Origin of the sequence: Enterobacter sp. SGAir0187 (assembly GCF_002952735.2) — a bacterium.
Classification (GTDB): Bacteria; Pseudomonadota; Gammaproteobacteria; order Enterobacterales; family Enterobacteriaceae; genus Enterobacter; species Enterobacter quasiroggenkampii.
Genome location: NZ_CP025034.2, coordinates 2168032 through 2281520, shown reverse-complemented (window position 1 = coordinate 2281520; position 113489 = coordinate 2168032). Strand labels below are relative to the sequence as shown.

At 56.0% G+C, this 113489-nt stretch carries 107 protein-coding genes, 5 tRNA genes and 3 rRNA genes (1 of these 115 running past the window's edge); 52 read left to right on the top strand and 63 right to left on the bottom strand.

Annotated elements, in window-relative coordinates; all coding sequences use genetic code 11:
- The first annotated feature begins 122 nt into the window (after window positions 1-122).
- Window positions 123-1118 carry a tRNA dihydrouridine(20/20a) synthase DusA gene (gene dusA / locus CWR52_RS10945; RefSeq protein WP_104949656.1) on the top strand — a complete coding sequence of 332 codons (996 nt, stop codon included), beginning with the start codon at window positions 123-125 and terminating at the stop codon, window positions 1116-1118.
- A gap of 136 nt (window positions 1119-1254) precedes the next feature.
- Complete coding sequence (gene pspG / locus CWR52_RS10940; protein ID WP_008503373.1) at window positions 1255-1497, top strand: envelope stress response protein PspG; 243 nt, start codon at window positions 1255-1257, stop codon at window positions 1495-1497.
- A gap of 184 nt (window positions 1498-1681) precedes the next feature.
- Here the strand turns inward: pspG and CWR52_RS10935 are convergent, their stop codons facing one another.
- On the bottom strand, window positions 1682-2665 hold the full coding sequence (locus CWR52_RS10935; protein ID WP_104949655.1) for a quinone oxidoreductase: 984 nt from the start codon (window positions 2663-2665) through the stop codon (window positions 1682-1684).
- Between the two features lie 60 nt (window positions 2666-2725).
- Here CWR52_RS10935 and dnaB point away from each other — a divergent pair, with 60 nt between their 5' ends.
- Window positions 2726-4138 carry a replicative DNA helicase gene (dnaB, locus tag CWR52_RS10930; protein WP_008503375.1) on the top strand — a complete coding sequence of 471 codons (1413 nt, stop codon included), beginning with the start codon at window positions 2726-2728 and terminating at the stop codon, window positions 4136-4138.
- A 16-nt stretch (window positions 4139-4154) separates the two neighbouring features.
- A complete protein-coding gene (gene alr, locus CWR52_RS10925) occupies window positions 4155-5234 on the top strand; it encodes an alanine racemase (protein ID WP_104949654.1) in 1080 nt (359 codons plus the stop codon).
- Between the two features lie 43 nt (window positions 5235-5277).
- On the opposite strand, the gene CWR52_RS10920 is transcribed toward alr, so the two are convergent.
- Entirely contained in the window at window positions 5278-5832 is a 555-nt protein-coding gene (locus tag CWR52_RS10920; protein WP_104949653.1) for a hypothetical protein, read from the bottom strand.
- 296 nt (window positions 5833-6128) lie between these two features.
- Here CWR52_RS10920 and CWR52_RS10915 point away from each other — a divergent pair, with 296 nt between their 5' ends.
- Window positions 6129-6722, top strand: a complete 594-nt coding sequence (locus CWR52_RS10915) for a helix-turn-helix transcriptional regulator (protein WP_252152192.1) — start codon at window positions 6129-6131, stop codon at window positions 6720-6722.
- Between the two features lie 92 nt (window positions 6723-6814).
- Here CWR52_RS10915 and CWR52_RS10910 read toward each other — a convergent pair whose 3' ends face one another.
- The 7 genes from CWR52_RS10910 to CWR52_RS10880 all read right to left on the bottom strand — a co-directional run bounded on the left by CWR52_RS10910 (window position 6815) and on the right by CWR52_RS10880 (window position 10319).
- Complete coding sequence (locus CWR52_RS10910; RefSeq protein WP_104949651.1) at window positions 6815-7099, bottom strand: hypothetical protein; 285 nt, start codon at window positions 7097-7099, stop codon at window positions 6815-6817.
- A 1-nt stretch (window position 7100) separates the two neighbouring features.
- Window positions 7101-7505, bottom strand: a complete 405-nt coding sequence (locus tag CWR52_RS10905) for a hypothetical protein (RefSeq protein WP_104949650.1) — start codon at window positions 7503-7505, stop codon at window positions 7101-7103.
- Between the two features lie 71 nt (window positions 7506-7576).
- Window positions 7577-8113 (bottom strand): hypothetical protein, encoded by a 537-nt coding sequence (locus tag CWR52_RS10900; RefSeq protein ID WP_129546957.1) that lies wholly within the window; start codon window positions 8111-8113, stop codon window positions 7577-7579.
- A gap of 24 nt (window positions 8114-8137) precedes the next feature.
- Window positions 8138-8620 (bottom strand): ribonuclease domain-containing protein, encoded by a 483-nt coding sequence (locus tag CWR52_RS10895; protein WP_104949648.1) that lies wholly within the window; start codon window positions 8618-8620, stop codon window positions 8138-8140.
- A gap of 14 nt (window positions 8621-8634) precedes the next feature.
- Window positions 8635-9084, bottom strand: coding sequence for a lysozyme (locus CWR52_RS10890; RefSeq protein WP_104949647.1), 450 nt, complete (start codon window positions 9082-9084; stop codon window positions 8635-8637).
- Window positions 9084-9686: a DUF2589 domain-containing protein gene (locus tag CWR52_RS10885; RefSeq protein ID WP_104949646.1), complete on the bottom strand. Its 603-nt coding sequence runs from the start codon at window positions 9684-9686 to the stop codon at window positions 9084-9086. The genes CWR52_RS10890 and CWR52_RS10885 overlap by 1 nt, the downstream gene beginning before the upstream one ends.
- A 75-nt stretch (window positions 9687-9761) precedes the next feature.
- On the bottom strand, window positions 9762-10319 hold the full coding sequence (locus CWR52_RS10880) for a DUF2589 domain-containing protein (RefSeq protein WP_023334176.1): 558 nt from the start codon (window positions 10317-10319) through the stop codon (window positions 9762-9764).
- 206 nt (window positions 10320-10525) lie between these two features.
- On the opposite strand from CWR52_RS10880, the gene tyrB reads away from it, so the two are divergent.
- The 4 genes from tyrB to CWR52_RS10860 all read left to right on the top strand — a co-directional run bounded on the left by tyrB (window position 10526) and on the right by CWR52_RS10860 (window position 13578).
- Window positions 10526-11719 carry an aromatic amino acid transaminase gene (gene tyrB / locus CWR52_RS10875; protein ID WP_104949645.1) on the top strand — a complete coding sequence of 398 codons (1194 nt, stop codon included), beginning with the start codon at window positions 10526-10528 and terminating at the stop codon, window positions 11717-11719.
- A gap of 259 nt (window positions 11720-11978) precedes the next feature.
- On the top strand, window positions 11979-12692 hold the full coding sequence (gene aphA, locus CWR52_RS10870; protein WP_045909173.1) for an acid phosphatase AphA: 714 nt from the start codon (window positions 11979-11981) through the stop codon (window positions 12690-12692).
- Window positions 12693-12805: 113 nt separating this feature from the next.
- Window positions 12806-13222 carry a secondary thiamine-phosphate synthase enzyme YjbQ gene (locus tag CWR52_RS10865; RefSeq protein ID WP_045909174.1) on the top strand — a complete coding sequence of 139 codons (417 nt, stop codon included), beginning with the start codon at window positions 12806-12808 and terminating at the stop codon, window positions 13220-13222.
- Between the two features lie 2 nt (window positions 13223-13224).
- The gene (locus CWR52_RS10860) at window positions 13225-13578 is read left to right on the top strand and encodes an MmcQ/YjbR family DNA-binding protein (RefSeq protein ID WP_008503382.1); all 354 of its coding nucleotides are present in this window, start codon (window positions 13225-13227) and stop codon (window positions 13576-13578) included.
- Window positions 13579-13581: 3 nt separating this feature from the next.
- On the opposite strand, the gene uvrA is transcribed toward CWR52_RS10860, so the two are convergent.
- On the bottom strand, window positions 13582-16404 hold the full coding sequence (uvrA, locus tag CWR52_RS10855; RefSeq protein ID WP_104949644.1) for an excinuclease ABC subunit UvrA: 2823 nt from the start codon (window positions 16402-16404) through the stop codon (window positions 13582-13584).
- A 250-nt stretch (window positions 16405-16654) separates the two neighbouring features.
- On the opposite strand from uvrA, the gene ssb1 reads away from it, so the two are divergent.
- Window positions 16655-17179, top strand: a complete 525-nt coding sequence (ssb1, locus tag CWR52_RS10845; protein ID WP_008503384.1) for a single-stranded DNA-binding protein SSB1 — start codon at window positions 16655-16657, stop codon at window positions 17177-17179.
- 61 nt (window positions 17180-17240) lie between these two features.
- Here ssb1 and CWR52_RS10840 read toward each other — a convergent pair whose 3' ends face one another.
- Window positions 17241-17522 carry a YjcB family protein gene (locus CWR52_RS10840; protein WP_045261050.1) on the bottom strand — a complete coding sequence of 94 codons (282 nt, stop codon included), beginning with the start codon at window positions 17520-17522 and terminating at the stop codon, window positions 17241-17243.
- A 491-nt stretch (window positions 17523-18013) separates the two neighbouring features.
- Here CWR52_RS10840 and CWR52_RS10835 point away from each other — a divergent pair, with 491 nt between their 5' ends.
- Both CWR52_RS10835 and CWR52_RS10830 read left to right on the top strand, forming a co-directional pair.
- Entirely contained in the window at window positions 18014-19417 is a 1404-nt protein-coding gene (locus CWR52_RS10835; protein WP_104949643.1) for a sensor domain-containing diguanylate cyclase, read from the top strand.
- A 339-nt stretch (window positions 19418-19756) separates the two neighbouring features.
- Window positions 19757-21322, top strand: a complete 1566-nt coding sequence (locus CWR52_RS10830) for an EAL domain-containing protein (RefSeq protein WP_104949642.1) — start codon at window positions 19757-19759, stop codon at window positions 21320-21322.
- A 6-nt stretch (window positions 21323-21328) separates the two neighbouring features.
- On the opposite strand, the gene soxS is transcribed toward CWR52_RS10830, so the two are convergent.
- Complete coding sequence (soxS, locus tag CWR52_RS10825; RefSeq protein WP_008503387.1) at window positions 21329-21655, bottom strand: superoxide response transcriptional regulator SoxS; 327 nt, start codon at window positions 21653-21655, stop codon at window positions 21329-21331.
- A gap of 98 nt (window positions 21656-21753) precedes the next feature.
- On the opposite strand from soxS, the gene soxR reads away from it, so the two are divergent.
- The 4 genes from soxR (at window position 21754) to CWR52_RS10805 (ending at window position 26675) form a co-directional block, all read left to right on the top strand.
- Window positions 21754-22212, top strand: a complete 459-nt coding sequence (gene soxR / locus CWR52_RS10820) for a redox-sensitive transcriptional activator SoxR (RefSeq protein WP_008503388.1) — start codon at window positions 21754-21756, stop codon at window positions 22210-22212.
- Window positions 22213-22562: 350 nt separating this feature from the next.
- Complete coding sequence (locus CWR52_RS10815; RefSeq protein ID WP_104949641.1) at window positions 22563-23234, top strand: glutathione S-transferase family protein; 672 nt, start codon at window positions 22563-22565, stop codon at window positions 23232-23234.
- A gap of 294 nt (window positions 23235-23528) precedes the next feature.
- Window positions 23529-24878, top strand: coding sequence for a guanine/hypoxanthine transporter GhxP (gene ghxP, locus CWR52_RS10810; protein WP_008503390.1), 1350 nt, complete (start codon window positions 23529-23531; stop codon window positions 24876-24878).
- 150 nt (window positions 24879-25028) lie between these two features.
- Entirely contained in the window at window positions 25029-26675 is a 1647-nt protein-coding gene (locus tag CWR52_RS10805) for a Na+/H+ antiporter (protein ID WP_008503391.1), read from the top strand.
- Window positions 26676-26755: 80 nt separating this feature from the next.
- On the opposite strand, the gene CWR52_RS10800 is transcribed toward CWR52_RS10805, so the two are convergent.
- Window positions 26756-27643 (bottom strand): LysR family transcriptional regulator, encoded by an 888-nt coding sequence (locus tag CWR52_RS10800; RefSeq protein WP_024906729.1) that lies wholly within the window; start codon window positions 27641-27643, stop codon window positions 26756-26758.
- Window positions 27644-27745: 102 nt separating this feature from the next.
- Here CWR52_RS10800 and CWR52_RS10795 point away from each other — a divergent pair, with 102 nt between their 5' ends.
- Window positions 27746-28156, top strand: a complete 411-nt coding sequence (locus CWR52_RS10795) for a CidA/LrgA family protein (RefSeq protein WP_021242769.1) — start codon at window positions 27746-27748, stop codon at window positions 28154-28156.
- Window positions 28149-28838 (top strand): LrgB family protein, encoded by a 690-nt coding sequence (locus CWR52_RS10790; RefSeq protein WP_045909180.1) that lies wholly within the window; start codon window positions 28149-28151, stop codon window positions 28836-28838. The genes CWR52_RS10795 and CWR52_RS10790 overlap by 8 nt, the downstream gene beginning before the upstream one ends.
- A 32-nt stretch (window positions 28839-28870) precedes the next feature.
- Here the strand turns inward: CWR52_RS10790 and actP are convergent, their stop codons facing one another.
- The 3 genes from actP to acs form a co-directional block, all read right to left on the bottom strand.
- A complete protein-coding gene (gene actP, locus CWR52_RS10785; protein ID WP_021242771.1) occupies window positions 28871-30520 on the bottom strand; it encodes a cation/acetate symporter ActP in 1650 nt (549 codons plus the stop codon).
- Complete coding sequence (locus tag CWR52_RS10780) at window positions 30517-30831, bottom strand: DUF485 domain-containing protein (protein ID WP_104949640.1); 315 nt, start codon at window positions 30829-30831, stop codon at window positions 30517-30519. Before CWR52_RS10780 ends, actP begins: the two co-directional genes overlap by 4 nt.
- A gap of 128 nt (window positions 30832-30959) precedes the next feature.
- Entirely contained in the window at window positions 30960-32918 is a 1959-nt protein-coding gene (gene acs, locus CWR52_RS10775) for an acetate--CoA ligase (protein ID WP_104949639.1), read from the bottom strand.
- 423 nt (window positions 32919-33341) lie between these two features.
- Between acs and gltP the strand changes: the two genes are divergently transcribed.
- Window positions 33342-34655 (top strand): glutamate/aspartate:proton symporter GltP, encoded by a 1314-nt coding sequence (gene gltP, locus CWR52_RS10770; RefSeq protein ID WP_069719694.1) that lies wholly within the window; start codon window positions 33342-33344, stop codon window positions 34653-34655.
- A gap of 80 nt (window positions 34656-34735) precedes the next feature.
- Here the strand turns inward: gltP and CWR52_RS10760 are convergent, their stop codons facing one another.
- The 3 genes from CWR52_RS10760 to fdhF all read right to left on the bottom strand — a co-directional run bounded on the left by CWR52_RS10760 (window position 34736) and on the right by fdhF (window position 38154).
- Window positions 34736-35410 (bottom strand): tetratricopeptide repeat protein, encoded by a 675-nt coding sequence (locus CWR52_RS10760; protein ID WP_104949638.1) that lies wholly within the window; start codon window positions 35408-35410, stop codon window positions 34736-34738.
- Between the two features lie 121 nt (window positions 35411-35531).
- A complete protein-coding gene (locus CWR52_RS10755; protein ID WP_045909184.1) occupies window positions 35532-35684 on the bottom strand; it encodes a Hok/Gef family protein in 153 nt (50 codons plus the stop codon).
- A gap of 322 nt (window positions 35685-36006) precedes the next feature.
- Window positions 36007-38154 carry a formate dehydrogenase subunit alpha gene (gene fdhF / locus CWR52_RS10750; protein ID WP_104949637.1) on the bottom strand — a complete coding sequence of 716 codons (2148 nt, stop codon included), beginning with the start codon at window positions 38152-38154 and terminating at the stop codon, window positions 36007-36009.
- Window positions 38155-38410: 256 nt separating this feature from the next.
- Here fdhF and CWR52_RS10745 point away from each other — a divergent pair, with 256 nt between their 5' ends.
- The gene (locus tag CWR52_RS10745; protein ID WP_104949636.1) at window positions 38411-39142 is read left to right on the top strand and encodes a response regulator; all 732 of its coding nucleotides are present in this window, start codon (window positions 38411-38413) and stop codon (window positions 39140-39142) included.
- Between the two features lie 3 nt (window positions 39143-39145).
- Here CWR52_RS10745 and lpxO read toward each other — a convergent pair whose 3' ends face one another.
- The 7 genes from lpxO to CWR52_RS10710 all read right to left on the bottom strand — a co-directional run bounded on the left by lpxO (window position 39146) and on the right by CWR52_RS10710 (window position 46293).
- Window positions 39146-40054 (bottom strand): lipid A hydroxylase LpxO, encoded by a 909-nt coding sequence (gene lpxO / locus CWR52_RS10740; RefSeq protein WP_104949635.1) that lies wholly within the window; start codon window positions 40052-40054, stop codon window positions 39146-39148.
- Between the two features lie 143 nt (window positions 40055-40197).
- Window positions 40198-41202, bottom strand: a complete 1005-nt coding sequence (locus CWR52_RS10735) for a carbohydrate kinase family protein (RefSeq protein ID WP_104949634.1) — start codon at window positions 41200-41202, stop codon at window positions 40198-40200.
- Window positions 41202-42062 (bottom strand): ketose 1,6-bisphosphate aldolase, encoded by an 861-nt coding sequence (locus tag CWR52_RS10730; RefSeq protein ID WP_104949633.1) that lies wholly within the window; start codon window positions 42060-42062, stop codon window positions 41202-41204. Before CWR52_RS10730 ends, CWR52_RS10735 begins: the two co-directional genes overlap by 1 nt.
- Window positions 42063-42072: 10 nt before the next feature.
- On the bottom strand, window positions 42073-42759 hold the full coding sequence (locus tag CWR52_RS10725; protein ID WP_104949632.1) for a D-lyxose/D-mannose family sugar isomerase: 687 nt from the start codon (window positions 42757-42759) through the stop codon (window positions 42073-42075).
- A 49-nt stretch (window positions 42760-42808) separates the two neighbouring features.
- Window positions 42809-43750 (bottom strand): ABC transporter substrate-binding protein, encoded by a 942-nt coding sequence (locus tag CWR52_RS10720; protein ID WP_021242935.1) that lies wholly within the window; start codon window positions 43748-43750, stop codon window positions 42809-42811.
- 30 nt (window positions 43751-43780) lie between these two features.
- Window positions 43781-44776, bottom strand: a complete 996-nt coding sequence (locus CWR52_RS10715) for an ABC transporter permease subunit (RefSeq protein WP_048030254.1) — start codon at window positions 44774-44776, stop codon at window positions 43781-43783.
- A complete protein-coding gene (locus CWR52_RS10710) occupies window positions 44773-46293 on the bottom strand; it encodes a sugar ABC transporter ATP-binding protein (RefSeq protein WP_104949631.1) in 1521 nt (506 codons plus the stop codon). The genes CWR52_RS10715 and CWR52_RS10710 overlap by 4 nt, the downstream gene beginning before the upstream one ends.
- Window positions 46294-46418: 125 nt before the next feature.
- On the opposite strand from CWR52_RS10710, the gene CWR52_RS10705 reads away from it, so the two are divergent.
- The 3 genes from CWR52_RS10705 (at window position 46419) to yjdP (ending at window position 49842) form a co-directional block, all read left to right on the top strand.
- Window positions 46419-48695 (top strand): hybrid sensor histidine kinase/response regulator, encoded by a 2277-nt coding sequence (locus CWR52_RS10705; protein WP_104949630.1) that lies wholly within the window; start codon window positions 46419-46421, stop codon window positions 48693-48695.
- 121 nt (window positions 48696-48816) lie between these two features.
- Complete coding sequence (locus CWR52_RS10700) at window positions 48817-49443, top strand: GNAT family N-acetyltransferase (RefSeq protein ID WP_032650635.1); 627 nt, start codon at window positions 48817-48819, stop codon at window positions 49441-49443.
- Window positions 49444-49518: 75 nt separating this feature from the next.
- Window positions 49519-49842 (top strand): DDRRRQL repeat protein YjdP, encoded by a 324-nt coding sequence (gene yjdP, locus CWR52_RS10695; RefSeq protein ID WP_104949629.1) that lies wholly within the window; start codon window positions 49519-49521, stop codon window positions 49840-49842.
- Window positions 49843-49894: 52 nt separating this feature from the next.
- On the opposite strand, the gene phnP is transcribed toward yjdP, so the two are convergent.
- The 16 genes from phnP to CWR52_RS10615 form a co-directional block, all read right to left on the bottom strand.
- On the bottom strand, window positions 49895-50653 hold the full coding sequence (gene phnP, locus CWR52_RS10690) for a phosphonate metabolism protein PhnP (protein ID WP_104949628.1): 759 nt from the start codon (window positions 50651-50653) through the stop codon (window positions 49895-49897).
- 9 nt (window positions 50654-50662) lie between these two features.
- A complete protein-coding gene (gene phnO, locus CWR52_RS10685) occupies window positions 50663-51097 on the bottom strand; it encodes an aminoalkylphosphonate N-acetyltransferase (protein WP_104949627.1) in 435 nt (144 codons plus the stop codon).
- Window positions 51090-51641, bottom strand: coding sequence for a ribose 1,5-bisphosphokinase (gene phnN / locus CWR52_RS10680; protein WP_104949626.1), 552 nt, complete (start codon window positions 51639-51641; stop codon window positions 51090-51092). The genes phnO and phnN overlap by 8 nt, the downstream gene beginning before the upstream one ends.
- Entirely contained in the window at window positions 51638-52774 is a 1137-nt protein-coding gene (gene phnM / locus CWR52_RS10675; protein WP_104949625.1) for an alpha-D-ribose 1-methylphosphonate 5-triphosphate diphosphatase, read from the bottom strand. The genes phnN and phnM overlap by 4 nt, the downstream gene beginning before the upstream one ends.
- Window positions 52771-53451 carry a phosphonate C-P lyase system protein PhnL gene (gene phnL / locus CWR52_RS10670; RefSeq protein WP_048226483.1) on the bottom strand — a complete coding sequence of 227 codons (681 nt, stop codon included), beginning with the start codon at window positions 53449-53451 and terminating at the stop codon, window positions 52771-52773. The genes phnM and phnL overlap by 4 nt, the downstream gene beginning before the upstream one ends.
- A gap of 105 nt (window positions 53452-53556) precedes the next feature.
- Complete coding sequence (gene phnK, locus CWR52_RS10665) at window positions 53557-54312, bottom strand: phosphonate C-P lyase system protein PhnK (RefSeq protein WP_104949624.1); 756 nt, start codon at window positions 54310-54312, stop codon at window positions 53557-53559.
- Window positions 54309-55154, bottom strand: coding sequence for an alpha-D-ribose 1-methylphosphonate 5-phosphate C-P-lyase PhnJ (phnJ, locus tag CWR52_RS10660; protein ID WP_104949623.1), 846 nt, complete (start codon window positions 55152-55154; stop codon window positions 54309-54311). Before phnJ ends, phnK begins: the two co-directional genes overlap by 4 nt.
- Window positions 55147-56211, bottom strand: a complete 1065-nt coding sequence (locus tag CWR52_RS10655; RefSeq protein WP_104949622.1) for a carbon-phosphorus lyase complex subunit PhnI — start codon at window positions 56209-56211, stop codon at window positions 55147-55149. The genes phnJ and CWR52_RS10655 overlap by 8 nt, the downstream gene beginning before the upstream one ends.
- Window positions 56211-56795, bottom strand: coding sequence for a phosphonate C-P lyase system protein PhnH (gene phnH, locus CWR52_RS10650; protein WP_104949621.1), 585 nt, complete (start codon window positions 56793-56795; stop codon window positions 56211-56213). Before phnH ends, CWR52_RS10655 begins: the two co-directional genes overlap by 1 nt.
- Window positions 56792-57244: a phosphonate C-P lyase system protein PhnG gene (gene phnG / locus CWR52_RS10645; RefSeq protein ID WP_104949620.1), complete on the bottom strand. Its 453-nt coding sequence runs from the start codon at window positions 57242-57244 to the stop codon at window positions 56792-56794. Before phnG ends, phnH begins: the two co-directional genes overlap by 4 nt.
- A complete protein-coding gene (phnF, locus tag CWR52_RS10640) occupies window positions 57245-57970 on the bottom strand; it encodes a phosphonate metabolism transcriptional regulator PhnF (protein ID WP_023326523.1) in 726 nt (241 codons plus the stop codon).
- 20 nt (window positions 57971-57990) lie between these two features.
- Window positions 57991-58770, bottom strand: coding sequence for a phosphonate ABC transporter, permease protein PhnE (gene phnE / locus CWR52_RS10635; protein WP_104950911.1), 780 nt, complete (start codon window positions 58768-58770; stop codon window positions 57991-57993).
- A gap of 117 nt (window positions 58771-58887) precedes the next feature.
- Window positions 58888-59904 (bottom strand): phosphonate ABC transporter substrate-binding protein, encoded by a 1017-nt coding sequence (phnD, locus tag CWR52_RS10630; RefSeq protein WP_045335191.1) that lies wholly within the window; start codon window positions 59902-59904, stop codon window positions 58888-58890.
- A 24-nt stretch (window positions 59905-59928) separates the two neighbouring features.
- On the bottom strand, window positions 59929-60717 hold the full coding sequence (phnC, locus tag CWR52_RS10625; RefSeq protein WP_104949619.1) for a phosphonate ABC transporter ATP-binding protein: 789 nt from the start codon (window positions 60715-60717) through the stop codon (window positions 59929-59931).
- A 172-nt stretch (window positions 60718-60889) separates the two neighbouring features.
- Window positions 60890-61330, bottom strand: a complete 441-nt coding sequence (gene yjdN / locus CWR52_RS10620) for a VOC family metalloprotein YjdN (RefSeq protein ID WP_104949618.1) — start codon at window positions 61328-61330, stop codon at window positions 60890-60892.
- A gap of 80 nt (window positions 61331-61410) precedes the next feature.
- Entirely contained in the window at window positions 61411-61746 is a 336-nt protein-coding gene (locus CWR52_RS10615) for a zinc ribbon domain-containing protein YjdM (protein ID WP_008500067.1), read from the bottom strand.
- A gap of 594 nt (window positions 61747-62340) precedes the next feature.
- Between CWR52_RS10615 and crfC the strand changes: the two genes are divergently transcribed.
- A complete protein-coding gene (gene crfC, locus CWR52_RS10610) occupies window positions 62341-64686 on the top strand; it encodes a clamp-binding protein CrfC (RefSeq protein ID WP_104949617.1) in 2346 nt (781 codons plus the stop codon).
- Window positions 64683-65558: a diguanylate cyclase regulator RdcB family protein gene (locus tag CWR52_RS10605; RefSeq protein ID WP_104949616.1), complete on the top strand. Its 876-nt coding sequence runs from the start codon at window positions 64683-64685 to the stop codon at window positions 65556-65558. Before crfC ends, CWR52_RS10605 begins: the two co-directional genes overlap by 4 nt.
- A 62-nt stretch (window positions 65559-65620) precedes the next feature.
- Here CWR52_RS10605 and kdgT read toward each other — a convergent pair whose 3' ends face one another.
- Entirely contained in the window at window positions 65621-66613 is a 993-nt protein-coding gene (gene kdgT / locus CWR52_RS10600; protein WP_104949615.1) for a 2-keto-3-deoxygluconate transporter, read from the bottom strand.
- A 648-nt stretch (window positions 66614-67261) separates the two neighbouring features.
- Between kdgT and proP the strand changes: the two genes are divergently transcribed.
- Window positions 67262-68764 (top strand): glycine betaine/L-proline transporter ProP, encoded by a 1503-nt coding sequence (gene proP, locus CWR52_RS10595; protein WP_045332213.1) that lies wholly within the window; start codon window positions 67262-67264, stop codon window positions 68762-68764.
- 33 nt (window positions 68765-68797) lie between these two features.
- On the opposite strand, the gene CWR52_RS10590 is transcribed toward proP, so the two are convergent.
- Window positions 68798-69751 carry a nickel/cobalt transporter gene (locus CWR52_RS10590; RefSeq protein ID WP_104949614.1) on the bottom strand — a complete coding sequence of 318 codons (954 nt, stop codon included), beginning with the start codon at window positions 69749-69751 and terminating at the stop codon, window positions 68798-68800.
- Between the two features lie 494 nt (window positions 69752-70245).
- Between CWR52_RS10590 and CWR52_RS10580 the strand changes: the two genes are divergently transcribed.
- The 4 genes from CWR52_RS10580 to rrf all read left to right on the top strand — a co-directional run bounded on the left by CWR52_RS10580 (window position 70246) and on the right by rrf (window position 75220).
- A 16S ribosomal RNA gene (locus CWR52_RS10580) occupies window positions 70246-71787 on the top strand.
- A gap of 85 nt (window positions 71788-71872) precedes the next feature.
- A tRNA-Glu gene (locus tag CWR52_RS10575) sits at window positions 71873-71948 on the top strand.
- Window positions 71949-72130: 182 nt separating this feature from the next.
- A 23S ribosomal RNA gene (locus CWR52_RS10570) occupies window positions 72131-75034 on the top strand.
- Between the two features lie 70 nt (window positions 75035-75104).
- Window positions 75105-75220 (top strand): 5S ribosomal RNA (gene rrf / locus CWR52_RS10565).
- Together the 16S, 23S and 5S rRNA genes with 1 tRNA gene alongside form the textbook arrangement of a ribosomal RNA operon.
- Window positions 75221-75460: 240 nt before the next feature.
- Here rrf and CWR52_RS10555 read toward each other — a convergent pair.
- From CWR52_RS10555 to aspA, 6 genes are all read right to left on the bottom strand, one after another.
- A tRNA-Phe gene (locus CWR52_RS10555) sits at window positions 75461-75536 on the bottom strand.
- Between the two features lie 127 nt (window positions 75537-75663).
- Window positions 75664-76239: a transcriptional regulator gene (locus CWR52_RS10550; RefSeq protein WP_104949612.1), complete on the bottom strand. Its 576-nt coding sequence runs from the start codon at window positions 76237-76239 to the stop codon at window positions 75664-75666.
- 49 nt (window positions 76240-76288) lie between these two features.
- Window positions 76289-77980, bottom strand: a complete 1692-nt coding sequence (locus tag CWR52_RS10545; protein ID WP_104949611.1) for a protein-disulfide reductase DsbD — start codon at window positions 77978-77980, stop codon at window positions 76289-76291.
- Window positions 77956-78279, bottom strand: coding sequence for a divalent cation tolerance protein CutA (cutA, locus tag CWR52_RS10540; RefSeq protein ID WP_104949610.1), 324 nt, complete (start codon window positions 78277-78279; stop codon window positions 77956-77958). Before cutA ends, CWR52_RS10545 begins: the two co-directional genes overlap by 25 nt.
- 113 nt (window positions 78280-78392) lie before the next feature.
- Window positions 78393-79694 carry an anaerobic C4-dicarboxylate transporter gene (locus CWR52_RS10535; protein ID WP_024907357.1) on the bottom strand — a complete coding sequence of 434 codons (1302 nt, stop codon included), beginning with the start codon at window positions 79692-79694 and terminating at the stop codon, window positions 78393-78395.
- Between the two features lie 115 nt (window positions 79695-79809).
- Window positions 79810-81246 carry an aspartate ammonia-lyase gene (gene aspA, locus CWR52_RS10530; protein WP_003855923.1) on the bottom strand — a complete coding sequence of 479 codons (1437 nt, stop codon included), beginning with the start codon at window positions 81244-81246 and terminating at the stop codon, window positions 79810-79812.
- A 335-nt stretch (window positions 81247-81581) separates the two neighbouring features.
- Between aspA and CWR52_RS10525 the strand changes: the two genes are divergently transcribed.
- Window positions 81582-82046 (top strand): FxsA family protein, encoded by a 465-nt coding sequence (locus tag CWR52_RS10525; protein ID WP_023616652.1) that lies wholly within the window; start codon window positions 81582-81584, stop codon window positions 82044-82046.
- Between the two features lie 36 nt (window positions 82047-82082).
- Here the strand turns inward: CWR52_RS10525 and yjeH are convergent, their stop codons facing one another.
- A complete protein-coding gene (gene yjeH / locus CWR52_RS10520) occupies window positions 82083-83303 on the bottom strand; it encodes an L-methionine/branched-chain amino acid transporter (RefSeq protein ID WP_104949609.1) in 1221 nt (406 codons plus the stop codon).
- A 179-nt stretch (window positions 83304-83482) separates the two neighbouring features.
- Between yjeH and CWR52_RS10515 the strand changes: the two genes are divergently transcribed.
- The 3 genes from CWR52_RS10515 (at window position 83483) to CWR52_RS10505 (ending at window position 85939) form a co-directional block, all read left to right on the top strand.
- Window positions 83483-83776: a co-chaperone GroES gene (locus CWR52_RS10515; RefSeq protein ID WP_003855929.1), complete on the top strand. Its 294-nt coding sequence runs from the start codon at window positions 83483-83485 to the stop codon at window positions 83774-83776.
- 31 nt (window positions 83777-83807) lie between these two features.
- Complete coding sequence (gene groL, locus CWR52_RS10510; protein WP_008502946.1) at window positions 83808-85451, top strand: chaperonin GroEL; 1644 nt, start codon at window positions 83808-83810, stop codon at window positions 85449-85451.
- Window positions 85452-85585: 134 nt separating this feature from the next.
- Window positions 85586-85939: a DUF4156 domain-containing protein gene (locus CWR52_RS10505; RefSeq protein WP_045909554.1), complete on the top strand. Its 354-nt coding sequence runs from the start codon at window positions 85586-85588 to the stop codon at window positions 85937-85939.
- Between the two features lie 65 nt (window positions 85940-86004).
- Here the strand turns inward: CWR52_RS10505 and epmB are convergent, their stop codons facing one another.
- Window positions 86005-87033 (bottom strand): EF-P beta-lysylation protein EpmB, encoded by a 1029-nt coding sequence (gene epmB / locus CWR52_RS10500; RefSeq protein WP_104949608.1) that lies wholly within the window; start codon window positions 87031-87033, stop codon window positions 86005-86007.
- A 40-nt stretch (window positions 87034-87073) separates the two neighbouring features.
- On the opposite strand from epmB, the gene efp reads away from it, so the two are divergent.
- The 3 genes from efp (at window position 87074) to ecnB (ending at window position 88084) form a co-directional block, all read left to right on the top strand.
- Window positions 87074-87640, top strand: coding sequence for an elongation factor P (efp, locus tag CWR52_RS10495; protein WP_008502940.1), 567 nt, complete (start codon window positions 87074-87076; stop codon window positions 87638-87640).
- A 57-nt stretch (window positions 87641-87697) separates the two neighbouring features.
- Window positions 87698-87829: an entericidin A/B family lipoprotein gene (locus tag CWR52_RS10490; RefSeq protein WP_024907352.1), complete on the top strand. Its 132-nt coding sequence runs from the start codon at window positions 87698-87700 to the stop codon at window positions 87827-87829.
- 108 nt (window positions 87830-87937) lie between these two features.
- Complete coding sequence (gene ecnB / locus CWR52_RS10485; protein WP_003025482.1) at window positions 87938-88084, top strand: lipoprotein toxin entericidin B; 147 nt, start codon at window positions 87938-87940, stop codon at window positions 88082-88084.
- A gap of 37 nt (window positions 88085-88121) precedes the next feature.
- On the opposite strand, the gene CWR52_RS10480 is transcribed toward ecnB, so the two are convergent.
- Window positions 88122-88721: a response regulator transcription factor gene (locus tag CWR52_RS10480; RefSeq protein ID WP_048027839.1), complete on the bottom strand. Its 600-nt coding sequence runs from the start codon at window positions 88719-88721 to the stop codon at window positions 88122-88124.
- Between the two features lie 261 nt (window positions 88722-88982).
- Here CWR52_RS10480 and sugE point away from each other — a divergent pair, with 261 nt between their 5' ends.
- On the top strand, window positions 88983-89300 hold the full coding sequence (gene sugE, locus CWR52_RS10475; protein ID WP_008502938.1) for a quaternary ammonium compound efflux SMR transporter SugE: 318 nt from the start codon (window positions 88983-88985) through the stop codon (window positions 89298-89300).
- Here sugE and CWR52_RS10470 read toward each other — a convergent pair.
- Entirely contained in the window at window positions 89297-89827 is a 531-nt protein-coding gene (locus CWR52_RS10470; protein WP_104949607.1) for a lipocalin family protein, read from the bottom strand. The genes sugE and CWR52_RS10470 overlap by 4 nt on opposite strands.
- A 131-nt stretch (window positions 89828-89958) precedes the next feature.
- Window positions 89959-91104 carry an ACT family cephalosporin-hydrolyzing class C beta-lactamase gene (gene blaACT / locus CWR52_RS10465; RefSeq protein ID WP_104949606.1) on the bottom strand — a complete coding sequence of 382 codons (1146 nt, stop codon included), beginning with the start codon at window positions 91102-91104 and terminating at the stop codon, window positions 89959-89961.
- Window positions 91105-91236: 132 nt separating this feature from the next.
- Here blaACT and ampR point away from each other — a divergent pair, with 132 nt between their 5' ends.
- Complete coding sequence (ampR, locus tag CWR52_RS10460) at window positions 91237-92112, top strand: LysR family transcriptional regulator AmpR (protein WP_104949605.1); 876 nt, start codon at window positions 91237-91239, stop codon at window positions 92110-92112.
- 29 nt (window positions 92113-92141) lie between these two features.
- Here ampR and frdD read toward each other — a convergent pair whose 3' ends face one another.
- The 4 genes from frdD to frdA are packed head-to-tail and all read right to left on the bottom strand — an operon-like array spanning window position 92142 to window position 95435.
- Window positions 92142-92501: a fumarate reductase subunit FrdD gene (gene frdD, locus CWR52_RS10455; RefSeq protein ID WP_104949604.1), complete on the bottom strand. Its 360-nt coding sequence runs from the start codon at window positions 92499-92501 to the stop codon at window positions 92142-92144.
- 10 nt (window positions 92502-92511) lie between these two features.
- Entirely contained in the window at window positions 92512-92907 is a 396-nt protein-coding gene (frdC, locus tag CWR52_RS10450; RefSeq protein ID WP_045909548.1) for a fumarate reductase subunit FrdC, read from the bottom strand.
- Window positions 92908-92917: 10 nt separating this feature from the next.
- Window positions 92918-93652 (bottom strand): succinate dehydrogenase/fumarate reductase iron-sulfur subunit, encoded by a 735-nt coding sequence (locus CWR52_RS10445; protein ID WP_045909547.1) that lies wholly within the window; start codon window positions 93650-93652, stop codon window positions 92918-92920.
- Window positions 93645-95435: a fumarate reductase (quinol) flavoprotein subunit gene (gene frdA / locus CWR52_RS10440; RefSeq protein ID WP_104949603.1), complete on the bottom strand. Its 1791-nt coding sequence runs from the start codon at window positions 95433-95435 to the stop codon at window positions 93645-93647. Before frdA ends, CWR52_RS10445 begins: the two co-directional genes overlap by 8 nt.
- A gap of 310 nt (window positions 95436-95745) precedes the next feature.
- Here frdA and epmA point away from each other — a divergent pair, with 310 nt between their 5' ends.
- Both epmA and yjeM read left to right on the top strand, forming a co-directional pair.
- Entirely contained in the window at window positions 95746-96723 is a 978-nt protein-coding gene (gene epmA, locus CWR52_RS10435; RefSeq protein WP_045909545.1) for an elongation factor P--(R)-beta-lysine ligase, read from the top strand.
- 178 nt (window positions 96724-96901) lie between these two features.
- Complete coding sequence (gene yjeM, locus CWR52_RS10430; protein WP_104949602.1) at window positions 96902-98401, top strand: glutamate/gamma-aminobutyrate family transporter YjeM; 1500 nt, start codon at window positions 96902-96904, stop codon at window positions 98399-98401.
- A gap of 37 nt (window positions 98402-98438) precedes the next feature.
- Here the strand turns inward: yjeM and mscM are convergent, their stop codons facing one another.
- From mscM to rsgA, 3 genes are all read right to left on the bottom strand, one after another.
- Window positions 98439-101762, bottom strand: a complete 3324-nt coding sequence (mscM, locus tag CWR52_RS10425) for a miniconductance mechanosensitive channel MscM (protein WP_104949601.1) — start codon at window positions 101760-101762, stop codon at window positions 98439-98441.
- Window positions 101763-101781: 19 nt separating this feature from the next.
- Window positions 101782-102750 carry an archaetidylserine decarboxylase gene (gene asd / locus CWR52_RS10420; protein ID WP_104949600.1) on the bottom strand — a complete coding sequence of 323 codons (969 nt, stop codon included), beginning with the start codon at window positions 102748-102750 and terminating at the stop codon, window positions 101782-101784.
- A gap of 97 nt (window positions 102751-102847) precedes the next feature.
- Window positions 102848-103900 carry a small ribosomal subunit biogenesis GTPase RsgA gene (gene rsgA, locus CWR52_RS10415; protein ID WP_201268152.1) on the bottom strand — a complete coding sequence of 351 codons (1053 nt, stop codon included), beginning with the start codon at window positions 103898-103900 and terminating at the stop codon, window positions 102848-102850.
- A gap of 107 nt (window positions 103901-104007) precedes the next feature.
- Here rsgA and orn point away from each other — a divergent pair, with 107 nt between their 5' ends.
- From orn to CWR52_RS10395, 4 genes are all read left to right on the top strand, one after another.
- A complete protein-coding gene (gene orn, locus CWR52_RS10410) occupies window positions 104008-104553 on the top strand; it encodes an oligoribonuclease (RefSeq protein ID WP_008502926.1) in 546 nt (181 codons plus the stop codon).
- 196 nt (window positions 104554-104749) lie between these two features.
- A tRNA-Gly gene (locus CWR52_RS10405) sits at window positions 104750-104825 on the top strand.
- A 36-nt stretch (window positions 104826-104861) separates the two neighbouring features.
- Window positions 104862-104937: transfer RNA gene (locus CWR52_RS10400), tRNA-Gly, on the top strand.
- A 36-nt stretch (window positions 104938-104973) separates the two neighbouring features.
- Window positions 104974-105049 (top strand) — tRNA-Gly (locus CWR52_RS10395).
- Window positions 105050-105319: 270 nt separating this feature from the next.
- Here the strand turns inward: CWR52_RS10395 and queG are convergent.
- On the bottom strand, window positions 105320-106459 hold the full coding sequence (gene queG / locus CWR52_RS10390; RefSeq protein ID WP_048027851.1) for a tRNA epoxyqueuosine(34) reductase QueG: 1140 nt from the start codon (window positions 106457-106459) through the stop codon (window positions 105320-105322).
- Between queG and nnr the strand changes: the two genes are divergently transcribed.
- From nnr to hflX, 7 genes are all read left to right on the top strand, one after another.
- Entirely contained in the window at window positions 106458-107981 is a 1524-nt protein-coding gene (gene nnr / locus CWR52_RS10385; RefSeq protein ID WP_104949598.1) for a bifunctional ADP-dependent NAD(P)H-hydrate dehydratase/NAD(P)H-hydrate epimerase, read from the top strand. The two genes, queG and nnr, sit on opposite strands and share 2 nt — an antisense overlap.
- Complete coding sequence (gene tsaE / locus CWR52_RS10380) at window positions 107974-108435, top strand: tRNA (adenosine(37)-N6)-threonylcarbamoyltransferase complex ATPase subunit type 1 TsaE (protein ID WP_013095283.1); 462 nt, start codon at window positions 107974-107976, stop codon at window positions 108433-108435. Before nnr ends, tsaE begins: the two co-directional genes overlap by 8 nt.
- Window positions 108436-108451: 16 nt before the next feature.
- The gene (amiB, locus tag CWR52_RS10375; protein WP_045907962.1) at window positions 108452-109792 is read left to right on the top strand and encodes an N-acetylmuramoyl-L-alanine amidase AmiB; all 1341 of its coding nucleotides are present in this window, start codon (window positions 108452-108454) and stop codon (window positions 109790-109792) included.
- Between the two features lie 9 nt (window positions 109793-109801).
- Window positions 109802-111646 carry a DNA mismatch repair endonuclease MutL gene (gene mutL, locus CWR52_RS10370; protein WP_104949597.1) on the top strand — a complete coding sequence of 615 codons (1845 nt, stop codon included), beginning with the start codon at window positions 109802-109804 and terminating at the stop codon, window positions 111644-111646.
- Window positions 111639-112589, top strand: coding sequence for a tRNA (adenosine(37)-N6)-dimethylallyltransferase MiaA (gene miaA / locus CWR52_RS10365; RefSeq protein WP_045907964.1), 951 nt, complete (start codon window positions 111639-111641; stop codon window positions 112587-112589). The genes mutL and miaA overlap by 8 nt, the downstream gene beginning before the upstream one ends.
- A gap of 85 nt (window positions 112590-112674) precedes the next feature.
- Window positions 112675-112986, top strand: coding sequence for an RNA chaperone Hfq (gene hfq / locus CWR52_RS10360; RefSeq protein ID WP_008502919.1), 312 nt, complete (start codon window positions 112675-112677; stop codon window positions 112984-112986).
- A gap of 74 nt (window positions 112987-113060) precedes the next feature.
- Window positions 113061-113489, top strand: partial view of a ribosome rescue GTPase HflX gene (gene hflX, locus CWR52_RS10355; RefSeq protein ID WP_023310136.1) — the 5' portion only. The gene runs 852 nt beyond the window's last position; the window shows 429 of its 1281 coding nt (coding positions 1-429); it begins with the start codon at window positions 113061-113063; its stop codon lies beyond the right edge, outside the window.

The window sequence follows — 113489 nt, the reverse complement described above, 5'->3', positions numbered from 1 at the left end:
TTTCTCTCCGCCAAGATGAAATAAATGATATCACTTTTTGATATCATATCAAGCCGGATCGTATCCTTTTTGAGCCTGTGCTATAGTAGCGCCCCTTTCCACCAGATGCTTAAAACTTCGCCATGTCGTCAGAATTACAGACCGCTTTCCCTGCACACCGTTTTTCCATTGCGCCGATGCTCGACTGGACGGACAGACACTGCCGCTATTTCCTGCGCCAGCTCTCCCGCCATACGCTGCTGTATACCGAAATGGTGACCACAGGCGCAATCATTCACGGCAAGGGCGACTATCTGGCCTATAGCGAAGAAGAGCATCCGGTTGCCCTGCAACTGGGCGGCAGCGATCCGGCCGCGCTGGCGCAGTGCGCGAAGCTGGCGGAAGCGCGCGGCTACGACGAGATCAACCTCAACGTTGGCTGCCCGTCCGACCGCGTGCAAAACGGCATGTTCGGCGCCTGCCTGATGGGGAATGCCCAACTGGTGGCGGACTGTATCAAGGCGATGCGCGACGTTGTTTCCATTCCGGTGACGGTCAAAACCCGTATCGGGATTGACGACCAGGACAGCTACGAATTCCTGTGCGATTTCATCAATTCGGTCTCCGGCAAGGGCGAATGCGAGATGTTCATCATCCACGCCCGAAAAGCCTGGCTCTCCGGCCTGAGCCCGAAAGAGAACCGTGAGATCCCGCCGCTGGACTACCCGCGCGTTTATCAGCTGAAGCGTGACTTCCCTCACCTGACCATGTCCATTAACGGCGGCATCAAGTCGCTGGAAGAGGCCAAAGCGCATCTCGAACATATGGATGGGGTGATGGTCGGGCGCGAGGCGTATCAAAACCCGGGCATTCTGGCGACGGTCGATCGCGACATCTTTGGCATCGAAGGTGCAGACACCGATCCGGTTGGCGTCGTGCGTGCGATGTATCCTTACATTGAGCGCGAGCTGAGCAACGGGACGTATCTCGGCCATATCACTCGCCATATGCTTGGGCTGTTCCAGGGCATTCCGGGTGCGCGTCAGTGGCGTCGCTATCTGAGCGAAAACGCACATAAAGCCGGTGCCGATATCGAGGTGCTGGAACATGCGTTGCGCCTGGTGGCGGATAAGCGATAACTTTCGCTAAAAGTTCGTCAAATTCACCACGCCCTGCGAATTCTCGCGGGGCGTTTTGCTTTAAGAACAACACGTTATCTCTGGCATGATTTTTGTAATGTTTGCTGCATCATTCGGGAACTCGTGGGAGAGCACCATGCTGGAACTACTTTTTGTGATTGGCTTTTTTGTCATGCTGTTAGCAACGGGCATTTCGCTGCTCGGCATTCTGGCGGCTATCGTGGTGGCGACGGTCGTCATGTTTATTGGCGGATTGTTTGCACTGACGATCAAACTGCTGCCGTGGCTACTGCTGGCCGTGGCGGTGGTGTGGGTGATACGGGCGATTAAATCGCCAAAAGTGCCCAGTTATCAGCGCAATAACCGCTTCCGTTACTAAGGTATTGAGGGGTTCGTCACAGAGTTGTAACTTTTCCGGCAGCATGGCTTAGAACAGAATAGGATTTACTTATCGAATCTGTCACTATGACTGCCGTTAAAGAATTCATCGCGCTGTACCCTACATACAGCCGAACTAAAAAAAGAAAGGGCTTCCCACGGGAAGCCCAATTTCTTTTTGGGGCTCAGGGAATCAATAAACTCGACCCCTGCGTTGCCCGGCTCTCCAGCACCTCATGCGCACGCTGCGCATCGGCTAGCGGGTATTTCTGCGCTTCTGCCACATCCACCTTAATGACGCCGCTGGCGATCAGCGAGAACAGCTCGTTGCTGGCTTCCTCAAGTTCTTCCCGGTTAGTGATGTAGCCCTGCAGGGAAGGGCGCGTGACGTACAGCGAGCCTTTCTGGTTCAGGATGCCGAGATTCACGCCGGTGACAGCACCTGAGGCGTTTCCGAAGCTCACCATCAGCCCACGACGCTGCAGGCAGTCCAGCGATGCCTCCCAGGTGTCTTTCCCAACCGAGTCATACACGACGCGCACCTTTTTGCCGCTGGTGATCTCCTTCAGCCGTTCGACGATGCTCTCTTCACGGTAGTTAATCACCTGCCAGGCGCCCGCCTGCAGCGCGCGCTGCGCTTTTTGGGCATTGCCCACGGTGCCGATCAGTTTTGCGCCCAGCGCTTTTGCCCACTGACAGGCGATGAGCCCGACACCACCCGCCGCGGCATGAAACAGGAACTGCTCATCGGGTTTAATTTCATAGGTTTTACGCAGCAGGTAGTAAACGGTTAACCCTTTCAGGAAGGAGGCTGCCGCCTGCTCAAAGGAGATGGCATTAGGCAGCAGGGCGGCTTTATCCGCCGGGACGTTGTGGACGGAGCTGTAAGCGCCCAGTGCAGATTGCGCGTACACCACGCGGTCGCCCTCTTTAAGATGCTTAACCGCGCTGCCCACTTTGACGACGACGCCAGCCGCCTCAGTGCCCAGTCCGCTCGGCATCGACGGAGGCGGGTAGAGCCCGCCGCGAATATAGGTGTCGATGTAGTTTATGCCGATGGCTTTGTTTTCAACCTGCACTTCGTTTTCGCCAGGCGCGGTGGGGGTGAACTCCACCGCCTTGAGTACGTCAGGGCCACCATGCTTGTGAAATTCAATACGTGTTGCCATGCTTCCTCCAGAATGTGGTAATCTTTCGACCCACTCTTTATCTCGGTAACTCCATTCACTATGGCAGGAAACAAACCCTTCAACAAACAGACTGAACCTCGCGAGCGTGATTTCCAGGTCGCAGGGTTAAAAGTCCCGCCGCACTCGATTGAAGCGGAACAGTCGGTGTTGGGCGGTTTAATGCTGGATAACGAACGCTGGGACGACGTCGCCGAGCGCGTGGTGTCTGAGGATTTCTACACCCGTCCGCACCGTCATATCTTTACCGAAATGGCGCGCCTGCAGGAGTCGGGTAGCCCGATTGACCTGATCACGCTCGCGGAATCGCTGGAGCGCCAGGGACAGCTGGACAGCGTCGGCGGGTTTGCCTATCTGGCTGAACTGTCAAAAAACACGCCAAGTGCGGCAAACATCAGCGCTTATGCCGACATCGTGCGTGAACGTGCCGTTGTCCGCGAGATGATCTCGGTGGCGAATGAGATCGCCGAAGCCGGTTTTGATCCGCAGGGTCGCACCAGCGAAGACCTGCTCGATCTTGCCGAGTCCCGCGTCTTCAAAATCGCCGAAAGCCGCGCCAACAAAGACGAAGGCCCCAAAAATATCGCCGATGTGCTCGACGCCACCGTTGCCCGTATCGAACAGCTGTTCCAGCAGCCGCACGACGGTGTGACCGGGGTGAACACCGGCTATGACGATCTCAACAAGAAAACCGCCGGCCTGCAGCCGTCGGATTTGATTATCGTTGCCGCGCGTCCGTCGATGGGTAAAACGACCTTTGCGATGAACCTCGTCGAAAATGCGGCGATGTTGCAGGATAAGCCGGTACTGATTTTCAGCCTTGAGATGCCCTCCGAGCAGATCATGATGCGTTCTCTGGCATCGCTGTCGCGCGTGGACCAGACCCGCATCCGTACCGGTCAGCTCGACGATGAGGACTGGGCGCGCATCTCCGGCACCATGGGCATTCTGCTGGAAAAACGTAACATCTATATTGATGACTCCTCCGGCCTGACGCCGACGGAAGTCCGTTCCCGCGCGCGTCGTATCGCCCGTGAACACGGCGGTATCGGCCTTATCATGATCGACTACCTTCAGCTGATGCGCGTCCCGTCGCTCTCCGACAACCGTACGCTGGAGATCGCCGAAATTTCCCGCTCGCTCAAGGCGTTAGCCAAAGAGCTGCACGTGCCGGTGGTGGCGCTGTCGCAGCTTAACCGCTCTCTGGAACAACGTGCCGACAAACGTCCGGTCAACTCCGACCTGCGTGAATCCGGCTCCATCGAGCAGGATGCCGACTTAATCATGTTTATCTACCGTGATGAGGTTTATCACGAGAACAGCGACCTGAAAGGGATCGCCGAAATTATTATTGGTAAACAACGTAACGGCCCGATCGGGACGGTGCGTCTGACCTTTAACGGACAGTGGTCGCGTTTCGACAACTATGCCGGTCCTCAATATGATGATGAGTAATTTCTAAGGAATTCAAATGCAAGCGGCAACTGTTGTGATTAACCGCCGCGCTCTGCGACACAACCTGCAACGTCTGCGTGAACTGGCACCCGCCAGCAAGCTCGTTGCAGTCGTGAAAGCGAACGCTTACGGACACGGTCTTCTTGAGACCGCGCGAACGCTTCCCGATGCCGACGCCTTTGGCGTCGCCCGTCTTGAAGAAGCTCTCCGCCTGCGCGCGGGGGGGATTACCCAACCGATTCTGCTCCTCGAAGGCTTTTTCGAAGCCACCGATCTGCCAACCATCGCGGATCAGCATCTGCACACGGCGGTACACAACGAAGAACAGCTGGCCGCACTGGAAACCGCCGAGCTGAGCGAGCCGGTGACCGTGTGGATGAAGCTTGATACGGGCATGCACCGTCTGGGCGTGCGTCCGGAAAGTGCGGAAGCGTTTTATCAGCGTTTATGCCGGTGCAAAAACGTGCGCCAGCCGGTGAATATTGTGAGCCACTTCGCCCGTGCCGATGAGCCCGAGTGCGGTGCGACCGAGCGGCAGCTGGATATCTTTAATACCTTCTGCGAAGGCAAGCCGGGGATGCGCTCGATCGCCGCATCCGGCGGGATCCTGCTGTGGCCGCAGTCGCATTTCGACTGGGCGCGACCGGGCATCATTCTTTACGGCGTGTCGCCGCTGGAGAATAAACCCTGGGGGCCGGACATGGGTTTTCAGCCGGTCATGTCTCTGGTGTCTACTCTGATTGCCGTGCGCGAACACAAAGCCGGTGAGCCGGTGGGCTACGGCGGCACCTGGATCAGCGAGCGTGATACCCGCCTCGGCGTCGTGGCGATGGGCTATGGCGACGGCTATCCGCGCGCTGCACCCACGGGTACGCCGGTGCTGGTCAATGGTCGCGAAGTGAAGATCGTTGGCCGCGTGGCGATGGACATGATTTGCGTCGATCTGGGTCCTGAAGCCCAGGATAAACCCGGCGACGATGTGGTAATGTGGGGGGAAGGTTTACCCGTTGAACGTATTGCTGAAATCACGAAAGTGAGTGCTTACGAACTTATTACGCGCCTGACGTCAAGGGTAGCGATGAAGTATCTGGATTGATCCTGCGAAAAAGAGTGACTCCAGTGGAGCCACTCTTACTGCTTTAAGGGCGCAGCAGCATTACAAAGGTCCCGGCAATAATGGGTTGCCCGTTCGCTCGGTTAATCACCCGCACCGCGTGTTGTCCCTGATGCTCGACAACATCAATATCCAGGTTTGCATAGTGCTCAATGTGCACCTGGTTGATGTCCGGAGAAGGGATCACATGCACATACCCTGTGCTGGTCCGGTAAATCACTGTAGCATGCCCGACACCGATAATCATGGCGCTATAATCAGCCAGATAGTGTTGAGCCTCCTGCTCTAACGCCTGACGATTAACGTAATCTCCCAGCATTGAAGGCGTGATGATTCGACAACCTGCGCCTTTCAAATCGGTACGCGCCAGGTTGCGATTAACATCATCTTCATTCGGCGCCTGCGCGGCGAGGCCGGGAAGATGGTGGGCAATCTGAAGAGCATCCCACTGGTTTTCGAGAATATCGTTGCGGGGATAGGTACCGAAATTAGCCAGAACCATCTGCAGGCAATTCGGGAAGCACGAATTCTGGAATACCATATTTTTGTAATTGAAACCATATTGATTTAACCACGGCATATCTTTCTCCTTTATTAATTGTGTTTACAGCACAGAAATAATAAGTGGCAGCGTTACCAATGAATATATGCCCTGTGGGAAATGCTATTTTTCGTAGAAAATGATGCAGAACATTATTTGTGAGTTTTACTCCTGCTTCATCTTGATTTTAGTCATACTGTATATGATGTTTACCCTATGGCAAATGCTGTTTTATAAGATCTCAATTAGCGCTCATACTCATTTTTGGAATATGCAGTTATTCATAACCTAAAAGAATAGTACTCAGGTGAGGTTAAATTGAGATGAATATATTGATGATCGATGAATTACCGATCTACATTCATGGTATGAAAAATGAGCTGAAAAGAGTCATGCCAGAATGTACTTTTTCTGCTACCCACAGCTACGAAGAAGCAAAAGAAGTGCTCAAGTCAACACCTGTTTCGATTGTGCTGCTTGATGGAGATATGGACTATTCTGGGTTTATTGATGAACTTGACGTTGAATGGCCAACGGTCCCGGTCGTGATGATGTTCCGTAAAGCGTGTGATAGAAATTTTAATCTTTACCAGCACCATAATATACGAGGGGTCGTAACAAAATCACTCTCTGCTGAAAAAATAATGCAGGTTATCAATGTGGTATTATCAGGAGTTATTTGTATTCCTGAGCAGGTCATTATGCATGGAGCTAAAGCGAAAGTTAATTCTCCGGTTCTCATGCTCAGCCAGCGCCAAAAAGAAGTATTAAGCTTGTTGGCAAATGGCGGAACAAACAAGCAAATCGGTAGAGAATTGAACATTAGCGCAGGTACCGTTAAAGTCCATCTGGAGTCAATATTTCATCGTCTGCAGGTGAATAATCGTACACAGGCAGCAAAACTATATTTTAAATACATTGATAAATGAATTGTCTTTTTTACACTATTATGTCCTGAGATTATCTATCTAAAAAATGCGTGACAACGATGGTGTTTGTCACGCATTTTATTGATTCGTGGCTATCTTGCTAAAAAGAAACGAATGATGATCATTAAGGTTCCCGCATCCTGAAGAAACCAGAAAGGAATGCTCGCGCTTAAATTATCATGGCCAGTCAATAAGCTTTCAATATTCAGTCCACTTTGGGCAAATAACCCAAAGGCAATCGCAGCGAATCCTATCTTAAAGAGGATAGGTTGTCTTTTTATTCTTTTACTGTAAGCGCAAAAGAGAATCACAAAAGAAATGAAAAGATCCAGCATGATTGTGATGAATAACATCCACCAGTCTATTACGCTGTTCATGTTAATCCTCTTTATCCGTGTTGATCAGGGATGAGTCGGGGAGTGCCTCATTGCGCACCCTTTTTTTGATGACTGAGGCAACATCAAAAATATCCTGCTGTTCGTGGCGGCGAAAAAAGTTAGCCAGCCAGACAATAAGACCATTGCTCATCGCCCCTAAAATATAACCTAGCCCTAGTGTGATATCCGGTTGGGTCAGATCAATCTTTAACCATCTTGCGGTAAGGCCACCTAACGCGACGGCTGCTCCCATACTGATACCACCAAAGATTATGCCGGCAATGAATTTGCTGTGTTGATGTAAGCGCTGCGGCTGCCAAAAAAAAGAGATGCTTACACCACCGAATAATCCTGCGAGTGCCAGGAGTGAAGAGCTAATTAATGCGGGAGGAATGGAGGCATGCATAGTAATCTCCTCATTGATAATAAGACCCTCAAAAGAGGGTCTTATATTTAGTCCAAGTCAGATAGTTACGTCTATTTGACATAATTAATCAGTGCCTGGCCGACACCATTTATGAAATTTTGCTGTTTATAGCTTTGCAGCGTAATATTATCTACTAGATCGTTTGGGATAATGATTTCCATATCGTTACTGTCTTCATTGTTATAACATTTGAAGTAGAAACGATGGCGGGCTAGCGTGGGGATAAGAAAGTCGTTATCCGCAACAGGAATTTTCATTCTGCGCAAGGCTTCTTTGAGTTCTTTTAATAATGCCAATTTGTCTTGCGTTGGGGATTTAAATCTCTCATCGTGACATACAATAATACGTGCGGGTGCATTAATGCTCACGATATTAAGGTAGGCCATTCCATTCCCCAACTTGTCGGCGCAATCCGGCATATAGCCAAGCGTCAGAGATTCCGTACTGCTGACATAAAATCCAGACCATTCCTCATCATTTTTTGTTTCGTTAAGATATTTCGTCGAGTCCCAGTTTTTTGCTTTATATTTGCAGGCCTTGTAGCCAAGTACGCCTGCAGGAAGGCATTCTGTTTTCAATTCCATCATGCTTCTCCGATGTTAACGTGTGGGTTAGTTGCAGGAATCCACTTCCACTAAGTGTTGATATTTATCGGTGGTGATATATCGCTGAGGTCCGGAAAGGGTATAAATCAGCCGTTTGGCACCACGATAGCCTTTAAGGACATCAATATCGGCACTAAACCAGGATTGCGATGAGGGGAGTTTCGAACTGATATAGTTATCTCCGCCTATCCATTTATTATTGGTAGGTTTAAGTCCCCAAAGTGTTTCTGTTTCATTGCCTGACCAACCCAGGCGTTTCGCTTCATCGCTGGTGATGTAGCGGGACGGCAGTCTCCCGGTTTGTGTGAGACTGCGCAATGTTTTTGCCAGATCATCCACATCATTTATTCTGGCAGTACCCTGTAGAGACAGAAAGGTATTAACTTCCTTAATCTCATCCTCGCAGGTGGGTAATGCTGCATTGGCCTGCATAACGGCAAGCAAAGGTGCAAAGAAAAGCACTTTTTTTAAAGTTACAGATAACGTCATGTTAACCTCCAGATTTAACCAAGAAATAATTTCATTTCGGCGTCACGGCGACGCGTAAGACCAGCCAGTACCTTACCACCTGCCTTATTCCAGCTTTTGAACTGCAGTGCGGCGCCCTGGATATCGCCTGCGTTGAATTTTTTTAGCAGCGTTGATTTCTTTAAATTGCCCACGCCAAGGTTGAAGGCGAATGAAACCAGTGCGTCGAATTGGTTCTGTGTCGAAGGACTGCTCAGCAGTTTTTTTACGCCGTCCTCGGTGCGTTTCAGATCTTTGCGCAGCAGATCTTTGGCTTCACCGGTGGTAATTTTGGTGAGCTTTTCCATCTCCTCTTTGAGAATCAAATGGCCGTAGCCGATGGTCCACAAACCTACGGCATCGCGATAACGCTCCAGCTTCAGCCCTTCAAACTGGCAAATAAGCTGAATGCCCTTGTCACCTGTACGTTCTGGTTGTTTTTGCATTACGGAGTCTCCTCTGCTTTCGGGCGGGGAATCACCTTGTTGGTGTATTCATCAATCAAACGCATAATGCTCTCCGGCGGCTCAAGCGCGGTAAATTGCATCTCCACATCGACGTGGCGGCTATCACGCCCACCTTTGTTATCGCTGTAAGGCGAAAGGCTGACGTGAAAGCGGCCGAATTCATTTTCACCGGATTGCCGGGAAGGTGCCTGCATGCCTTCCGTGCGGATTGTCAGGTTGACCTTCATCTTTTCCAGCATCAGCCCGCGCGGTGTCGACAGTGCGACTAAGGGCAGGTCAAAGTAGTGCTTTTCGTCCAGTGCCAGCTGTACCGTGCGTGGTATCAATGAACCGTCTTCTGCGGGCTCGAAAAAAGGATCCAGCGCCTTCATATACTGCTGAGCAATCAGTTCGTTGGCCGCAGTGGCCGCGTACTGCATCCCTCGCGTAATATCTTCAAGCGAGATCGGTACGCCGGGAATATCGGCTGGAGGCGCTGGAGGCGTGTTTTCCTGTAGCGGCGGCGTGCCTTCATCCCCTTTGTCCGCCCTGTTTTCCGGCGCTTCATCCTTGCCGCCGCGCAGCCATTTTTTAAAAGACATATTTCGCTCCTGGAAAAAGGGCTACCGGGGTAGCCCCTGCGTTACGGAATCGCACGTATGTCGCGGCGTGGGCGATTATTGCGCGGCGACAGGCTTGGTTTTGGCGTTGGTCAGGTAATCAATCACGCGCTGCAGAGCTTCAGGTGGCTCCTGGCGTTTAATCTGGGTATGGATGGAGTATTTAGCGCGTGTATCGGTCGAACGGGTCTGCTCCGATTTATGGGAGACCTTGCCGGTCATTTTCGCTTTGAATACGCCCCAGCCGACGGACGCTTCCACGGAGGCTTCCGCTTCAGTGCTGCTGGAGCTGGCTTCGCTCTGGCTCACTTCCAGTTCAAAGTCGATGGTGCCGTCCTCGATGCAGATGATGGGGTGGGTGACAGCAGCCAGGAGCGGAATGCTCATCTTACGGGTCACGCTGCCTTTATTGACCCCCTGTTCGTCTACCACGGTTTCGTCGTAGTCGAACTCGATCGCGACAGCCTTGCCGTCTTTAATACAGACGGAGAGCAGGAAGTCGGTATAGGCCTTGCTCGCCTGGACCTGTGCTTTGATCATCGCCTGCAGCGGACCGCCGATCATATGCTCCAGCGGCAGGGCGTTAATAACTGAACCAATAAATTGTGAATCCATAATGTGAACTCCTTGAATCAGTGAATGCGCGGTTGCGCAGGAGCCACATTACGGAAAGCGAGAAGGGGAAAATATTGGGTAAATGGCATGGCGAAAGGACGCAAAAAACCTATGCCGATCGCAGGATAATCTTAAGGGGTGGTGTTGTGTGATTTTCCGGTTTATTGTTGAAATCCCTGCCTCATCGAATTCCGGAGAACCATCGCGTGTTTCAGAAAGTTGACGCCTATGCCGGCGACCCTATCCTCTCCTTAATGGAGCGTTTCAAAGAAGATCCTCGCAGCGACAAAGTGAACCTCAGCATCGGTCTGTATTACAACGAGGATGGCATTATTCCTCAATTAAAAGCTGTAGCTGAAGCCGAAGCGCGTCTGAACGCGGTTCCACACGGCGCTTCTCTTTATCTGCCGATGGAAGGGCTAAACGCTTATCGCAACACCATCGCACCGCTGCTGTTCGGCGGCGATCACGCGGTGCTCGCGCAAAAACGCGTGGCGACCATCCAGACGCTGGGCGGCTCGGGTGCGCTGAAAGTGGGTGCTGACTTCCTGAAAAAATACTTCCCGGATTCAGGCGTGTGGGTGAGTGACCCGACGTGGGAAAACCACGTTGCGATCTTCGAGGGCGCAGGCTTCAAAGTGGCGACCTATCCGTGGTTCGACAGCGAAACGAACGGCGTGCGCGTTGACGCGCTGCTGGAAAAACTGAACACCCTGCCGGAGCGCAGTATTGTGTTGCTGCATCCGTGCTGCCATAACCCGACCGGTGCCGATCTCACCAATGCCCAGTGGGATGCGGTGATTGAGGTGCTGAAGGCCCGTAACCTGATCCCATTCCTCGATATCGCCTATCAGGGCTTTGGCGCGGGTATGGAAGAAGACGCCTATGCCATCCGCGCCGCTGCCAGCGCCGGGCTGCCTGTTCTGGTGAGTAACTCCTTCTCTAAAATCTTCTCCCTGTACGGTGAACGCGTTGGTGGTCTTTCTGTGGTATGTGAAGACGCCGACGCAGCCAGCCGCGTGCTGGGTCAGCTGAAAGCGACGGTGCGCCGTATCTACTCCAGCCCGCCAAACTTTGGTGCGCAGGTGGTGGCAACGGTTCTCGGTGATGAAATGCTGAAAGCGTCCTGGCTTGGCGAAGTGGAGGCGATGCGTAAGCGCATCCTGTCGATGCGTCAGGAGCTGGTTAATGTCCTGAAAGAGGCTGTGCCTGGGCATAACTTTGATTATCTGCTCAAGCAGCGCGGGATGTTCAGCTATACCGGACTGAGCGCGGCGCAGGTCGATCGCCTGCGCGAAGAGTTCGGCGTCTACCTGATCGCCAGCGGCCGTATGTGCGTGGCGGGCCTCAATGCCGGCAACGTTCATCGCGTGGCGCAGGCGTTTGCAGCTGTGATGTAAGTACTCACTACTTATTTTCTCCCTCTCCCGGTGGGAGAGGGCTGGGGTGAGGGCATCAGGCCGCAGAAAATCTTGCCCGGTGGCGCCTGCGCCTAACCGGGCCTATATCACTCATCCACACTTTGTGATCGTCTTCTTTTTATTCCGCTTCATAAGCAAAAACTCCTTCCCTTCACCTCCCGCTGGGGTTATGGTCGGATAGTTTTTTGACCATTCACTCAAAATAAAACGATAACAAGCTGAATATTCAAGGGAAAATATGCGCAAGATCACACTGGCGCTCAGCGCCGCCTGCTTATTGTTCTCACTTAACAGCGCCGTCGTCGCGCGAGCTTCCGCCCCGACGCCGCTTTACACCGGCACTACCGCCGCCATTCTCGCCGAGCAGGCGCCCATTCACTGGGTTTCCGTGGCCCAAATCGAAAACAGCCTGATGGGGCGCCCACCAATGGCCGTGGGCTTCGATATTGACGATACCGTGTTGTTCTCAAGCCCAGGATTCTGGCGCGGCAAAAAAATGTATTCTCCCGACAGCGAAGCGTATCTGAAGAACCCGGAGTTCTGGGAAAAAATGAATAACGGCTGGGACGAGTACAGCATTCCGAAAGAGGTCGCCCGGGCGGTAATTGCTATGCATGTTAAGCGTGGCGACAGTATTTATTTCGTCACCGGTCGTAGCCAGACCAAAACGGAAACCGTCTCCAGAACCCTGCAGGACGATTTCCAGATCCCGGCAGCCAACATGAACCCGGTCATTTTTGCCGGTGACAAAGAGGGGCAAAACACCAAAATCCAGTGGCTGGAAAAGAAAAACATCAAAGTGTTTTATGGCGATTCGGATAACGACATTACCGCCGCGCAGGATGCAGGTGCCAGAGGGATCAGGGTGTTACGCGCGTCTAACTCAACCTATCGCCCGCTGCCGATGGCCGGAAAGTTTGGCGAAGAGGTGATCGTCAACTCGGAGTATTGAGCCCCTGGCAGCGAGTTTGACTCTTTTTTAATCAAATCTCGCTGCTGCGGGTTTTACCTTTCGTCTTCTTGCTGCACACTTAGAAAGATTCATCTTTCATCACGGAGCAGCCTATGTGGTACCAACAGACCCTGACCTTAAGCGCGAAGCCACGCGGATTTCACCTGGTGACGGATGAAGTCATCGGGCAACTCCGCGACCTGTCGCGCGTCAGAACGGGTTTGCTGCATCTGCTGCTTCAGCACACGTCCGCCTCTCTCACGCTTAATGAAAATTGCGATCCCACCGTCCGGTCTGACATGGAGCGGCATTTTCTGAAGAGCGTCCCGGACAACGCCCCTTACGAGCATGACTATGAGGGGGCGGACGATATGCCTTCGCATATCAAGTCCTCTTTGCTGGGCGTATCGTTGATGCTGCCGGTCCACAACGGACGGCTGCTGTTGGGAACGTGGCAGGGGATCTGGCTGGGAGAGCATCGCATTCACGGTGGTTCGCGTAAAATTATCGCCACGCTACAAGGGGAATAAAGATGACAATTTCGGAGATACTTCAGTACTGCATGAGCAAGCCCGGCGCGGAGCAGAGCGTCCATAGCGACTGGAAGGCCACGCAGGTTAAGGTGGGGGATGTGCTGTTTGCGATGGTGAAAGAGGTGGAAGGCCGTCCGGCGGCGTCGCTGAAAACCAGCCCTGAACTGGCCGATTTACTCCGTCAGCAGCATGATGACGTGAGGCCGAGCCAGCACCTCAATAAGGCGCACTGGAGCACCGTCTATCTGGATGGATCGATTCCAGGCTCACAAATTTACTACCTGGTGGACGCATCCTATCAGCAGGCGGTTGAGCTGCTGCCGGAAACGACCCGACAGCAGCTCTCCGTGTGACAATTACAGCAACGGTTTAAGGAAGCGCGCGGTGTGCGAGGCTTCGCACTCTGCAACGGTCTCTGGCGTACCGGAGACGAGGATTTCACCGCCGCCGCTGCCGCCTTCCGGGCCGAGATCGACAATCCAGTCCGCGGTTTTAATCACGTCCAGGTTATGCTCGATGACCACGATGGTGTTGCCCTGATCGCGCAGCTGATGCAGCACGTCCAGCAGCTGCTGGATGTCGGCAAAGTGCAGGCCGGTGGTCGGCTCATCCAGGATATACAGCGTCTGGCCAGTACCGCGTTTTGACAGCTCGCGCGCCAGCTTCACGCGCTGCGCTTCACCGCCGGACAGCGTCGTGGCGGACTGACCCAGACGAATGTAGGTCAGGCCGACGTCCATCAGCGTCTGCAGCTTACGCGCCAGCGCCGGAACGGCGTCAAAGAACTCGCGTGCCTCTTCGATGGTCATATCCAGCACTTCGTGGATGGTCTTGCCCTTGTACTTAATCTCCAGCGTTTCGCGGTTATAGCGCTTGCCTTTGCACTGGTCGCACGGCACGTAGATATCTGGCAGGAAGTGCATCTCAACCTTGATCACGCCGTCGCCCTGGCAGGCTTCACAGCGGCCGCCGCGCACGTTAAAGCTGAAACGTCCTGGCGTGTAGCCGCGTGAACGCGCTTCCGGCACACCGGCAAACAGTTCACGTACGGGCGTGAAAACACCGGTATAGGTTGCCGGGTTAGAGCGCGGCGTACGGCCAATCGGGCTCTGGTCGATGTCGATAACTTTATCGAAATGCTCCAGCCCCTGGATGTCGCGGTACGGTGCCGGCTCGGCCAGCGTCGCGCCGTTCAGCGCCGTCTGCGCAATCGGGAACAGCGTATCGTTGATCAGCGTCGATTTACCGGAACCGGACACGCCGGTGATACAGGTAAACAGGCCCACCGGCAGCGTCAGGGTAACGTCTTTCAGGTTGTTGCCGCGCGCGCCGGTCAGCTTCAGCACTTTTTCCGGATCTGCCGCTACACGCTGTTTGGGCACCTCAATCTTGCGCTTGCCGCTCATGTACTGGCCAGTCAGCGACTCGGGCACCGCCATAATGTCCTTCAGCGTGCCTTCCGCCACCACCTGGCCGCCGTGCACGCCAGCGCCCGGGCCGATGTCGATCACGTGGTCTGCGGCGCGGATCGCGTCTTCGTCGTGCTCCACCACAATCACCGTGTTACCGAGGTTACGCAGGTGAACCAGGGTGCCGAGCAGACGTTCGTTATCGCGCTGGTGCAGGCCGATGGACGGCTCGTCCAGTACGTACATCACGCCCACCAGGCCCGCGCCAATCTGGCTTGCCAGACGGATACGCTGGGCTTCACCCCCGGAGAGCGTTTCCGCCGAGCGGGAAAGCGTCAGGTAGTTCAGGCCGACGTTCACCAGGAACTTCAGGCGATCGCCGATCTCTTTCAGCACTTTTTCGGCAATTTTCGCGCGCTGGCCAGAGAGCTTCAGGTTATTGAAGAAGTCCATCGCGTGGCCGATGCTCATGTCTGAGATGGTCGGCAGCGCCGTATTTTCCACAAACACGTGACGTGCTTCGCGACGCAGGCGCGTGCCCTCGCAGGTGGCGCAGGAGCGGTTGCTGATGAACTTCGCCAGCTCTTCGCGCACCGCGCTGGATTCGGTCTCTTTATAGCGGCGCTCCATATTGTGCAGCACCCCTTCGAACGGGTGGCGACGCACGGAGGTATCACCGCGATCGTTCATGTATTTGAACTCGATGTTCTCTTTGCCAGAGCCGAACAGGATAACTTTGTGTACGTTCGGGCTCAGGCTGGCCCACGGCGCTTCCACGTCGAACTTGTAGTGCTCCGCCAGCGACTTCAGCATCTGGAAGTAATAGAAGTTACGCTTGTCCCAGCCGCGAATGGCGCCACCCGCCAGCGACAGCTCCGGATTCTGGATCACGCGGTCCGGATCGAAATACTGCTGCACGCCCAGGCCGTCACACGTCGGGCAGGCGCCCGCCGGGTTGTTAAACGAGAACAGGCGCGGTTCCAGCTCGCGCATGCTGTAGCCACAAATCGGGCAGGCAAAGTTGGCGGAGAAGAGCAGCTCTTCCGCTTTAGGGGCGTCCATGTCGGAGACCACGGCCGTGCCGCCGGAGAGTTCCAGCGCCGTTTCAAAGGATTCCGCCAGACGCGTGGCGAGATCGTCACGCACCTTAAAGCGATCAATCACCACCTCAATGGTGTGCTTCTTCTGCAGTTCCAGCTTGGGCGGATCGGACAGGTCACACACTTCGCCGTCAATACGGGCGCGGATATAGCCCTGGCTTGCCAGGTTTTCCAGCGTTTTGGTGTGCTCACCCTTACGCTCTTTGATGATCGGCGCCAGCAGCATCAGGCGCTTGCCTTCCGGCTGCGACAGCACGTTATCCACCATCTGGCTCACGGTCTGTGCCGCCAGCGGAACGTCGTGGTCCGGGCAGCGCGGCTCACCCACGCGGGCATACAGCAGACGCAGGTAGTCATGGATTTCGGTAATAGTACCGACCGTGGAGCGCGGGTTATGCGAGGTGGATTTCTGCTCAATAGAGATCGCAGGAGACAACCCTTCAATGTGGTCGACATCCGGTTTTTCCATCAGCGACAGGAACTGACGCGCATACGCCGAGAGCGATTCAACGTAACGACGCTGTCCTTCGGCATACAGAGTGTCGAAAGCCAGTGAGGATTTGCCAGACCCCGAAAGCCCGGTCACGACAATGAGTTTGTCGCGAGGGATTATGAGGTTGATATTCTTGAGATTGTGGGTGCGGGCGCCCCGAACTTCGATCTTATCCATTCACCTTTCCCGGTTGGAACACGGATTGCCTGGTTTGTTTGAAGGACAAACGGCTGTCAGAAACGGCTAATTATGACACAATTTGACCTGTTTGAATATACAGTATTGGAATGCATTTTCTGATTCGCTGTGTAACAATGTGGAGTTGCGGGAGAACTCTGGAACGTGCTACGCAACTATCAAAGTGCAGCATGGAAATGGTACACTCGCGCGTTTACACTATTAAGAAACGTATTCAGGAGACACGAACATGGCCAGCAGAGGCGTAAACAAGGTGATTCTCGTCGGTAATCTGGGCCAGGACCCGGAAGTACGCTACATGCCGAGTGGTGGCGCAGTTGCCAACATTACGCTGGCTACTTCCGAATCCTGGCGTGATAAAGCGACCGGTGAGATGAAAGAGCAGACCGAATGGCACCGCGTTGTGCTGTTTGGCAAACTGGCCGAAGTGGCCGGTGAGTACCTGCGTAAAGGTTCTCAGGTCTATATCGAAGGCCAGCTGCGCACCCGCAAATGGACCGATCAGTCCGGTGCTGAGAAGTACACCACTGAAGTCGTGGTTAACGTGGGCGGTACCATGCAGATGCTGGGTGGCCGTCAGGGCGGTGGCGCACCAGCAGGTGGCGGCCAGCAGCAGGGCGGTTGGGGTCAGCCTCAGCAGCCACAGGGCGGCAACCAGTTCAGCGGCGGCGCGCAGTCTCGTCCGCAGCAGCAGTCTGCTCCGGCGCCGTCTAACGAACCGCCAATGGATTTCGACGACGACATTCCGTTCTGATTTCCGCGTACTTAAAACAAAAAACCCAGACATCGTCTGGGTTTTTTTATTCCATAAGGGATCAGGTAATCACCATCGGCCAGTCGGGTGGCGTGTGGCTCATCGCCTCAACCATCACCACTTTGATATTTTCCCAGACGGCGGCCATATCCAGCAGGGTAATGCCAAGCAAACCCGTTGCAAACCAGCAGGCAGCCCCCAGCCCCAACAGTGTGCTGATGACAGCGAGACCCGCGTAGTCAGATTTACGAAACTGAATGTTCAGCGTGCTGGCCAAAAACATCAGTACCGCACTCAACAAAGGCCAGCGAAGGAGTACCATGCTGGTAGTAATGGTTGCCATAAAACCCATCCTCTATAAAACAGACGAACTGAATGAAACAGAGTGTTTTCGTTACATAAGTTGTGTGAACTATATCACGTTTGCTGTTTTATTCGCCAGTCCAGGGATGATGAAAAACGAGTGAATCATAGTTGCCGAGAATCAGTGGGTGCCTGAGTGAAAATATATCTTTGCTGGCTAAGTTCCCCGGTTCCCGCACTCTTTATAATGAATTCATTAAGATAGCAAAACTGATGCAAAAGGACGCACTCTGTACAATGTTTACAGCAATAACCCTATGGCTTATGCTTGAGTGGACAATTAATTTTACTCGCAGCTAACCTTTCAGGTTTTTGAATTTCATTATATTTTTATTTCTTTGTACGTTTTTAATTACACACAACGTTGTTTTTAATTCGCTACGCTGAGATTCAGCCTGCGCGTTGGTTTGTCGATTTTTCGAATCTGAAGAAAGTTGCGTCCGGTTTATCGCCTGATAATCAGCGAAAAAAATGAAAGAAAACCGACGTGAGATTGTTAATGACAGCATGCAGGCGTTGCATGCGCTGGCTAAGCTAATGCCCCAGCTTCATGCTCAATGTTCTCTGGCCGACATGCTGGCGATCATCAGTCGCGCGCTGGGCGCAAGCCTTGCCTGGGTCAGCGTTAACGGTGATGACGGGCTGAAGCGCGTGGTGTCCGCCGGGGAGATGACCTGCCATCCCCTCGACGTGGCCGATTTCCTGGCGAACACGCTGCTCCAGCGGCATCATCGATCGTGGCGGGTGGTCTACTGGAAAGAGAATATTGGCCGCACGTTATTTCCTCCTCAGCACCCGGGCTATGCACAACTGCAAAGCGGTGTGTTGTGCAAGCTTTCAACCCAAAACTGGCACTGCAGCGGCTATTTCTTTTTAGCGTTCGATGAAAGGCTTTCTTCTTTGCCGATTCTGAAAAATATCGTCGTGGTGCTGGTCGAAAAATTAAAAGACTATTTTGCGGAAATTATTGCCCGAGAAAAAACGGCGCAGGAAATGCAGCGCGTCGTGACGCAATATAAGACGCTCTTTGAACGCGCCCCGGTTTTAATGAACTCTTTCGACAAATTTAACCGCTGCGTGCTGTGGAATGCCGAATGTGAAAAAGTATTCGGCTGGACGATGATGGAGATCGCGGAACATGCCGATCCGCTTTCGCTGTTTTATCCTGACCCTGAAGAGCGGCGACGGGTAAGAGAGTCGGTCAATGCCTCGCCGCTGAAGGATATGTATGAGTGGCATCCGCTACGCAAAGACGGCACCCCGCTGACGGTGCTGTGGTCAAACATTCTGTTGCCGGACAACTCTATCCTCAATATTGGGCTGGATATCACCGAGCGGAAAAAAGCCGAACAGCAGCTCGAAGTTAAAGCCACCACTGACGATCTCACCGGCTGCTTTAACCGTTCGGCGATTTTGCAGCAGCTGGAACTTGCGCTGGCCGCCAGTGCCAGGCAGGAGGCGAACAGCCATTTTTGCGTTCTGATGTTTGACCTGGATTTTTTCAAACAGATCAACGACGAGTGGGGACACCCGGTGGGCGATGCGGCGCTTCTTCACTTCTGCAATGCTATCCGTGAGTTGGCCCCTTCAGGCTCCGCATTAGGGCGCGTGGGAGGGGAGGAATTTTTGCTCCTGCTGGCGCAAACTGACGGCAATGGCGCTGCGCAACTGTCCGCCAGGTTGCGCACCGTTTTGCAAACTCAACCGCTGATAGTGGGCGAGAGAACGCTGTCGCTGTCGTTTAGCGCAGGGGTCGTGGAAGTCCGCGGGGGACAGCGGGATACTTCAGCCTTGCTAAGGCGTGCTGATAAAGCGTTATATGAGGCTAAGCATTTGGGGCGAGGAAAAACGGTGGTGGCGGCTGATTATTTATAAATCAGTGAACACAATATACCCGATCAAATAGCATAAAACGTCATGATGACGGTGTGCTTTTTTCATGCTGCCAGAAGTTTGGCTTAATCAACAATCGTCTGTTGTGTTATCTTCCCACCGCCCTTACGGGCTGGATAATTATTTTCCTTAATTGAAACGGAACGAATACTTACAGTTTCACTTACGGGAAAATATTATCGTCATAACGAAATTTAAGATTTTTAATACGAAAAGTCAGTTGCTAACTTCGCATGATTCATGCAACGTAATCACCTGTTTAACACAGCATCCGGCCTTCATTACTACAGGCGTACAACATGCAGGGATATAGGGCGGGAAATGAATCGTAGCGCGCAGCGCAAGATGCTCAGGGTGGTAGGGATCATCATGGTAGTTATGCTGCCGGTGATGCTTGCGCTATGGTTTGCCCAGCTAAGAGCCGTGTCTGAAACAAGCGCCCAGCTACGGACATTTGCTGAACTGGCTCTGGACAAAACTGAGCTGGTTATACAGCAGGTTGATCTGGCCCGGGACGAGGCAGAAAAATATCGGGGCGAGCTCTGTACCCCGGGACACCGTCAATATATGTTGAACGTTGTTCGTGGTCGTCTGTTTGTTGCCGATTTAATTTACGCTGAAGGTCAGAATTTTCTTTGTTCGACCGTTTTTACACCGGATCAACCCTACGCCATTCCCGTCGCTAATTACACGCGAAAACCTGACGTCGCTATCTATTATTATCGCGACACCCCATTTTATACTGGCTATAAAATGACATATATGCAGCGCGGGAATTATGTAGTGGTCGTTAATCCACTTTCATACAGCGAAGTCATGTCCGCGGATCATTCTCTCTCGTGGGGGGTTTACGACACGGTAACCAATGCTTTCTTTTCCGTCAGTCAGAAAGCCAACATTTCGTTATTAAGTTCGCTGATTCGGGATAAGGAATCGGTATTTCAAAAAGATAACCGCTTTTATACGATCGTCACATCCCCTAAAAGACCGATTGCGGCTATCGTGTCGACATCGAATAAACGCTTTTATGAAACACTTTACCATCAGGCGACATTAACGCTGCCGCTGGGAATGATTTGCAGCATTATTATTTTGCTGGTCTGGTCCCGCACCCATCGTGAGCTCAATTCACCGGGGCGTCTACTGCACCGGGCGCTGAACAAACGCCAGCTTTGCGTGCACTATCAACCGATTATTGATATTAAGAACAACCGGTGTGTCGGCGCGGAGGCGTTATTACGCTGGCCGGGTTTTAACGGGCAGGTGATGAGCCCGGCTGAGTTTATTCCGCTGGCTGAAAATGAGGGGATGAGCGAGCGGATTACGGATTACGTCGTTGAGGAAGTGTTCAGCGATTTGGGCCATTTCCTGGCCGAGCATCCGCATCTCTATATTTCGATTAACCTGTCGGCCACGGATTTCCACTCCTCACGGCTGATCGCCATGATTTCTGAGAAGGCTCGCCACTACGCCGTCCGCGCGCAGCAAATCAAAATTGAAGTGACGGAACGCGGTTTTATCGATGTGCCTAAAACCACGCCGGTGATTCAGGCTTTCCGTCAGGCGGGGTATGAAGTGGCGATCGATGATTTCGGTACCGGCTACTCGAACCTGCACAATCTCTACTCGCTGAACGTCGATATCCTGAAAATCGATAAATCGTTTATCGATACCTTAACGACCAACAGCACCAGCCACCTGATCGCCGAGCATATTATCGAGATGGCGCAAAGCCTGCGGCTGAAAACCATTGCGGAAGGGGTTGAGACGGCAGAGCAGGTGAGCTGGCTGTTGAAGCGCGGCGTCCAGTTTTGTCAGGGATGGCACTTCGCGAAAGCGATGCCGCCCCAGGAATTTATGACCTGGCAGCAGCAACCTTTGCACTGAGCGTGATTAATTCAACTGATGACGATAGTCGCTCGGCGTGCGGTCAAACTCGCGGCGAAACACACGGGAAAAGGTTTGTTGCGACACATAGCCAAGATCCATCGCGATATCAAAAATCGGCCGCTGCGTTGAGCGTAGCGCCTGCGCCGCCAGCAGCAGTCTGCGCTGACGAATGTACTCACCCAGCGTCTGATGCATGACCGTACGGAACATTCTCTGTAAATACCATTTCGAATAGCCCGACTTTTTCGCGACCACATCAATGTTCAACGGTTGGTCGATATGGTCATCAATCCATTCAATAAGCGTCTGAATAATCTGCTGATGCGACATAAGGTTGCCCCTCTGTAGATACAACTATCTCGGTTAATTCGTCGTTTTCTCTGCGGGGGAGTATAATTCCTCAAGTTAACTTGAGGTAAAGAGGTTTTATGGAAAAGAGATTGCCGCGTATTAAAGCGCTGTTAACCCCCGGCGAAGTGGCAAAGCGAAGCGGCGTGGCGGTATCGGCGCTCCACTTCTATGAAAGCAAAGGGTTAATTAAAAGCATCCGTAACGGCGGCAACCAGCGCCGCTATACTCGCGACGTGCTCCGCTACGTGGCGATTATCAAAATTGCGCAACGAATCGGAATTCCACTGGCTACCATTGGCGAGGCATTTGGCGTGCTGCCGGAAGGGCACACGCTGAGCCCCAAAGAGTGGAAAGAGCTGTCGTCCCAGTGGCGTGAAGAGCTGGACAGGCGTATCCATACGCTGGTCGCGCTGCGTGATGAACTGGATGGCTGCATTGGCTGCGGCTGCCTGTCGCGCAGCGACTGCCCGCTGCGTAACCCCGGCGACAAGCTGGGCGAGCAGGGGACGGGAGCGCGGTTGCTGGAAGAGGATTGAGATTGTGCGGCCAGTTTGCCGGGTGGCGGCTGCGCCTTACCCGGCCTACAAAACCGAGAACGTAGGTCGGCAAAACCCCGCACAATAAAGAACTAAAGCGCCACAAAGGGCGCTTTAGTTTTTCCCGGTCTTTGTCTTTCTCTCTATCCCGCTGGTTCACGGGAGGGTTTCCCCCGACATCAGCACCCCTCGTGTCGAGCTGGTTGGGGAGGTTCCGGATTGTGCTGACACTTTAATTCTATGCAAGGCCCGTTTTTTCGCCAGCGACGCTGACCGGTTTTTAGCCGAATTTTTTTCGCGGTGTTGTTCAATTTTCTATAGTTAAAAAGTATGAATAACAGGAGAAAGCCATGCTCACGGTACACCACCTTAACCAGTCGCGCTCGCACCGCGTAATCTGGGCGCTGGAAGAACTCGGTCTGCCTTATGAGATCGTTCACTATCAGCGCGAAAAGAACATGCTGGCACCTGAGGCGCTCAAAAAAGTGCATCCGTTGGGTAAATCACCGGTCATCGAAGATAACGGATTGATCCTCGCAGAGTCAGGCGCCATTCTGGAGTATCTGCAGGAAACATACGATGCCGAGTCGCGGCTTAAGCCTTTAGATCCGGCGCATAAGGTGCAGTACCGCTTCTGGCTGCACTACGCGGAAGGATCGCTGATGCCGCTGCTGTTAATGAAGCTGGTCTTCAACAGCCTCGGCAAGCCGCCCGTGCCGTTTGGTATCCGAACCCTGGGGAAAGCGCTGGGGCAGGGGGTGCAGAAAGCGTACCTCAACCGCCAGCTGGAAACCCATGCACGCTTTATTGAGTCGCACCTTGCTAAAAACAGCTGGTTTGCCGGGGATTCGCTCAGCATGGCCGACATCCAGATGAGCTTCCCGATCTTTGCCCTGCTGGCGCGCGGGGGTATTAACAACCTGCCGCATAGTCAGGCATGGAAAACGAAGGTTGAAAACAGCCCTGGCTGGCAACGAACCCTGGCACAAGGGGGACCGTTATCCATCCCGGGGGAGGATTGAAATGTAAACAAATTGCGCATAAACGATAACGTTTGCGCATCCTCTGTTTATTTCTTCAGCGTCATAAGTGAATTTTAGCGAAAAACGATAAAGTTCAGTTGAAAAGGGCGGGGATTAGGCTAGATAATCGTTTGCCTTAATTTGACCACCCGTTTGTAAGCGTGGAGCTAAACGTTTGCTTTTTCTGTGACGCCCTTTCGTCGCAAACGCAACACAAGGATTTGACGTTTAGCTGGCAGTGGCGTCTCCACCTCGCTTACGGACTTCCTAAAAAACTCTCAGGGGATGTTTTCTATGTCTACGCCATCTGCGCGTACTGGCGGTTCACTTGACGCCATGTTTAAAATTTCGGCCCGCGGCAGCACCGTGCGCCAGGAAATCGTTGCCGGTTTGACAACGTTTCTGGCGATGGTGTATTCCGTCATCGTTGTGCCGGGCATGCTGGGCAAAGCGGGCTTCCCGCCAGCAGCTGTCTTTGTAGCGACCTGCCTTGTGGCCGGCGTGGGCTCTATCGTGATGGGCCTGTGGGCGAACCTGCCGCTGGCGATTGGTTGCGCCATCTCCCTGACCGCGTTTACCGCGTTCAGCCTGGTGCTGGGCCAGCACATCAGCGTACCGGTTGCGCTGGGCGCCGTGTTCCTGATGGGTGTGCTGTTTACCGTTATTTCAGCGACCGGCATCCGTAGCTGGATCTTGCGCAACCTGCCGCAGGGCGTGGCGCACGGTACCGGCATCGGCATCGGCCTGTTCCTGCTGCTGATCGCCGCCAACGGCGTCGGTCTGGTCATCAAGAACCCGCTGGACGGTCTGCCGGTGGCGCTCGGCCATTTCGCCAGCTTCCCGGTGATCATGTCGCTGATCGGACTGGCGGTGATTATCGGTCTGGAAAAACTGAAAGTCCCGGGCGGCATCCTGCTGACCATTATCGGCGTTTCCATTGTCGGCCTGATTTTCGATCCGAACGTCCATTTCTCCGGCATTTTCGCCATGCCGTCGCTGAGCGATGACAAAGGCAACTCCCTGATTGGCAGCCTGGATATCGTTGGCGCGCTGAACCCGGTCATCCTGCCAAGCGTGCTGGCGCTGGTAATGACCGCCGTGTTTGACGCGACCGGTACCATTCGTGCGGTAGCCGGTCAGGCGAACCTGCTGGATAAAGACGGTCAGATCATTGACGGCGGTAAAGCGCTGACGACGGACTCCCTGAGCAGCGTCTTCTCAGGCCTGGTGGGTGCAGCGCCTGCGGCGGTGTACATCGAGTCCGCAGCGGGTACGGCGGCGGGCGGTAAAACCGGCCTGACGGCGATCACCGTGGGCGTGCTGTTCATGCTGATCCTGTTCCTCTCCCCGCTCTCCTATCTGGTTCCGGCGTACGCGACCGCGCCAGCGCTGATGTACGTTGGCCTGCTGATGCTGAGCAACGTGGCGAAAATCGACTTTGCGGATTTCGTGGACGCGATGTCTGGCCTGATTACCGCGGTCTTTATCGTGCTGACCTGTAACATCGTGACCGGCATTATGATCGGCTTCGCGTCGCTGGTGATTGGTCGTCTGGTCTCCGGGGAATGGCGCAAACTGAACGTTGGCACCGTTGTGATTGCCGTTGCGCTGGTGGCGTTTTACGCGGGCGGCTGGGCAATCTAAATTGGCCTTTGATGCGAAAACGGGTGGCTCAGGCCACCCGTTTTTATTTTCAGGACTCATCCTGTTGCCTTTTGCGTTACTCTGGGGAAGATAGAATAAAAGGCACGACGCCTTCCGGAGTACATAAGTAACACAGCAAACAGGGAACGCATGGAAATCTTCTTCACAATACTCATCATGACCCTTGTGGTCTCGCTATCCGGGGTGGTTACACGCGTACTGCCCTTTCAGGTCCCCCTGCCATTAATGCAAATTGCCATCGGCGCGCTGCTGGCGTGGCCGACGTTTGGCCTGCACGTGGAATTTGACCCAGAACTGTTCCTCGTGCTGTTCATTCCGCCACTGTTGTTTGCGGATGGCTGGAAAACGCCCACGCGCGAATTCCTTGAGCATGGGCGAGAGATCTTCGGCCTGGCGCTGGCGCTGGTGGTGGTCACCGTCGTCGGGATTGGTTTTCTGATCTACTGGACGGTACCGGGCATTCCGTTAATACCGGCTTTTGCGCTGGCCGCCGTACTGTCGCCAACCGATGCCGTGGCACTGTCCGGCATTGTGGGCGAAGGCCGTATTCCGAAGAAAATTATGGGGATTTTACAGGGGGAGGCGCTGATGAACGACGCCTCCGGCCTGGTTGCCCTGAAGTTTGCCGTGGCCGTTGCGATGGGCACGATGGTCTTTACCGTCGGCGGCGCGACGCTGGAGTTCTTCAAGGTAGCCATCGGCGGTATTCTCGCGGGCTTCGTGGTGAGCTGGCTGTACGGCCGCTCGCTGCGCTTCCTCAGCCGCTGGGGCGGCGATGAACCCGCTACGCAGATCGTACTGCTGTTCCTGTTGCCGTTCGCCTCTTATCTGATTGCCGAACATATCGGCGTGTCGGGCATTCTGGCGGCAGTGGCGGCAGGGATGACCATTACCCGCTCCGGCGTGATGCGCCGCGCGCCGCTGGCCATGCGTCTGCGTGCCAACAGCACCTGGGCCATGCTGGAGTTTGTATTTAACGGCATGGTGTTCCTGCTGTTGGGCCTGCAGCTGCCGGGCATTATGGAATCCTCGCTGGTGGCGGCCGAAGCCGATCCGAACGTTGAAGTCTGGATGCTGTTTACCGACATCGTGCTGATCTACCTGGCGCTGATGCTGGTGCGTTTCGGCTGGCTGTGGACGATGAAAAACTTCAGCGTCCGCTTCCTGAAGAAAAAGCCGATGGAGTTCGGCTCGTGGACAACGCGTGAACTGCTGATTGCCTCTTTTGCGGGCGTACGCGGGGCGATCACCCTTGCCGGTGTCCTCTCCATTCCGCTGCTACTGCCGACGGGCGATGTCTTCCCGGCGCGTTACGAGCTGGTGTTCCTGGCGGCGGGGGTGATTCTGTTCTCCCTGTTTGTCGGCGTGATTATGCTGCCGATTTTGCTCCAGCATATTGATGTTGGCGATTCGACCCAGCAGCACAAGGAAGAGCGTATTGCGCGTGCGGCCACCGCTGAAGTGGCGATTGTCGCCATCCAGAAAATGGAAGAGCGCCTGGCTGCGGATGCGGAAGAGAACATCGATAATCAGCTGCTGACGGAAGTGAGTTCCCGCGTGATTGGTAACCTGCGTCGCCGCGCGGACGGGCGTAACGATGTGGAAAGCTCGCTGCAGGAGGAGAACCTGGAACGCCGGTTCCGTCTGGCAGCGCTGCGCTCAGAGCGTGCCGAACTGTACCACCTGCGCGCCACGCGCCAGATCAGCAACGAGACGCTGCAAAAGCTGCTGCACGATCTGGACCTGCTGGAAGCGCTGTTGATAGAGAATCAGTAGCGCTGTTTTGCCGGGTGGCGGCTTCGCCTTACCCGGCCTACGGTTCGAACGTAGGCCGGTAAGCGCATCGCCACCGGGCACTATTCAGACCGTACCCAAAACCCCTCACAACACTGCAGCCACGCCTGCGCGCTCTGCGACAAATAAACCCCTTCACGCCAGATCATCCCTAACTGCCAGTGCAGATCGCTCTCCAGCGGGATCCAGCGCAGCGTGTTTTTATCCAGACGCTCGCAAATCGGCTGCGGCAGAATGGCAATCCCCACGCCCGCCTGCACCATCGCGGCCAGGAAATCCCACTGTCCGCTGCGCACCGCAATACGCGGCTTGACGTTATGCTGGTTAAACAGCGTCATCAGCTGGCGGCTGAGGGCGAAGTCTTCGTTGTAGATCAGCAGAGGGTGCTCGCCGAGCAGTTCAGGCTTCACCGACTCCCTCTTCAGCCAGTCGCCGGAGCGGGGCACCAGCACGCACAGCGGGTGGCTAAAGAGCGGAAGCGTCGCCAGGCCGCTCTCTTCCTCAACGGGGAGGGCGGTCATGGCCACGTCGAGCTCGCCGTTAGTGACCGCCTGCTGGACGGTTAACCCACCAAACTCCGAAATCTTCAGCTCTACGCCGGGATAACGCTGGCGAAACAGGCTAATCGGCCCGGCCATCATCATGCCGACCATCGGTGGAATGCCGAGGCGAAGCACCCCTTTGGTCAGATGATTAATATCGTCCAGCTCCGCTTCCAGCTGGCGGAACTCCGCCAGAATCGCCAGCCCGCGTTCGAACACCACGCGTCCGGTGTCGGTCAGCAGCAGCTTGCGCCCGTCGCGGATCAGCAGGGTACAGTTCAGTTCATCTTCGAGGTTTTTCAGCATTTTGCTGATGGTGGGCTGGGTAACAAACAACTTCTCCGCTGCGCGGGTAAAACTTTGCTGGCGAACCACTTCGACAAAATAGCGCAGCGTTCTTATGTCCATGATTATTCCTCGAAACTATACCTTTGATGATTTTAATTCATTTCAGTCCACACCGTGCGCTCACTATACTGGCGCCTCGTCTCATTTTTGAGGAAAACCCCCATGGCCGTGGCGTTAAGCCGTGTTACGCCTGCCGTTGTTCAACGACTCCAGGTCCCGGTTCAGGTACTGCTCTACGCGGGACTGTTTGTTTTCGCGGAATATCTTGTCGGCTGGCTCCACCTGCCGCTGCCTGCCAACCTGGTGGGGATGCTGCTGATGCTGACGCTCATCCTCTGTCGCGTGATCCCCCTTAACTGGGTGCGCGCCGGGGCGCGCTGGCTGCTGGCGGAGATGCTGCTGTTCTTTGTCCCTGCCGTGGTGGCGGTGGTGAACTATGCGCAACTGCTGATGGTGGATGGCTGGCGCATCTTCGCGGTGATCGCGCTAAGTACGCTGATGGTGCTGGGAGCCACCGCCTGGGTGGTGGATAAAGTCTACCGGTTTGAAATCAGCAGGCACAAACATGACTAACTTTCAGATCAGCGTCCTGTGCCTGATCGCGACGCTCGGGATCTACTTCGCCAACAAGCGGCTGTATCGCCGGTTTCATGCGCTGCCGCTGATGCCGCTGGTCTTCACGCCGATCCTGCTGGTGCTAATGCTGGTCTTCGGCCACATCTCCTGGCAGAACTACATTGGTGAATCCCACTGGTTGCTCTGGCTGCTCGGCCCGGCGACCATCGCCTTTGCCGTGCCCGTTTATGACAACCTGGCGATTATCAGGCGCCACTGGATGTCGCTCAGCGCAGGCGTGATCACCGCCACGGTGGTCGCGGTCTGTAGCTCCGTCTGGCTGGCGAGACTGTTTACGCTGCCTGATGAAATTCAACGCAGCCTGGCCGTGCGCTCGGTGACCACGCCGTTTGCGCTGGCGGCGGCTAAACCCCTCGGCGGACAGCCGGACCTGGTGGCGCTGTTTGTAGTGGTGACGGGTGTCTTTGGGATGGCGGTGGGCGATATGCTCTTTCTGCGGCTTTCTATTCGGGAAGGAATGGCCAAAGGCGCGGGATTTGGCGCGGCGTCGCACGGCGCGGGCACGGCACGTTCCTATGAGCTGGGCCAGCAGGAGGGCGTTGTCGCGAGCCTGGTGATGATGCTGTCGGGCGTGGTGATGGTGCTGGTTGCACCGCTGGTGGCGTGGGTGATGTTTTAAGCTCCCCGGCCAGAATGGCCGGGGAGAAAGGTTTAGTGCGCGCGGCCCTGCTCAACGCCAAGACCGGTTTGTGAACGAATAAACTGGGCGCGGAATTTCTCGCGCTCCAGGTTACCCTCCGGCGAATTGTCGGTGGCCGAGAAGACCCAGATACCGATAAACGCCACGGCAATGGAGAACAGCGCCGGGTATTCATACGGGAAGATGGCGCTGGCGTGACCGAGGATCTGCACCCAGATTGTCGGGCCCAGAATCATCAGGATCACCGCCGTCAGCAGCCCCAGCCAGCCGCCAATCATCGCGCCACGGGTGGTCAGTTTCGACCAGTACATGGAGAGCAGGATGATCGGGAAGTTACAGCTTGCCGCGATGGAGAAGGCCAGCCCCACCATAAAGGCGATGTTTTGCTTCTCGAACAGAATGCCCAGCAGGATCGCCACAACGCCCAGCACCAGCACGGTGATTTTGGAGACCTTCAGCTCATCGCGCTCGCTCGCGCCTTTGCGGAAGACGTTGGCGTAGAGGTCATGCGAGACCGCCGACGCCCCGGCAAGCGTTAAGCCCGCAACCACCGCAAGAATGGTGGCGAAAGCCACGGCAGAGATAAAGCCGAGGAACAGGTTACCGCCCACCGCGTCCGCCAGGTGCACCGCCGCCATGTTGTTACCGCCAATCAGCGCGCCCGCTGCGTCTTTAAACGCCGGGTTCGCCCCCACCAGCATGATCGCGCCAAAGCCGATGATAAAGGTCAGGATATAGAAGTAGCCCATGAAGCCGGTTGCGTAGAAGACGCTCTTGCGCGCTTCACGCGCATCGCTCACGGTGAAGAAGCGCATCAGAATGTGAGGTAGGCCTGCGGTACCAAACATCAGGCCCAGACCGAGCGACAGGGCAGAAATCGGGTCTTTCACCAGCCCGCCCGGGCTCATAATGGCTTCTCCTTTCGGGTGGACCGCCATGGCTTCGGTAAACAGGTTATTGAAGCTGAACCCAACGTGCTTCATTACCATAAAGGCCATAAAGCTGGCGCCGAACAGCAGCAATACCGCTTTGATGATTTGCACCCAGGTGGTCGCCAGCATGCCACCGAACAGGACGTACATCACCATCAGCACGCCCACCAGCACCACCGCGATGTGGTAGTTCAGGCCGAACAGCAGCTCGATCAATTTACCCGCGCCCACCATCTGTGCGATCAGATAAAGCGCCACCACCACCAGCGAACCGCAGGCGGAGAGGGTGCGAATCGGCCCCTGCTTCAGGCGATACGAGGCCACGTCGGCGAAGGTATAGCGGCCCAGGTTGCGCAGGCGCTCGGCAATCAGGAACAGAATGATCGGCCAGCCGACGAGGAAGCCGAGGGAGTAAATCAGGCCGTCATAGCCGGAGGTGTAGACCAGCGCGGAGATCCCGAGGAACGAGGCGGCGGACATAAAGTCACCCGCAATCGCCAGGCCGTTCTGGAAGCCGGTAATGTTGCCGCCCGCGGTGTAGTAGTCGTTACGGGAGCGCACGCGTTTCGACGCCCAGTAAGTGATATACAGCGTCAGCACCACGAAAATCAGGAACATCACAATCGCCTGCCAGTTGGTTGGCTGGCGCTGTACCTCGCCGGTAATCGCATCCGCCGCGTGGGCGGCAAAGGGAAGCGTGGCGGCGAGCGCCGTCAGAATTCTCTTCATGATGCTTTTACCTCTTGCAGTACCGCTTTATTAAGGCGATCGAATTCACCGTTCGCGCGCCAGACGTAAACGCCGGTCAGCACAAATGAAATCACAATTACGCCAATGCCAATGGGAATACCGCGCGTCACGCTGGTGCCCTCGTGCAGCGGGGTACCCAGCCAGTGCGGCGCAAAGGCGATCAGCAGAATAAAGCCGACGTAGATAATCAGCATGATGATGGAAAGGGTGAAGGCAAACCGTTGCCGTTTTTCGACGAGCTCGCTGTAGTGCGCACTATTCTCTATCTGCTGACAAATATGGTCATTCATCACAGAGTCTCCAAAGGTAAGGTTGGTTTGTTTTTATCCCCTCTCCCCTATGGGGAGAGGGTGAGGGGAGGAAGGTGCGGTCTGATGCCCTCACCCCGGCCCTCTCCCACGGGTAGAGGGAGAAAAGATTACGATGGCATTGCGATGGCCTGCTTCTCTTCGAGCAGTTTTTCCACCACGCCAGGATCCGCGAGCGTTGAGGTATCGCCGAGGTTGCTGGTGTCCCCTGCCGCGATTTTGCGCAAGATACGGCGCATGATTTTGCCGGAGCGGGTTTTCGGCAGCGAGTCGGTCCAGTGCAGCACGTCCGGCGTGGCCAGCGGGCCAATCTCTTTACGCACCCAGTTGCGCACTTCGGTGTACAGCTCTGGCGACGGCTCTTCACCGTGGTTCAGCGTGACATAGGCGTAAATCGCCTGGCCTTTAATGTTGTGCGGAATACCGACAACGGCCGCTTCGGCAATCTTCGGATGCGACACCAGCGCCGATTCAATCTCTGCGGTGCCCAGACGGTGGCCGGAGACGTTCAGCACGTCGTCCACGCGTCCGGTGATCCAGTAATAACCGTCTTCATCACGGCGCGCGCCGTCGCCGCTGAAGTACATGTTTTTAAAGGTCGAGAAGTAGGTCTGCTCGAAGCGATCGTGATCGCCGAACAGGGTACGCGCCTGACCCGGCCACGAGTCCGTGATCACCAGGTTGCCTTCGGTGGCGCCTTCCAGCGGGTTGCCTTCGTTATCCACCAGCGCAGGCTGCACGCCGAAGAACGGACGGGTTGCCGAGCCCGCTTTCAGCTGCGTGGCGCCTGGCATCGGGGTGATCATGAAACCGCCGGTTTCGGTCTGCCACCAGGTATCCATAACCGGGCATTTCTCGTTGCCGATTTTCTTCCAGTACCACTCCCAGGCTTCCGGGTTAATCGGCTCGCCCACGGAACCAAGGATGCGCAATGAAGAGCGGTCGGTGCCTTCGATGGCTTTATCGCCTTCCGCCATTAATGCGCGGATCGCCGTTGGCGCGGTGTAGAGAATATTGACCTGATGCTTGTCGACCACCTGGCACATCCGCGCCGGGGTCGGCCAGTTGGGCACGCCTTCAAACATCAGTGTTGTTGCGCCACAGGCCAGCGGGCCATACAGCAGATAGCTGTGCCCGGTGACCCAGCCCACGTCGGCGGTACACCAGTAAATGTCGCCCGGGTGGTAGTCGAAGACGTATTTGAAGGTGGTGGCCGCGTAGACCAGATAGCCGCCAGTGGTGTGCAGCACGCCTTTCGGTTTGCCGGTTGAGCCAGAGGTGTAAAGAATGAACAGCGGATCTTCTGCGTTCATCTCTTCCGGCTTATGCTGGTCGCTCGCTTTTTCAATCAGATCGCTCCACCACAGGTCGCGCCCCTCGTGCCAGTCGATTTTGCCGCCGGTACGCTTAAGGACGATGACGTTGCTGACCGTTTTGACGTTCGGGTTTTTCAGCGCTTCGTCGACGTTTTTCTTGAGTGGGATACCGCGCCCGGCGCGCACGCCTTCATCGGCGGTGATCACCAGTTTTGAGCTTGAATCGACAATACGACCCGCAACCGCCTCTGGCGAGAACCCGCCAAAGATAACCGAGTGAATGGCACCGATACGCGCGCAGGCCAGCATGGCCACCGCCGCTTCCGGCACCATCGGCATATAGATTGCGACCACGTCGCCTTTTTTAATGCCTTTATCCAGCAGGACGTTGGCAAAGCGGCACACGTCGCGGTGCAGTTCTTTATAAGTAATGTGTTTGCTCTGCGAGGCATCATCGCCTTCCCAGATAATCGCCGTCTCGTTTCCGCGCGCGGCAAGATGACGATCAAGGCAGTTCGCCGCCAGGTTCAGGGTGCCATCTTCATACCATTTAATGGAGACATTGCCGGGCGCAAAGGAGGTGTTCTTCACCTTCTGATAAGGTTTGATCCAGTCAAGGATATGGCCCTGCTCGCCCCAGAAGATGTCCGGGGCGGTGATAGATTGCTGATATTTCTCGTGGTACTGCTCCGGGGTGATCAGGCAACGGTCCGCAATATTTGCGGGAATGTCATGTTTGTGGATTTGGCTCATGGCTTTTTTTCTCCTTGTAAGATGTTAATAATATGTCGCAAAAACGTTAATAGTAGGGGCTTTACAAGCTTTGTTTAGTATTTGGGCGACAGATCACGCATTGTTTGAAGAGTATGAAAAATGAGCGAATGAAACTTTGAAGGAAAATAATTTATGCTGACGATTATTCACATTTATGTTTAAAAAAGCGTTTTTATAACAAAAGGTTATTTATCAGAATTAGAACAAACTCCCGTCATCGTCGCTTTTGTGAGTGAAACGCGTCGTTCTTTAAGGCTTGCGCAACAGGTCGCGCAAATGATACTCATACGCCGCGTTAAAAAATCCCATAAACCAACGCAACACAATTCATACCCTTTCAGTATGTCCCCCTATTCATGCAGTCTGAGTGAATAAGGCGCTTCATTGAGGAAGTCAGTTTCTATGAAAAACGTTAAAGTCAGCCTTGCCTGGCAGATCTTAATCGCCCTTGTGCTGGGCATCTTGCTGGGCAGCTACCTGCATTATCACAGCGACAGCCGCGACTGGCTGATTGCGAACCTGCTTTCACCGGCAGGGGATATCTTTATTCATCTGATCAAGATGATTGTGGTACCGATTGTGATCTCGACGCTGGTGGTCGGTATTGCGGGCGTCGGCGATGCGAAGCAGTTAGGTCGTATTGGTGCGAAAACCATTATCTATTTCGAAGTGATCACTACGGTTGCGATCATTCTGGGTATCACCCTGGCGAACGTGTTCCAGCCGGGTTCCGGGATTGATATGTCGCAGCTGGCTACGGTGGATATTTCGAAATACCAAAGTACAACCGCTGACGTGCAGAGCCATGCGCACGGCCTGATGGGCACTATCCTTTCTCTGGTACCGACCAACATCGTGGCCTCGATGGCGAAGGGCGAGATGTTGCCGATTATCTTCTTCTCGGTGCTGTTTGGTCTGGGGCTCTCTTCTCTGCCGGCAACGCACCGTGAGCCGCTGGTCACCGTGTTCCGCTCTATCTCCGAAACCATGTTTAAAGTGACCCACATGGTGATGCGCTACGCGCCGGTAGGGGTGTTTGCGCTTATCGCCGTCACCGTGGCGAACTTCGGTTTTGCCTCTCTCTGGCCGCTGGCGAAGCTGGTGATTCTGGTGCACTTCGCGATCCTGTTCTTTGCGCTGGTGGTGCTGGGCATCGTGGCGCGTCTGTGCGGGCTGAGCATCTGGATCCTGATCCGTATCCTGAAAGATGAGCTGATTCTGGCCTACTCCACGGCAAGCTCTGAGAGCGTGCTGCCGCGTATTATTGAGAAGATGGAAGCCTACGGCGCGCCAGCGTCGATCACCAGCTTCGTGGTGCCGACCGGTTACTCCTTTAACCTGGATGGTTCGACGCTGTACCAGAGCATCGCCGCTATCTTTATTGCCCAGCTGTACGGCATTGACCTGTCGCTGTGGCAGGAGATCGTACTGGTTCTGACGCTGATGGTGACGTCCAAAGGTATTGCAGGCGTTCCGGGCGTTTCGTTCGTGGTGCTGCTGGCAACGCTTGGCAGCGTCGGTATTCCGCTGGAAGGTCTGGCATTTATCGCCGGTGTGGACCGTATCCTCGACATGGCGCGTACGGCGCTGAACGTGGTGGGTAATGCCCTGGCGGTGCTGGTTATCGCCAAGTGGGAGCACAAATTCGATCGTAAAAAAGCGCTGGCGTATGAACGCGAGGTGCTGGGTCGTTTTGATAAAACGGCTGACCAGTAACATCCTAAGCCCGGTGGCGCTGCGCATACCGGGCCTACGGGTCTTGTAGGCCGGGTAAGGCGAAGCCGCCACCCGGCACTTTATTCTCCGCTCAACGCATCAAACTCTTCACACCCCGTATCAAACCCTTCAGTGCAGCTCAGGTTCAACCAGTATAGTGCTTTCTGATTATTTGGCGTGATAAAGCCTTTCTCACCCTGCCTGAACAACATCCCTGCCCAGTACTCGGCATAGCCCGTACGCGAAAGGGCTGAACTCCGCTTGAACCACGAGGCAGCCTGCACGTCATCCTGCGCCACCTCGACGCCGTTGGCATAAATGAGTCCCAGCAGCAGTTGCGCATCGACCGCAGAGTCGCTGTCGATATCTTCGGTTGCCGTTTGTAGCAGCCTAATAGCCTGCGGATAGTCCGTTTTCCCAGCCTGAGTATTCACCAGAATGCGCGCCAGCATGATCGCGCCGCGTTTGCTGCCAGCAATGTTTGCCTGTTGGGCCAGGGCTTTGGCCTGTGCGTAATCGCCCTGTGTAAAAAGGATTTGCGAGAGCAACCCCATGGCGTCGACATCGCCGCCTTTCGCGGCTTTCTCGGCCCACAGCGCGGCCTGCTTGCTGTCGCCGGAGCTGAAGTACGTATCGGCAAGATAATACTGGGCACGCGCATCACCGGCTTCCGCCTGTTTCCGATACTGGCTGCCTATCTCATCCGCGCGGGCGAAGGACGTTAAAAACACTAACAACAGAAAAATGGCTTTCATGGATTCTTATCATCTGGGCACACGCCGCGCAGTATAATCGCGGGCGCAAAAGAAAAAAATGGGTGCATTAAGACCTCAGCATCCTACAAGCCGGGCGGAACCGTTGTTCCGCCCATAGAGGTTAGCCTGGGTTGCAGGCTAATTTAGCCGCCACCTCCTGATGTTCACTCTTTATTGAAAACTCGCAGAGCTTACCGCGAGTAATAAAGGTAAAGATCACTATCGTCAGGCAAACAATAAAAACAATGCCTAACGCAGTTTTTAATGGCGTCATGCCTTTTACTCCTTGTCAAAAAAAGAATAAGAGGCTACTCTCAACCTGTTGGGAGTTGAGGGAGTAGCCTCGGGTTAATGAAAATATCCCGGGGCTTTCTACTTTCTGTCCCTCAACAATGCTCAAGACAGAAAGTCTTAAGCACCCGTCGCATATCTTATCTCTCTGAATTAAAATGCAAAGATGTAATTCCTTTTCGCGAAAATTACATTATTTCTGCGAGCCGCTTTCCAGAATAATAATTTCTATTTCTTATGAATTAATCGAAAATAAAAAGGGAGTGAATAATCCACTCCCTTTATTCATCGATGAATTAACGGCTTCAACCCATTGCACTTTCGCGCAGTCGGGCTTTCAGCTTGTTATATTCGTCGATCACGTACTGTTCCGCCGCGTGCTGATCCGCAATCGGCTCAACGTTGACGGCGCAGTATTTATACTCCGGCGTTTTGGTTATCGGGCTTAAGTTCTCCGTTACCAGCTCGTTGCAGGCACCAATCCACCACTGATAGGTCATATAGACCGCCCCTTTGTTTGGACGATCGCTAACCTGCGCACGGGTGATGATCCGCCCTTTGCGCGAATTCACCCACACCAGCGCCTCGTCCTCAATACCAAGGCGTTCCGCATCGGCGGTGTTGATTTGCGCATAGCCGGGCTCGTCCGCCAGCGCCGCCAGCGCGGCGCAGTTTCCGGTCATCGAACGACAGGAGTAGTGGCCCACTTCACGTACGGTGGAGAGCACCATCGGATACTCATCGGTGAGTTTATCAATGGGCGCGACCCAGTCGCAGGTGAAGAACTGCGCCAGCCCATTCGGGGTGTCGAACTTCTCTTTAAAGAGGTACGACGTTCCCTGGTCGGTCTCTGACTCATCCCGGCACGGCCACTGGATGTACCCCAGCTCACCCATTTTTTCATAGGTGGCGCCGTAGAAGTCCGGACACAGGCTGCGCAACTCGTCCCAGATCTCCTGGGTGTTGTTGTAGTGCATCGGGTAGCCCATGCGGGTGGCGATTTCGCTGATGATCTGCCAGTCGGTTTTCAGGTCCCACTTCGGCTCGACCGCCTTGAAGAAGCGCTGGAAGCCGCGGTCGGCCGCCGTGTAGACGCCTTCATGCTCACCCCAGGAGGTCGACGGTAAAATGACATCCGCCGCCGCCGCGGTTTTGGTCATAAAGATATCCTGGACAATCACCAGCTCCAGATCCTCAAACCCTTTACGCACTGCAGAGAGCTCGGCGTCGGTCTGAAGCGGGTCTTCACCCATGATGTAGGCCGCCCGCACTTCGCCGTGCGCCGCGCGGTGCGGCAGCTCGCTGATGCGGTACCCGGTGTGTTCCGGCAGGCTTTCCACGCCCCAGGCCTTCGCGAATTTGGCGCGGTTTTCCGGGAACTTCACGTACTGGTAGCCAGGATAAGTATCCGGCAGCGCGCCCATATCGCAGGCGCCCTGCACGTTATTCTGACCGCGCACCGGGTTCACGCCAACGTGGGCTTTACCCAGATTACCGGTCAGCATCGCGAGGCTGGTGAGCGAGCGCACGGTTTCCACGCCCTGGTAGAACTGGGTCACGCCCATGCCCCAGAGAATGGCGGCGGTTTTTGCCCCGGCATACATTCTGGCCGCCTGACGAATCTCCTGCGCGCTGACGCCGGTTATCGCTTCGACGGATTCAGGCGTATAGCCTTCGACTATTTTCTTATACTCTTCAAAGCCTTCCGTACGGGTCGCGACAAACGCCTGGTCGTACAGGTTCTCCTCAATGATGACGTGTCCCATTGCATTCAACAGCGCGATGTTCGAGCCGTTTTTCAATGCAATGTGCATATCCGCAATGCGCGCGGTTTCAATTTTGCGCGGATCGCAGACGATGATTTTCGCCCCATTCTGTTTAGCGCGAATAACGTGGTTCGCGACGATAGGGTGAGAATCCGCCGGGTTATAACCAAAGATGAAGACGAGATCGGTATTATCTATCTCGTTGATGGCATTACTCATTGCGCCGTTACCGACCGACTGGTGCAGACCTGCAACCGATGGGCCGTGTCAGACGCGAGCGCAGCAGTCGACGTTATTGGTACCAATAACGGCGCGCGCGAATTTTTGCATCACATAGTTAGTTTCATTTCCCGTCCCGCGGGAAGAGCCGGTGGTCTGGATGGCATCCGGGCCATACTTGGCCTTGATGGCGCTCAGGCGTGTGGCGACGTAATCCAGCGCCTCGTTCCAGGAGACGGCTTCCAGCTTGCCGCCGCGCTCGCGGCGGATCATAGGGGTTTTCAGGCGCGGGGTAAGGATTTGGGTATCGTTAATAAAATCCCAGCCGTAGTAACCTTTCAGGCATAGCGTGCCCTGGTTGGTTTTCCCCTGTGCGGCCTCTGCCCGGACGATTTTGCCGTTATCGACCACCAGGTGGATCTTGCAACCTGAGGCACAATAAGGGCAAACCGTGACGACTTTTTTCATCAGTCTGCTCCAGTTAATCGAATCATTCGCACCCACTATGCAGCTTCTATGCCATGTTTTTCGTATGGGTATACCCTGACTTTACGGCCCATTCGGGGTGAAAACCCTGACAAAAAGCAGCCAATCGTCAAAATTGACGTGTCGACAAGGCAGCGGATGTGACATGGGTTGAATTTCCGTCACTGAAAAAACCTTTTGACTGGAGCCGACGGCAGAATAGTTCAGACTTAACATAATCCCCTGACGGAAGCATACGATGAAACCGGCTATTCTGGTGGTTGATGACGATACGGCAGTCTGCGAACTGCTTCAGGACGTGCTGAGCGAGCACGTCTTTAGCGTGCTTGTCTGCCATAACGGCCAGGATGCGCTGCGGCGGGTACAACAGGAGCCGAATATCGCGCTTGTGCTGCTGGATATGATGCTGCCGGATATTAATGGCCTGCAGGTTCTGCTGCAGCTGCAAAAGCAGCGTCCGGCGCTACCGGTTGTGATGTTAACCGGCCTGGGCAGTGAGTCAGACGTGGTGGTGGGGCTGGAGATGGGGGCCGACGATTATATTGGCAAACCGTTTAATCCACGCGTGGTGGTGGCCCGCGTGAAGGCTGTGCTGCGTCGTACCGGAGCGCTGGCAGCAGAAGCCCCCGCGGCGCCCGTCGCGGGCATTGCGTTTAATGGATGGACGCTTGATACCACCCGCTGTGAGCTGATTGATCCGCAGCGTAATACCGTGCCCTTAACCCAGGGCGAGTACGGCCTGCTGCTGGCGCTCACGCAAAATGCACGTCGGGTGCTGAGCCGTGACAGGCTGCTCGAGCTGACCCACAGCGAAAGCGCCGACGTGTTCGACCGCACGATTGACGTGCTGATCATGCGCCTGCGCCGGAAAATAGAGGCTAACCCGCATCAGCCTGCGCTCATCAAAACGATCCGCGGGCTGGGTTACGTGTTTGCCACCGATGTGAGCCGGCCCGAACAGGCGGCATAAGGCTTACGTTATCGCCGGAACAATGATGGCGGCAAAGATTGCAGCGATGCACAGATACTTGAGGGCGTAATAGGCCTTACGGTTTCTTTTTTTCAGACGCTGCCCCCGCTCGCGGCCTGCATGAACGTATTTAAATATGCGGTTAATGCCGCCGGTGCTGTCATTCTCGTCATTCGGTGAGCTGGCTGCAGACATTAGCGTGGTTCCCACCCAATGGTTAACCGCCTGCGTCCAGCGCCATTTCATCGGACGCTCAATATCGCAGAAGAGAATAATGCGCGTTTGATCCGTTTTATTCTCTGCCCAGTGGACGTAGGTCTCATCAAAAATAACGGCTTCACCATCCCGCCAGCTGTGGCGCTGCCCGTCGACTTCAATAAAGCAGCGGTCGTCATTCGGTGTGAATAAGCCCAGATGGTAACGAACCGAGCCCGCGTACGGGTCCCGGTGCTTGCCAAGCTTCGCCCCCGCCGGCAGCTCGGCAAACATGGCCGCCTTCACCGAGGGGATTTCACTTACCAGCCGGGTCGTCACCGGGCATAAAGACTGCGCGGAGGGATGGGCATCGGCATACCACTTCAGATAAAAACGTTTCCAGCCGCGTTTAAAAAAGGTGTTGAAGCCAGCGTCGTTATTATTTTCCGCTGCCTTAATATGATGCTGCAAACGCAGTGCCTCTTCGCGAATAACCAGCCAGTTTTCCGTCAGCTTATTTAATTCCGGGAAGCGTTCTGTTTCAAAGAAAGGCTGCCTGGCGGGCAGGGAAGAAAACGCCGTCATAAACATATTGATGGGTGCCATGAACGTCGAATGGTCGAAGAGCTGACGAGAAAGCGTCTGTTTTTCTTTGCCGCGTGAATGCGCATAAATAACGCTGATAATGAAAATACCGATGATGATGGCTGCGAACATTTTTCCCTTGTCCTCTTTCTATCTCATTTCGGAAAAGCGTGCGGACAGTGTACTGCCCACGCCGAATATGCCAGATGGAGAGAGTGTAGTTCGGGGATGTAAAATTCATAGAACTGTAATGAAATATCGCAATTATTGTTAAATTAAACGTTCTCGCGAATAAACGCCTGCAGCTCGGCCAGCGTTTTTGCGCCGTCAATCGCATTGGCGGCCAGCAGGCTTGCCCGCGCGCAGGCGTGCGCCAGATAAATACTCTCTGTCAGCGGCAGCGATTCATGGCAGCCGTATAAAAAGCCCGCGCAAAAGGCATCGCCCGCGCCGACGCTGCCGATAATCTCTTCCTGCGCAAGCATCCACGACGGGATCCAGCGGCCTTGCTCACCCGGCGCTTCCCCCCATGCCCCTTCCGGGCAGTGGATCACCACCCGCTGACGAACGCCTGCCGCCAGCAGCTGCGCGGCGGCTTCAGCAATATGGGCTGTGTTCAGCGCATCGTCGGCGTTGCGCATCTCCAGCCCGCTAAACTCCCCGGCTTCCAGCTCGTTAATGACCAGATAATCAAGATGGCGCAGGGCAGGGAGCACCAGCGGCTGGTAGCGCGGGTCGCCCTTGCGGGACACCAGGTCGAGCGAAGTCTCATATCCCTGGTCGCGCATCTGCGCCAGCAGCCGCGCGCTGCGGGTGCCGAACTCGTCATCGGGCATATCCAGGCTGTCGAGCAGTAGCAGGTAGCCGAGATGGAAGATCTTCATCGATCCGTCTAAGCGATCGAAGGCGGGAAGATCCAGCAGGCGGTTGGCGCCCGGCGAGTGGAAGAAGGTGCGCTGTCCGCTGGGATCGGTCATCACCTGCGACATGGAGGTTGGCGCAAAGGTGGTGCGCTGTACGCGCTGGCGGTTGATGTGGTACTGGTCGAGCATCGCCAGAATGTAGTCCCCGTCGCTGTCTTCGCCAATCAGCCCCACCGCCTGCAGCGGCAGGCCAACGTGCATTTTCGCCAGCGTCAGCAGCACGTTGAGCGGCGCGCCGCCGGTTGAGCGTTCGCTGTGGGTGATTTCCGCCAGCCAGCCGCGCTCCGGCCACTGCACGATCTGGTGGACATGATCCACCAGCATATTGCCTGCGGCGATGATGCCTTTACGTTCCATCATGCCTGCCCCGCGCTGCCGAAGATGCGCATCTGTTCGGCGACCGTATCCGTAATCGCCTCTTCTATCCCCAGCAGCAGTTCGGCAAACTCATCGTACAGCGGCTGGCGCTTCGCGATGCGCTGCTCAACGGCGGCGAGCGCGGCCTGCGACATGCCGGTGTAGAAGTTGATTTTATGAATGCCCAGCTCGATGGCGCGGCGGAAGTCGGCATTGCTAATCCCGGAGCCGCCGTGTAAAACCAGCGGCAGTCCCGTCTGTTGACGAATGGCGTCCAGACGCGGGAAATCGAGTTTCGGCTCGCCTTTGTATTTGCCGTGCGCGTTGCCGATGGCGACCGCCAGCGCGTCAATGCCGGTTGAATCAACAAATTCGCGCGCCAGCTGTGGGTCGGTGAAGAAGGCTTCATCCGCATGTCCGTACAGCGCGCCGCCTTCATCTCCCCCGACCGCGCCCAGCTCCGCCTCCACCGAGACGCCCACCGCATGGCACATCTTCACCACTTCCCGCGTCTGGCGGATGTTTTCCTCGTAGCTCAGCGTAGAGCCGTCGAACATCACCGAGCTGAACCCTAAGCGCAGGGCGCGCACCACGGCGTCAAAATGCAGGCCGTGGTCGAGGTTGAGCACCACCGGAATAGCGTGACGGGCGGCTTCGAACTTCACCGCTTCGACAAGGGAATCCAGAGACACGTACTTAAAATGCACTTCGGCGATGTTGATGATAAACGGCGAGCGCTCCTGCTTTGCGGCGGCGAACAGCGCGCGCAGGAAGTGGGAGTCGAGCACGTTAAACGCGCCCAGCGCATAGCGGTGTTGTCTGGCGTGCGCAAGACCGTCGGCAAGAGAAATCAATGGCATCATTCACCCCTTATATCCGAAACAGGTGGTACTCGTTGCACAGCACCAGCAGCGCCGGCTCGTCTTCTTCGATGTTGTTATAGCGGGCAACGGGCTGCAAAAAGTGATTGTCGTGTTCATCGTCATTGACCGAGGACACTTCCCCGACCAGCACGTCGCCGAAGCCGCGTTCGCCCCAGAAACTGTGGTAAAGACCGGGCGTCAGGCAGATGCTTTCCCCGGGCAGCAGGCGCAGCTGGCTGCCGGGGGCGTGGGTTTGACGGCAGCCGTCGACGGTGACCGTCACGTCGGTGTTTTCCGTCTCTTCATGCGCCCCGGCATTCCATAATTCCACGATCAGATTCCCGCCGCCCCGGTTGATGATGTCTTCCCGTTTACGCCAGTGAAAATGCATCGGCGTGACCTGACCGTCGCGCACGTGCATGATTTTTTCGGCATAGTTTTTTTCATACGGCACGCCGTTGGGCGAGCCGTTGCGTAGGGTAAACAGCGTCAGGCCCTCAGCGGCAAAGTTATTGCCGCCGAATGCCGTCACGTCCCAGCCGAGCTTGAGGTCAAACACTTCCTGCCACGCGGCCCGATCAAGCTGCTGCCATTTCGTTGGCGGAAAGCTGGCAAACGGCGGGAGATGCACGTCGTGCATGGAGAAGAATTGCCGCGTGTGGCCGAGGATTTCGTTAATGTCGGAGCGTTTCATGGGGACTCCTTGAAAACAGTTCCCTCTCCCTGTCGGAGAGGGAAAAGGATCATTTAACCGTCCACCCCTTATACGTGCCGACGTTCTTTTTATCGATCATCGTCACCGGGATCAGCACAGGCGCTTTCGGCGCAGGTTTGCCCTGCAGAATGTCATAGCCGATCTCCACCGCTTTTGCCGCCATGACCTGCGGATCCTGCGCCGGGGTTGCCACAAACAGCGAGTTTTCACGCTTCAGCGCTTCCTCACCGTCCGGCGAACCATCCACGCCGACGATAAAGAACTCGTTGCGCTGCGCCTGTTTCGCGGCCAGATCGGCGCCGATCGCGGTCGGATCGTTAATCGCAAACACGCCGTCGATCTTCGGATTGGCCGCCAGCAGGGAGGTCATGACTTCCAGACCGCCTTCACGACTGCCCTTGGCGTTCTGATTATCCGAGAGCACCTTGATATCCGGATGTTTTTTGAACTCCGTCTGGCACCCTTCTACGCGGTTTTGTACCGCAGAAACCGGCGGTCCGTTGATGATCACCACGTTGCCTTTGCCTTTCAGGCGGTCGGTAATGTACTTACAGGCCATCTCACCCGCCTGGGTGTTGTCGGAGGTGATGGTGGCATCTGCCCCTTCCGCCGCCACGTCAACCGCCACGACCACGATCCCGGCGTCCTTCGCGCGCTTCACCGCCGGGCCGATCCCTTTGGAATCCGCGGCGTTGAGGATGATCATGTCCACTTTCGCGGCAATAAAGTTGTCGATCTGCGCCACCTGCTGGCCCAGATCGTACCCGCTGGAGACCAGCGTCACCTTGACGTTATCCCCTGCCAGCTTACGCGCTTCCAGCTCGGCACCTTTGGTGATCTGCACGAAGAACGGGTTAGCCAGGTCACCCACCGTCACGCCAATGGACTTCAGATCTTTCGCCTGCGCAAACGGCGTTGCAGCAAGCAGCGCGCCAGCACAGAGCGCGGTTACTAACGGTTTCAAACGCATCTTGTCTTCCTCACTCGTAGGGTATTGTTGTTATGCACTTTGATGGTGTCGGGTACGGTATTTGTCGATCAGCACCGCAATGATGATCACCGCCCCTTTGATCACCAGCTGCCAGAAGTAGGAGACGCCCATCAGCGTCATGCCGTTGTTGAGGGTGGCGATGATCAATGCGCCGACCAGCGTGCCGGTGATCGTGCCGATCCCGCCGACAAAGCTGGTGCCGCCGAGGATCACCGCCGCAATTGCATCCAGCTCGTAACCCGTGCCGAGGTTGCCGTTAGCGCTGTACAGGCGTGAGGCGCTCATGACGCCGCCGAGGCCGGAGAGCAGGCCGCTCATGCCGTAGACAAACAGCAGCACCAGCCAGACCTTAATCCCCGTTAAGCGCGCCGCCTGCATGTTGCCGCCCACGGCGTAGATATGAACGCCGAGCGTGGTACGGCGCAGGATGAACCAGCACACCACGATGACCGCCAGGGCGATCACCACCAGCCAGGGAATTGGGCCGAGATAGTTATTGCCGATCCACTCGAAGTTGATGTTCGAGTTAATGACCGTCGTGCCGTCGGCCAGCAGGTACGCCGCGCCGCGCAGCGCCGTGTAGGTGCCGAGCGTGACGATAAAAGGCGGCAGCCCGGCAAAAGCCACCAGCGCGCCGTTAAACAGGCCCAGCACCATGCCGAGCATCAGCGCGGCGGGAATGGACAGCCCGGCGAATTCGGGAATGAGCGATACCACCATCGCGGCCACCGCCGTGGTGCCGAGAATCGACCCCACGGAGAGATCAATCCCGCCGGTGAGGATAATGAAGGTCATTCCCGCCGCCAGCACGATGTTGATCGACGCCTGACGAGTAATGTTGAGCAGGTTGCTCTCGGTAAAGAAGTTCGGGGCAATAAAGCCAAATACCGCCACAATCAGGATAAGAATTGGCAAAATACCGACCGTTTGCATCAGATCGCTCATCAGCATTTTTTTGGCGGAGGCGGATTTCGCCACCTGCTGCGGATGGGTTGGAGTTGTCATGATTGCACCGCCTGATGATGAGTGTCGTTTACGCCGGTTGCCAGCGTCATAATGTTTTCCTGAGAGATGTCTCGCCCGTGAAGCTCGCCCGCGATGCTGCCTTCGCGCATCACGTAAACCCGGTCGCTCATGCCCACCACTTCCGGCAGCTCGCTGGAGATCATCAGGATCGCCACGCCTTTGCGCGCCATCTGGTTCATGATGCGGTAGATCTCGCTTTTCGCGCCGACGTCCACGCCGCGCGTGGGTTCGTCCAGAATCAGAATGCGCGGGCCGATGGCGACCCAGCGGGAGATGAGCAGCTTTTGCTGGTTGCCGCCCGACAGCCCGCCCGCGCGCACCTGAGCATGCGGCACGCGGATGTTGAGCAGGGCAATCGCGTCATCGGAGATAGCCTGCGCTTTTTTGCGGTTTAGCATCCCGAAGGTGGCGTCGCGCTCCAGCGTCGCCATGGTGATGTTCTCCTGCGCCGCCAGCTCCAGAAACAGCCCCTGCTCCTTGCGGTTCTCGGTGAGAAAACCGATGCCGTTTTCGATGGCCGCGCGCGGGGAGTGGATCACCACCGGCTCGCCGTCGACCTCAATCATGCCGCCCGTGGCTTTGCGCACGCCGAAGATAAGCTGTGCCAGCTCGGAACGTCCGGCCCCGACCAGCCCCGCCAGCCCGACGATTTCGCCGGAACGCACCTGCAGGCTGCAGGGCTGTACTTTTTTACCGTCGGTGAGGTGGTGGACGTTGAGACGCGGGCTGCCGAGGGGAATATCACGCTCCTTGTTGAACAGGTCGCTTAGCGGGCGGCCCACCATCATGCGCACCAGCTCGGAGGCGTTGAGCTTGTCGCGCGTCAGGCTGCCGACGTACTGCCCGTCGCGCAGAACGCTGACGCGGTCAGAGAGTTCATACACTTCCGCCATGCGGTGGCTGATATAGATGATCGCCATACCTTCATCGCGCAGGCGCAAAATCAGTTCAAACAGGCGATGCGTTTCCCGCGAGGAGAGGGCGGCGGTGGGTTCATCCATCACCAGAATGCGGCTGTTGCGGTGCAGCGCGCGGGCGATTTCAACCTGCTGCTGTTCGGCGATGGTGAGCTTCATCACCAGATCGGTGGCGCTGAACTGTGCGCCGAGGCGGTCAATCACCGCCTGCGCCTGGGCAGCCATCTCTTTGCGCTGCACCATCCCGCCGCGCGACAGTTCGCTGCCGAGGAAGATGTTTTCGGCAACGGTCAGATTGGGCGCGAGCTGCATCTCCTGATAAATCAGGGTGATGCCTGCGGCCAGCGCATCTTTCGGCCCTTTAATGTGAAACGGCTGGCCGTCGATCAGGATCTCGCCGCTGGTGGCGGTATAGGCCCCCGCGAGGATTTTCATCAGCGTGCTTTTCCCCGCGCCGTTTTCCCCCATCAGCGCGTGGATCTCACCGGGAAACACCGTCAAATCCACGCCCTTGAGCGCGTGGAAACTGCCAAACGTTTTGGCAATGTTGCGCATCTCTAATACCGGGGTTCTGCTCATGGCGGATCTCCTGTGAATGCCGATTTCTGCACTTCATCACAGGTGCGTAAATGCAAAATGTCAGAAGCTGTTCATATTTGTCATAGTTATGAATAGCGAATGTGGATCACAGTTACGGAGTCAACATGTCTTCACGCCCCCCGTTCTTCTCCAGCGCTCGCGGTCGCCTGCTGATATTTAACCTGCTGGTGGTCGCCGTCACGCTGATGGTGAGCGGCGTGGCGGTGCTCGGCTTTCGTCACGCCAGCCAGATCCAGGAGCAGGTCCAACAGCAAACGCTGGACGACATGACCGGGAGCATGAACCTCGCGCGCGACACGGCCAACGTGGCAACGGCGGCGGTGCGGCTTTCGCAGGTAGTGGGGGCGCTGGAGTACAAAGGCGAGGCCGAGCGGCTGAAGCAGATGCAAACGGCGCTGCGCCGCTCGCTGGAACAGCTGGCGGATGCCCCGCTGGCGCAGCAGGAGCCGGCGCTGGTGGCGCGGATTATTCGCAGAAGCAATGAATTACAGCAAAGCGTAACGGGGATGCTGGAGCGCGGGCAAAAGCGGCATCTTGAGCGTAACGCGTTGCTGAGCTCGCTCTATCAAAGCCAGAGCTATTTACGCCATCTTCAGGACATCAACCGCCGTTATGACAGTAACGTACCGGGTGCGCAGCAGCTGATGGAGATGGACCGGCTGATCGCCGCCGCCATCGATACCCCTTCGCCGCGCGCGACCATCCAGCAACTGGACGCGGTGGCCGCAACGTTGCCCCGGCGTGCCGCACAGCCGGTCGTAAAGACGGTTCTGCCTGATTTTAATGCCGAGCTAGGTCAGCTCGCCCCGCTGTCGAAGCAACTGGAGGAGAGCGATCTGGCGATAAGCTGGTATATGTTCCACATCAAGGCGCTGGTGGCGATCCTCAACAGCGACATCAATCAGTATGTTGAGCAGGTGGCGCAGGCCTCCCGGCTTCGCACCGCCCAGAGCCATCACGAACTGCAATCCATCAGCGTATTTATCACCATTTTCGCCGTGCTGGCGCTGATCATCACCGGGTGTGCCTGCTGGTATATCTACCGCAATCTGGCCTCTAACCTGACGGCCATTTCCCGGGCGATGTCGCGCCTTGCTCACGGCGAACAGGATGTGTCCGTTCCCGCCCTCCAGCGGCGCGATGAGCTGGGTGAACTGGCGCGCGCGTTTAACGTTTTTGCCCGCAATACCGCCTCGCTTGAGCACACCACGCGCCTGCTGAAAGAAAAAACCACGCAGATGGAGATCGACCGCATTGAGCGTCAGGGGCTGGAAGAGGCGCTGCTGCACAGCCAGAAAATGAAGGCTGTTGGGCAGCTGACGGGCGGGCTGGCGCATGATTTTAATAACCTGCTGGCGGTGATCATCGGCAGTCTTGAGCTGACCGACCCTGAATCAAACGATGCGCCGCGCATTACCCGGGCGCTGAAGGCGGCCGAGCGTGGCGCCTTACTGACCCAGCGCCTGCTGGCGTTTTCCCGCAAGCAATCCCTGACGCCGCATGCGGTAGAGATGCAGCCGCTGCTGGAGAACCTTCGGGAACTGCTGCGTCACTCCTTGCCCGCCACCCTGACCCTGGAAATTGAAGCGCAATCCCCGGCATGGCCCGCGTGGATAGACTTCAGCCAGCTGGAGAACGCCATCATCAACCTGGTGATGAACGCGCGCGATGCGATGGAAGGGCAAAGCGGGGTGATTAAAATTCGCACCTGGAATCAGCGCGTTACCCGCAGCGACGGTCGCAGGCAGGATATGGTGGCGCTGGAAGTCATTGACCACGGCAGCGGCATGTCGCAGGAGGTGAAATCCCGGGTCTTTGAACCGTTCTTCACCACCAAACAGACCGGGAGCGGGAGCGGGTTAGGCCTGTCGATGGTGTACGGCTTTGTACGCCAGTCCGGTGGGCGCGTGGAGATTGAAAGCGCGCCGGGGCAGGGAACGACCGTGCGGCTTCACCTCCCGCGCTCGACGCAGCCCGCCGCTGCAGTTGATGAAGCAGTATCTGCCACCGCCTCCGTCGAGAGCGAGCGCCTGGTGCTGGTGCTCGAGGACGAAGCGGATGTCCGTCAGACCCTGTGCGAACAGTTGCACCAGCTTGGCTATCTGACGCTCGAAGCGGACAACGGCGAGCAGGCGCTGAGCATGCTGGCGGCGTCGCCGGATATTGGCATGTTTATCAGCGACCTGATGTTGCCCGGAAGCCTGAGCGGGGCTGAGGTGATTAGCCATGTGCGCAGTCACTATCCGCAGCTTCCTGTGCTGCTGATCAGCGGCCAGGATTTACGACCCACGCATAACCCTCAGCTGCCGGACGTTCCGTTATTGCGTAAGCCGTTTACGCGGGCGCAGCTGGCGCAGGCGCTGCGGAAGGTCTGTTTATAAGAAGTGATATTTAAGAATTCATCAAGAGCGTGAGTAAACCGGGTGATGCTAACCTGCGCAAAATTTGGCAGATTGGGATATAAAGGGAGCTATGCCAGTACTTACAAAAGGGGACTCACAAATGATTGTGATGCCTACAACTTACAGCCCAAAGACTGTAGCAAGGTCATTCAAGCTCGTTGATGAGTTTGAGCTCTCCGGGCGAGTGCTACATGTTATTTTTGATAGCCAGACGCCAAGAGCTGCGATTATTGAAGCGGATATCGAAACCTTCGACGGGGTGCCCCGGCATCGGGTTGTTGCTGCCCTGGATTTACAACGTAAAACGCATTTAGGTGAAGATATCATTGCTGTCGAGCGCTGTTGGGAAGATGCCAGTGTTATTCAGGTAGAAGGTATCTGCGTTGATCCCGCCGAGCGTGACAAGGGACTGGCAACTCGCCTGTATGAAGCCCTGGTATTACAGTGTGGCGTGACGCTTGTAAGCGACTTTGAACAATATGAGGGTGGGAAGATGCTCTGGCAGAAAATTGCCCGCGAGTCTGACCAAATCGCTGTATTTGTTCTCGATACCGAACAGGGCGCATTTTGGCCGTATGATGGTAGCAAGGTTATCTATGACGGAGGGTGTATCCCTGAAGATCGTATCTGGAGTCATTCGCCGGATCAAAAATGCTACGGCATCGTCCTGGTCGCAGAAAATAAACAGCGTGCGAATCAGCTGATGGAAGACCCAGGACACAACTGAATTTGAGATTCCTCCGCTACCCTCGTTCCCTGCCGTTCATTATCGTAAGGCCAGTTCACCTGCGAGTCTGGCCTTATGAAACGTTACTCAACTGCTCTGTTATTTGGTCTGCTGTCACTCACCAGCCAACTGGCTCATGCCGATATTGTTGATGATGCTATTGGCAACATTCAGCAGGCGATCAACGATGCCTACAACCCCAGCAGTAGCCGTAATGGCGATGACGACGATCGTTATGACCGCAGCCGTCAAATCGACAGTCGACAGTACGACGATCGTCGTCGGCAGCTCGAAGACAGACGCCGCCGTTTAGACGAGCGTCAGCGTCAGCTGGACGACGACAGGCGTCGGTTAGAAGAAGATGAGCGCAGGTTGGAAGACGATTACGATCGCGGCTAAGTGCGGCCTGTTGCCCTCACCCCAACCCTCTCCCACGGGAGAGGGAGAAAATCTAATCCAGCACAAGTACCATCCCGTCATATCCCGCTTCAATGCCGTCCGGCAGCGGGTTATCCATCATCCATGCGTCAAACTGATGGCTAATGTGCGTCAGGATCACCTGCGGACAGCCAATCACCTCGTTCAGGGCAATCACCGTATTTAAATCACTGTGGTTTCGCGGCGTTTCGTCACGCGGTGCATGGCTGCAGTCGATAATCATCGCCTGCGGTTGATTGTTGAGCAGGAACTTCACCGTTTTTTCCGGCAGCCCGGCGGTGTCGGACAGCCAGGCCACGCGGCTGTGGGCCGACTCCAGCAAATACCCGAAGGTCAGTTTCGAATGGTTGAGCGGCAGCGGCGTGACCCGCATTCCCTGAAGTTCAAACATCACAAAGGGGTCGACCGTGTGGCTGAAATCCAGAATCCCCGGATGTTTAAACAGGTCGTCGCATCCCGCTTCGTCCGGCGGACCGTAAACGGGGATCGTCGCGCCAACGCCCCAGCGCAGGGGGAAGAGACCCTGAACGTGATCCATATGGTAATGGGTCAGCAAAAACTGCTGAAAGCTGCCTGCGGGCCAGTCGTCCATCAGGTGCGGAATACCGGCATCCAGCAGGGTCACCGCATCGTTGAATTTGACCACCGCGCTACAGGGACGACGGCGATAGGTCCCCTGCAGGCGCGCCCGGCGACACGCCGCGCAGTCGCAGCCAAAGACCGGCACGAGCTGCGCGCTTCCGGTTCCTGTTAACGTGATCGTCAGACTCATAACGCACCTCTACAGCGGTTTGGTGAATCGGAAATGGCTCTGCGTATATCCTTCGCGGACGTAAAAACGGTGCGCGTCAGTGCGCTTCACGCTGGTGGAGAGTTCGGTCAGCTCCGCACCGGCTTCTCGTGCCACCCCTTCCGCCCAGGCCAGCAGCTGGCTGCCCACCTTTAATCCGCGCGCCTGCGGCATCACCACCAGCTCCTGGATCTCACCGATCCAGCGCGCGTGATGGAGATGAAACTGCAGGTGCAGGCCGATCATGCCGATGACCTGCCCGTTAAGTTCGGCAAGCTGATAGCGCATATTGCGATCCTGCAGATTGGCAAGATAGCCCGCGTGAAACGCCTGGCGATCGAACTCGGCCTGCTTTAACTCGCAGATTAACGCGTAAACGATTTGCGCATCGTCGGCGGTGGCGGGACGAAGTGTGCAGTCAGGCATGCTGTTTCTCCTTCTGACGGATAAGCGATAAAAAGATCTCGACTGACTGTAGCAAACTTCCGTCGTTATTGAGGACGTGGCAGTCGGACGGGGTATAGCGGGCCGCGCGTTCAAGCCGCTGGTCGATCTCTCGGGCGGATTCACGCCCCCGGCTCTGCAAACGGCTGCGCAGGACGTCCGGTGAAACCTGCAGGCAGACCGGCAGAAGGGACGCCCCATAGCGGGCGCGCGCTTGCGAAAGATGCGCCCGCGAGCCGTTGAGCAGCACGTCGAACCCCGCATGCAGCCAGAGGTCGATCTCGATGCCGACGCCGTAATAAAAGCCGTTCGCGTGCCAGCTCAGCGCCAGCAGATTTTGCCCGGCACGGGTGAAAAACTCCTGCTCGCTCAGGGCGATATGGTTTTCACTCCCCGCATTCGCCGCCCGGGTAATGTACCGGTGCGCCACCAGCAGTTGCGGATGCTCCTGCTGCCGTAAGGCGGACAGCAGGCTGTCCTTACCGGAGCCGGACGGCCCCATTAACCAGATAAGTCTTCCCATCAGAACACCCTCTTTCCCTGACGCCAGACGTGGTCGATATGGATGTGCTCGCCCCTGCGGTGGGCCAGCACCAGATCCGCCCGCTTGCCTTCGGCTATCTCGCCGCGATCCTGCAGGTTAAGCGCCGAGGCCGGGTTTTTCGTCACCAGGCGAATCGCCTGCGGCAGTGTAAAGCGATTGCCCTCGTCGTCGGCCACCCGGAACGCCGCATCCAGCAGGCTGGCGGGGTAGTAGTCGGACGAGAGGATATCCAGCAGGCCGAGGGAAGCGAGCTTGCTTGCCGCAACGTTGCCGGAGTGCGAGCCGCCGCGCACGATGTTCGGTGCGCCCATCAGCACGTTCATGCCGTGCTTGCGGGAGGCTTCAGCCGCTTCAAACGTGGTGGGAAATTCGGCGATCACGCTGCCAAGCTGGTGGGATTCGAGCACATGATCGTGTGTGGCGTCGTCATGGCTGGCCAGCGCGATATTACGGTCCCGGCACATCGCCGCGATCCTGAGACGGTTAGGCTGCGACCACTGTGCCGCAAGCGCCAACTGCTCTTCTTCGTAACGGGCCATCTCCGCATCGCTGAGAGAATATTTGCCCTGATAGTATTCGCGATACTTTTCGATGTTGGCGAACTGGCGCTGCCCCGGCGAGTGGTCCATCAGGGAGACCAGCGAGACCGGCTCGCGGCTTACCAGCTTTTCAAACAGCGGCAGGGTAGTGTGGTGCGGCAGCTCGCAGCGCAGGTGCAGGCGGTGCTCGGCGCGGTTGAGGCCGCGTTTTTGCGTCTCCTCCACGGCGTTGATCATCTTCTCCAGGTTCTCCAGACGATCGCCGCCGTCGCGCACGTCACCGATGGCCACCGCGTCCAGTACGGTGGTGATGCCGCTGGCGACTATCAGCGCGTCGTGGCTGCTCATCGCTGAATGTGCGGGCCAGTCCACTTTTGGCCGTGGCGTGAAGAACTTGTCCAGATTATCGGTATGCAGTTCGATCAGCCCCGGCAGCAGCCAGCCGCCGTCGCCGTCCATCGCTTCGGGTGAGCGGCTCTGGGTTTCGGCAAACGCGCGGATTGTTCCGTCCTGGATCTCAATCGAGCCGCCAACCACCTCATTGTCCAGTACCAGCTTGACGTTATTGATAATCATGCGGGAGTCCCCATTGGGTGCAGCCTGTCCGCGACGCGGGTGCGAACGCTCTCGTCGTGGAAGATCCCGACGATCGCCGCCCCGCGCGCTTTGGCCTGTTCGATCAGTTCCACCACGGCGGCGCTGTTTTTGCTGTCGAGCGAGGCGGTGGGTTCATCCAGAAGTAAAATCGGGTAGTCGACGATAAAGCCGCGGGCGATATTGACGCGCTGCTGTTCGCCGCCGGAAAAGGTCGACGGGGCAAGGTGCCAGAGGCGCTCGGGCACGTTCAGGCGTGTCAGCAGGCTGGCGGCTTTGGCGGCGCAGGTTTCGCGCGGCACGCCGAGATCCAGCAGGGGCTGCATCACCACGTCGAGGGCGGAGATCCGCGGGATCACCCGCAGAAACTGGCTCACCCAGCCGATCGTGGTGCGGCGCACGTCCAGCACCTTACGCGCGGGGGCCTGTACCAGGTCGACCCATTCATCGCCGTGGCGAATATGAATATGGCCTTCGTCGGGCAAATAGTTGGCGTAGAGGGAGCGCAGCAGGGTCGATTTTCCGCTGCCGGAATGGCCGTGCAGCACCACGCATTCGCCGCGATTAACCTCCAGAGAGGCATTTTGCAGTACCGGCAGGCGCACGCCGTTTTGCTGGTGGAGCACAAAGGTCTTACTTACGTTTTGTACGTGGATCATGTTGGCCTCGCGATTTGTTTTGCCGGGTGGCGGCTTCGCCTTACCCGGCCTACAGGTGCGCTATTCGTAGGCCGGGTAAGCGCAGCGCCACCCGGCAACAGCCCCTCAGTTCTGCAACACGGACGACACCAGCAGCTGGGTGTACGGATGGTGCGGATCGTCGAGCACGCGGTCGGTTAACCCACTTTCCACCACCTGACCCTGCTTCATCACCAGCAGGCGGTCCGCCAGCAGGCGCGCAACGCCCAGATCGTGGGTGACAATCACCACCGCCAGGTTCAGCTCCACCACCAGACCGCGCAGCAGGTCGAGCAGGCGCGCCTGCACGGAGACGTCCAGCCCGCCGGTGGGTTCATCCATAAACACCAGCTTCGGGTGCGTAACCAGGTTGCGGGCGATCTGCAGGCGCTGCTGCATCCCACCGGAGAAGGTCGTCGGCAGGTCGTCGATGCGCGAGGCGGGGATTTCAACTTCCTCCAGCCAATGCTGGGCGGTGGCGCGGATGTTGCCGTAGTGGCGCGCGCCGGTGGCCATCAGGCGTTCGCCGATGTTGCCTCCCGCAGAGACCTGACGGCGCAGGCCTTCCATCGGGTGTTGATGCACCACGCCCCACTCGGTGCGCAGCAGGCGGCGGCGCTCGGCCTCGCTTATGCCGTAGAGGGAGCGCCCCTGATACAGGATCTCGCCGTGTTGCGGCGTCAGGCGCGCGGAGATGGACTTCAGCAGGGTGGTTTTGCCGGAGCCGGACTCGCCGACGATCCCCAGCACTTCGCCCGGCCACAGCTCGAACGACACGTCGCTAAAGCCTTTGCCCGGCGCATAAAGGTGAGTCAGGTGATTAACCGAAAGCAGCGGTTTCATTGGCCGTTCGCCTCGCTCTGTTGGCGGCAGTAATCGGTGTCGGAGCAGACAAACATCCGTTTGCCCGTGTCGTCCAGCACCACTTCGTCCAGATAGCTGTGTTTGGATCCGCAGATGGCGCACGGCTCGTCCCACTCCTGCACCGTAAACGGGTGATCGTCGAAATCCAGGCTTTCGACACGCGTGTAGGGCGGGACGGCGTAGATGCGTTTTTCACGTCCGGCACCGAACAGCTGCAGGGCGGGCATCATGTCCATCTTCGGGTTATCAAATTTCGGGATCGGCGACGGGTCCATGACGTAGCGCCCGTTGACCTTCACCGGGTACGCATAGGTGGTGGCGATATGGCCGAAGCGGGCGATATCCTCATACAGCTTCACCTGCATGACACCGTACTCTTCCAGGGCGTGCATGGTGCGGGTTTCGGTTTCGCGCGGCTCGATAAAGCGCAGCGGCTCCGGGATCGGCACCTGGAAAATCAAAATCTGATCTTCCGTCAGCGGGGTTTCCGGAATGCGGTGGCGGGTCTGGATCAGCGTCGCGTCTTCGGTTTTTTCCGTGGTTGCGACGCCCGTTACTCGCTGAAAGAAGTTGCGGATCGACACGGCGTTGGTGGTGTCGTCCGCGCCCTGGTCGATCACTTTCAGCACGTCTGCCTCGCCGATCACGCTGGCGGTGAGCTGGATACCGCCGGTACCCCAGCCGTAGGGCATCGGCATTTCGCGGCCGCCGAACGGCACCTGATAGCCCGGGATCGCCACCGCTTTAAGTATCGCTCGGCGGATCATGCGTTTGGTTTGCTCATCCAGATAGGCAAAGTTGTAGCCGCTTAAGTTAGCCATGTTTGCACTCCCGTTGCAGGCGTTTCAGCAGTTCCAGTTCGGCCTGGAAATCGACGTAGTGCGGCAGCTTGAGGTGCGAGACGAAGCCCGCGGCCTCGACGTTATCCGCGTGGGCCAGCACGAACTCTTCGTCCTGCGCCGGGCCCGCGATGTGTTCGCCGTAGTCCGGCGCCTGCAGGGCGCGGTCGACCAGCGCCATGGCCATCGCCTTGCGTTCGCCGAGGCCAAATACCAGCCCGTAGCCGCGGGTAAAGTGCGGATCTTCATTTTCGGGCGCGACAAAACCGTTCACCATTTCACACTCGGTCATCAGCAGTTCGCCGACGTTCACCGCAAAACCCAGCTCTTCCGGCACGATTTCGACGTCGATGTAGCCGCTGCGAATTTCGGCGGCAAACGGATGGTTACGCCCGTAGCCGCGCTGGGTGGAGTAGGCCAGCGCCAGCAGATAGCCTTCGTCGCCGCGCATCAACTGCTGCAGGCGGGACGAACGCGAGCACGGGTAAACCGGCGGCGTGCGGGTGATGTCATCCGGCTGCGCGCCGGAATCCGCTTCCGTTTTCGCCAGACCCTGTTTCGCCAGCAGGCTGAAGACGTGCGGGGACGGTTCCTGTTCGGCGTCAGAGGTGCTGAGCTGCGGCGCTTCGCCGTTCGCCAGCAGGGTAAAATCCAGCAGGCGATGGGTGTAGTCATAGGTAGGGCCAAGCAGCTGGCCGCCGGGGATGTCTTTATAAACGGCAGAAATGCGGCGCTCCAGGCGCATCTCCGCCGTGTTCAGCGGCTCGCTGACCGCCAGTTTGGCAAGCGTAGTGCGGTAGGCGCGCAGCAGGAAGATGGCTTCCACGTTATCGCCGCTGGCCTGCTTCAGGGCCAGCGCCGCCAGTTCTCGGTCGGCGATGCCACCCTCGGTCATTACCCGGTCTACGGCGAGGTTTAGCTGCTGCTCGATTTGGGCGACGCTCAGCTCGGGGAGCTGTTCATCGCCCCGTCGTCTGTGCGCCTGCAGCGCATGGGCGGCGGCGATGGCCTTCTCGCCCCCTTTGACGGCAACGTACATCAGCACACCTCCACATGGGTGGTCCGCGGGATCGCCAGCAGGCGCTCGCCGCAGGTCAGGATCAGGTCAATACCCAGCGGGAACGGGTGCGGGCGCTCGGTCAGTTCGTGAATGATGCACTCCGGCAGCTGCGGCGCGACCATGCGTTCGTCGGCGATGCCTGCGCCCGTCAGGCGCAGCATGCGGCCGCCGCTCAGGCTGGCGACCTGCAAAATCAGCGTGGCGCTGGTTTCCGGGGCGACGGCGGTGCCTTCGCTCAGGGCATTCAGCTGTTCATGGCTGATGTGTTCGTCGGCCACGGCAAAGATCGCCTGCCGGGGCTGATCGACCAGCGGAGCGCCGGTGTGAAAACGCAGGTTCTGGCTGGCGATGTCGTTTGACAGGGTGCCCGAAAGCCATACCGGGGTGTCGTTGTCGGCCAGGGTCAGCAGTACACTGGTGGTCGCCAGGTTCAGCGGCAGCCATCCCTGGGAGAGCTGGTGCAGCGAGACGATCACGCCCGGCTCGCTCATCGCCTTCAGCAGGCGACGAAAACTGTGTTGGGCATCCTGGACGGCCAGGGTAAAAGCAGGTTGAAGCGTCATGCGTTGTCTCCGCGAACGAGCGTAAAGAAGTCGACCCGGCTGGTATTCACTTCGGCCTGACGTGCGGCAATGCGCGCGTCGCGGTCGGCCTCCAGCGGGGAAATAAGGGTTTCCATCAGCGTCTGGAAATGCGGTGGTTCCTGTAAAAGCGCGTCGATGACCGCGCAGCGCTCGGCGTGCGCTTTATCACGCCCCAGCACGTAGCCGTAGCCCAGCGTGCCGCTGTGCAGGCGGATCGCTGCGCGGGTGAGGGTGGCATCCCCGGCGAAGAAGCGCTCGCCGGTAGCGCCCATGCGCGCCTGGATCTGCACAAGTCCGATCTCCGGTGCGCGGAGGAGGTCGTACCCGGGAGCCAGGCTAAGGGCGTTCATGCGGGCAGACAGCGCAGCAGGCTGGCTGTGGGCCAGCACGCGCATCCAGCGCTGTCGGGTGGCGGTGTCGAAGTGCATTCAGTGCTCCATGGTGAATTCGATCATGTCGGCGCGGGTCAGGCTGACGGAGTATTCCGTCGCGTCGATCTCGCCGTCACGGTGGTTGAGGGTGCGCACGCAGAGCAGCGGGGCCATATTGGGAATTTCGAGCACCTTGCTCTCTTTCGCCTGCGCGCGGCGGGCGCTGATGCGCGTCTGGGTGCGTTTCAGCGCAATGCCTGTCGCATTCTGGAGAAAATCATGCAGCGATCCGCTGGAGAAATTCTGCAGCACTGGCCAGAGGGTGAGATCCGCGAAGTAGTGGTCTATCTGGCACACCGCGACGCCGTTGACCCGGCGCAGGGTGCGCAGATGGATGACGTTATCGCCCTCCTGAATCCCCAGCGCGTCCGCCACGTGGCTGGAGGCCGGGCGTAATACCGAGAGCAGCTTTTCGCTGGTCGGGTGGCTGCCCTGATCCAGCAGGTTCTGGCTAAAGCGCGCCTGGGCGTTAAGCGGGTAGTCGAACGGGCGCATCAGCACCAGCACGCCCACGCCCTGACGGCGCTGGACCCAGCCGCGCTCGACCAGCTGGTCAATGGCGCGGCGCAGGGTGTGGCGGTTCACTTCATAGCGGTCGGCAAGCTGCTGCTCGGCGGGAAGGTAGTCTCCGCAGCGGTAGTGCGTGCGCAGCTCCACTTCGAGCTTCGCCGCAATCTCTTGCCAGCGGGTAGGGTAACTGGTCGGATGTCTGGATAAGTGCATAGAAAACAAAGCCTCGCTTCTCAGATGAAGTGCTTACGCAAACGTTGAGAGAGGAAATCCAGCAGGCTGACGGTGACGATGATGAGCACCATCAGGGCGCAGGTTTGCTGGAACTGGAAACCGCGAATCGCTTCCCACAGGGTGACGCCAATCCCGCCTGCGCCGACCATGCCGACGACGGTGGCGGAGCGGACGTTGGACTCAAAGCGGTACAGGGAGTAGGAGATGAGCAGCGGCATCACCTGCGGCAGAACGCCGTAAAGAATCTCTTCGATTTTGTTGGCGCCGGTCGCGCGGATGCCTTCCACCGGGCCGGGCTCGATGGCTTCGACCGCCTCGGAGAGCAGCTTGGAGAGCACGCCGGTGGTGTGGATGAACAGCGCCATGACGCCCGCGAACGGACCCAGGCCGACGGCGACCACGAACAGCATCGCAAAGACCATTTCGTTGATCGCACGACAGGCGTCCATCAGGCGGCGCATGGGCTGGTAAACCCACCACGGCACGATGTTCTCGGCGCTCATCAGGCCAAACGGAACAGAGAGAATAACGGCCAGCGCGGTGCCCCAGACGGCGATTTGCAGGGTGACCGCCATTTCGCTCAGGTAGTCCTGCCACTGGCTGAAGTCCGGCGGGAAGAAATCGGCGGCGAAGGTCGCCATGTTGCCCGCGTCTTTGAAGAGCAACAGCGGATTCATTTCCGCGCCCTTCCAGGAGATAACCAGCACCGCCAGCAGGATGGCCCAGCTTATGAGCGAGAACCAGCTGCGCTTTGGCGGTGGGAGGGTGATGGTTTGCATGTTTGCTCCTTTGGGTTTAGTCCCCTCTCCCTTGAGGGAGAGGGTTAGGGTGAGGGGGAAATGTGCGCGCTGATGCCCTCACCCCGGCCCTCTCCCACAGGGAGAGGGAGAAAAGATCTACTGCACCGCTTTATTCACGCTGGTCATCGCGCCTAGCGCGGCGGTCAGGCGGTCGAGGTCTTCAAGCTGGGCCTGAATCGCGGCCACTTTGCTGGTCTTCTCCTCGTCCTTCAGCCCTTTATTGTCCTTCACGCCCTGCATCTCTTTAAACAGCGCCAGCTGGCGAATCGGGACCAGCTGCAGGTCGCTTGACGGGCGGAACGGCGCCCAGCCCAGACGTTCGAGGACCGCTTTCTCTTCCGGCGTTTTGCCATAGGTCATAAAGAAGTCGTACACCTTGTCCTTGGTGCTTTCGGACAGGTTTTTACGCCACACAATCGGGTCGCCGGGGATCAGCGGGGATTTCCAGATAACCTTGATCTCTTTCAGCTTGTCCGGTGCGGAGGTCTTCAGCTTGTCGAGGTTCTCGGTGTTGTTGGTGGCAACATCCACCTGCTTGTTGGCCACGGCCAGAGCGTTGGTTTCATGGCTGGCGTTCACCGTGCGTTTGAAGTCGCTGGCGGAGGCGTTGTTTTTGGCGAAGACGTAGTAGCCAGGGACAAGGTAGCCGGAGGTAGAGTTCGGATCGCCGTTGCCGAAGGTCAGCTCTTTGCGTTTGGCGAGCATGTCATTGAGGTTGTTGATTGGGCTGTCTTTGTTGACGATCAGCACGCTCCAGTAGCCCGGGGAGCCATCTGCCGCGACGGTCTGGGCAAAGACCTGGCCGTTCGCGCGGTCCACCGCTTCCATGGCGGAGAGGTTGCCGTACCAGGCGATGTCTACTTTATTAAAGCGCATCCCCTGGATGATGCCCGCGTAGTCCGGGGCGAAGAAGGCGTTCACTTTGATCCCCAGTTTGGTTTCCATATCTTTCAGGAACGGTTCCCACTGAGGTTTCAGGTTTTGCTGTGATTCCGTCGAAATAATGCCGAAGTTCAGCGCTTTTTCCTGCTCTTCCGCATACGCCGGGCTTAACAGGGTGCTGAGGCTGAACATGCTGGTAAAGGCCAGCGCGGCAACGGCTTTGTAGCTCATGTACTTTCCTCGGATCGGGGTTAATTAAGCAGCCTGCGCGTTCTCTTCGACGCGGTTAATGCTGCGGTAGAGATGGTCAAAACGTTCGTTATCAAACTGATGGCTCGCGCCATCAAAGAACACATGCCCCTGACGCAGGGCGACAATGCGTTCGCAGTAGCGCAGGGCGTAATCCACCTGATGCAGCGTGACCACCACGGTAATGCCGTCGTTCTGGTTAATGTCGCGCAGGGTCTCCATCACGATGCGGGCGGACTCCGGGTCCAGCGAGGCAATGGGTTCGTCAGCAAGAATGATTTGCGCTTTCTGCATCAGGGCGCGGGCAATGGCGACGCGCTGCTGCTGTCCACCGGACAGGGTGGAGACGCGCTGGTGGGCGAAGTGCGCCATCCCGACGCGGGTCAGCGCCTGTAAGGCTTCCTGCTTTTGGGAAGGAGAGAACCAGCGCAAACAGGTACGCCAGAATGGGGTACTGCCGAGCGCGCCAATCAGCACGTTCTCCAGCACCGTCAGGCGGTTTACCAGGTTGAACTGCTGGAAGATGTAGCCCGTCTGGGCACGGCTCTTGCGGATATCGCTGGCGAGACGCCCCGCGCGCTGCACGGTATTGCCCAGCAGCTCGACGTGGCTTTCCGGCGTGTTATCGCCGGTGATAAGCCCGCTTAAATGACGCAGAAGGGTGGATTTACCTGAACCAGATGGCCCGAGAAGCGCCACCATGTCGCCCTGCCGGACGGTCAGATCAACGGCATGCAGAGCCTTGTTGTGATTGAAGGTCTTGCTCAGTTTCTCGACGCGGATGACAGTTTGCATGTGCTGGGCCTCACGATAAATGTGGCCTCATGCTGGCGCATCAATGTGACATTTGGGTTAAGTGCAGGTTGCGGGAGTTTGAAGAGTTGAGCGGAGTTTGATGACAATCACCGTAGGCCCGGTCAGCGCAGCGCCACCGGCGCTGTGGGCGGATGCGCTGCGCGTGTCCTGCCTACGACGTTTGTTGCTTGACGACGTTAATCATCCACGGCACGCCGTATTTGTCGGTGACTTTACCGAAACCGTGCGCCCAGAAGGTCTCCTGCCAGGCCATGTCGATATTCCCGCCATCGGCAAGGTTGTCGAACCAGCGCTTGCCTTCATCGACGTCCTGGGTGTCGAGCACCAGCGTAAAGCCCGCGTACTGCGCGTTGCTGCCGGGCGGCATCCCGTCGCTCATCATGATATCGCTGCCCGCAATGCGGACGTTGGAGTGGGCGATAGCCGAATCCGGAAATTGCATACCGGACGGACAGCCTTCATCGCTGTTATCGCTTTTTGGCATTTCGCCGAAGGTAATTTTATAGAGAAGCTCTGCGCCGACGGCTTGCTGGTAGAAGGCGGTGGCCTCAGCGCAGTTGCCGGCGAAAGAGATGTAGGGACTTAACGGCATAATCTTTACCTCACGTAAGAAAAGCCCATTAAGTGTAGTTCCCGAAAGCCCGGCAAGCGAAGCGCCACCGGGCGGGTAAATCAGTTCTTTTTCACGAACTCAGATTTCAGCTTCATCGGACCGAAGCCGTCAATTTTGCAGTCGATATTATGATCGCCTTCAACCAGACGGATATTCTTCACTTTGGTGCCGATTTTCAGCATGGAAGAACTGCCTTTCACCTTCAGGTCCTTAACGACGGTAACGCTGTCACCGTCTGCCAGCAGATTGCCGTTCGCATCTTTCACGATGAGCGCATCAGCATCCTGAGCCGGCTCGGCATCATTCCATTCATGAGCGCATTCCGGGCAGATGAACATGCCATTATCTTCATAGGTGTATTCAGAATTGCATTTTGGGCAGTGTGGAAGTGACATATCGGTATCCTCAAAAGTGTAAACGCGCTGGAAAGTGCCAGCAAAATGACGGCAGGGTGCCGAAAAAGGCGGCAAGTATAGCGCAAATCCACACCGTTGTCGGTGATATTGTGAATTAAAAAAGGCAAAAAGCGTATCGGGAGTGACACGTTCTGTCAGTCAGTTAAGCGATGCTTATGCCCATTAACACGGTGGGAAGAAATGACGATAAATATATCGAATATTTTATTGCAGCAAATTGCTACGCTCTGCCATTTCGGATAAGGTGAAGCGACACATTGTTATTTATCGCCGGACTTCACTGCCCTACATATCTTATGGCAGTGGCGCATTACCTCTCTTTTTAGGTGGATAAATAATGATGATATATCCTGAAGTTTCTTAAAAATGGGCTACGCTTTTTTCTTTTGGCTAACGGGCCAGGAGAGAAGCTATACACGCCATGCAAGGATAGTGAATTATTTCTGATTATCTTCAATCAGTTATATTTCGGCGAACATGTTTTCCACACGTGATCATATAAGCCCGAACGACATAATTAAAACAAGTGGCTTAATAAAAGTAATAAATTTGCGTTAAGGAAAGGCTTTTATCATGCACACACAGACCATTTTTGAATTAAGCCAGGAAGCGGAGCGTTTGTTACAGCTTGCCCTGCAAAATCTTGATACGTTGAAATCAATGCCGACTGCAATGCTGGAGAGCACTGCGGCTGCTATTACAGGCGAAACGAACAACGTTTTACCTTTGCATTTTAGCGCGCGCGGCGTCGACGCGCAGCAGGCGATGCTGAATAATGAATTACGGAAAATAACCCGGCTGGAAATGGTCCTGGCCATTGTGGGCACCATGAAAGCGGGGAAATCGACCACCATTAATGCGATTGTGGGTACCGAAGTGCTGCCGAACCGCAATCGTCCGATGACGGCGCTGCCGACGCTGATCCGCCACACGCCGGGTCAGAAGGAGCCGGTGCTGCATTTCTCTCATGCCTCCCCGATTGATGAATTGATCCAACTGCTTCAGAAACAGCTATGCGATTACGATCGCGGGAAACTGGCCCAGCGTCTGGAAATTGATAAAGACATGAATACGCTGCTGGAGCGCATTGAAAAAGGGGAAGCGTTTGAGAAGCATCATCTGGGCGCGCAGCCGATCTTTCATTGTCTGAAAAGCCTTAATGACCTGGTGAGACTTTCCCAGGCGCTGGGCGTGGCGTTTCCGTTCTCGGAATATGCGGCTATCGAACATATCCCGGTCATTGAAGTGGAGTTCGTGCATCTTGCGGGCCTGGATGCCCACCTCGGGCAGCTGACGCTGCTCGACACGCCCGGGCCGAACGAGGCCGGACAGCCGCATCTGCAAAAAATGCTCAGCGAGCAACTCTCCCGCGCATCGGCGGTGCTGGCCGTGATGGATTATACCCAGCTTAAATCCATCTCTGATGAAGAAGTCCGCCAGGCCATTTCCGCGGCGGGAAAATCGGTGCCGCTGTATGCGCTGGTTAATAAATTCGATCAGAAAGATCGCAATAGCGACGATGAAGAACAAATCCGGGCGATGATCTCCGGCACCTTAATGAAAGGCAATATTTCGCCCGGCCAGATTTACCCCGTGTCGTCCATGTGGGCGTATCTGGCGAATCGCGCGCGCTACGAGTTGAGTACGCACGGTCAACTGCCGGATCATCAGGAGCAACCCTGGGTGCAGGATTTTGCCGAAGCGGCACTCGGACGTCGCTGGCGTACGGCGGACCTGGACGATATCGACCATATCCGACATTCTGCCGATCTGCTCTGGGAAGATTCGCTCTTCGAGCAACCGATACGTAAGCTGATTTACGCCGCCTATGCCAATGCCTCGCTATACGCGCTGCGTTCGGCCTCGCATAAGCTGCTCAACTACGCGCAAAATGCCCGCGAGTATCTCGATTTCCGCTATCAGGGGCTGACGGTGGCCTTTGAGGCGCTGGAGTTGAATATTGCACGTCTGGAAGAGGACATGGCGCTTTTGCAGACGCGTCAGTGCGTGGTGAGCGATGAGGTGAAACACGAGGTTGAGGAAGCGCTGAGCGCTACCGCGGACTTTATCGGGTCCCAAAAAACCGCGATACACCATGAGATTGACCTGGTGTTCAGCACGCGCCCGATTCTTGATTTGCCAGGCACCGACCGGCAGAACCTTCGCGGTGAGGTGCTGAAGCAGCTGGTTCTGGACGATGAAGGGCAGGCGCAGATTGCGCTGAGTAAATTACGCGCCTCCTGCGAGCAGGTAATGCTGGATGCCCAGACGAAGATCGGCCGGGAGCTGGCGTTACGCTTCGATCAGCTGGAGTCCACGCTGGCGCGCTCCCTGAACGAAGCCATGCGTCCCATCGAAACGCGTATTAAAGAGCATTTGAGCCATGCGGGTTTTCGGGCGCGAATCAGCTTCCCGGCGTTTCAGGCAAGCCAGCTTAACTTCAATACGCGGGCGCTGTTCAACGATGCGATTGCGCAGGACGACAGCCAGGTCGTCCCTCCCTCCGGCGGGAGCAGCATGCGTGAAACGGTCTCTCGTTGGCTCAATAATCCGGGCTGGGGCTGGGACGAGTATGTGGAAACGCGCACGCGGTATGTTATCGACATTGCGCAGCTACATGACAAATTTAAGCAACATATTGATCAGTTTTGTGAACAAATACGTAAAGCTTTGTTCGCGCAGGTCGATGTCTCTGTTACGGCAGGAATGGCGACGTTCTTTGCAGAATTTTCGTTGTGCCTGACCGGGTTACAGGAAAGCTTGCGTGATAGCCTCGCAGTGCGTCAGCAAAATGAGCACTCAACCCGAGCGCTCTGCCAGTTGTTGAAGCAAAGCATCACTACTGCGACGTGGATACAGGAAGATACCCGACTGTTACGCGATGATATTCAAACCCTATTCGCGGCAGAGCAACCATGACAACACCACTACTGGACGGCCCCGGGCGAACGCTGGAGTGTATTAATCCAAAATTTATGGTCGATCTGGTGCAGGGGGGAGACGCAGCGCGTCATCCTCGCCTGGGACCACAGCAGCTGCAGTTTCGTGAGCGTTTGACGCAGGAAATCATGACGCATACCCGGCTACGCCCCTGGGCGATGGCGGGGATGCTCAATGAAAATGCGGGGCTGCGTCTGGGGCTGGCGGAAAAACTGGCCAGCATGCTTGATCCGGGTCATCTCGCGCTGACGCTGATGGCAGAGAAGCTGATAGCGCTGCGTCAGCAGACTCACCCGCGCACCCTGCAGTCCCCCGGACTGACGCAGCAGTACGCCGATCTCGTGTCTCATTTTACCCAACGCGCAGCCTATAAGGAAAAGGCGCTGACCCAGCGCGGCCTGACGGTGCAGGCGGGTGAGCACAGCGAGCAAATTTTTACCCGCTGGCGGGCCGGGCATTATGATGGCTGGTCGCTGGCCGGGCGCTGTTTTATCGTCCTGGAAGAGCTGCGCTGGGGGGCATTTGGCGACGCATGCCGTCTCGCAAACGAAGATGTGGCGGCAATGCTTAAGGATAACCTGCGCAGCATGGCGGCTAACTATCTGGCGCGGGGCATCAATGCCTCCCCTACGACCCGCCATTTTTATCACCAGTGGCTGACAACGCCGGCTTCGCCGGGATTGATCGATCATAAAGACATGCTGGGCTGGCTGGGGGACTGGTGTCAGGCGGATAAGCATCCGGTGAGCTGGTCAGTGACGCAAAACTGGCAGACCGTCGCGCTGGGAATGCCGAGGCTCTGTTCGGCAAAACGGCTGGTGGACGGGATGGTGGAAGAGATTTTTGGGTGACCCTTCTTCCCCTCACCCTGATCCTCTCCCCGGGGGGAGAGGGGATGGTTTGGTGCGGCGCGTTAATGATTCATTTCAATTGGTTTCGGTTCAGGCTGGGTCTCTTGCATATTCCCGTAGCGTTTCGCGTACAGTGCCGTGATGATCGGCACCAGAATCGCGGTGACAATCACGCTGGCGGCAACCAGCGCCGTCGCGGAAGCGGCCACCGGTTCGAAGGCCGGGTTAATCTGGGCAATAATCACCGGGTTGGCGACGGCAGCACCTGCGGCTGAAGAGGCGGCGACACCCGCCGTGCCGTTTCCTCCGCCGATCGCGCGGTCGGCAATGATTAGCGGGATACCGGTAATGATAATGACGGCGACACCCAGCACAATACCCAGCAGGCCAGTATCAAGGATAACCTTCAGATTGATGGTGTTCCCCAGCGCGAAGCCGAAGAACGGGATCAGCACCGGCGTGGCTTTGCTGAAGAAATCACGCAGATCGTGATCGAGATTGCCAAGGGCAAAGCCGATCAGGAAGGGCAGGATCGCGCCGACAAAGTGGTGGGGTTCAAAAGAGGCCAGGCCAGCAGACCCCAGGATCAGCATTGTCATCAGCGGGCCAGACTCCAGAGACATCAACACAAATGCGCCGGACTCTTCTTTTGTCCCGTACTGATTCATCAGGCTGGCGTACAATCCGCCGTTAGTCATATCCATCGCTGAGACAATCGCCAGCACCGATAATCCCGCGAAGAACCCGGTCTGAATTCCAGTCTCCGGGATGAACATCGCGCATATCATCGCTACTGCCCAGGCTACCGCTATTTTGGTTATTACCAGCGTACCGGATTTCCGTAATACGGTACCCGTCGCCCGTAAATTAATGGATGCACCGATACAAAAAAACCAGACGGCAAGAATCGGAACCGTGCCCGTTATCATGCCTTTTGTGAAACCGCCAAAATAAGCCCCAGTATCAGGGGCAAGGGTATTCAGGATGGCGCCCAGTACCAGCGGAACCAGCATCATACCGCCGGGTATGCGTTCTATCGTGGCTTTAATCTTCATAGACAATCCTCACATCTGACCCCGCCTGACGGGCGATCGGTGCTAAAAATTAGTCAATAAATTCAATTGATTGGCGTTTATGCTTGAGGGACATTTCTCGATGACCCTGCAAGGAAAATAAATGTGTGCTCTCGATTAACCTCGTTGGAAAACACATGAAACGTTGTATTCGGATTTATCATGCGATCAATGGAATATTGATTCAATGAAAATAAAACATCGTTTTAGTTATCTTTGTCACATATTCAATGTAAAAACATCGATGGCTTCCTGATGATGAAAATTTATGTAAATTGGATGTGAGAAAACGTGGTTTGTTTTTTTGTTGAGAAAGAACTCATGATGTGTGTGAAGGGGCTCTAAAGGCGGGGATGAGAAAGTGCTTATTTGCACTCATTGACAAATCCGGGAACAAGTTGACCTGATGCTGAAATATGTGTGAAGTTGATCACAAATATAAACGCTGGTAGGGTAAAAAGGTCATTAACTGCCCAGGCAGGCGTCAACAGGTTCGGTTGTATCGACGTAAAACGTCAATGTAAGTAAACCTGCTACGCTTGAAGATGGAGGTTCGCATGGAGCGAATCTCAGGTTCACAGAGCGCGAGTTGGCTGTGGAACGGACAGGGCTAAGTCTACGAGGAAAGCTATGCTAAGAAGGAAAAAGGTTAAACCCATTACGCTTCGCGACGTCACAATCATTGATGACGCTAAACTGCGTAAAGCGATCACCGCCGCCTCGCTCGGTAATGCGATGGAATGGTTCGATTTTGGTGTCTACGGCTTTGTGGCCTATGCGTTAGGTAAAGTGTTTTTCCCCGGGGCCGATCCCAGCCTGCAGATGATTGCCGCACTGGGTACGTTCTCCGTCCCCTTCCTGATTCGCCCGCTGGGTGGTCTGTTCTTCGGTATGCTCGGTGATAAATATGGTCGTCAGAAGATCCTGGCTATCACCATCGTTATCATGTCGATCAGTACATTCTGTATCGGTCTTATACCGTCTTATGCCACCATCGGCATTTGGGCACCGATTCTGCTGCTGATCTGTAAGATGGCACAGGGCTTCTCCGTGGGCGGTGAATATACCGGCGCCTCGATCTTTGTTGCTGAGTATTCCCCTGACCGTAAGCGCGGGTTTATGGGAAGCTGGCTGGACTTCGGCTCCATTGCCGGTTTTGTCCTGGGCGCGGGTGTGGTGGTGCTGATTTCAACCGTGGTGGGGGAAGACAACTTCCTCGACTGGGGCTGGCGTATCCCGTTCTTCCTGGCATTGCCGCTGGGGATCATTGGTCTCTACCTGCGTCATGCGCTCGAAGAAACACCTGCGTTCCAGCAGCATGTCGATAAACTGGAACAGGGTGACCGTGAAGGGCTGCAGGATGGTCCGAAGGTATCGTTCAAAGAGATTGCCACTAAGCACTGGCGCAGCCTGCTGACCTGTATTGGTCTGGTGATTTCGACCAACGTGACCTACTACATGCTGCTGACCTACATGCCGAGCTATCTGTCGCATAACCTGCACTACTCGGAAGATCACGGTGTGCTGATTATTATCGCCATCATGGTGGGTATGCTGTTTGTGCAGCCGATTATGGGCCTGTTGAGTGACCGTTTTGGCCGTCGACCGTTCATTATTCTGGGAAGCGTTGCGCTGTTTGCGCTGGCAATTCCGGCATTTATTCTGATTAACAGCGATGTGCTGGGGCTGATTTTTGCCGGTCTGCTGATGCTGGCGGTGATCCTTAACTGCTTTATCGGGGTGATGGCCTCAACGTTGCCCGCGATGTTCCCGACCCACATTCGCTACAGCGCGCTGGCCGCGGCCTTTAACATCTCGGTGCTGATTGCTGGTCTGACCCCGACGCTTGCCGCCTCGCTGGTGGAGAGCACGCAGAACCTGATGATGCCGGCTTATTACCTGATGGTGATCGCGGTGATTGGTTTGATTACCGGTATTACCATGAAGGAGACGGCGAATCGTCCTCTGAAAGGCGCCACGCCTGCGGCATCGGATATTCAGGAAGCGAAAGAGATCCTGCGTGAGCACTACGATAACGTAGAGCAGAAGATTGAGGATATTGACGCCGAGATTGAAGAGCTGCAGAAAAAACGCTCCCGACTGGTGGACCAGCATCCACGCATCAACGAGTAATAAAGAAACCCGCCAACGGCGGGTTTTCTTTTACTAGCATCCGGCGGCGATGTAGTCGCCATTGGCACTGATGGGGATCACCGTCAGGAAGAGCACCGTCGCGAACAGGATCAGGACTATCCCTCCGGCTATTTTGACGGTCGGCACCAGCCATCTTAATGAGGCGCTTTCTCCGAACCAGGTCACCGTACGTTCGCGGGCGTACCGTACAGCCAGGGAAAGCCCCACAATAGAGAGCGCGGTTCCCAAAGACATGGTCATGACTGCGGCCACTCCCCAGGTAACAATGCCCAGCGCGTTCGAGAACATCAGAATCATGATCGCCCCGCTGCACGGACGTGCCCCAATTGCCAGAATTACGCCCAGACGGGTTTTCCAGTCGCCCTGCGTCAGGTCTGTACCTACGCCGTGATGGCCGCAGCCACAGTGTTCGTCGTGCTGATGAAGCGGCTTAATGGCAGAGACAGACATCCTGCGCGGGCGCAGACTCTTCAGCGCCTGGTAAATGACAAATGCGCCGAATGCGCCAATAAGCACTGCGCTGATCTTCTCCACGTACCAGCGGCTGGTACTGATATCCCCTGAGGCGAGGTTGAAACCCACCGCCAGAATAAAGACAAACAGAATGGCGCTGACGCCCTGCATCAGGCTACCCAGGAAGGGGACGACCCGGGCGGCCAGCTCGCTTTCCTTATTGGTGGTCAGATAGGTCGTCACAATGAATTTTCCGTGCCCGGGTCCGATGGCGTGAAGGACACCATAAAGGAAAGCCCCCGTTAACAGCCATAATCCGCCGCTGTACTGGTGGTTATTCAGCTGCAGCAGGTACATCACCAGATAACGGTGCAGGGTAATTTGCGTGGCAAGACACCACTGGATAAAGGCGTTCCAGTGTGTATGCAGGGTAAAACCGGCAAAGAGAATTGCCAGCAGCATCAACCCAGCGGTAGGAAGACGCCAGTCACGGGTGAGTCGTTGGGTGGTCATGAAGCGGCCTGCACAGAGGAGAGTATTTGCCGCTAGTATAGTTGATCTTCCCGCTCAATTCGTGGGATCGCGTCCGGATCCGTGTATGGCTGTGGATAACTTTGTGCATAAAAGGGTATAAGGCGGGGTTTTGCTGGGGAATGCAGCAGTCAGTCATTTTTTTGCAACTTTTCGGTTGCGGTCGTTCGGGAACTCCCTATAATGCGCCTCCATCGACACGGCGGATGTGAATCACTTCACAAACAGCCCGGTCGGTTGAAGAGAAAAAATCCTGAAATAACGGGTTGACTCTGAAAGAGGAAAGCGTAATATACGCCACCTCGCAACGGTGAGCGAAAGCCGCGTTGCACTGCTCTTTAACAATTTATCAGACAATCTGTGTGGGCACTCAAAGTGACATGGATTCTTAACGTCCTCGGACGAAAAATGAATACCAAGTCTCTGAGTGAACATGCGTAATTCATTACGAAGTTTAATTCACGAGCATCAAACTTAAATTGAAGAGTTTGATCATGGCTCAGATTGAACGCTGGCGGCAGGCCTAACACATGCAAGTCGAGCGGCAGCGGAAAGTAGCTTGCTACTTTGCCGGCGAGCGGCGGACGGGTGAGTAATGTCTGGGAAACTGCCTGATGGAGGGGGATAACTACTGGAAACGGTAGCTAATACCGCATAACGTCGCAAGACCAAAGAGGGGGACCTTCGGGCCTCTTGCCATCAGATGTGCCCAGATGGGATTAGCTAGTAGGTGGGGTAATGGCTCACCTAGGCGACGATCCCTAGCTGGTCTGAGAGGATGACCAGCCACACTGGAACTGAGACACGGTCCAGACTCCTACGGGAGGCAGCAGTGGGGAATATTGCACAATGGGCGCAAGCCTGATGCAGCCATGCCGCGTGTATGAAGAAGGCCTTCGGGTTGTAAAGTACTTTCAGCGGGGAGGAAGGTGTTGAGGTTAATAACCTCAGCAATTGACGTTACCCGCAGAAGAAGCACCGGCTAACTCCGTGCCAGCAGCCGCGGTAATACGGAGGGTGCAAGCGTTAATCGGAATTACTGGGCGTAAAGCGCACGCAGGCGGTCTGTCAAGTCGGATGTGAAATCCCCGGGCTCAACCTGGGAACTGCATTCGAAACTGGCAGGCTAGAGTCTTGTAGAGGGGGGTAGAATTCCAGGTGTAGCGGTGAAATGCGTAGAGATCTGGAGGAATACCGGTGGCGAAGGCGGCCCCCTGGACAAAGACTGACGCTCAGGTGCGAAAGCGTGGGGAGCAAACAGGATTAGATACCCTGGTAGTCCACGCCGTAAACGATGTCGACTTGGAGGTTGTGCCCTTGAGGCGTGGCTTCCGGAGCTAACGCGTTAAGTCGACCGCCTGGGGAGTACGGCCGCAAGGTTAAAACTCAAATGAATTGACGGGGGCCCGCACAAGCGGTGGAGCATGTGGTTTAATTCGATGCAACGCGAAGAACCTTACCTACTCTTGACATCCAGAGAACTTAGCAGAGATGCTTTGGTGCCTTCGGGAACTCTGAGACAGGTGCTGCATGGCTGTCGTCAGCTCGTGTTGTGAAATGTTGGGTTAAGTCCCGCAACGAGCGCAACCCTTATCCTTTGTTGCCAGCGGTTAGGCCGGGAACTCAAAGGAGACTGCCAGTGATAAACTGGAGGAAGGTGGGGATGACGTCAAGTCATCATGGCCCTTACGAGTAGGGCTACACACGTGCTACAATGGCGCATACAAAGAGAAGCGACCTCGCGAGAGCAAGCGGACCTCATAAAGTGCGTCGTAGTCCGGATTGGAGTCTGCAACTCGACTCCATGAAGTCGGAATCGCTAGTAATCGTAGATCAGAATGCTACGGTGAATACGTTCCCGGGCCTTGTACACACCGCCCGTCACACCATGGGAGTGGGTTGCAAAAGAAGTAGGTAGCTTAACCTTCGGGAGGGCGCTTACCACTTTGTGATTCATGACTGGGGTGAAGTCGTAACAAGGTAACCGTAGGGGAACCTGCGGTTGGATCACCTCCTTACCTTAAAGAACCTGCCTTTGCAGTGCTCACACAGATTGTCTGATGAAAAGTAAATAGCAAGGCGTCTTGCGATTGAGACTTCAGTGTCCCCTTCGTCTAGAGGCCCAGGACACCGCCCTTTCACGGCGGTAACAGGGGTTCGAATCCCCTAGGGGACGCCACTTGCTGGTTCGTGAGTGAAAGTCACCTGCCGTCATATCTCAAAACTGACTTGCGAGTCACGTTTGAGATATTTGCTCTTTAAAAATCTGGATCAAGCTGAAAATTGAAACGACACATCTTAATGGTGTGTTCGAGTCTCTCAAATTTTCGCAATCAGAAGTGAAACATCTTCGGGTTGTGAGGTTAAGCGACTAAGCGTACACGGTGGATGCCCTGGCAGTCAGAGGCGATGAAGGACGTGCTAATCTGCGAAAAGCGCCGGCGAGGTGATATGAACCTTTGACCCGGCGATGTCCGAATGGGGAAACCCAGTGTGATTCGTCACACTATCGTTAACTGAATACATAGGTTAACGAGGCGAACCGGGGGAACTGAAACATCTAAGTACCCCGAGGAAAAGAAATCAACCGAGATTCCCCAGTAGCGGCGAGCGAACGGGGAGCAGCCCAGAGTCTGAATCAGCTTGTGTGTTAGTGGAAGCGTCTGGAAAGTCGCACGGTACAGGGTGACAGTCCCGTACACGAAAGCACACTTGCTGTGAACTCGAAGAGTAGGGCGGGACACGTGGTATCCTGTCTGAATATGGGGGGACCATCCTCCAAGGCTAAATACTCCTGACTGACCGATAGTGAACCAGTACCGTGAGGGAAAGGCGAAAAGAACCCCGGCGAGGGGAGTGAAAAAGAACCTGAAACCGTGTACGTACAAGCAGTGGGAGCACCTTCGTGGTGTGACTGCGTACCTTTTGTATAATGGGTCAGCGACTTATATTCTGTAGCAAGGTTAACCGTATAGGGGAGCCGAAGGGAAACCGAGTCTTAACTGGGCGTTAAGTTGCAGGGTATAGACCCGAAACCCGGTGATCTAGCCATGGGCAGGTTGAAGGTTGGGTAACACTAACTGGAGGACCGAACCGACTAATGTTGAAAAATTAGCGGATGACTTGTGGCTGGGGGTGAAAGGCCAATCAAACCGGGAGATAGCTGGTTCTCCCCGAAAGCTATTTAGGTAGCGCCTCGTGAATTCATCTTCGGGGGTAGAGCACTGTTTCGGCTAGGGGGCCATCCCGGCTTACCAACCCGATGCAAACTACGAATACCGAAGAATGTTATCACGGGAGACACACGGCGGGTGCTAACGTCCGTCGTGAAGAGGGAAACAACCCAGACCGCCAGCTAAGGTCCCAAAGTCATGGTTAAGTGGGAAACGATGTGGGAAGGCACAGACAGCCAGGATGTTGGCTTAGAAGCAGCCATCATTTAAAGAAAGCGTAATAGCTCACTGGTCGAGTCGGCCTGCGCGGAAGATGTAACGGGGCTAAACCATGCACCGAAGCTGCGGCAGCGACGCTTATGTGTTGTTGGGTAGGGGAGCGTTCTGTAAGCCGTCGAAGGTGTGCTGTGAGGCATGCTGGAGGTATCAGAAGTGCGAATGCTGACATAAGTAACGATAAAGCGGGTGAAAAGCCCGCTCGCCGGAAGACCAAGGGTTCCTGTCCAACGTTAATCGGGGCAGGGTGAGTCGACCCCTAAGGCGAGGCCGAAAGGCGTAGTCGATGGGAAACAGGTTAATATTCCTGTACTTGGTGTTACTGCGAAGGGGGGACGGAGAAGGCTATGTTAGCCGGGCGACGGTTGTCCCGGTTTAAGCATGTAGGCGGAGGTTCCAGGTAAATCCGGTACCTTTTAACGCTGAGGTGTGATGACGAGGCACTACGGTGCTGAAGTAACAAATGCCCTGCTTCCAGGAAAAGCCTCTAAGCATCAGGTAACATCAAATCGTACCCCAAACCGACACAGGTGGTCAGGTAGAGAATACCAAGGCGCTTGAGAGAACTCGGGTGAAGGAACTAGGCAAAATGGTGCCGTAACTTCGGGAGAAGGCACGCTGATATGTAGGTGAAGCCCCTGCGGGTGGAGCTGAAATCAGTCGAAGATACCAGCTGGCTGCAACTGTTTATTAAAAACACAGCACTGTGCAAACACGAAAGTGGACGTATACGGTGTGACGCCTGCCCGGTGCCGGAAGGTTAATTGATGGGGTTAGCGGCAACGCGAAGCTCTTGATCGAAGCCCCGGTAAACGGCGGCCGTAACTATAACGGTCCTAAGGTAGCGAAATTCCTTGTCGGGTAAGTTCCGACCTGCACGAATGGCGTAATGATGGCCAGGCTGTCTCCACCCGAGACTCAGTGAAATTGAACTCGCTGTGAAGATGCAGTGTACCCGCGGCAAGACGGAAAGACCCCGTGAACCTTTACTATAGCTTGACACTGAACACTGGTCCTTGATGTGTAGGATAGGTGGGAGGCTTTGAAGCGTGGACGCCAGTCTGCGTGGAGCCGTCCTTGAAATACCACCCTTTAATGGCTGGTGTTCTAACGTAGACCCGTGATCCGGGTTGCGGACAGTGTCTGGTGGGTAGTTTGACTGGGGCGGTCTCCTCCCAAAGAGTAACGGAGGAGCACGAAGGTTAGCTAATCCTGGTCGGACATCAGGAGGTTAGTGCAATGGCATAAGCTAGCTTGACTGCGAGAGTGACGGCTCGAGCAGGTGCGAAAGCAGGTCATAGTGATCCGGTGGTTCTGAATGGAAGGGCCATCGCTCAACGGATAAAAGGTACTCCGGGGATAACAGGCTGATACCGCCCAAGAGTTCATATCGACGGCGGTGTTTGGCACCTCGATGTCGGCTCATCACATCCTGGGGCTGAAGTAGGTCCCAAGGGTATGGCTGTTCGCCATTTAAAGTGGTACGCGAGCTGGGTTTAGAACGTCGTGAGACAGTTCGGTCCCTATCTGCCGTGGGCGCTGGAGAATTGAGGGGGGCTGCTCCTAGTACGAGAGGACCGGAGTGGACGCATCACTGGTGTTCGGGTTGTCATGCCAATGGCACTGCCCGGTAGCTAAATGCGGAAAAGATAAGTGCTGAAAGCATCTAAGCACGAAACTTGCCCCGAGATGAGTTCTCCCTGACTCCTTGAGAGTCCTGAAGGAACGTTGAAGACGACGACGTTGATAGGTCGGGTGTGTAAGCGCAGCGATGCGTTGAGCTAACCGATACTAATGAACCGTGAGGCTTAACCTTACAACGCCGAAGGTGTTTTGGCGAAGAGACAGACACGATTTTCAGCCTGATACAGATTAAACAGAATTTGCCTGGCGGCTTTAGCGCGGTGGTCCCACCTGACCCCATGCCGAACTCAGAAGTGAAACGCCGTAGCGCCGATGGTAGTGTGGGGTCTCCCCATGTGAGAGTAGGGAACTGCCAGGCATCAATCAAGAAGAACCCCGTACCGTAAGGTGCGGGGTTTTTTGCTTTGCACGCCAGAAAATATGCCGGATGACGGCTTCGCCTTATCCGGCCTACAAAACCTGTAGGCCCGGTAAGCGCAGCGCCACCGGGCATGGCAGACCGCACGATCCCACGGTAAAAAGAAGCAAGAATACTAAAGAAGGGATTTATAAACGCAGAAAAGCAAAAACCCAGCCATAGGCTGGGTTCTTTAAAGAGTGGTGCCCGGACTCGGAATCGAACCAAGGACACGGGGATTTTCAATCCCCTGCTCTACCGACTGAGCTATCCGGGCAACGGAGCGCATTAAACCGCAATCGCGCCTTATCGTCAACATTATTTCGGGAAAAGCCGTTCAATTGCTTAACTTTGCGGCAATCTGATGGTTTACGCGTCGAATAGGGCAAATTTAACAGGCTCGCTTACGTCAACGCACCGCCCATGCGGCACTGAGCAAAGCGCAGAATATCTTCCGCCAGTCGGTGCGCCGTGTCCACGTCGGCCTGGCTACGGTTCACCAGCATGCGGCTCAGGCAGCCCTCCAGCACCAGCTCCATCTGTTTCGCCACCATTGCCGGGTCATCCACTTCAAGACGGGTCAGCAGCTCGTGAGTGAAGTCATGTGCTGCCCGTTTTTGCTGATCCGCCAACTGGTGGACAGGATGGCCGGGATCGGGATAGTAAGTACAGGCCGCAATAAACAGGCAGCCCGGATAGCGGTTGTTACTGACACATTCCGTCAGGGCGCTATAGCGCGCCAGCAGCTTTTGTTCCGCTGTCAGTTCTTCATTCAGCATCAGCTGCCTGCGCCAGACGTCAACCTGCTGGCTGAGATAGCGCAGGGCATCATAAACGAGCGCCTCTTTATCTGGCCAAAAGCGCTTAAGATCATCCAGGGGGTAATCGATACGGTCGGCTACCATCTCAAGCGTGGTGCTGGCGATCCCATGAATCTCAAGTAATTGCAGGGCTTGTCCCAGTACGTCTTCGCGTTGCACGGTTATCTCCTCCGCTATTCCCAACGGTGTGTTCCGTTTAAAGTGTTGTTTACGGTTGGCGATTGCGCAAATGCGCGCTAAATGCCGCAGCATCCATAAACCCGGTGACACGCTGTTCTGGCTGCTCCTGACCCTGTTCATTGAAGAACAGGATGGTCGGCAGCCCGAGCACGTTAAGCTGCTTCAGCAGAGCCTTATCCTGCGCGTTATTAGCTGTCACGTTCGCCTGGAGCAGAACAGTCTCTTTTAGGGCGTTTTGTACCTGAGGATCGCTGAAAGTGTATTTTTCAAACTCTTTGCAGGCGACGCACCAGTCGGCATAGAGATCGAGCATCACCGGTTTGCCTTTTGCCTGTGCGAGCGCGCTGTTTAGCTCATCAACATTCTTTATCTGGATGAAGTTCAAATGCGCCCGCGTCTGGCCTACCGGCGAGCCAAACACCCAGTCCTGAAGAGGACGCACGCTCACCAGCGCGGCGGCGAGCAGGAGGATTTGCACCAGGCGCATCCACGCTTTTTTCGCCCCAAGACTGACGATAAACCCCCAGGAGAAGAATGCTACACCGAGCATTGCCCAGAGGCGAGTGCCCCACACGTCACCCGTAATACGTTCCAGCAGGAAGACCGGCAGCGCCAGAATCACAAACCCAAACGCGGTTTTCACCGTCTCCATCCACGGGCCACTCTTCGGCAGAAGTCGATTGCCGAAAACCGTGACCAGAATCAGCGGCAGACCCATGCCCAGCGCGTAAAGGTACAGCGTACCGCCGCCAAGCCACAGATTGCCGCTCTGGGCAATATAGAGCAGGATGGCGCTCAGCGGTGCGGTGGTGCAAGGGGAGCAAATCAGTCCGGCGATGGCCCCCATCACAAACACGCCGCCTGCCGAACCACCCTGCTGGCGATTACTCATCAGCGTTAAGCGTGTTTGCAGAGCTGACGGTAACTGCAGCGTGAACAGGCCAAACATCGACAGTGCCAGCAGGATAAATATCGCCGACAGGCCAATCAGCACGTAGGGGTGCTGAAGTGCGGCCTGGAACTGCAACCCGGCAGCGGCGACCACAAGGCCGAGTGCCGTGTAGGTCAGCGCCATACCCTGCACGTAAATAAAGGCCAGCAGCAGCGCGCGGGCGGTGGAAAGGCGCTGTTTGCCGCCCAGCACAATGCCAGAGATGAGCGGATACATCGGCAGCACGCACGGCGTAAAGGCAATGCCGATACCGATCAGTAAGGCCCACAGCGCGGAGAACGGAAGGTCAGCGGGAGCTTCACGCTTCTCGCCCGAAGGAAGAGGGGGAACCGTGGCAGAGGCTTTCACTTCACTGAGCGGAACCACCTTTGTTTCAGGCGGATAGCAGAATCCGGCATCCGCGCATCCCTGATAGGTCACCGTCAGGCTCGCACCTTTATCCGCCTGATTCACCGTAACAGGTATGCTCAGGCGCTGGCGATAGATTTCGCTTTTGCCGTAAAACTCATCTTCATGCCACTCGCCAGCGGGCATCTGTAAAGCGCCCACGCTGGCCTGAGCAGGCGTAATGCTGACCTGCTTGCGGTAGAGGTAGTAACCCTCTTTCACCTGCCAGGTGAGACTGAGATCGTGCTGGTTCTGCTGAAAGTCGAAAACGAACGCCTGGTCGGCAGGAATAAAATTCGAACGACCGGGTGTGTCAAACAACCCGGCAAAAACTGACGTGCTGCACAGCAGCAGGATCAGCGTAAAGAAGCGTTGAGCCATGAGAGATAATCGTTATCGCCGTGAACCACTGGCAGCACCAGCAGCTCTGGGGTTTGGTAAGGATGATGAGATTTGAGGCAGTCCAGGAGTGCCTGCTGATTCGCCAGATTGGTTTTGAGCAACATCTGGACTTCGTACTCTTGCTCCAGCTTACCTTCCCAGTAGTAAAGAGAGGTCGCGCCGGGGAGGAGCGTGACGCAGGCTGCCATTTTTTCGGCCAGCACTTTGGCGGCGAGATCCTGGGCAGAAGCTTCATCAGGGGCGGTACACAGTACGACAACGGCATCAGGCGTGTTCACAAGTCGACCTCCTCATCACGAAAGGTTTCACTATATCACGCAAGGCGGTTGGTCATTAATGAAACGGGCCGCAGAGCGGCCCAATTTTAACTATTTTTACAACGGGGAACGGTTTACAGCACCACGCCACCGATGATAAAGCCGAGGATCACGCAGAGTGAAATGGCCACCACGCCCGGGATCAGGAACGCATGGTTAAACACATACTTACCGATACGGGTTGAGCCGGTGTCGTCCATCTCAACGGCCGCCAGCAAGGTTGGGTAGGTAGGCAGCACGAACAGGGCAGAAACAGCAGCAAACGAGGCGATAGCGGTTAACGGGGTGACGCCCAGCATCAGAGCCGCAGGCATCAACGCTTTGGTGGTCGCTGCCTGAGAGTAAAGCAGGGTAGCCGCAAAGAACAGCACGACCGCCAGCAGCCATGGGTAGTTATGCAGCAGGTCGCCTGCTACGGTCTGAATGTCGCTAATGTGCGCTTTCACGAAGGTATCACCAAGCCACGCCACACCCAGCACGCATACGCAGGCGCTCATACCGGATTTGAAGGTGCTGGCATTCAGCACTTCGCTGGTGTCAATTTTACAGGTGATGCTAATCAACGTTGCGATGGTCAGCATGAACACCACAATCGCTTCGTTACGCGGCAGGACCGGGTTCTGGATCAGCCCCACGGTATCGCTGATGGCGGTCGCATAGAACATGACGGCGACAATCCCAATCAGGAACAGTAGCACGGAGCGTTTCGCATGTGGCTTCAGTTCGAAGACCTGGCTGCCGCGCAGGCTCACTTCACCTTTTGCCAGGCGCTCCTGATAAACCGGATCGTCTTTCAGTTCAGCGCCGAGGAAGTTACACAGCACGGCGGTAATCATTACCGCAATCAGCGTCACCGGGATACAGATCGCCAGCAGCGTCAGGTAGCTCACGCCCATCGGCTCCAGGATACCGGCGAAGAAGACCACCGCCGCGGAAATCGGCGAGGCGGTAATGGCGATCTGGGACGCGACGACCGCAATAGAGAGCGGACGCGACGGACGGATACCCTGTTCTTTCGCCACTTCGGTAATCACCGGTAACGTGGAGAAAGCGGTGTGGCCAGTACCGGCGAGAATGGTCATAAACCAGGTCACCAGCGGAGCAAGGAAGGTAATGTATTTAGGGTGGCGGCGTAGCATGCGTTCCGCCAGGCTTACCAGGTAGTCCATACCGCCTGCCACCTGCATGGCGGCAATAGCGGCAATAACAGCCATGATGATTTCGATAACGTCGAACGGGATAGCGCCGGGTTTAATCTGAAAGATAAGGGTAAGAACGAGCACTCCAAGACCGCCGGCAAAACCGATGCCGATACCCCCGAGTCGTGCTCCCAAATAAATCGCCAACAAGACGATGACGAGTTCTGCTCCAAACATAAGGACCTGCCTTGCTTATTAACAAGTTGATATTGAATTGTTGTATTTTGGTAACGCCTAAAAAGAAAAAAGGCACGTCACAAGTGACGTGCCTTAAGAAGCCTAGCCTGAACGGTTACTGTTCGCTTTCATCGGTATATCGTTTCGCTTTATATGCCGGGTGCATCAGGTTTTGGGCCGAGAAGATATCGTCCAGCTCGGCTTCGGTCAACAGCCCGCGCTCCAGCACCACTTCACGCACGCTCTTACCGGTTTCGGCACAAATCTTACCGACGATGTCGCCGTTGTGGTGGCCGATGAACGGGTTGAGGTAGGTGACGATCCCGATGGAGTTATAGACATAACCTTCACAGACTTCTTTATTCGCCGTGATGCCGTTAATGCATTTTTCCAGCAGGTTGTAGCAGGCGTTGGTCAGAATGTGGATAGATTCAAACATCGCCTGGCCAATTACCGGCTCCATCACGTTCAGCTGCAGCTGACCCGCTTCAGAGGCCATGGTTACGGTCGTATCGTTACCGATGACTTTAAAGCAAACCTGATTCACCACTTCTGGCACGACCGGGTTCACCTTGGCCGGCATGATGGATGAACCCGCCTGCAGTTCTGGCAGGTTGATTTCGTTCAGGCCAGCGCGCGGACCGGAAGAGAGCAGGCGCAGGTCGTTACAGATTTTGGACAGTTTCACCGCCAGACGTTTCAGCGCGCTGTGTACCATGACGTAGGCGCCGCAGTCGGAGGTCGCTTCAATCAGGTCTTCTGCAGGCACAACCGGCAGGTTGGACACTTCAGCCAGCTTCTGTACCGCCAGTTGCTGATAGCCATCCGGGGTGTTCAGACGCGTACCGATGGCGGTGGCGCCCAGGTTCACTTCCAGCAGCAGCTCGGAGGTACGCAGCAGGTTTTTGGTCTCTTCGTTCAGCAGTACGTTAAACGCGTGGAATTCCTGACCGAGGGTCATCGGCACCGCATCCTGCAGCTGGGTACGACCCATTTTCAGAATGTCCTGGAACTCAACAGCTTTACGCTGGAAGCCATCGCCCAGTTGGTTGATCGCATCCACCAGTTTCACCACGGAGGCATACACCGCAATTCGGAAGCCGGTAGGGTAAGCGTCGTTGGTGGACTGGCATTTGTTGACGTGGTCGTTCGGGTTCAGGTACTGGTATTCACCTTTCTGGTGACCCATCAGCTCCAGGCCAATGTTTGCCAGTACTTCGTTAGTATTCATGTTGACGGAAGTGCCCGCGCCGCCCTGATAGACGTCAACCGGGAACTGATCCATGCATTTGCCGTTGTTCAGCACTTCATCGCAGGCCGCGATAATCGCATTTGCCGCGCTTTTAGGAATGGTTTGCAGCTCTTTGTTGGCCAGGGCTGCGGCTTTCTTCACCATCACCATGCCACGAACAAACTCAGGGATGTCGCTGATTTTGCTGTTGCTGATGTAGAAGTTTTCAATCGCTCTCAGAGTGTGGACACCGTAGTAGGCATCCGCTGGAACTTCCCTGGTACCCAACAAGTCTTCTTCGATACGAATGTTGTTTAACATGTGAACCTTCTTTTCAAGCTGCCGATGGATTGTACTAAACACACAGTATTTATGTGGTTTTGAATATTTTCTGGCCGACGATTATTCCCTCAATCAGCCAGATGCTCGAGATCATATGCTGATGATAGCGAATTGCCGTAAGCTGGATCACTTATTATCGAGCCGATTCCATGATAATTATTAATCTGTGAAATGGGTCACCGCTTTAATATTTCCAAAAAAAATATCCGTGCAAACTGATTGAATTTTCGCTAACCGTCACCATCTCATACAAACGCGCGTCGCGAACACATTCAGACAGGGGCCCGATGGCTTCTGCCACACAGGAGATGCCAGTGCGCTGGATACCGTTTATTGCTTTCTTTCTCTATGTTTACATTGAGATTTCCATTTTCATCCAGGTTGCCCATGTGCTGGGCGTCCTGCTGACGTTGATTCTGGTGATTTTCACCTCCGTCATTGGTATGTCGCTGGTGCGTAATCAGGGTTTCAAAAATTTCCTGATAATGCAGCAGAAGATGGCCGCAGGCGAAAGCCCGGCGGAAGAGATGATCAAAAGCGTGTCGTTGATTATTGCGGGGCTGCTGCTGATTCTGCCAGGGTTCTTCACCGACTTCCTCGGCCTTCTGCTGCTTCTGCCGCCGGTGCAAAAGCACCTGACCATGAAGCTGCTGCCGCATCTGCGCTTTAGCCGTATGCCCGGCGGTGGGTTCAGCACCGGGCCAGGCGACACGTTTGAAGGGGAATATCAGCGTAAGGATGAACAGCACGACCGTCTGGATCACAAAGACGATCGGTGATTTTGTTGCCCGGTGGCGCTTCGCTTACCGGGCCTACTAAAGCGCCAGCCACAACACCGCCAGCATGACGATGGCATACACGCTCTTCCATCCCACCATCGCCAGCAACAGCAGGCACAGTAGCCCCCCAACAACCGCCAGTGCTCTATAACGGCCTCTCAGCAAACGGCATCCCGCCAGCATACACAGCAGGTAGATCATAATAAAAATGCCGTTGGCATAGACGAGCAGCGTATCCAGATTGATCTTCAGGACGTAAATGCACAGCGTACTCAGCACGCAGCAGCCCAGTACGGCATTCAGGGCATTCAGCGGCAGCTGGCGTTTAGACAGGCGCGCGAGGCGGTTATCAGGTTTATCCAGCGCCTGCGACCACACCAGACGGGCAAAGCTCTGGATATAAATGTTGAGGCTGGCAAAACAGGCCAGATAGCCGATGACGCAGGCGATCCACAGCGCCTTCACACCAAACAGTTCAATCACGATACCCGGCAGCGATGCCGCGGCGGCGAGATCCGCGCCGAACGCGTGAAAGTGCAACACTAGCACGGTACACGCCCAGTAGACCGTACCCGCCAGCAGCAGGCCGATCATCAGCGCGCGGGGGAAATCACGTTCAGGCTGCTTAAATTCCGACGCCAGATGGGCAAAGGCTTCCAGACCGACAAAACACCAGAACATGATGGAGAGCGCGGCAAAAAGCTGCGCGTGGTCGACGTCTGTTACCGCCGGGAAGGGAATCTCCTTTACGGTGATATCGCCCGCCCACCAGATAGCGGCCACAAGCGCGACAATCAGCACTGCAACCAGCGTCTGCAGGTTGGCGCTGGAGCGGGCGCCGCGTGAGCCCACCCACCAGACGATAGCCAACGTCCCCAGCTCGGCCAGCAACAGCTGCTCGTGATGCCAGCCAAACAATGCCTGACCAAAGCCGGAAGCAATATGCAACGCCGCTGGAAGCCCAACCGGAATGACGGAGAGAAACAGCCAGCCGGTGACGCGCTCCATGCGCGGACCAAAGGCCAGTCCGACAAAGTGCGCCACGCCGCCCGCGCTGGGGAAATGCCGCCCCAGGATGGCAAACACAATGGCTATCGGGAACACCAGCACAATCAGCACCGGCCACGCCCATAGGCTGTTATTTCCTGCCACCAGCGCCGCCAGTGCCGGTACGGCAAACACGCCCGTACCTAACAAGGAGGTTGAAAGCAGGCCAACACCCTGCGCCAGCCCCAACTCCTGCTTAAGTCCGCTCATTGACATCATCCTGCCAATACCAAAAGAGAGGCGATGGTAACACTTTCGCAAATTTTTTTTTCAACTCCCCCTTGAAGGGGTAAAAAGCTATCCCCATCTCTCAGGGCACTAGTCGGAAAACCGCATGCGGGCCGGCGTCATCCATAACTGATAATGACTTTCTCAAAGGAGAGCTATCAATGAGTATTCGTCCGTTACATGATCGTGTGATCGTCAAACGTAAAGAAGTTGAAACCAAGTCTGCTGGCGGCATCGTTCTGACCGGTTCTGCAGCAGCCAAATCAACGCGTGGCGAAATCATCGCTGTCGGTAAGGGCCGCATCCTGGAAAACGGAACTGTGCAGCCGCTGGACGTTAAAGTTGGTGACATCGTAATTTTCAACGATGGCTACGGCGTGAAATCCGAGAAGATCGACAATGAAGAAGTGTTGATCATGTCCGAGAGCGACATTCTGGCAATTGTTGAAGCGTAATTTACGCACGAGAATTTGAGGAAATAAGAACATGGCAGCTAAAGACGTAAAATTCGGTAACGACGCTCGTGTAAAAATGCTCCGCGGCGTAAACGTACTGGCAGATGCAGTTAAAGTGACCCTGGGCCCGAAAGGCCGTAACGTAGTGCTGGATAAATCCTTCGGCGCGCCAACCATCACCAAAGACGGTGTTTCCGTAGCACGTGAAATCGAGCTGGAAGACAAGTTCGAAAACATGGGCGCGCAGATGGTGAAAGAAGTTGCCTCTAAAGCGAACGACGCTGCAGGCGACGGTACCACCACCGCGACCGTTCTGGCGCAGGCTATCATCACCGAAGGTCTGAAAGCCGTTGCGGCGGGCATGAACCCAATGGATCTGAAACGTGGTATCGACAAAGCTGTCGCTTCCGCTGTTGAAGAACTGAAAGCGCTGTCCGTACCGTGCTCTGACTCTAAAGCCATTGCTCAGGTAGGTACCATCTCCGCTAACTCCGACGAAACCGTGGGTAAACTGATCGCGGAAGCGATGGATAAAGTCGGTAAAGAAGGCGTGATCACCGTTGAAGACGGTACCGGTCTGGAAGACGAACTGGACGTGGTTGAAGGTATGCAGTTCGACCGCGGTTACCTGTCCCCATACTTCATCAACAAGCCAGAAACTGGCGCTGTTGAGCTGGAAAGCCCGTTCATCCTGCTGGCTGACAAGAAAATCTCCAACATCCGCGAAATGCTGCCAGTGCTGGAAGCCGTTGCGAAAGCAGGCAAGCCGCTGGTTATCATCGCTGAAGATGTTGAAGGCGAAGCGCTGGCGACCCTGGTGGTTAACACCATGCGCGGCATCGTGAAAGTGGCTGCGGTTAAAGCACCTGGCTTCGGCGATCGCCGTAAAGCAATGCTGCAGGATATCGCTACCCTGACCGGTGGTACCGTGATCTCCGAAGAGATCGGTATGGAGCTGGAAAAAGCGACCCTGGAAGACCTGGGCCAGGCGAAACGCGTTGTGATCAACAAAGACACCACCACCATCATCGACGGTGTGGGTGAAGAAGCCGCTATTCAGGGCCGTGTTGGTCAGATCCGTAAGCAGATCGAAGAAGCCACTTCCGATTACGACCGTGAAAAACTGCAGGAGCGCGTAGCGAAACTGGCTGGCGGCGTTGCGGTAATTAAAGTTGGTGCGGCGACCGAAGTTGAAATGAAAGAGAAGAAAGCACGCGTTGACGATGCCCTGCACGCGACCCGTGCTGCGGTAGAAGAAGGCGTAGTTGCTGGTGGTGGTGTCGCGCTGGTGCGTGTAGCCGCTAAGCTGGCTGGCCTGACCGCTCAGAACGAAGACCAGAACGTGGGTATCAAAGTTGCGCTGCGCGCAATGGAAGCTCCTCTGCGTCAGATCGTTTCCAACGCCGGTGAAGAGCCATCTGTAGTGGCGAACAAGGTTAAAGCGGGCGAAGGTAACTACGGTTACAACGCTGCAACCGAAGAATACGGCAACATGATCGACTTCGGTATCCTGGACCCAACTAAAGTGACCCGTTCTGCTCTGCAGTACGCGGCCTCTGTTGCTGGTCTGATGATCACCACCGAGTGCATGGTGACCGACCTGCCAAAAGGCGATGCGCCTGACTTAGGTGCTGCTGGTATGGGCGGCATGGGCGGAATGGGCGGCATGATGTAATCGTGCGCTCTACGTCGTAGAATGTGAAAAACCCCCGGGCAGAAATGCTCGGGGGTTTTTCTTTTGGTCATCTTTTAGGTATAAGATTTACACACGGACAACTACTGTCCAGCTTATTGAAAACGAGGAATAACATGCGCGTAAAAGTCTGTGCAGGGATTGTAGGGGCAGCACTGCTGCTGGCGGGGTGTAGCTCCAGCAATGAGCTGTCGGCAGCGGGCCAGGGCGTTCGCTTTGTGGAAGATAAGCCTGGCACTGAATGCCAGCTGTTAGGCACGGCAACCGGTGAGCAAAGTAACTGGATGTCAGGGCAGCATGGCGAAGAAGGCGGCTCAATGCGCGGTGCGGCGAATGCCCTGCGTAATCAGGCTGCGGCAATGGGCGGCAACGTGATTTACGGCGTAAGCAGCCCAACGCAGAGTATGCTGTCCAGCTTCGTGCCGACCGCCAGCCAGATGACGGGCCAGGTCTATAAGTGCCCAAACTGATGTAATGTGCTGATGGCGCTGCGCCCGTCCTTGTAGGGCTGGTAAGCGTAGCGCCACCTGCCTTTTTAGTGCTGCCGCAGCTGCAAATCCAGCGGCGTCTTGCTCGGCTCTCCGCCAATCTCACGTGCCAGCTTCGGCACCATATAGCCTGAAACCAGCGTTAACAGTTCGCGCATAATCTGCCGGGCTTCTTCATCCGTCACCATGAAATGCGCCGCGCCCTGAACGCGATCCAGCACGTGCAGGTAATATGGCATCACCCCCGCATCAAACAGAGCATTGCTCAGATCGGCCAGCACGCGGGCGTTATCATTCACGCCGCGCAGCAGCACGCTCTGATTCAGCAGCGTCACGCCCGCTTTACGCAGTCGCGCCATCGCCGCGCAAAACGCATCGTCAATTTCGTTCGCGTGGTTAATATGATTCACCAGCAGCACCTGCAGGCGGGACTGCTCCAGGCGTGACACCAGGCCGTCGGTGATCCGTGCCGGAATGACAATCGGTAAGCGGCTGTGAATGCGCAGGCGCTTAATGTGCGGGATGGCTTCAAGCTGAGTCAGCAGCCAGTCCAGCTCATGATCTTTCGCCATCAGCGGATCGCCGCCGGAAAAAATAATCTCATCCAGTTCCGGATGGGCGGCAATATAGTCCAGCGCGACCTGCCAGTTGCGTTTATTGCCCTGATTTTCGGCGTACGGGAAGTGCCGGCGGAAGCAATAACGACAATTTACCGCACATCCGCCTTTGACCAACAGCAGGGCGCGGTTGAGATACTTATGCAGTAAACCCGGCACCACGCTGTTCTGCTCTTCCAGCGGATCGGTGCTGTATCCCGGCGCAGTAATGAATTCATCCTGCGAAGTAAGCGTTTGTTTTAATAACGGATCGTCGGGGTTGCCTTTCTCCATCCGCGCCACAAACGCACGGGGAACGCGCAGGGCGAAAAGACGCTTTGCCTCGCGGCCTGCAAGCAACTCTGGGTGCTGATCGAGGTCTAAAAGACGCAGCAATTCATCAGGACTGGTGATTACATCGGCAAGTTGCGATAACCAATCTTCTCTGGACGGGGTGTTTAGGGTTACAATATGCGCCATTTTGTGGCTTAGCTACCAGTTAACAAATTTAGAGGGCCTTATGGCAACGTACTATAGCAACGATTTTCGTGCTGGTCTTAAAATCATGATGGACGGCGAACCGTACGCGGTTGAAGCCAGCGAATTCGTTAAACCAGGTAAAGGCCAGGCATTCGCACGCGTTAAGCTGCGCCGTCTGCTGACCGGTACCCGTGTTGAGAAAACCTTCAAGTCTACTGACTCTGCTGAAGGCGCTGATGTTGTTGATATGAACCTGACCTATCTGTACAACGATGGCGAGTTCTGGCATTTCATGAACAACTCCACTTTCGAACAGCTCTCTGCTGATGAGAAAGCGGTAGGTGACAGCGCTAAATGGCTGCTGGATCAGGCTGAGTGCATCGTGACCCTGTGGAACGGCCAGCCTATCGCGGTGACCCCACCAAACTTCGTAGAACTGGAAATCGTAGAAACCGATCCAGGTCTGAAGGGTGATACCGCAGGTACCGGCGGTAAGCCAGCCAAACTGTCTACCGGCGCAGTGGTGAAAGTGCCACTGTTCGTACAGACTGGCGAAGTGATCAAAGTGGATACTCGCTCCGGCGAATACGTGTCCCGCGTGAAGTAATTTACGTATGACTGAAGGCGCAGCGCCCGCTGCGCCTGATTTTTGCAGGCAGGGATGATGAAACGTACCGTTAAAATTCTGCTTCTGTTAGCGCTCTCCAGTGCATTACTTTCCGGGTGCAACACCACGCGTGGAATGGGACAAGATATCCAGGATCTAGGTCATATCATTTCTCACGCCGCCAGCTAAGTTCGTCTAATTTTCCTAAAAATGTGTCCTTTTCCGTCAACCGGCCGGATTTTGTCTATCCTTAAGTTGCTATACACAAAACAACTTTGGCTATAAAAGGAAGATATTATGGTTAAGAAGACAATTGCAGCGATCTTTTCAGTCCTGGTACTTTCTTCAGTGTTAACGGCCTGTAATACCACGCGTGGCGTCGGTCAGGATATTTCTGAAGGTGGTAGCGCAATCTCTGGTGCGGCAACAAAAGCTCAGCAGTAACGAATAAACGGTACGGGACCAGCCGGGTTTCGTACCGTCAGCTTTCTGATTCCTGCAGGGATAAGAACGGAGAAAAACGCGTATCCATATGTAATTTCATGCGGATATTGCGTTTATAGGTATAAACCGTTTTTCCATTGATACTCAGGTGAGCGGCAATTTTTTGATTGCTCGCGCCGTCCATCCACAATGTCAGCACCTTCTCTTCCTGGCGGGTCAGCAAGGGGGCCGCCGCCGTTGGCCTGTCAGCGCCTGCGCGCGAGCGTAATGCGTCGTTGATAACCGTCGCCACTTCTTTGAGACTGGCGTTTTTCAACAGTGACGACCACACCGGGAACTTCCCAAGCCAGTCGGTCATGCCGCTGTCCTCTCCCGACTGCAGTAAAATAAACGGTAAGCGTTCACTGGCGTTAAGCAGAGAAGAGAGCTGCTGAAAATGGTGAATATCCTGCCTGAAGCCGTACAGGTCAGCGATGACCAGCGCAGGTTTCCATTGCAGAATGTGTTCTCTGGCAAGAAACAGATTATTTAGCCCGGTCACAACGTAGTGTCCCGGGAACAAACCGGAATGATTGAGCCATGCTTCAAACCCCGCGCGGGTGAAGTGACAACGGTCAATCAAAAGAATTTTGAACATATTTTATTCGCAGTCGGCTAGTGGTTTGGCTTCCTGCCATCAGAAAGCACATCATCATAGAGAAGTCGGATGAGTGCTAAAAGCCGGAACTCCGCGCCATACTGCGGCTATTTCTTGCCTTAACGTGTTCAGCAAAAAATGATTGAAAAAAAATAGCACGCTAACCACAATAGGGGGCGTAATCTCTGCCTTACGGGACGACCCGTAAGCGTTTCTTTCACCGGGGACGGCCCCAACTTGCATTAAGTTAAGGAGCCTGACATGTCCTGGATCATTCTTTTTATTGCTGGCCTGCTCGAAGTGGTATGGGCGATTGGTCTCAAGTACACCCACGGATTTACCCGCCTGACGCCCAGCGTCATTACCGTTACCGCCATGATCGTCAGTATCGTTCTGTTATCCTGGGCGATGCGCTCTCTGCCTGTGGGAACGGCTTATGCCGTCTGGACGGGTATTGGCGCGGTGGGGGCTGCCATCACCGGCATTCTGCTGCTTGGCGAGTCAGCGAGTCTGGCGCGTATTGCCAGCCTCGCGTTGATTGTGGCGGGGATCGTTGGGCTTAAGCTCAGCACCCACTAATGGGGCTGTTTTACCCAGATAAGTTTTGACACATCAAACCCTTGCCGGGTCGCGACGTCCAGCATCTGCTGCTTCATTTCTGGTGAAAGAGTTGGCGTGCGAGAGAGTATCCACAGGTAGTTGCGATCCGGCCCGCAGATCAGCGCGTGACGGTACTCTCTGTCGAGCGCGATCACGTTATAGCCGCCATAAAACGGGCCAAAGAAAGAGACCTTGAGCGCGGCTCGCCGCGGGTCGCCAGTGAAGTACGCTTTCCCAACCGACTGCTGCCACATCTCACGATCGGGATTATAGCCCCGGTTGATCACCTGAATACCGCCATCATCCATCGGACTGTAATTCGCAGTGACCTTCTCTAAGCCCTGCTCAAACCGATGGTCGAGGCGCGCGATTTCATACCATGTTCCAAGGAAGCGTTGTGCATCAAAAGGCGTGACGACGGTAACGCCTGGCGGTGGGGTAGGGGAACTGCAGGCAACCACTAAAAACGCGGCTGTCACCGCGGCGATAACAGGCAGAATGCGCATAGGAGTTTCCTTACTGTTTTTTGTTAAGTGTAGATGACAGCAGGAAAAATGCGGAAGAGTGTGCGGGGTATTTCGCCGCACACTGTGGATTTTATAGGCCGGGTAAGGCGAAGCCGCCACCCGGCAATGTTTTACTGCAGCGCGTCGAGGATACGGTATGCCGCCTCAACGCGTGCCGGGTTCGGATAGCTTTTATTCGCCAGCATCACAATGCCGAGCTGCTTTTCAGGAATAAATGCCACGTAGCTGCCAAATCCGCCGGTAGAGCCCGTTTTATGGACCCAGGAGGCCTTAACCGGTGGTGCCGGTGGATTCACTTCTCTTGCAGGCAACGGCGCCAGCGCCACCTTATTGTCGCTGCCCCCGACCACCGTTTGGGCGTCGACCGGCCAGTTCAGCATTTCCCAGCCCAATCCTTGATACATGGCTCCCACGCGCCAGTAGCGAGACTGTGCCAGGGCAATACCGTGCTTAAGTGGGGAATCCTGAAGGGAGTCCGGCATCATGTTGACCATCACCCAGCTTGCCATATCCTGCACGTTGGTTTTTACGCCATAGGCTTCCGCGTCCAGCATCCCTGGCGAAACGTGGACCGCTTTACCGTCACGGTATCCCCAGGCGTAATGCGCCTCTTCCGCTTTCGGGATGTTAATCCAGGTATGGTCCAGCTTGAGCGGCTTAAAGACCCGCGTCGTCATGGCCTGCTCATAGCTCATGCCGGAGGGTTTGACCGCCAGCGCGCCAAAAAGACCGATGCTGGTGTTAGCGTAAAGACGCGTGGTGCCCGGCTTCCACTTTGGCTGCCAGTTTTGATAAAAGCGCAGCAGGGAGGCGGTATCCGTGTCCTCATCCGGCACCTGCAACGGCAGACCGCCTGCGGTATAGGTTGCCAGATCCAGCATGCGAATGCCCTGCCACTGCTTGCCCGTGAGCTCAGGCCAGTATGTGGTCACCGGATCGCCCAGCGTTATTTCACCGCGCGCAATCGCATCGCCACCCAATACGCCGGTGAAGGTTTTACTTATCGAACCCAGCTCGAACAAGGTTTGCGGGGTGACGGGTTTGTTCGCTGCAACATCAGCTTTACCGAAGGTAAAGTAGTGCGGCTGACCCTGATAAATCACCGCCACCGCCATACCCGGAATGGCCTGCGCGTTCATCAGCGGCGTAACAGTACGTTCCACCACTTCAGCCAGCTGTTTTTCGGACATCGGTGCGGCGAATGCAGTGCTGGCAACGCTGAGCAGCAGGGCACAGCTTAAGGTTTTTTTCATCATTAGTTATCTTCCGTAATAGCAGTTCAAGGGAGTGTCCGGGCCCGTCAGACCGCTGTAGTCTGTGAGATTTGACTGTGGCTGACAAACGGTTAAATTTAGCATTAGCTGTTAATTTTTCTAACGGACGAGACCATGACGCGCAGCTATCTTCCTCTTAATTCCCTGCGGGCGTTTGAAGCCGCCGCCAGGCACCTCAGTTTTACGCATGCCGCTATCGAGCTGAATGTCACCCATTCCGCGATAAGCCAGCACGTAAAGGCGCTGGAGCAGCACCTGAACTGCCAGCTCTTCGTCCGCGTTTCCCGTGGGCTGATGTTGACCACGGAAGGCGAGAATTTGCTGCCGGTACTGAATGACTCGTTCGACCGAATTGCCGGAATGCTGGATCGCTTTGCCAGCCAGCGCGCTCAGGAGAAGCTGAAAATTGGCGTGGTGGGTACCTTTGCTACGGGGATGTTATTCTCGCAGCTCGCTGACTTTCGTCGCTGCTATCCGCATATCGATCTTCAGCTGTCGACGCACAACAATCGCGTCGATCCGGCAGCCGAGGGGCTTGATTACGCCATTCGCTATGGCGGAGGGGCGTGGCACGGCACGGAAGCGACATTTCTCTGTTTTGCGCCGCTGGCACCGCTTTGCACCCCAGATATCGCTGCCGCGTTGCCTACTCCTGCCGATATCCTGAAGTTTACCCTGCTGCGTTCTTACCGGCGCGACGAGTGGACCGCCTGGATGCAGGCCGCGGGAGAACATCCGCCTTCACCGACGCACCGGGTGATGGTGTTTGATTCGTCCGTGACCATGCTGGAAGCTGCGCAGGCAGGCGTGGGCATAGCGATTGCCCCTGTCGATATGTTTACCCACCTGCTGAACAGTGAGCGCATTGTGCAACCCTTTGCGACGCAGATTGACCTTGGCAGCTACTGGCTCACGAGGCTGCAGTCACGCGCAGAAACGCCCGCAATGAGTGAGTTTGCCCAGTGGCTGGTGGGAAAGATGCAGAAATAAAAGGCCCGCCGGATGGCGGGCCAGAGGCGTCAGAGGGTGACCACCGCAATCAGCGTCACCACGGTCAGGATGGTCGCCAGACCGTAGAATACCCATTTCCCGCTCGGTACATGGATTTTCAGGTCATGCATCGCATGGTGAATACGGTGCAGGCCACACCACAGTGGCAGGACGATCATCAGGAAGATGAACACGCGGCCGATAAAGCTGCTCGCGAACGCCAGTACGCGCTCGTAGCTCAGCGCATCGCCCGGGAACAGCCCCAGCGGCAGCATAATGTCGACCAGCAGAATGATGACGGGGGCAATGATGGCACTCCACATGCCGCCTGCGCCAAAGAGGCCCCAGAAGACCGGCTCGTCCGAACGTTTTGGATTTGGATAGATCACAATAGTCTCCTTACCAGAACAGTGCGACAAACAGAATGACCACGGTGACCAGAACCGTCACCGCCCAGAGCCCCTTAATCACCGGCTCTGGCCCCATTTTCTCGCCTTTTACAATGATGTTCGCCGCTTTTGGCGCCAGTTCAAACCAGGTTTTGGTATGCAGCAGCGCGGCCGCGAGCACAATCAGGTTGAGAATGACTATGATCGGGTTTTGCAGGAAACCGACAAAGCTGGCCCAGGTTTCCGGGCCATGCTTGAGGGCAAAAACGCCGTACATCAGCTCAAGGCTGAACCAGACCGCCGGTACCGCCGTGCCTTCACGCAGCATGTAGAAGCGATAAAACGGCAGGTTTTTCCACCAGGTGGACGGCACAGGCCGCACATAGGCTTTGCGTTTAGTCGTCATCATGCACTCCTTAGCGTGGTTTCAGGGTAGCGATAAGAAAGTCTTTCGAGCTTTCCACTTTACCCTGCTGAATAGCGGCGGCCGGGTCGACGTGCTTCGGACAGACTTCGGAGCAATAACCCACAAAGGTACAGGTCCAGACGCCGTTCTGGCTGTTAAGCTGCGCCATACGTTCTTTTTTACCGTGGTCTCGGCTGTCTTCGTTATAGCGGTGCGCCAGGGTAATGGCGGCCGGGCCGATGAACTCTGGGTTCAGGCCAAACTGTGGACAGGCAGCGTAGCAAAGACCGCAGTTGATGCAGCCGGAGAACTGATGGTATTTCGCCATCTGAGCCGGGGTCTGGGTGTTTGGCCCCTGATCCGGCGTGCGCGGGTTGCCGATGATGTAGGGCTTAATGGCTTCCAGGCTTTCGATAAAGTGGGTCATATCGACCACCAGATCGCGTTCAATCGGGAAGTTGCCCAGGGCTTCGACCTTGATGCCTTTGGTATAGTCACGCAGGAAGGTCTTACAGGCCAGCTTCGGCACCTTGTTGACCATCATGCCGCAGGAGCCGCAGATCGCCATGCGGCAGGACCAGCGGTAGCTCAGGTCTGGCGCCAGGTTGTCTTTGATATAGCCGAGCGCGTCCAGCAGGGAGGTTTGCTCGTCGTAAGGGACTTCATAGAAAGCACTGTGCGGTGCGGCATCCACTTCCGGGTTGTAGCGCACCACTTCAACTTTGAGTGTTTGCATCTCAGCCATTCGCCTTCTCCTTCTTCTCGGCGGCTTCTGCTTCTGCACCGTACACGCGTTTAGCCGGTGGCAGCGTGGTGATTTTCACGTCGCTGTAGTCCAGACGTGTGGTGCCATCCGCATCGCGCCAGGCGAGTGTGTGTTTCAGGAAGTTGACGTCGTCACGCTCGGTACAGCCTTCGTCCAGACGCTGGTGGGCACCACGCGACTCTTTACGCGCCAGTGCAGAGTGCGCCATACATTCCGCCACGTTCAGGCCGTGGCCCAGTTCAATGGTATAGAGCAGGTCGGTGTTGAAAACGCTGGAGGTATCGGTGATGCGCACGCGCTTGAAGCGCTCCTGCAGTTCCGCCAGCTTGTCAACGGTTTTTTGCATCAGCTCAGGGGTACGGTAAATACCGCAGCCTTCTTCCATCGACAGGCCCATCTCGTCGCGGATCTTCGACCAGTTTTCGTTACCTTCCTGGTTCACCAGATCTTTCAGGCGTTTTTCAACGTCGGCGACCTGTGCATCCAGCGCGGCACCGTTGGCTTCGCCTGCGGTTGCCGCCCGCTCCATCGCGCGCTCGCCCGCCATGCGGCCAAAGACGACCAGCTCGGCCAGCGAGTTTGAGCCGAGGCGGTTAGCACCGTGCAGGCCCACGGAGGAACATTCACCGACGGCGAACAGACCCTTAATACGGGTTTCACACTGCTGGTCGGTTTCGATCCCGCCCATGGTGTAGTGCGCCGTTGGGCGGACTGGAATAGGCTCTTTCACCGGATCGACGCCGACGTAGGCTTTCGCCAGCTCGCAAATGAACGGCAGACGTTCCAGCAGTTTTTTCTCGCCCAGGTGACGCAGGTCGAGGTGAACCACGTCGCCGCGCGGCGTGGAGATGGTGTTGCCTTTGCGCCACTCGTGCCAGAAAGCCTGAGAGACTTTGTCACGCGGGCCGAGCTCCATGTACTTGTTCTTCGGCTCGCCGAGCGGGGTTTCCGGACCCATGCCGTAATCCTGCAGGTAGCGGTAGCCGTTTTTGTTGACCAGAATACCGCCTTCACCGCGGCAGCCTTCCGTCATCAGAATGCCGGAGCCCGGCAGACCAGTTGGGTGATACTGCACGAACTCCATATCGCGCAGCGGCACGCCGTGGCTGAGCGCCATACCCATACCGTCGCCGGTAACGATGCCGCCGTTGGTGTTATAACGATAAACACGACCCGCACCGCCCGTCGCCATCACCACCGCATTGGCGCGGATCTGGACGAGCGTGCCTTCCATCATGTTCATCGCCACCAGGCCGCGCGCGTGTCCCTCATCCACCAGAATGTCGAGGACGAAATGCTCATCGAAGCGCTGAATTTGTGGGAACTGAAGGGAGGTCTGGAACAGGGTGTGCAGCATGTGGAAGCCGGTCTTATCGGCGGCGAACCAGGTGCGTTCGATCTTCATGCCGCCAAAGCGGCGAACGTTGACGCTGCCGTCCGGACGGCGGCTCCACGGACATCCCCACTGTTCAAGCTGGGTCATCTCCGTTGGACAATGGTGCACAAAGTAGTCGACGACATCCTGTTCGCAAAGCCAGTCGCCCCCTGCAACCGTGTCGTGGAAATGGTATTCAAAGCTGTCATGATCCTGCGCAACGGCGGCGGACCCTCCTTCTGCGGCCACCGTGTGGCTGCGCATTGGATAGACTTTTGAAATCAATGCGATTTTAGCGTTGGGATTAGCTTGCGCTGCAGCAATCGCAGCACGTAATCCAGCCCCGCCAGCGCCTATTACGGCAAGATCGGCCTGAAAAGTTTGCACGACATTCCTCCAGATTTTTGTTATTTCGCAACGCGACAAACTAAAGGTAGTTCACCCGTCCAAAAGGACGATTGCGAAAGCGTTTCCACTGCTCCTTTATGGGTAAAACAGTATAACCGTGTAGATGTCAGGGAAATTTGACGTGTTCGATTTTTTTGCAGTTCTGTCCGGCGATTTATCATTGAGATTGATGAATTGCATCACGCAATTGTTCACCTAAATGAAATGCGCTTTTTTACTGCGCAAAATTTGTCTCTGTCCCTGCTAACGAGTAGACTTCGTGCCCTTGTCTGAAATCGGAGAACAACTCATGAGCGAAACGGCCACCTGGGAGCCGAGCGCATCCATCCCTAATCTGTTAAAACGCGCTGCAATTATGACGGAGATCCGCCGTTTCTTTGCCGACCGCGGCGTCCTGGAGGTGGAAACCCCGTGCATGAGTCAGGCAACGGTAACGGATATTCATCTGGTCCCGTTTGAAACCCGTTTTGTTGGACCCGGCCACTCTCAGGGCATGAATTTGTATCTGATGACCAGCCCGGAATACCACATGAAACGCCTGCTGGCGGCGGGGTGTGGTCCGGTCTATCAGCTGTGCCGCAGTTTCCGTAATGAAGAGATGGGGCGTCACCACAACCCGGAATTCACCATGCTGGAGTGGTACCGCCCGCATTATGATATGTACCGCCTGATGAATGAGGTGGACGATCTGCTGCAGCAGGTCCTGGACTGCTCGGAAGCTGAAACGCTCTCTTATCAGCAGGCCTTCCAGCGCTATCTGGAAATCGATCCGCTGTCGGCGGACAAAACCCAGCTGCGCGAAGTGGCGGCAAAACTGGATCTGAGCAACGTGGCGGATACCGAAGAGGATCGCGACACGCTGCTGCAGCTGCTGTTCACCTTCGGCGTGGAACCGCAGATTGGTAAAGACCGTCCGACGTTTGTCTATCACTTCCCGGCAAGCCAGGCGTCACTGGCGCAGATCAGTACCGAAGACCATCGTGTCGCAGAGCGTTTTGAGGTCTATTACAAAGGTATTGAGCTGGCGAACGGCTTCCACGAACTGACCGACGCCCGCGAGCAGGCGCAGCGTTTCGAGCAGGATAACCGCAAGCGCGCCGCGCGCGGCCTGCCACAGCAGCCGATCGATACCAACCTGCTGGAAGCGTTAAAAGCGGGCCTGCCGGATTGCTCCGGCGTGGCGCTGGGTGTAGACCGTCTGGTGATGCTGGCGCTGGGCGCCGAGCAGCTGGGCGATGTGATTGCCTTTACGGTCGATCGCGCTTGAAGAATTGCCGGGTGGCGCTGTCGCTTACCCGGCCTACTCGGTCACTTGGCCCTGCCACATTAAAAACTGCCCTATTATCAATATACGGGTGTTTTTCTTAATTTGGCCTTTATAGCCACAATATTAGTCTGGTCTTCTGCTACCATCCGCGCAGTTTAATTCCTCTTTGGATGGTTCTATGTCCCACTCACTCAAAAAGATGACCCTCACCGGGCTCATCCTGATGATATTTACCTCAGTGTTTGGCTTTGCCAACAGCCCCTCCGCGTTCTATCTGATGGGCTATAGCGCGACGCCGTTTTATATCGTTTCTGCTCTGTTCTTCTTTATCCCGTTTGCGCTGATGATGGCGGAAATGGGCTCGGCTTACCGGAAAGAAGAGGGCGGGATTTACTCATGGATGAACAACAGCGTCGGCCCGCGTTATGCCTTTATCGGTACGTTTATGTGGTTCTCATCCTACGTCGTCTGGATGGTCAGTACGGCCGCTAAAGTCTGGGTGCCGTTCTCGACGTTTGTTTTCGGTGCCGATAAAACCCAGGTCTGGTCGTTAGCCGGGCTGAGCTCCACGCAGGTCGTCGGGATTCTGGCGGTATGCTGGATGGTTGTCGTGACGCTGGTGGCGTCTAAAGGTATCAATAAAATTGCCCGTATCACTGCCGTTGGCGGTATTTCCGTGATGTGCCTGAACCTGGTGCTGCTGCTGGTGAGTATCGCTATCCTGTGCCTGAACGGTGGTCATTTTGCGCAGGAGGTGAACTTCGTTTCATCGCCTAATCCAGGTTACCAGTCCGGGCTGGCTATGCTCTCCTTCGTGGTGTTTGCCATCTTCGCCTACGGCGGTATTGAAGCGGTGGGCGGGCTGGTCGACAAGACCGAGAACCCGGAGAAAAACTTTGCCAAAGGGATTATTTTTGCCGCCATCGTGATTTCCATCGGCTATTCGCTGGCGATTTTTCTTTGGGGCGTCAGCACCAACTGGCAGCAGGTGCTGAGCAACAACACCACTAACCTTGGCAACATCACCTATGTGCTGATGAAAAGCCTGGGGATGACGCTGGGGCAGGCGATGAACCTGACGACGGATGCGGCGGCAACGCTGGGCATTTGGTTTGCGCGTATTACCGGTCTGTCGATGTTCCTCGCCTATACCGGCGCATTCTTCACGCTGATCTATTCGCCGCTGAAAGCGATTATTCAGGGTACGCCGAAGGCGCTGTGGCCTGCGCGCATGACCCAGCTCAACACGACGGGGATGCCTGCTAACGCGATGTGGATGCAGTGCCTGCTGGTATGTGCGTTCATTCTGCTGGTGTCATTTGGCGGCGATACGGCGTCTGCGTTTTACAACAAGCTGACCCTGATGGCGAACGTGTCGATGACGCTACCGTACCTGTTCCTGACCCTGGCGTTCCCGTTCTTTAAGGCGAAGCAGGACCTTGAACGTCCGTTTGTGATCTTTAAAACCCGCGCGGCAACGCTGCTGGCCACCACGGTGGTGCTGCTGGTGGTGGCGTTTGCCAACATCTTCACCATTATCCAGCCGGTAATTGAGGCGAACGACTGGAACAGCGCGCTGTGGATGGTGGGCGGCCCAATCTTCTTCTCGCTGCTGGCGATGGGGATTTATGAGAATTACCGTCGACGCGCGACGGCGTACATCGCAGAAGTGGCGTAGCGGGAATATTCCCCTCCCGAAAGGGAGGGGAGACGCGTTACAAACTGCCCGCCGGGCGCGTACGCGCCGCTGACGTCAGCGTTCTTCCCGTTTTACGCCCGTCCAGGCTTTCCAGACGCATCTGGAACGGTGGGAACGGCATATCAATACCGTGCTCGCGGAAGCCCGCCAGAATCAGCTGGTGGATCTCATGGCGCAGCGGCATACGGTGTCCCATTTCGGCGGCGTAGATACGCAGCTCGAAAATCTGGATCCCCTGCTGTAAATCCACAAGGAAGACTTCCGGCGCCGGGTTGTCGATCACCAGCGAGCAGCGTTCAGCAGCGGTGTAGAGGATCTGGGTGACCTCTTCGCTGTTAGCGTCCGACGGTGCCGGCACCGTCAGCACCACACGGGTAACGGAGTCTGACAGCGACCAGTTGATGAACTGCTCGGTGATAAACGCCTTGTTTGGCACGATGATCTCTTTCCTGTCCCAGTCGCTGATCGTCGTCGCTCGGGTGTTGATCTTCGTGATGCTGCCGGTCAGATCGCGGATCGTGACGGTATCGCCAATACGGATCGGTTTTTCGAACAGAATGATCAGGCCCGAGATGAAGTTGGCGAAGATCTCCTGTAAACCAAAACCTAACCCAACGCCGAGCGCTGCGACGAGCCACTGGAGCTTCGACCACTCAATGCCGATCATCGAGAAGCCAACCAGTCCACCAAACAGCATGATCAGATACTTGGTAATGGTCGTGATCGCATAGCCCGTACCCGGCGTTAAATCCAGATGCTGCAGCAGCGCCAGCTCCAGCAGCGCCGGGAAGTTGCGCACCAGCTGGGTGGTGATGATCAGCACCAGAATGGCAATCAGCACTGCCCCTAAGGTGATCGGCTCCAGGCTTTCAACGCCCTGCACCGTGGAGGTCACATCCCACAGCGAGATGTTCTCCAGGAAGCCAAATGCCGAGTGGATCTCCGACCACAGGAAGATGACCGACAGGAGGGCAATCAGCATCAGGATAGAGCGAACCAGACGCAGGGACTGGGTACTGATGGCATCCAGATCCAGCTCGACCTCATCCGCCTCCGTCGTACCTTCCGTACTGTTAACGTGGTTTGGCTCCTCCTCACCCCGCGCGCGCTGGGCGAGGATCTCCGCCCGGCGATGCTTGGCACGGTCAAACGCCAGACGGCGGCGCTGTATCAGCATCCAGCGGCGGATCACGTGGTATACCACCAGCAGCAGGAACCAGATGGCCACCGAGGTTTCCAGACGTGCTAACAGCGCCTGCGACGTCGCCAGGTAGCCCACCGCGGCTGCCAGCATCGCAATCAACGGTGCGCTGAGCAGCAGGTTCCAGAGCAGCCGGTTGAACATGTTGTCGCCGCTGCCGGTTTTATCCAGATAGAGCGGAATACCCGCGCGTTTCAGGCTGAGCGTGACGATGGCCAGCGCTCCGCATATCAGCATAAAGCAGAGGCGGCCCAGCGAGCCTGAGAATTCGCGGTCGTTGAGATTATCGAACATGATCAGCGCCATAATCAGCGGCACAATCAGCCCGATGCTCATCAGATAGTAACGCATGGCGCGCGCCACGCGATTACGCGGCCAACCAAAGTGGGCGATAAACAGGCCATTGGGTCGCGCAAAGGTGGCACAAATCATCACCACCCACAGCAGCGGTACCGTGGCGGTGACGCCATCGCCAATTGCTACCGCGAGCGGATAGGGCCAGGCTTCCCGCAGGCCATAGCCCAGCGTCATCCACAGCACCGGCAGCGGGGAGGCGACAAGAATCGACCAGAATACGGTGCGCAATGTCAGCCAGAAGTGATCCTGGGTAACCTTCCCCACCCGGGAGCTGGAACGCTCGAGGAAGCGGGTGAAATGTCTGCGCGAGTAAATGCTGAAGCCCACCAGAATCAACGCCCCCAGCAGCGGGAAAATGGTCTCTTTGCTGGTGAGCATCATCACGCTGGCCTGTCCCAGCTGGCTGAAGGTATCCAGCGAAATCAGACGGCGCAGATCCTGGACAATCTCAATTGGCCACGAGAAGGTCATCGGACGCACGTCTGACGTCCAGAAGAGATAACGGTGCGTCGCCTCGTTCACCTCTTTCAGCGCATCTTCCAGCTGGCTGTTGGACACTTTTAGCTTGGTCAGCTCCAGAATCAGCGTATCCCCGCCCTGGAGCAGAGAGTTCAGCAGTTCACGCTGGGTACGCAGCTGGGCTTCCAGAATACGGTTTTGCTCGCTGGTCAGCGGCTGTCCATCAGCCTGACGGATCTGGCGGATTTGCGGCTGTTTATTGAGAAGATCTTCAAAATGCAGTCGCTGAACGCGCAGCTGGGCCATCTCGGTATCCAGCTGCTGCGGCTTCGGCATCTCCGGCAGGCGCGCGACCTGGGCGCGCAGCGCTTCGCCCAGCAGGTTTGACGATCCGAGCCACTGGGACTGCTCGCGCAGGGTGTTCAGCGCCTGGCGAACCTGAAGGGTTTGATTAGTGGCCTGACGCTGCTGCGAGGCCACCAGATCCATACGCTGCGCCTGCTGGTTCAGCGCGGCGGAAAGCTCGCGGTTGACCCTGAATTGTTCGTTGATACCGGCAGGCAGATTTTCGCTGTTTTCAGCGAGCAGCTCGGTACTTTCCAGCGCGCGCTCCGCTTCACGCTGGCGCTGGCTGTTGAGCTGGTTGCGCAGGGCCTGAAGATACGCGTCAAGCTGCTCGCTCTGCTTCTGAGCGAGTTCAGAGCGCATCCGTGACAGCTCCTGGCGGTTATTGGCGGAAAGCTGCGCCAGCTCGAGCTCATCGACAAGGGCCTTCAGGCGAGCTGATTCTGCCTGCAGGCCCAGATTTTGGGCCTGCGCCTGTGGCGTGTTGCCGTTTTGCGTACCCACGCGGCGCTCAACTTCATTAAGCTGGCGACGGGCGTCGGTTTGCTGCTGCGGAAGCTGGCTGAGGGAGTCGGCAATTTCACGCGCTCGTTCCTGCTCCTGCTGAGCAAGGCGGCTCTTTTCCAGAAGCTGGCTGCTGACCTGCAGGATCTCCTGGTTCAGTGCGTCGGAGGTCATCCCTGCGGGCACATCGCGCGGTTCGTCACGCAAATTATTGAGCTGCGCGCGCAGCGTCTGCGAGAGTTTGGGGAAGTTGTCGATAACCTGCTGATACTGCTGAGCGCGCTCAAGCGAGCCTTTCCGCTCCTCAAGCGCGTTCAGTGCGGACTGGAGCGACTCGACGGTCTCTGGCTGAGCGGGTTTGGCCGCTTTCGCCTGCTCCAGTTCCTGGGTTATCTGTTTGGCGTCGGGGGCTGTCGCTGCGTACGCCCCCATGCTGAGGCACCAGGCCATCAGTAGAACGATAATCGGGCGCACGTCAGCGATCCTTCTGTTGTTAGCCTTCGTCTTTTTTGTCGTCAACCAGCGGGCTGGCGTCGTGCTCGGCGTCGATCTCTTCTTGCGGCAGCGGAGCCGGTTCTGCATCCGGCGTCACGAAGGTTTCGGTAGAGACCGCCAGCGGCTGACCCAGTTTGGTGACCGACAGGCTTTCGAGCTGCTCAGCCAGCTTCACTTTGCCCGGCGCAAACAGGTTGATGACGGTAGAGCCCAGCTTGAAGCGACCCATTTCCTGGCCTTTCAGCAGGGCGACAGAGCCTTCTTCTTCACCGGCAGGCCACGTCCAGCGCTTGATCACGCCTTCACGCGGTGGGGTAATGGTGCCAGCCCAGACGGTTTCGATGCTGCCGACAATGGTCGCGCCCACCAGAATCTGCGCCATAGGGCCGAATTCAGTATCGAACAGGCAGATGACGCGTTCGTTACGGGCAAACAGGTTCGGTACGTTTTGCGCGGTCAGGTGGTTCACGGAGAACAGATCGCCCGGCACGTAGATCATCTCACGCAGGATACCGTTACACGGCATGTGCACGCGGTGGTAGTCGCGCGGTGACAGATAGGTGGTGGCAAAGGTGCCGTTGCGGAACAGATCCGCCATCAGGTAATTGCCCGCCAGCAGCGCTTCCAGGCTGTAGTTGTGGCCCTTCGCCTGCAGAATTTTGTCGTCTTCGATGTTACCCAACTGGCTGATCACGCCGTCTGCCGGCATCACCAGGACGTTAGGGTCGGTGTTCACCGGGCGCACATCATCACGCAATGGGCGCACGAAGAATTCGTTGAAGGTGCGGTAGCTGGCGGTATCCGGCTTCTGCGCCTCTTTCATGTCGACCTTGTAATATTTTACGAAAAGGTCGATGACCAGTTTGGTCAGCCAGCCTGCGCGTTTGCTCGCGCCCCAGCCCGCCAGGCGAGTGAGCCACAGTTTTGGCAGAATGTATTGAAGCGAAAGTTTAAATGCGTTTAACAAGGTAGCCTCCAGGCCATTGTTTTGTCGTTCCTGATCCGGCGTTAAGCCGCCGGAACCTGAAAAAAGGGGACGATTTTAGCGATGCTTAGCTTAGTTGTCAGTTATCAGAATCAGAAAAGTTTTTACGCGTTTTTACCTGATCCATGCTCTCAAGAATACGGTGGTAATTCTCGAAGCGGGTCTCCGCAATTTCGCCTTTCTCAACCGCTTCACGGATAGCGCAGCCTGGGTCGTTACCGTGTTTACAGTCGCGGTACTTGCAAGCGCCTAAATAATCATGGAATTCGACAAATCCGTTAAAGATTTGTTCCGGCTCCAGGTGCCATAAACCGAACTCTCGCACGCCCGGGGAGTCGATGACATCGCCCCCGTGCGGGAAGTGATACAGGCGTGACGCGGTAGTGGTGTGCTGGCCCAGGCCCGAGACATCAGAGACATCGTTGGTGAGGATCTCTTGCTGGAGGCCAAGCAGGTTGTTCAGCAGGCTCGATTTGCCCACGCCGGACTGGCCCGCAAAGATGCTGATGCGATCGGTAAGCGCCTCTTCCAGCGGTTTCAGACCATCTTTGGTGTAGCTGGAGACCATCAGGACGCGGTAGCCAATCTTGCGATAGATATCCATCTGCTCATTGACGAAGGCCATCCCATCGTCGTCCAGCAGATCGATTTTGTTCAGTACGATAATCGGCTCAACCTGCAGCGTTTCGCAGGCGACGAGGTATCGGTCGATAATATTGAGCGACAGTTCGGGCAAAATCGCTGATACGATAACAATCTGGTTAATGTTGGCGGCAATCGGTTTGACCCCGTCGTAGAAATCGGGACGGGTTAACACAGACGTGCGCTCATGGACCGCTTCAACGATACCTTTTACCGTCACGCCTTCCGCCGCCTCTTTACCCGGCCGCCAGACGACGCGGTCGCCGGTCACCAGAGAACGAATGGTCCGGCGGATGTTGCAGCGGTGAATCGCACCATCGGCGGATTCCACGTCAGCGTGCATACCGAAACGGCTGATGACTACGCCTTCCGTTGGGTCGCCAAACAGGTTGTCGTCGTAATCGACCTTCTCCGCAGTGGTTTTAAGACGGCGCTGGTGATTGGCATTCACGCGGCGCTGCTGCCCTTTGGAGAGTTTATTTTTACTCAATCGCACTGGCTCCTGGTCGCCCGTAGGGGGCAAAACCTCTATGATACACTCTAATTAATACTAGTTAACCTGCTACTGCCGGTTATGCGAGAAGGGTGGAAAATAACATGAGCGCGGATGAAAACAACCTGATTTGGATCGATCTCGAAATGACCGGGCTGGATCCCGAGCGCGATCGCATCATTGAAATTGCAACCCTGGTGACGGACGCCAACCTGAATATCCTGGCGGAAGGACCAACGATAGCGGTGCATCAGTCCGATGATCAGCTGGCGTTGATGGATGAGTGGAATGTGCGCACCCACACCGGCAGTGGTCTGGTGGAGCGCGTGAAGGCGAGCACCATGGGTGACCGTGAGGCGGAGCTGGCGACGCTTGAGTTCCTGAAACAGTGGGTTCCGGCGGGCAAATCGCCTATTTGTGGGAATAGCATCGGCCAGGATCGTCGTTTCCTGTTTAAGTACATGCCGGAGCTGGAGTCTTACTTCCACTACCGCTATCTGGATGTCAGCACGCTGAAAGAGCTGGCGCGTCGCTGGAAGCCTGAAATCCTCGACGGCTTTAAAAAGCAGGGGACGCATCAGGCGATGGACGATATCCGAGAGTCCGTGGCGGAGCTTTCCTACTACCGCGAAAACTTTATTAAGCTGTGATTTTGAGAACCGGCGCCTTGCGTGGCCGGTTTTTTGTCGTTAAATTGTTCAGCTTGCCGATTAAATAAGCATTTGAACTGAATTTCGAAAAAATCGCTTTAAGGGGGGTTGCAGCTAAAAGGATTTCTCGTATAATGCGCCTCCCGTAACGACAGAGAATTACACGTTACGACAGCAACAAAAGCAGTGCAGATTTGCGGGAATAGCTCAGTTGGTAGAGCACGACCTTGCCAAGGTCGGGGTCGCGAGTTCGAGTCTCGTTTCCCGCTCCAAAATTTGAAAGTGCTTTCACAGCACAGACTGCCCAAGCGGGAATAGCTCAGTTGGTAGAGCACGACCTTGCCAAGGTCGGGGTCGCGAGTTCGAGTCTCGTTTCCCGCTCCAAAATTTGAAAGTGCTTCCACAGCACGGACCACCCAAGCGGGAATAGCTCAGTTGGTAGAGCACGACCTTGCCAAGGTCGGGGTCGCGAGTTCGAGTCTCGTTTCCCGCTCCAAATTCTTCTTCATCTCTAAAATATCCACAGCGAAAAGTGTCGCTGGGGACGTTTTCTATTGTCTCTGAAATACTCTTGTGAACAGAGTTATCCACAGAAACTGCGCTTAACCGAAACAGGGTTAAAACTTAGCAGGGTGAATAATATCTTCATAACGTACTGTATTTAAAGTATAAAATTTGATTTCAAAATGTTATTGAGATCACTTGACCTCATCTCCAGCCCAGATGGCGCTTGAGTTTGTAATTTTATTCACAGGCTGTGAATAGTTCAGGCATCCCGCGGAAGCCCTTTTTCAATCACCCTTACCAGACGCTGTTTCTTCGGTAGCTGCACCTCGACCACGCAGGCATTACGCTTCTCTATTTGCTGCGCAATCGCCCATTCTATGTGTTCATCAAGAAGTGGGTGCTCACCTCGACGGCTTTCAAGCGCCCGAATATTGGCTTCATCCCATGGGGCATTCCCCAGCGCGACGGCGACATTTCGCAGCCAGCGCAGATGTCCGATACGGCGAATAGCCGAACCCTCCGTCACTTTCAGGAACCAGGCCTCGGACCAGGCGAACAGCTCAATGAGCGGCGGGGCATGGAGCGCCTTACGCGGGCTGAAATCCTCTTCGTCCGTAAGCTGCGAATAGCGGTTCCACGGGCAGATGAGCTGGCAATCGTCGCAGCCGTAGATGCGGTTGCCGATAAGCGGTCGGAATTCCTCTGGAATGGCCCCTTCCAGTTCGATAGTCAGGTAGGAGATACAGCGGCGCGCATCAACGGTGTAGGGCTCAACGATGGCGCCGGTGGGGCAGATGGTCATACAGGCCACGCAGCGGCCACAGCCTTCCTCTACCGGGCCGTCTACCGGCAGCGGTAAATCAATCAGCAGTTCACCGAGGAAGAAGAACGATCCGGCGTCGCGGCTAAGGATAAGTGAGTGCTTACCTGTCCAGCCAAGCCCGGCTTTTTCGGCGATCGGACGCTCAAGAATAGGCGCGGAATCGACAAAGGGTCTAAAATTCAGCGAAACACAGTGCTGCTGAATAGTTTCCCCGAGTTTTTTTAAACGGTTACGCAGAAGCTTATGGTAATCACGTCCCAGGGCGTACCGGCTAACGTAACCCAGCGAGGGGTCTTTTAGCGTGCGCGCAAAGGCCGCGTTGGCGGGCAGATAGTTCATGCGCACGCTGATGACGCGTAATGTGCCCGGTAAAAGCTCGTGTGGACGGGCGCGCATCATGCCATGACGCGCCATCCACTCCATTTCGCCGTGGTATTGTTTGTCCAGCCAGGCCTGTAGTTTCGGCTCGCTGGCGGAAAGGTCGGTATCGGTAATGCCCACCTTCTGGAAGCCAAGCTCAGCACCCCACTGTTTTATTTTTTGCGCTAATTCATTGAGATCGAGGGGCTGTGACATGACGGACCATACGGTGAAGAAAAACCCCGCAAGTATACCACATTCCATCTGGCATGCGGATGACCTCCGGCGCGCCGAAAAAGAGGCCGCAGACAGCCTCGGGATTACCCTGTATGAACTGATGCTGCGCGCAGGTGAGGCAGCGTTTGACGTAGCCCGAAGCACCTTCCCGCAGGCCGCTCACTGGCTGATTCTGTGCGGGCACGGCAACAACGGCGGTGACGGCTACGTCGTCGCCCGTCTCGCGGTCGCTGCAGGGATCCGCGTGACGTTGCTGGCTCTTGAAAGTGATAAACCGCTGCCGGAAGAGGCCAGCGCGGCGCGGGAGGCATGGCTGAACGCAGGTGGTGTGATTCATGCGCCTGATATCGTCTGGCCAGAGGATGTTGATCTGATTGTTGACGGGCTGCTGGGCACCGGGCTGCGCAGCGCGCCGCGCGAAAACGTTGCCGCACTCATTGAACACGCTAACAGACATTCCGCGCCGGTAGTCGCCCTGGATATTCCCTCTGGCCTGATGGCACAGACCGGCGCGACGCCGGGGGCGGTGATTCAGGCTGCCCATACGGTGACCTTCATCGCCCTGAAGCCAGGATTACTGACCGGCAAAGCGCGGGATGTCGTTGGCGTGTTGCACCACAGTGCGCTGGGACTCGAGAGCTGGCTCGCCGGGCAGGACATGCGCATCGCGCGTTTTGATGCATCGCAGCTTGCAGCGTGGCTCCCGCCGCGTCGGCCGACCGCCCATAAGGGCGATCACGGCAGGCTGGTCATTGTGGGCGGCGACCACGGTACGGCGGGTGCGATTCGCATGACCGGTGAAGCGGCTTTGCGCAGCGGCGCCGGATTAGTGCGAGTGCTCACTCGCATTGAGAATATTGCACCGATCGTCACCGCCCGACCGGAGCTGATGGTCCATGAACTTACGCCTCAGACGCTGGAGGAAAGCCTCGAATGGGCGGATGTGGTGGTGATCGGTCCTGGGCTTGGGCAGCAGGCGTGGGGTAAACAGGCCCTGCAAAAGGTCGAGAATTTTCGCAAACCGATGCTGTGGGATGCCGACGCGCTTAACCTTCTGGCAATAAACCCGGATAAGCGTCACAATCGCATTCTGACGCCACACCCCGGCGAAGCCGCGCGGCTGCTTAACTGCAGCGTGGCAGAAATTGAAAGCGATCGCTTACTTTCTGCTCAGCGTCTGGTAAAACGTTACGGAGGTGTTGCTGTTTTAAAAGGGGCAGGAACCGTTGTCGCCTGTGATGAGACGCAGGGCATTATTGATGCCGGAAATGCGGGCATGGCGAGCGGCGGCATGGGCGATGTGCTTTCCGGCATCATCGGCGCATTGCTTGGACAGAAACTTCCCCTTTATGATGCAGCCTGCGCGGGCTGCGTGGCTCACGGCGTTGCGGCGGATAAACTGGCTGCGCGTTACGGTACACGCGGTATGCTGGCCACCGATCTCTTTTGCACGCTGCGGCGTGTTGTTAACCCGGATGTGATTGACGTAGAAAATGACTAATCGAGCGATTCCTTTACCTGATGAACAAGCCACTTTAGAACTCGGCAAGCGCGTGGCGCAGGCCTGTCAGGGGGCAACCGTCATTTATCTGTATGGTGATTTAGGGGCGGGTAAAACCACCTTCAGCCGGGGTTTTTTGCAGGCGTTAGGGCATAACGGGAATGTGAAAAGCCCAACCTATACGCTGGTAGAACCGTACACCCTTGAAAATCTCATGGTGTACCACTTCGATTTATACCGCCTTGCGGATCCTGAGGAGCTGGAATTTATGGGGATCCGTGATTATTTTGCCAATGATGCCATCTGCCTGGTGGAGTGGCCGCAACAAGGTGCGGGTGTGCTGCCTGACCCGGATGTCGAAATTCACTTAGATTACCAGGCACAAGGGCGTGAGGCACGCATCAGTGCTGTTTCCTCATCAGGCAGTTCCTTACTGGCGCGACTGGCCGGTTAAGCGTAGGGATGACGGGATGATAAATCGCGTTAAAGGTTGGTTGTTGGCTGCCACCGTGCTGCTGTGTGCGCAGGCCGGGGCGGCAAACCTCTCAGATATTCAGGTATCGAACGGCGAAAGCCAGGCCCGGATCACGTTCAGCTTTATGGGCGATCCTGAGTATGCGTTTTCACAGCCAGACAGCCACAGCGTGGCGCTGGATATCAAACAGACAGGCGTGATCCAGGGACTCCCGCTGCAGTTCAGCGGCAACAACCTGGTGAAAAGTATCCGTTCGGGTACGCCGCAGGATAGCCAGTCGTTACGCCTGGTGGTCGATCTGACCGAAAAGGGCAAAACGAAGGCGGTGAAGCAGCAAAACGGGGCGAACTATACGGTTGTCTTTACCATCAATGCCGATGTCCCGCCACCGCCTCCACCGCCGCCGGTCGTTGCGAAACGCGTCGAAGAACCGGTGTATACGCCGCGTCCTGCTGAACCTGCGCGTAATCCGTTTAAATCGCAGAACGATCGCATCACTGCGGCAACCAGCAGCAATACGGTAACGCGTCCGGCAGCGAGTGCGCGCCGTGCAGCGGCCAGCGGTGACAAAGTGATTATTGCCATCGATGCGGGTCACGGTGGACAGGACCCGGGTGCGATTGGCCCAGGGGGAACGCAAGAGAAAAATGTCACCATCGCCATTGCCCGTAAGCTGCGTGCGCTGCTCAACGACGACCCTATGTTCAAAGGCGTGTTGACCCGCGACGGGGATTACTTCATTTCGGTGATGGGGCGGTCGGACGTCGCACGTAAGCAGAATGCGAACTTCCTGGTCTCCATCCACGCGGATGCTGCGCCAAACCGTAACGCGACCGGCGCCTCGGTATGGGTACTCTCGAACCGTCGCGCCAACAGCGAAATGGCCAACTGGCTGGAAGAGCATGAGAAGCAGTCCGAACTGTTGGGCGGCGCGGGCGATGTGCTGGCAAACAGCCAGTCAGACCCGTATCTCAGCCAGGCGGTGCTGGATTTACAATTCGGTCATTCTCAGCGCGTCGGGTATGATGTCGCCACTAACGTATTGAACCAGCTGCAAAGTATTGGCGTGCTGCATAAGCGTCGTCCTGAACATGCCAGCCTCGGCGTTCTGCGCTCGCCAGATATCCCGTCCATCCTCGTAGAGACGGGCTTTATCAGTAACAACGGCGAAGAGCGTCTGCTGGGAAGCGACAGCTATCAGCAGCAAATTGCCGAAGCGATTTATAACGGTCTGCGTAAATACTTTGATGCCCATCCGCTGCAGTCTGCGCCACAGAGTGGCGCAGGCCAGACGGCCAGCGCAGCGCTGCCGGGTGAGATGACCGCGACCAACTAAGGAGAATTCATGCCGATTCAGGTTCTGCCGCCGCAGCTTGCGAACCAAATCGCCGCCGGTGAGGTGGTGGAACGCCCTGCGTCGGTCGTGAAGGAGCTGGTGGAAAACAGCCTCGATGCGGGCGCGACCCGTATTGATATTGATATCGAGCGCGGTGGCGCGAAGCTTATCCGCATTCGCGATAACGGCTGTGGCATAAAAAAAGAGGAGCTGGCGCTGGCGCTGGCCCGTCACGCCACCAGTAAAATTGCCTCTCTGGATGACCTGGAAGCGATTATTAGCCTCGGCTTTCGCGGTGAAGCGCTGGCGAGTATCAGTTCGGTTTCGCGCTTAACGCTGACCTCCCGTACCGCCGAACAGCAGGAAGCCTGGCAGGCTTACGCCGAAGGGCGCGATATGGACGTGACGGTGAAACCCGCAGCGCACCCTGTCGGCACGACGCTAGAAGTATTAGATCTCTTCTACAACACCCCCGCCCGACGCAAGTTTATGCGAACTGAGAAGACCGAGTTCGGCCATATCGACGAGATCATCCGGCGTATCGCACTGGCGCGATTCGATGTCACCATCAACCTCAGCCACAACGGCAAGGTGATGCGCCAGTATCGCGCGGTGGCAGAAGGTGGACAGAAAGAGCGCCGTTTGGGGGCGATCTGCGGTACGCCGTTCCTTGAACAGGCCCTGGCCATTGAGTGGCAGCACGGCGATCTGGCGCTGCGCGGCTGGGTTGCCGATCCAAACGCGAGCAGTGCTGCGTTTGCGGAGATCCAGTATTGCTACGTCAACGGCCGCATGATGCGCGACCGTCTCATCAATCACGCCATTCGCCAGGCCTGCGAAGACAAGCTCGGGGCCGATCAGCAGCCTGCTTTCGTGCTTTATCTGGACATCGACCCGCATCAAGTGGATGTGAACGTTCATCCTGCCAAGCACGAAGTACGGTTCCACCAGTCGCGACTGGTGCATGATTTTATCTATCAGGGCGTGCTGAGCGTGCTGCAGCAGCAGGTTGAAACGTCGTTGCCGCTGGAACACGCAGAACCGGCGCCACGCCCAATCCCGGAAAACCGCGTCGCGGCGGGCCGCAACCATTTTGCGGAGCCCGCCGTCGCGCGTGAACCGGAAGCGCCGCGCTTTTCCTCCGCCGGGGGCGCACCGCGTCCAACGGGTGCCAATTACCCGAATGTCCAGCCCGGCTATCAAAAGCAGCAGGGCGCGTTGTACCGCAAACTGCTGGAAACGCCGGCCGTGGAGCGTCAAACATCCATTCCGGCGCCTCAGCCTTCTCTGGACGGCCACAGCCAGAGTTTTGGTCGTGTGCTGACGATCATCGCGCCGGATATGGCGTTGCTGGAGCGTGACGGTAAATTGATGCTTCTGGCACTGCCGGTGGCCGAACGCTGGCTTAAGCAGGTGCAACTCACGCCGGGCGAAAATGCCGCCTGTGCGCAGCCGTTGCTAATTCCGGTTCGCCTGAAAATATCCCCTGATGAAACAAGGGTATTGCAGCGCGCCGAGGCGCAGCTGGCGCAGATGGGGATTGAAACTGTGCTCGAACCGCAACATGTGACAATTCGTGCAGTGCCTTTACCCTTACGCCAACAAAATTTACAAAACTTGATTCCTGAACTGATAGGCTACCTGGCGCAGCAAACAGCGTTTGATGCCGCTAACACCGCGCAGTGGATCGCCCGTCATCTGGCAAGCGAACACACGCCGTGGAGTATGGCACAGGCCATTAGCGTGCTGGCGGAGGTGGAACGCCTCTGTCCGCATCTGGTGAAAACGCCGCCGGGTGGATTATTACAACCTGTTGATTTACAAACGGCGATGAACGCCCTGAAACATGATTGATGTAAGTAAGGCGAGCCTGCCTAAGGCAATTTTTTTAATGGGCCCAACGGCCTCCGGCAAAACGGCGCTCGCCATTGAGTTGCGTAAAGTTTTGCCTGTAGAGTTGATTAGCGTCGACTCCGCCCTCATTTATCGGGGGATGGACATCGGCACGGCGAAGCCTGGCGCAGAAGAGCTGCGTGCGGCGCCGCACCGTTTGCTGGATATACTCGACCCGGCTCAGGCTTACTCCGCAGCGGATTTTCGCCGGGATGCTTTAGCCGAGATGGCCGAGATAACGGCGGCGGGGCGTATACCGCTGTTGGTTGGCGGAACCATGCTCTACTTCAAGGCGCTGCTGGAGGGGTTATCACCTCTGCCATCCGCGGACCCGGAAGTAAGAGCGAAAATTGAGCAGCAGGCGGCAGAGCAGGGTTGGGACGTTTTGCATCAGCAACTGGCGGAGATTGATCCGGTTGCCGCAGCACGGATCCATCCAAATGATCCGCAAAGGCTTTCCCGGGCACTGGAAGTTTTTTTCATTTCGGGTAAAACTTTAACGGAACTGACGCAAACGTCAGGAGACGCTCTGCCGTATCAGGTGCATCAGTTCGCCATCGCCCCGGCGAGCCGTGAACTGCTCCATCAGCGAATTGAGCAGCGTTTTCATCAGATGTTAGCTTCAGATTTTGAAGCAGAAGTGCGGGCGTTATTTGCCCGTGGAGATTTGCATACGGACATGCCTTCCATTCGTTGTGTGGGATACCGCCAGATGTGGTCATATCTTGAAGGTGAGATTTCATACGATGAAATGGTTTATCGAGGTGTTTGCGCCACGAGACAGTTAGCGAAGCGCCAGATCACCTGGTTGCGCGGTTGGGAAGGGGTTCACTGGTTAGACAGTGAAAAACCACAACAGGCGTTAAACGACGTGATTGAGGTTGTTGGTGATATCGCTCACTGAATGTGTACAATTGAGACGTATCGTGCGCAATTTTTCAGAATCGCAAGGTTCTAAGTACAAAACAAGCATATAAGGAAAAGATAGAATGGCTAAGGGGCAATCTTTACAAGATCCGTTCCTGAACGCATTGCGTCGGGAACGTGTTCCAGTTTCTATTTATTTGGTGAATGGTATTAAGCTGCAAGGTCAGATTGAGTCTTTCGATCAGTTCGTGATTCTGTTGAAAAACACAGTCAGTCAGATGGTCTACAAGCACGCTATTTCTACTGTTGTTCCGTCCCGTCCGGTATCTCATCACAGCAATAACGCTGGCGGCGGCACAGGGAGTAACTACCATCATGGCAGCAACGCGCAGGGTTCTTCAACGCCAGCGCAGGACAGCGACGAGACCGAATAAGGTTTCGCACTGTTATCCACACGGGGAGCCAGGGATCCTGCGTTCCCCGCTGATCTTTTTAGAGAGGTTTACGCTTGTTTGACCGTTATGATGCCGGTGAGCAGGCGGTGCTGGTACACATCTATTTTTCGCAAGACAAAGATATGGAAGACCTCCAGGAGTTTGAATCTCTGGTCTCTTCCGCCGGTGTCGAAGCAATGCAGGTGATTACCGGTAGCCGTAAAGCGCCGCACCCAAAGTATTTTGTTGGTGAAGGTAAAGCAGTCGAAATTGCGGATGCCGTAAAAGCAACCGGCGCGTCAGTCGTGTTGTTTGATCATGCGCTGTCTCCAGCCCAGGAGCGCAACCTGGAAGCTCTCTGCGAATGCCGTGTTATCGATCGCACGGGATTGATTTTAGACATTTTTGCTCAGCGTGCACGTACCCACGAAGGGAAACTGCAGGTTGAGCTGGCGCAGCTACGCCATCTGGCAACGCGTCTGGTGCGTGGCTGGACCCACCTT

Bases quoted from the DNA above. Each gene is read 5' to 3' on its own strand.
- dusA (WP_104949656.1), top strand. From the start codon at position 123: ATGTCGTCAGAATTACAGACCGCTTTCCCTGCACACCGTTTTTCCATT.
- pspG (WP_008503373.1), top strand. From the start codon at position 1,255: ATGCTGGAACTACTTTTTGTGATTGGCTTTTTTGTCATGCTGTTAGCA.
- CWR52_RS10935 (WP_104949655.1), bottom strand. From the start codon at position 2,665: ATGGCAACACGTATTGAATTTCACAAGCATGGTGGCCCTGACGTACTC.
- dnaB (WP_008503375.1), top strand. From the start codon at position 2,726: ATGGCAGGAAACAAACCCTTCAACAAACAGACTGAACCTCGCGAGCGT.
- alr (WP_104949654.1), top strand. From the start codon at position 4,155: ATGCAAGCGGCAACTGTTGTGATTAACCGCCGCGCTCTGCGACACAAC.
- CWR52_RS10920 (WP_104949653.1), bottom strand. From the start codon at position 5,832: ATGCCGTGGTTAAATCAATATGGTTTCAATTACAAAAATATGGTATTC.
- CWR52_RS10915 (WP_252152192.1), top strand. From the start codon at position 6,129: ATGATCGATGAATTACCGATCTACATTCATGGTATGAAAAATGAGCTG.
- CWR52_RS10910 (WP_104949651.1), bottom strand. From the start codon at position 7,099: ATGAACAGCGTAATAGACTGGTGGATGTTATTCATCACAATCATGCTG.
- CWR52_RS10905 (WP_104949650.1), bottom strand. From the start codon at position 7,505: ATGCATGCCTCCATTCCTCCCGCATTAATTAGCTCTTCACTCCTGGCA.
- CWR52_RS10900 (WP_129546957.1), bottom strand. From the start codon at position 8,113: ATGATGGAATTGAAAACAGAATGCCTTCCTGCAGGCGTACTTGGCTAC.
- CWR52_RS10895 (WP_104949648.1), bottom strand. From the start codon at position 8,620: ATGACGTTATCTGTAACTTTAAAAAAAGTGCTTTTCTTTGCACCTTTG.
- CWR52_RS10890 (WP_104949647.1), bottom strand. From the start codon at position 9,084: ATGCAAAAACAACCAGAACGTACAGGTGACAAGGGCATTCAGCTTATT.
- CWR52_RS10885 (WP_104949646.1), bottom strand. From the start codon at position 9,686: ATGTCTTTTAAAAAATGGCTGCGCGGCGGCAAGGATGAAGCGCCGGAA.
- CWR52_RS10880 (WP_023334176.1), bottom strand. From the start codon at position 10,319: ATGGATTCACAATTTATTGGTTCAGTTATTAACGCCCTGCCGCTGGAG.
- aphA (WP_045909173.1), top strand. From the start codon at position 11,979: ATGCGCAAGATCACACTGGCGCTCAGCGCCGCCTGCTTATTGTTCTCA.
- CWR52_RS10865 (WP_045909174.1), top strand. From the start codon at position 12,806: ATGTGGTACCAACAGACCCTGACCTTAAGCGCGAAGCCACGCGGATTT.
- CWR52_RS10860 (WP_008503382.1), top strand. From the start codon at position 13,225: ATGACAATTTCGGAGATACTTCAGTACTGCATGAGCAAGCCCGGCGCG.
- uvrA (WP_104949644.1), bottom strand. From the start codon at position 16,404: ATGGATAAGATCGAAGTTCGGGGCGCCCGCACCCACAATCTCAAGAAT.
- ssb1 (WP_008503384.1), top strand. From the start codon at position 16,655: ATGGCCAGCAGAGGCGTAAACAAGGTGATTCTCGTCGGTAATCTGGGC.
- CWR52_RS10840 (WP_045261050.1), bottom strand. From the start codon at position 17,522: ATGGCAACCATTACTACCAGCATGGTACTCCTTCGCTGGCCTTTGTTG.
- CWR52_RS10835 (WP_104949643.1), top strand. From the start codon at position 18,014: ATGAAAGAAAACCGACGTGAGATTGTTAATGACAGCATGCAGGCGTTG.
- CWR52_RS10830 (WP_104949642.1), top strand. From the start codon at position 19,757: ATGAATCGTAGCGCGCAGCGCAAGATGCTCAGGGTGGTAGGGATCATC.
- soxS (WP_008503387.1), bottom strand. From the start codon at position 21,655: ATGTCGCATCAGCAGATTATTCAGACGCTTATTGAATGGATTGATGAC.
- soxR (WP_008503388.1), top strand. From the start codon at position 21,754: ATGGAAAAGAGATTGCCGCGTATTAAAGCGCTGTTAACCCCCGGCGAA.
- CWR52_RS10815 (WP_104949641.1), top strand. From the start codon at position 22,563: ATGCTCACGGTACACCACCTTAACCAGTCGCGCTCGCACCGCGTAATC.
- ghxP (WP_008503390.1), top strand. From the start codon at position 23,529: ATGTCTACGCCATCTGCGCGTACTGGCGGTTCACTTGACGCCATGTTT.
- CWR52_RS10805 (WP_008503391.1), top strand. From the start codon at position 25,029: ATGGAAATCTTCTTCACAATACTCATCATGACCCTTGTGGTCTCGCTA.
- CWR52_RS10800 (WP_024906729.1), bottom strand. From the start codon at position 27,643: ATGGACATAAGAACGCTGCGCTATTTTGTCGAAGTGGTTCGCCAGCAA.
- CWR52_RS10795 (WP_021242769.1), top strand. From the start codon at position 27,746: ATGGCCGTGGCGTTAAGCCGTGTTACGCCTGCCGTTGTTCAACGACTC.
- CWR52_RS10790 (WP_045909180.1), top strand. From the start codon at position 28,149: ATGACTAACTTTCAGATCAGCGTCCTGTGCCTGATCGCGACGCTCGGG.
- actP (WP_021242771.1), bottom strand. From the start codon at position 30,520: ATGAAGAGAATTCTGACGGCGCTCGCCGCCACGCTTCCCTTTGCCGCC.
- CWR52_RS10780 (WP_104949640.1), bottom strand. From the start codon at position 30,831: ATGAATGACCATATTTGTCAGCAGATAGAGAATAGTGCGCACTACAGC.
- acs (WP_104949639.1), bottom strand. From the start codon at position 32,918: ATGAGCCAAATCCACAAACATGACATTCCCGCAAATATTGCGGACCGT.
- gltP (WP_069719694.1), top strand. From the start codon at position 33,342: ATGAAAAACGTTAAAGTCAGCCTTGCCTGGCAGATCTTAATCGCCCTT.
- CWR52_RS10760 (WP_104949638.1), bottom strand. From the start codon at position 35,410: ATGAAAGCCATTTTTCTGTTGTTAGTGTTTTTAACGTCCTTCGCCCGC.
- CWR52_RS10755 (WP_045909184.1), bottom strand. From the start codon at position 35,684: ATGACGCCATTAAAAACTGCGTTAGGCATTGTTTTTATTGTTTGCCTG.
- CWR52_RS10745 (WP_104949636.1), top strand. From the start codon at position 38,411: ATGAAACCGGCTATTCTGGTGGTTGATGACGATACGGCAGTCTGCGAA.
- lpxO (WP_104949635.1), bottom strand. From the start codon at position 40,054: ATGTTCGCAGCCATCATCATCGGTATTTTCATTATCAGCGTTATTTAT.
- CWR52_RS10735 (WP_104949634.1), bottom strand. From the start codon at position 41,202: ATGGAACGTAAAGGCATCATCGCCGCAGGCAATATGCTGGTGGATCAT.
- CWR52_RS10730 (WP_104949633.1), bottom strand. From the start codon at position 42,062: ATGCCATTGATTTCTCTTGCCGACGGTCTTGCGCACGCCAGACAACAC.
- CWR52_RS10725 (WP_104949632.1), bottom strand. From the start codon at position 42,759: ATGAAACGCTCCGACATTAACGAAATCCTCGGCCACACGCGGCAATTC.
- CWR52_RS10720 (WP_021242935.1), bottom strand. From the start codon at position 43,750: ATGCGTTTGAAACCGTTAGTAACCGCGCTCTGTGCTGGCGCGCTGCTT.
- CWR52_RS10715 (WP_048030254.1), bottom strand. From the start codon at position 44,776: ATGACAACTCCAACCCATCCGCAGCAGGTGGCGAAATCCGCCTCCGCC.
- CWR52_RS10710 (WP_104949631.1), bottom strand. From the start codon at position 46,293: ATGAGCAGAACCCCGGTATTAGAGATGCGCAACATTGCCAAAACGTTT.
- CWR52_RS10705 (WP_104949630.1), top strand. From the start codon at position 46,419: ATGTCTTCACGCCCCCCGTTCTTCTCCAGCGCTCGCGGTCGCCTGCTG.
- CWR52_RS10700 (WP_032650635.1), top strand. From the start codon at position 48,817: ATGATTGTGATGCCTACAACTTACAGCCCAAAGACTGTAGCAAGGTCA.
- yjdP (WP_104949629.1), top strand. From the start codon at position 49,519: ATGAAACGTTACTCAACTGCTCTGTTATTTGGTCTGCTGTCACTCACC.
- phnP (WP_104949628.1), bottom strand. From the start codon at position 50,653: ATGAGTCTGACGATCACGTTAACAGGAACCGGAAGCGCGCAGCTCGTG.
- phnO (WP_104949627.1), bottom strand. From the start codon at position 51,097: ATGCCTGACTGCACACTTCGTCCCGCCACCGCCGACGATGCGCAAATC.
- phnM (WP_104949625.1), bottom strand. From the start codon at position 52,774: ATGATTATCAATAACGTCAAGCTGGTACTGGACAATGAGGTGGTTGGC.
- phnL (WP_048226483.1), bottom strand. From the start codon at position 53,451: ATGATCCACGTACAAAACGTAAGTAAGACCTTTGTGCTCCACCAGCAA.
- phnK (WP_104949624.1), bottom strand. From the start codon at position 54,312: ATGAAACCGCTGCTTTCGGTTAATCACCTGACTCACCTTTATGCGCCG.
- phnJ (WP_104949623.1), bottom strand. From the start codon at position 55,154: ATGGCTAACTTAAGCGGCTACAACTTTGCCTATCTGGATGAGCAAACC.
- CWR52_RS10655 (WP_104949622.1), bottom strand. From the start codon at position 56,211: ATGTACGTTGCCGTCAAAGGGGGCGAGAAGGCCATCGCCGCCGCCCAT.
- phnH (WP_104949621.1), bottom strand. From the start codon at position 56,795: ATGACGCTTCAACCTGCTTTTACCCTGGCCGTCCAGGATGCCCAACAC.
- phnG (WP_104949620.1), bottom strand. From the start codon at position 57,244: ATGCACTTCGACACCGCCACCCGACAGCGCTGGATGCGCGTGCTGGCC.
- phnF (WP_023326523.1), bottom strand. From the start codon at position 57,970: ATGCACTTATCCAGACATCCGACCAGTTACCCTACCCGCTGGCAAGAG.
- phnE (WP_104950911.1), bottom strand. From the start codon at position 58,770: ATGCAAACCATCACCCTCCCACCGCCAAAGCGCAGCTGGTTCTCGCTC.
- phnD (WP_045335191.1), bottom strand. From the start codon at position 59,904: ATGAGCTACAAAGCCGTTGCCGCGCTGGCCTTTACCAGCATGTTCAGC.
- phnC (WP_104949619.1), bottom strand. From the start codon at position 60,717: ATGCAAACTGTCATCCGCGTCGAGAAACTGAGCAAGACCTTCAATCAC.
- yjdN (WP_104949618.1), bottom strand. From the start codon at position 61,330: ATGCCGTTAAGTCCCTACATCTCTTTCGCCGGCAACTGCGCTGAGGCC.
- CWR52_RS10615 (WP_008500067.1), bottom strand. From the start codon at position 61,746: ATGTCACTTCCACACTGCCCAAAATGCAATTCTGAATACACCTATGAA.
- crfC (WP_104949617.1), top strand. From the start codon at position 62,341: ATGCACACACAGACCATTTTTGAATTAAGCCAGGAAGCGGAGCGTTTG.
- CWR52_RS10605 (WP_104949616.1), top strand. From the start codon at position 64,683: ATGACAACACCACTACTGGACGGCCCCGGGCGAACGCTGGAGTGTATT.
- kdgT (WP_104949615.1), bottom strand. From the start codon at position 66,613: ATGAAGATTAAAGCCACGATAGAACGCATACCCGGCGGTATGATGCTG.
- proP (WP_045332213.1), top strand. From the start codon at position 67,262: ATGCTAAGAAGGAAAAAGGTTAAACCCATTACGCTTCGCGACGTCACA.
- CWR52_RS10590 (WP_104949614.1), bottom strand. From the start codon at position 69,751: ATGACCACCCAACGACTCACCCGTGACTGGCGTCTTCCTACCGCTGGG.
- CWR52_RS10545 (WP_104949611.1), bottom strand. From the start codon at position 77,980: ATGGCTCAACGCTTCTTTACGCTGATCCTGCTGCTGTGCAGCACGTCA.
- CWR52_RS10535 (WP_024907357.1), bottom strand. From the start codon at position 79,694: ATGTTTGGAGCAGAACTCGTCATCGTCTTGTTGGCGATTTATTTGGGA.
- aspA (WP_003855923.1), bottom strand. From the start codon at position 81,246: ATGTTAAACAACATTCGTATCGAAGAAGACTTGTTGGGTACCAGGGAA.
- yjeH (WP_104949609.1), bottom strand. From the start codon at position 83,303: ATGAGCGGACTTAAGCAGGAGTTGGGGCTGGCGCAGGGTGTTGGCCTG.
- CWR52_RS10515 (WP_003855929.1), top strand. From the start codon at position 83,483: ATGAGTATTCGTCCGTTACATGATCGTGTGATCGTCAAACGTAAAGAA.
- groL (WP_008502946.1), top strand. From the start codon at position 83,808: ATGGCAGCTAAAGACGTAAAATTCGGTAACGACGCTCGTGTAAAAATG.
- CWR52_RS10505 (WP_045909554.1), top strand. From the start codon at position 85,586: ATGCGCGTAAAAGTCTGTGCAGGGATTGTAGGGGCAGCACTGCTGCTG.
- epmB (WP_104949608.1), bottom strand. From the start codon at position 87,033: ATGGCGCATATTGTAACCCTAAACACCCCGTCCAGAGAAGATTGGTTA.
- efp (WP_008502940.1), top strand. From the start codon at position 87,074: ATGGCAACGTACTATAGCAACGATTTTCGTGCTGGTCTTAAAATCATG.
- CWR52_RS10490 (WP_024907352.1), top strand. From the start codon at position 87,698: ATGAAACGTACCGTTAAAATTCTGCTTCTGTTAGCGCTCTCCAGTGCA.
- ecnB (WP_003025482.1), top strand. From the start codon at position 87,938: ATGGTTAAGAAGACAATTGCAGCGATCTTTTCAGTCCTGGTACTTTCT.
- CWR52_RS10480 (WP_048027839.1), bottom strand. From the start codon at position 88,721: ATGTTCAAAATTCTTTTGATTGACCGTTGTCACTTCACCCGCGCGGGG.
- sugE (WP_008502938.1), top strand. From the start codon at position 88,983: ATGTCCTGGATCATTCTTTTTATTGCTGGCCTGCTCGAAGTGGTATGG.
- CWR52_RS10470 (WP_104949607.1), bottom strand. From the start codon at position 89,827: ATGCGCATTCTGCCTGTTATCGCCGCGGTGACAGCCGCGTTTTTAGTG.
- blaACT (WP_104949606.1), bottom strand. From the start codon at position 91,104: ATGATGAAAAAAACCTTAAGCTGTGCCCTGCTGCTCAGCGTTGCCAGC.
- ampR (WP_104949605.1), top strand. From the start codon at position 91,237: ATGACGCGCAGCTATCTTCCTCTTAATTCCCTGCGGGCGTTTGAAGCC.
- frdC (WP_045909548.1), bottom strand. From the start codon at position 92,907: ATGACGACTAAACGCAAAGCCTATGTGCGGCCTGTGCCGTCCACCTGG.
- CWR52_RS10445 (WP_045909547.1), bottom strand. From the start codon at position 93,652: ATGGCTGAGATGCAAACACTCAAAGTTGAAGTGGTGCGCTACAACCCG.
- epmA (WP_045909545.1), top strand. From the start codon at position 95,746: ATGAGCGAAACGGCCACCTGGGAGCCGAGCGCATCCATCCCTAATCTG.
- yjeM (WP_104949602.1), top strand. From the start codon at position 96,902: ATGTCCCACTCACTCAAAAAGATGACCCTCACCGGGCTCATCCTGATG.
- orn (WP_008502926.1), top strand. From the start codon at position 104,008: ATGAGCGCGGATGAAAACAACCTGATTTGGATCGATCTCGAAATGACC.
- nnr (WP_104949598.1), top strand. From the start codon at position 106,458: ATGACGGACCATACGGTGAAGAAAAACCCCGCAAGTATACCACATTCC.
- queG (WP_048027851.1), bottom strand. From the start codon at position 106,459: ATGTCACAGCCCCTCGATCTCAATGAATTAGCGCAAAAAATAAAACAG.
- tsaE (WP_013095283.1), top strand. From the start codon at position 107,974: ATGACTAATCGAGCGATTCCTTTACCTGATGAACAAGCCACTTTAGAA.
- amiB (WP_045907962.1), top strand. From the start codon at position 108,452: ATGATAAATCGCGTTAAAGGTTGGTTGTTGGCTGCCACCGTGCTGCTG.
- mutL (WP_104949597.1), top strand. From the start codon at position 109,802: ATGCCGATTCAGGTTCTGCCGCCGCAGCTTGCGAACCAAATCGCCGCC.
- miaA (WP_045907964.1), top strand. From the start codon at position 111,639: ATGATTGATGTAAGTAAGGCGAGCCTGCCTAAGGCAATTTTTTTAATG.
- hfq (WP_008502919.1), top strand. From the start codon at position 112,675: ATGGCTAAGGGGCAATCTTTACAAGATCCGTTCCTGAACGCATTGCGT.